Raw genomic sequence first — 115343 nt, 5'->3', positions numbered from 1 at the left:
GTCGGCGACCAGCATCATCGCTTCGAGATTGCGCAGATATTTGTCCGTGCGCCAATCCTTGGCGAGCTCGACGGCAGCGCGCATCAATTGACCTGGATATTGTTCGAGCTTCTTTTCGAGCCGCTCAAGCAGCGTAAAAGCATCGGCCGTCGCGCCGGCGAAACCGGCGATCACGTCGCCCTTGCCGATGCGACGGACCTTACGGGCGTTGCCCTTCATTACGGTCTGGCCGAGGCTGACCTGGCCATCGCCCGCCATCACCACCTTGCCACCCTTGCGAATAGTCACAATTGTCGTCATCTAAACACCTGTTTGCCCCCATTTTGGCGGGCTTTCTGCCGGGCCGCGTTTCGGCCCCGTCATGCCCTATGTAAGAGGGCTTTTTGCGATTGCAAATGGCAGTTATTTCGGAATAACGGATGGAAGCCGACTAAAGAGGCAGGCACATTCGTAACTTCTGGATATTTGCCGATGTGCCTGATAAGGAACGGCCGTCAATCCCGATGGAGCAGCCCATGGCAGACACCGCAGCGAGCCGCACGGCAAGCGTTTCCCGCAAGACCAACGAGACCTCGGTCTCCGTGTCCGTCAACATCGACGGCAGCGGCAAGTCGACGATTTCGACGGGCGTCGGTTTCTTCGACCATATGCTGGAGCAGCTATCACGACATTCGCTGATCGATATGGAGATCGACACCAAGGGCGATCTGCATGTGGACGATCATCACGCCGTCGAAGATACCGGCATCGCCATCGGCCAGGCCATTGCCAAGGCGCTGGGCGATCGTCGCGGCATCACGCGCTATGCCTCGATCGATCTCGCCATGGACGAGACGATGACGAAGGCCGCCGTCGATCTGTCCGGCAGGCCTTTCCTCGTCTGGAACGTAGCCTTCAGCGCCCCGAAGATCGGCACTTTCGACACCGAGCTGGTGCGCGAATTCTTCCAGGCCTTGGCGCAGAATGCCGGCATCACGCTGCATATCCTCAACCATTATGGCGCCAACAATCACCATATTGCCGAGACATGCTTCAAGGCGGTTGCCCGCGCGCTGCGCACGGCAACCGAGATCGATCCGCGGCAGGCAGGCCGCGTCCCCTCAACGAAGGGTACACTCGCCTGAGCCCCACCATGGGGAAAGTGAAGAGATGGCAAGCTATTTGATTTTGACGCCTCCCGGAGGACCGGACAGAGACCAGGCGAGCACGCGTTTCATCCGCGACGGCTTTTCCTGGACGGCCTTCCTGTTTCCGACGCTGTGGATGCTTTTTCACCGGCTCTGGCTGGAAGCCATCGCCGCCTTTTTGCTGCAGGGTATCGGCTGGGAGTTGATGCGCCGACCGGGATTTTTCGCCGCGGGCATCGCGATCCTGCTCGGTGTGCACATCCTCGCAGCGCTCGAAGGCCGCCATGCTGCCTACCGGAACCTGGTTGCAAGGGGATGGAAGACGGAAGGCCTGGTTTCTGCGCCCAATCTGGCGACGGCCGAAGAGATTCATTTCTCAAGCATCGAGGCGGAACCGGAAGGGAATATCCATTCCAACAATTGGGATATCCCTCTCTCTCCAAACAACAGTCCCAGTCGCGGCGGGCCGTCTTTCGGCCTTCCCGGCTATGATGGAGGACGCTGAGTATGCGCGTCGCAATTATCGACTACGGCTCCGGCAACCTGCGCTCGGCCACCAAAGCCTTCGAACGTGCGGCCCGTGAAGCCGGTATCGACGCCGAAATCGATCTCACCGACGATGCCGAGCGCGTCGCCACCGCCGACCGCATCGTGCTTCCCGGCGTCGGCGCTTATGCCGACTGCCGCCGCGGGCTCGACGCCGTTTCAGGCATGGCGGAAGCCGTGATCGATGTCGTGGAACACAAGGCCCGCCCCTTTCTGGGGATTTGCGTCGGCATGCAGCTCATGTCCTCGCGCGGGCTGGAAAAGACGATCACAAAGGGGTTTGGCTGGATCAATGGCGACGTCAAGGAGATGACACCCAATGATCCTGCGCTGAAAATCCCCCAGATCGGCTGGAACACGCTGGATCTCAGACACCCGCACCCGCTCTTCGACGGCATTCCGACAGGGCCGGACGGGCTGCACGCCTATTTCGTGCATTCCTACCATCTGGCGGCGGATCACGCCGACGATGTCATCGCCACGACCAGCTATGGCGGGCCGATGACCGCCTTCGTCGGTCGCGACAACATGGCCGGCTCGCAGTTCCATCCGGAAAAGAGCCAGAAGCTCGGCCTCGCCCTGATCGCCAATTTCCTGCGCTGGAAGCCCTAGAGTGCGCATGATCTTTTCCGAAAACCGCTCCACATTTTTCGGGATCATGCCTGAGGCTCGCGCAAACAGAATGGAAAACACACAATGATCCTTTTCCCCGCCATCGACCTCAAAGACGGCCAGTGCGTGCGCCTCAAGCTGGGCGATATGCAGCAGGCGACCGTCTATAATCCCGATCCGGCTGCTCAGGCCAAGGCCTTCGAAGACCAGGGCTTCGAGTGGCTGCACGTGGTCGACCTTAACGGTGCCTTCGCCGGCCAAACCGTCAATGGTGCGGCCGTCGACGCCATCCTCAAGGCGACGAAGAACCCGGTGCAGCTCGGCGGCGGCATCCGCACGCTCGATCATATCGAAAACTGGCTGACGCGCGGGCTTGCTCGAGTCATTCTCGGCACGGTCGCTGTGCGTGATCCGGCCCTTGTCGTCGAAGCCTGCAGGAGATTTCCGGGCCATATCGCCGTCGGCATCGACGCCAAGGGTGGCAAGGTGGCGGTCGAGGGCTGGGCCTCGGCTTCCGAGCTCGGCGTCATCGAACTGGCGAAACAATTCGAAGGCGCCGGCGTTGCCGCGATCATCTATACCGACATCGACCGCGACGGCATTCTCACGGGCATCAATTGGGCCTCGACACTGGAACTGGCCGGGGCCGTTTCCATTCCGGTCATCGCGTCCGGCGGGCTTGCCTCGCTTGATGATATCCGCCGCATGATCCAGCCGGATGCCTGCAAACTGGAAGGTGCGATTTCCGGCCGCGCGCTCTATGATGGTCGTATCGATCCAAAAGAAGCACTGGCCCTGATCAAGCAGGCCAAGGAAGCAGCCCAATGACCCTCAAAGCCCGCGTCATCCCCTGCCTCGACGTCAAGGACGGCCGCGTCGTCAAGGGCGTCAATTTTCTTAACCTCGTCGATGCCGGCGATCCCGTCGAAGCCGCCAAGGCTTACGACGCCGCTGGCGCCGACGAACTCTGCTTCCTCGACATCACCGCCTCTTCCGACAACAGGGAGACGATTTTCGATGTGGTGGCGCGCACGGCGGAGCAATGCTTCATGCCGGTGACGGTCGGCGGCGGCGTTCGCACCATCGCCGATATCCGCAAGCTGCTGCTTTGCGGCGCCGACAAGGTTTCGATCAATTCGGCTGCGGTGAACAATCCGGATTTCGTTGCCGAGGCGGCCGACAAGTTCGGCAATCAATGCATTGTCGTTTCCATCGATGCGAAACGGCGCGCGCAACTCGGTGGCGACAATCAGAGCGCCTGGGAAATCTATACCCATGGCGGCCGCGACGCGACCGGCATCGATGCGGTCGATTTTGCGCGGAAGATGGTCGAGCGCGGCGCCGGAGAGCTGCTGGTTACCTCCATGGACCGCGACGGCACCAAGGTGGGTTACGATCTGGAGTTGACGCGGGCGATCGCGGATGCCGTGCGTGTTCCGGTCATCGCCTCCGGCGGCGTCGGCGATCTCGACGATCTCGTCGCCGGCATCAAGGAAGGTCATGCGACGGCCGTGCTCGCGGCTTCCATTTTCCACTTCGGCACCTATTCGGTCGGCGAAGCAAAGCACTATATGTCACAGCATGGCATCGCCATGCGGCTCGATTAGGAGCGGATGGAACGAATGAGCGGATTTACCCTTTCCGACCTCGAAAAGATCGTTGAGATCAGGTCCAAGGCTTCGCCGGAAGAATCCTGGACGGCGAAGCTTTTCGCCGCCGGCCAGCCGAAGGCGGCGAAGAAGCTGGGCGAGGAAGCAATCGAAGCCGTCATGGCGGCGGTAACCGGCGACCGCGACAATCTCACCTATGAAGCAGCCGATCTGCTTTATCACCTAATGGTCGTATTGAAGATAGCCGGCATTCCGTTGCAGAATGTCATGGGTGAGCTCGAGAGGCGCACCGCCCAATCCGGCCTTCAGGAAAAGGCCAGCCGGTAGACTGCGATGACAATAGCGACACAAACCCTGCCTGCGCCCGAGATGCTCGATATTTTTGAGGCAAAAGCCTATTCGCCCTTCTATTTCTTTTCTTCGGAAGAGTGGGCGAAATTCCGGGCCGATACGCCGCTGACCTTGACCGCCGACGAAGTGACCCGGCTGCGCTCCATGGGCGACCCGATCGATCTCGATGAAGTCCGGCGCATCTATCTTTCGCTGTCACGCCTACTGTCTTCGCATGTGGAATCCTCGCAGATTCTGTTCGAGCAGCGCAATCGCTTCCTCAGTCTCTCCGATGTCGCCAAGACGCCCTTCGTCATCGGCATCGCCGGGTCCGTCGCCGTCGGCAAGTCCACCACGGCCCGTATCCTGAAGGAATTGCTCGGCCGCTGGCCATCAAGCCCGAAAGTCGATCTGATCACCACCGACGGCTTCCTCTATCCGAATGCCGAGTTGCAGCGCCGCAACCTGATGCAACGTAAGGGATTTCCGGAAAGCTACGATACGGCGGCACTCCTGCGCTTCCTCTCGGCAATCAAGGCCGGGCAGCCGGATGTCAAGGCGCCCTGCTACTCGCACCTCGTCTATGACGTGCTGCCGAACGAATACAGGACCGTCGACCGGCCTGATATCCTGATCTTCGAAGGCATCAACGTGCTGCAATCGCGGCACCTGCCGGCGGACGGCAAGATCGTGCCGATGGTGTCCGACTTCTTCGATTTCTCGATCTATATCGATGCCAACGAGCATCTGATCCACAATTGGTATGTCGCGCGCTTCATGAAGCTGCGCGAAACCGCGTTCCGCGATCCCAATTCCTTCTTCCATCGCTACGCCTCGATCACCGAGGAAGAGGCAATCGCGACCGCCGAAGGGCTGTGGAAGAACATCAACCTGAAGAACCTACGCCAGAACATCCTGCCGACCCGCCCCCGCGCCGATCTCATCCTGCAGAAGGGCAGGAATCATCTGATAGAGCAGGTGGCGCTAAGGAAGCTCTAAGCAATTTCAGGAAAAGTGCGCAGCGGTTTTCCGTCCGGAATTGCAAAAAACAAAACGATAGAGCGGTTCTGAGATTCCGTGAAAAGCTGAACCGCTCCAGACTCTACGGGTTCACGCGTCTTAAAGTGAGGTTTATCCGCCCGCCGTTCTTCAGCAACGTCGAGGTCGACGGATGGATGCGGTCGACGCCGTGGAAGCACAGCCTGCCCTCCCCGCCGATAACGACGATATCGCCGCTGGAAAGCTTGAAGGATAGCGTAGGATCCTTGCGATTGAGGCCGCCGACGCGGAACAGGCAGCTATTGCCGAGCGAAATCGACAGTACCGGTGCCGCCAAATCCTGTTCGTCGCGATCCTGATGCAGGCCCATGCGGGCATCGTCATTGTAGAAATTGACGAGACAAGCCTCGGGCGGCTTTTCATAGGCCGTTATGTCGTTCCAGAACTCTAGCAGTTGCGGCGGCATCGCTGGCCAGGGATTTCCCGTCACCGGATGGGTCTGTTGATAGCGATAGCCGCGCTGCTTGTCCGTCACCCAGCCGAGCGGACCGCAATTGGTCATGCGCACGGACATTTCCTTGCCTGTGCCGGGCATGGCCGGGGTGTAAAGGGGCGCCTCGGCGACGACGGCACGGATCGCTTCGACCAGCGCTTCCTGGGTGGGGCGGTCGAGATAGCCGGGGAGATGGCGAATTCCGTTGGGGAGGAGCATTTTCGTTTCCTGCAATGGTACCGGTCAAGTGAGGTTGCCGTCGCTGCGCTTTCGGGCCTGGCCCCTCACCCCAACCCTCCCCCTGCAAGCGGGGCGAGGGTGCTTAACGTGCCCAACCCCAACCCGCCTCGAACGGAGAGCTACATTGTTTCACACTGTCGTCCCTTCTCCCCGCATGCGGGGAGAAGGCTAGGATGAAGGGCCAGGCACAGAGCCACGGCAACACAGGACTCTCCTGACAAGCCTTATTTTACCGGCCCCAAACCAAAGCCGCAGCCCGAAAAGCAACCTAGTCGCCGCCCACCTTGCCGCGCATCTTCTTGACCTCCGAGCGGCCGGACTTTTCCTTCAGGCGCCGCTCGATCGAGCCTTTGGTCGGCTTGGTCTTCTTGCGTGGCGGCGGTGGCGGGGCGGCGGCTTCGAGAATCAGTTCCTTCAGCCGCTCGCGCGCATCCTCGCGATTGCGGTCCTGGCTGCGGAAGCGGCTGGCCTCGATCATCAACACGCCGTCCTTGGAGACACGTCGGCCGGCTAGCCTGGTAGCGTTGGCCTTGACGCGATCGTTCAGCGACGGCGAATTCGGGATATTGAAGAACAGTTGGACAGCCGTCGCGACCTTGTTGACGTTCTGCCCGCCGGGGCCACCCGCCAGAACGAATTGTTCCGTCAGCTCCCAGCCGGCTATCGTAATCCGGTCGTTGATGTAAAGCGCGTCGCTGGCCATGGTTTTCTCCGCGCCCGTCTATCCCATATCGGGACGCGGTTGAAAATATGGTCGTTTACGGTTTCGGCCTCGTCCTTCGAGGCATTTCCGCGCGTGGCGCAGAAATGCGCCTCAGGATGAGGGCGGAGCGACTACGGCATCGGCACAAAAGACCCGCCTCGCCCTCATGGTGAGAGGCCCGGAGGGCCGTCTCGAACCACGAGGGCGGGTCATAGGTTTCACGTGAGTCATTGCTCCCGCGGGAGCTGCTTACTCGGCTGCAACAGGCATTCCCGGCGCCGCGTCGCGGACGTTGCCGTCGACATGGTCCTCGAATTTCTCGAAGTTTGCGACGAACATCTGCACCAGCTTGGCCGCCTGCGCGTCATAAGCCTGGCCATCGGCCCAGGTGGAACGCGGATCGAGGATGGCGTTGTCGACGCCCTCGACGGCAACCGGGACGGCGAAGCCGAAATTCGGGTCGATGCGGAACTCGACGTTATCGAGGTCACCCCTCAGGGCTGCGGCAAGCAGGGCGCGGGTCGCCTTGATCGGCATGCGCCGGCCCGTGCCGTAGGCGCCACCAGTCCAGCCGGTGTTGACGAGCCAGCAACGGGCGCCGTGGCGGGCGATCAGCTCCTTCAGCAGATTGCCGTATTCGGCCGGGTGACGCGGCATGAAGGGGGCGCCGAAGCAGGTCGAGAAGGTGGCTTCCGGCTCGACGACGCCTTTCTCCGTGCCGGCGACCTTGGCGGTGTAGCCGGAGAGGAAGTGGTACATCGCCTGTTCCGGCGTCAGCTTGGCAATCGGCGGCATGACGCCGAAAGCGTCCGCCGTTAACATGATGATGGTCTCCGGATGACCGGTCATGCCGGATTCCGATGCATTTGGAATGAAATGCAGCGGGTAGGCGCTGCGGGTGTTCTCCGTCAGCGAGCCGTCGTCGAGATCCGGCACGCCATGCTCGTCGAGCACGACATTTTCCAGTACCGTGCCGAAACGGCGGGTCGTCGCGTAGATTTCCGGCTCGGCCTCAGCCGAGAGGCGGATGGTCTTGGCGTAGCAACCACCCTCGAAGTTGAAGATGCCGTTTTCGCCCCAGCCGTGTTCATCATCGCCGATCAGCGTGCGCGTCGGGTCCGCCGAAAGCGTCGTCTTGCCGGTACCGGACAGACCGAAGAAGATCGCCGCATCGCCGTCCGGACCGACATTCGCCGAACAATGCATCGGCATGACGCCGCGTTCCGGCAGCAGGTAATTCAGCACGGTGAAAACCGACTTCTTCATTTCGCCGGCATAGGACGTGCCGCCGATCAGGACGATGCCGTTGACGAGATCGCAGGCGATCACCGTTTCCGTGCGGCAGCCATGACGCTCCGGGTCGGCGCGGAAGCTCGGCAGGTCGATGATGGTGAGCTTCGGCACGAAGCTTTCCAGCGCCGCCCGCTCGGGGCGGATGAGAAGGTTGCGGATGAACAGCGAGTGCCAGGCGAATTCGGTGATGACACGCGTCGGCAGGGCGTAATCATGATCCGCGCCGCCGATCAGATCCTGGACGAACAGGTCCTTGCCGTGCACATGCGCCAGCATATCCTTGTGCAGCAGCGCGAAATGTTCCGGCGACATCGGCTTGTTGTTGTCCCACCAGATCTGGTCTTCGGTGACGTTGTTGCGGACGACGAACTTGTCCTTCGGCGAACGGCCGGTGTGCTGTCCAGTCAATGCTCTCAGCGCACCGTGAGCGGTCAAATCGGCTTCCCTCCGACGAATCGCTTCTTCGTAAAGGTGAGCTTCCAGGAGGTTATAACGCACACTAGCGGCGGCCCCCAGGCCGATCGATTCGAGTTCGATTGCGGGATTACGGACGCCGAATTGCTCCATCGCTTTATTCCTCTACGTGGCCGTAGCCGTTAAAACTAAATAAAGCGTAGAGGCGTCTTTTTAAAAGCACAAGGGAGCTTATCAAAAAATATTGAATGATATCATACATTTAATCGATTTAAATAAATTTTGATAATTTTAAATCGTTTGAATGGACGGTGTCCGAGACGTTTCGTCGCACAACCTTTGGTTAACTGCTTCGGCGCCCAGCAATCCGCCTCTTTATCTTTGCCACAATTTGTTCCACCTTTATCCCCATAAGCGCGCCGGGTTACCGCCAACCGAGCTGGCAAGCCACCTGGGCTGGATTCCAAATCCGGGAGAGATGCGCACTGATGACGGAGACGAACACAATGTTGACAATCGCGCTCGTTGACGACGACCGCAATATCCTGACTTCCGTATCGATAGCTTTGGAAGCCGAGGGATATAAGGTGGAAACTTACACCGACGGCGCCTCTGCGCTTGACGGACTGCTTGCCCGGCCGCCGCAACTGGCGATCTTCGATATCAAGATGCCGCGGATGGACGGCATGGAGCTTTTGCGCCGCCTGCGGCAGAAGTCCGATCTGCCGGTCATCTTCCTGACGTCGAAGGATGAAGAGATCGACGAGCTCTTCGGCCTGAAGATGGGCGCCGACGACTTCATCACCAAGCCTTTCTCGCAGCGCCTGCTGGTCGAGCGCGTCAAGGCCGTGCTCCGCCGTGCTTCCAGCCGCGAAGCCGCGGCCGCAGTCGGCGTTGCCGGTGCAGCGGCAAAGCCCGGCGCCGCACAACAGGCCCGCTCGCTGGAGCGTGGTCAGCTTGTCATGGACCAAGAACGCCATACTTGCACCTGGAAGGGCGAACCGGTTACGCTGACCGTCACGGAATTCCTGATCCTGCACTCGCTCGCGCAGCGCCCCGGCGTGGTGAAAAGCCGCGATGCCTTAATGGATGCGGCTTACGATGAACAGGTCTATGTCGACGATCGTACCATAGACAGCCACATCAAGCGGCTCCGGAAGAAATTCAAGATGGTCGATCTCGATTTTGATATGATCGAAACGCTGTATGGAGTCGGCTACCGCTTCCGCGAAGCGGCCTAGAGCCGGATGATTTTAGGTCGAATCGACCTAAAATCTGAATCTGCTCTAGATCAAAAAATGGAGCATGATGTCGTGCGAAAACCGCTTACACTTTTCGGCATCATGCTCGGATAGTTAACTGGACCATGCGGCGGACAATGGAATAAGAGCATGCGGACAGGATAGCCGATCCTGTTCTTCGAAAGGGCCGTTGGCTTGGCACAACTGGTGCAAGACAGAGATATCGACGACACGGAAAGCCCGAGCGACGTCAGGATCGCTCGCCGTCGGTGGACTCACCCCTTCACCCTGATCCGCCGCATCTTCGGCAATGCCGTCTTTTCGAGTCTGACGCGGCGCATCCTGTTCTTCAACCTCGCTGCGCTCGTCGTTCTCGTCGGCGGCATCCTCTATCTCAACCAGTTCCGCGAGGGCCTGATTGACGCGCGGGTCGAGAGTCTGCTGACACAGGGTGAAATCATCGCCGGCGCCGTCTCCGCATCGGCATCGGTCGACACCAACTCCATCACCATCGACCCGCAGAAACTGCTGGAACTGCAGGCCGGCCAGAGCATCACGCCTGTACCGAACGACGAGGATCTGGAGTTCCCGATCGATCCGGAAAAGGTCGCGCCGGTGCTGACGCGGCTGATTTCGCCGACGCGCACCCGCGCCCGCATCTTCGACGCCGACGCTAATCTGCTGCTCGACAGCCGCCATCTCTATTCGCGCGGCCAGGTGCTGCGCTACGACCTGCCGCCGGTCGAGGACGAAAAGCAGAGCTGGTCGGACTGGTTCAGCGGCTTGTTCAACAAGATGCTGCAACCGGGCAACCTGCCGGTTTACAAGGAAGCGCCAGGGGGCGACGGCTCGATCTATCCGGAAGTGATGAATGCGCTGACCGGTGTGCGCGGCGCCGTGGTGCGCACCACGGAAAAAGGTGAGCTGATCGTCTCCGTCGCCGTGCCCATCCAGCGCTTCCGCGCCGTGCTTGGCGTGCTCTTATTGTCAACGCAGGCCGGCGATATCGACAAGATCGTCCATGCCGAGCGCCTGGCGATTATGCGCGTCTTCGGCGTAGCGACGCTGGTCAACGTCGTCCTGTCGCTGCTTTTGTCCTCCACCATCGCCAATCCGCTGCGCCGACTTTCGGCGGCCGCCATCCGTGTGCGCCGCGGCGGTGCGAAGGAGCGTGAGGAGATCCCGGATTTCTCGGCCCGCCAGGATGAAATCGGCAATCTGTCGATCGCCCTGCGCGAAATGACGACGGCACTTTACGACCGCATCGATGCGATCGAAAGCTTTGCCGCGGACGTCAGTCATGAGCTGAAGAACCCGCTGACATCGCTGCGCAGCGCCGTCGAGACCCTGCCGCTCGCCAAAAGCGACGATTCCAAGAAACGGTTGATGGATGTCATTCAGCATGACGTGCGCCGCCTCGACCGGCTAATCAGTGATATTTCCGACGCGTCCCGCCTCGATGCCGAACTTGCCCGGTCCGATGCGAAATCGCTCGATCTCGAAGTGCTGCTGCGCGATATGATCGACATTTCCCGGCAGGGCGGGCACTCGAAGAGGGCCGTCGAGATAGACTATATCGTCGACCGGAAGCCGGGCGCGAAAACCAAATTCACCATCGACGGGCATGACCTGCGTATCGGCCAGATCGTCACCAACCTCATTGAAAACGCCCGCTCTTTCGTTCCGAAGGACACCGGCAAGATCACGGTAAAGCTGATGCGCACGAGAACGCGTTGCGTGATCTATGTCGAGGATAACGGACCGGGCATCCAGGCCGAAGATATCGATCGCATCTTCGAGCGTTTCTATACCGACCGGCCGGAGGCTGAAGGTTTCGGCCAGAATTCCGGTTTGGGCCTGTCGATCAGCCGGCAGATCGCCGAGGCGCATGGCGGATCGCTGCGCGCGGAAAACATCGTCGACGGCGACGGCACAGCGCTGCTCGGCGCCCGCTTCATCCTTTCGTTGCCCGCCGAAACGCCGGCATGAGCGGCAAAGCAACCAATATCCACGGAACCGCGATCGTCATCGGCAAGACCGGCCTGTTGTTTCTTGGACCATCGGGCAGCGGCAAATCTTCGCTCGCCTTCGCCTGCCTCTCCGCGGCCAAGCCACTCGGCCTTTCCGCCGCATTGGTCGCGGACGACCAGGTTTTCATTGAGCGACGCGACGGCGCCGTCATTGCCGAATGCCCGCCGTCGATCGCCGGCCTGCTGGAGATCCGCTATACCGGCATTGTCCGGCTTCCCCATGTTTTTGAGGCCGAAATGCATTTCGCCATACGTCCGGTCGATCCGGCAAAGGCCGAGCGGCTCCCCCCTGAAGACGAACAGATCGATGTCACTGAATCCATTCGCCTACCGTTGATCCGCCTGTCCACAATATCGGCGAATCCGCTGGCCGTAATCATGGCAAAAATCGCCACCCGTTTGGATTAATCGGCCATTTAGGCCTCAGCAGGTGCCCAAATATCATATTTTAAGCTTGCACTTCGTCTTTTCATCGCCAAGATGTCCCCCCACCGGTGGACGACATTGCTGCATTGCGATATGGGCCACCTGTTTGCTTATGCGATGGGAGCAGTAATATCATGATCGGACTTGTGCTTGTCACTCATGGCAAGCTGGCTGAAGAGTTTCGGCATGCGGTCGAGCATGTCGTTGGTCCGCAGAAGTTCATAGAAACGGTATCGATTGGTCCCGAAGACGATATGGATAAGCGGCGGCAGGACATACTGCATGCTGTTTCCGGCGCTGACGATGGCCACGGGGTCATCATCCTTACCGACATGTTCGGTGGCACTCCCTCCAATCTCGCGATCTCCGTCATGAACAGTGGCCACACGGAGGTTATTGCCGGCGTCAATTTGCCGATGTTGATAAAGCTCGCAGGTGTGCGCGGCGACAACAACATGGAGAAGGCTCTGGTGGAAGCTTCAGAGGCCGGGCGCAAATACATCAACGTGGCCAGCCGTGTGCTCAGCGGCAAATAACGAGACAACCGCCCCGCCTATGACAGAGCTTTCCCGGGAACTTCTGATCATCAACAAACGCGGCCTCCATGCCCGCGCCTCCGCCAAATTCGTACAGACCGTCGAAGCCTACGACGCCACCATCACCGTCTCGAAGGACGGGACCACGGTGGGCGGCAACTCGATCATGGGCCTGATGATGCTCGCGGCCAGCCCTGGCTGCAGCGTGCTCGTTACGGCCAGCGGCAACCAGGCTGCCGAGGCGCTGGATGCGCTGGACCGTCTGGTCGCCGACAAGTTCGGCGAAGAGATATAAGTCCTCTCATCGAGCCGCCGCGCGGGATATAAAGATATAAAGACCTCTTTATATCATCATTGATTTCCAGCTTGAAGCCTGCTACAGGGCATCATCCCACACGCTGTCAGCGTGCAATTTTGTTGCATTCGGCCGAGGCGTTCGCCTGCGGTCCGTTCGCATCGTTCAGGCTGGAGACCCCCTGATGAGCACTGATAAGGACTACATCGTCGCCGATATCGGCCTTGCGGACTTTGGCCGCAAGGAAATCTCGATCGCCGAAACCGAAATGCCGGGCCTGATGGCTTGCCGCGCCGAGTTCGGCGAAGCGCAGCCGCTGAAGGGCGCCCGCATCACCGGTTCGCTGCACATGACGATCCAGACCGCAGTCCTGATCGAGACGCTGGTCGCTCTCGGCGCTCAGGTGCGCTGGGCATCCTGCAACATCTTCTCGACCCAGGATCATGCCGCTGCCGCGATCGCCGCTTCCGGCGTTCCGGTCTATGCCGTCAAGGGTGAGAGCCTCGAAGACTATTGGACCTATACCGACAAGATCTTCCAGTGGACCGATGGCGGCTTCTCCAACATGATCCTCGACGATGGCGGCGACGCCACCATGTATATCCTGCTCGGTGCCCGCGCCGAAGCCGGCGAGGACGTGCTCTCCAACCCGCATTCCGAGGAAGAAGAAATCCTCTTTGCGCAGATCAAGAAGCGCCTTAAGGCATCGCCGGGCTGGTTCACCAAGCAGCGCGAAGCCATCAAGGGCGTCACCGAAGAAACCACCACGGGCGTCAACCGCCTGTACCAGCTCAGCCAGAAGGGCCTGCTTCCCTTCCCGGCGATTAACGTCAACGACAGCGTCACCAAGTCTAAGTTCGACAACAAGTACGGCTGCAAGGAATCGCTGGTCGACGGCATCCGCCGCGCCACCGACGTCATGATGGCCGGCAAGGTCGCGGTCGTCTGCGGCTATGGCGACGTTGGCAAGGGTTCTGCCGCCTCGCTCTCGGGCGCCGGCGCACGCGTCAAGGTCACGGAAGTCGATCCGATCTGCGCCCTGCAGGCCGCCATGGACGGCTATGAAGTGGTCCAGCTTGAGGACGTCGTCTCCACCGCCGACATCTTCATCACCACCACCGGCAACAAGGACGTCATCCGCATTGACCATATGCGCGCGATGAAGGACATGGCGATCGTCGGCAACATCGGCCACTTCGACAACGAGATCCAGGTTGCCGCGCTGCGTAACCTCAAGTGGACGAACATCAAGCCGCAGGTCGACATGATCGAGTTCGCCAAGGGCAACCGCATCATCCTGCTGTCGGAAGGCCGCCTCCTGAACCTCGGCAACGCCACCGGCCATCCGTCCTTTGTCATGTCGGCTTCCTTCACCAACCAGACGCTGGCGCAGATCGAGCTCTTCACCAAGCCCGGCCAGTACCAGAACCAGGTTTACGTGCTGCCGAAGCACCTCGACGAAAAGGTTGCTCGCCTGCATCTCAGCAAGCTTGGCGTGAAACTGACGGAGCTTTCCGGAGAACAGGCTGCCTATATCGGCGTCACTCCGCAGGGTCCGTTCAAGTCTGACCACTACAGATACTGATCTTAGGATCAATATCCACAATATCTTGTGGCCCTGGCATTGACAAATGCCGGGGCTTATTTTTTGGCCCGCTCCCTTCCCGGCGATTCCCTTAGGCAGTATTGTTTTTAGACTTGATTCGTGACGAACCGGGCACGCCCGGAGCCATGAAAATGGGATGTCTTGTCGAGATGCGGCACATTACAGGACGGAGACAGACCGCTTATGTCTGAAGGGAAAGATAGCCTGCCAGAACCAGCGATGCCCCGCGCGGCGATCGCGCGGCGAGGGCAGGCTAGCGCATATATATCTTTATCGCGGAGAACGCGGCGGACGAATTTGGGTCTATCGGCCTCATTGGCCCGCTTGCTGCGCCTCAGCGTTTTCGGTGGCGTCGTTGCCGGCTTTGCGGGTCCGGTTCTGGCGCAGACCAGCGCTGCCACGCCGGCGGCCCGTCTCTTCACCTCCTCCGAAATGGCCGTCTTCTCCGTCATCATCGGCGTGATCTCAGCCGCGCTCTTGTCGACGGTGTGGATGATCCGCCAGCGCGGCAATATCGAAAACGAAAGCCGCGAGATCCGCACGGCGCTGTCGGACGCCAACCAGCGCATTTCGCAATATCAGGCACTGATTGCCGACAAGAACCGTCGCATCATCATCTGGGACGGTCAGAACGCACGGCCGGAGCTGCTTGGCCAGCTCCCTGTCGAGACCGGTGCACCACAGGATAACGAATTTCTCGCTTTCGGCCGCTGGCTGAAATCCTGGTCGGCCGGCGATCTCGAAAAGGCGATCGACAAGCTGCGCGGCAACGGCCAAAGCTTCGACATGGTGGTCGAAACGAACCGCGACGAAATATTGGAAGCTCAGGGCCGCATTTCCGGTGGCCGCGCCTTCGTCCGCTTCATCGCGCTCAACAATCTGCGCGCCGAACTGGCCGAGCTGAAGATCGAGCGCGACCGGCTGATGACCTCGATCTCCGTTTTCCAGAACCTGCTCGACACCATCGACCTGCCGGTCTGGCGGCGTGATGTCGAGGGCAAGCTGACCTGGGTCAACCAAGCCTATGGCGAAGCGGTCGAGGCCGTATCGCCGGATGAGGCCATCCGCGAAGGCCGCGAATTCCTGACCACGGTCGCTCGCGAGCGCATCCGTGCCTCCGCCACACCGGAATCGCCCTTTCACGACAAGATTTCCACCGTCGTTCATGGCAACCGCACCTTCTTCGATGTTGTCGACGTCAGATCATCAGATGGTTCGGCCGGGATTGCCGTGGACGTTTCCGAAGCGGAAGCGGTCCGTGCCGAGCTGGAGCGTACGCTGAAAAGCCATGCCGAGACGCTCGATCATCTGGCGACTCCGGTCGCGATTTTCGACGGCGACCGCCGGCTGCAATTCTACAATCAGGCCTTTGTCCAGCTCTGGGAGCTCGACATCGCTTTCCTCGAGAAGAAGCCGGACAATAGCGAGCTGCTGGATCGGCTGCGCAGCGCCAAGAAACTGCCGGAGCAATTGAACTGGAAGACCTGGAAAGACGGCGTCTTGTCCGTCTACCGCGCGCTCGACACGCAATCCGATCTTTGGCACCTGCCGAACGGTCAGATCCTGCGGGTGTTCGCCACCGCGCATCCCCAAGGCGGCGCCACCTGGGTATTCGAGAACCTGACCGAACAGGTCGATCTCGAAACGCGCTACAACACGCTGGTCAAGGTGCAGGGCGAGACTATCGACCATCTCTCCGAGGGCGTTGCCGTCTTCGGTCCCGATGGCCGCATTCGCCTCTCCAATCCGGCTTTCCGCATCCTGTGGAACATCACCGAAGCCCAGGCGAAGCCTGGCACACATATCCAGGCGCTGGCAGAGGCCTGCGCGCCGTCCTATGACCGGCCGGATGGCTGGAAGCGGTTTGCGGAGCAGATCACCAGCTTCGACGACGAACGGCCATCGTCGCAAGGTACGCTGGAGCTCTATTCCAACCTTGTCCTTGATTATGCCGTCATTCCGTTGCCGAATGCGCAGACGATGCTGACTTTCGTCAACAAGACCGACAGTGTACGCGCCGAACGGGCGCTGACCGAAAAGAACGAGGCGCTGCTGAAGGCCGACGAGCTGAAGAACGACTTCGTTCAGCATGTTTCCTACGAGCTGCGCTCGCCGCTGACCAACATCATCGGCTTTACCGATCTTTTGAAGACGCCGGGCATCGGGCCACTGAACGACCGGCAGGCGGAGTATATCGATCATATCTCCACCTCCTCCTCGGTGCTGCTGACGCTGGTCAACGACATTCTGGATCTTGCGACTGTCGATGCCGGTATCATGCGGCTGAACTATTCCGAGATCGCGCTCGACGACCTCCTTGACGAGGTGTCGATGCAGATTGCCGACCGGCTGCAGGAAAGCGGCGTGACGCTGGAAATCACCGTTCCCGCCCATCTCGGCTCCGTTATCGCAGATCAACAGCGGCTGAAGCAGATCCTGCTCAAGCTTCTGACCAACGCCGCCAATTTCGCACCGGAAGGCTCGACGATCGAACTGAGATGCGGGCGCGAAAGCACTGATTTTGTCTTCTCGGTCGCCGATAAAGGCCCAGGTATCCCCGAAGAGATCATGCGCACGGTGTTCAACCGCTTTGCCTCCAGTGGCAAGGGCGGCAAGCGCAGCGGCGCCGGTCTCGGCCTCTCGATCGTCGAAAGCTTCGTCAGCCTGCATGACGGCCAGGTGTCGATCGAAAGCCAGCCGGGCAAGGGAACCACGGTCACCTGCCGGATTCCCTCCGCCGAATTGCCGCACTCCGTCGCAGCAGAATGACAGCAGCGAACACAAGTATCTCCCTTTTCCTGGCAGACGACACCGCAACCACTCGCCTGGGCGAGGATCTGGCATTGGCGCTGAAGGCGGGCGATTGCCTGGCGCTATCGGGCGATCTCGGCGCCGGAAAGTCGTCGCTCGCGCGCGCCCTCCTGCGCGCCATGGCCGACGATGCCGAGCTGGACGTGCCGAGCCCGACCTTCACGCTCGTACAATCCTACGAGTTGCGCATTCCGGTTTCACATTTCGATCTTTATCGCCTGGGCGATCCCAGCGAGCTCGACGAGCTCGGCTTCGACGAAGCGCTGCAAACCGGCATCTGCCTGGTGGAATGGCCTGAGATGGCCGAAGGCGAGCTGCCCAAAGAGCACATCGATCTTAAGCTCGAACACGAAGCCGAAGGCCGTCGGGCGACGATTATGGCGCCGGCCAAGCAATTCGCCCGCATCCAGCGCGTCCTGGCGATCCGCGCTTTCCTCGATGCGCATGGTTATGCGGGCGCCGGGCGGCGTTTCCTGACCGGCGATGCTTCGCTGCGCGCTTATGAAGCCATCCATCCGCATGGCGCCGGCAAGCGCGTGATCCTGATGGATTGGCCGCGGCTGCCCGAAGGGCCGCCGGTGCTGGACGGCAAGCCCTACCCCAAGGTCGCGCATCTCGCCTGGGATGCTTATCCCTTCGTAGCGATTGCCAATGTCCTGCGTGAAAACGGCTTTGCAGCGCCGGAAATCTTCGCCGCCGACTACGATCAGGGCATTCTTTTGATCGAGGATCTCGGCACCGACGGCGTGCTCGACGAAGAAGGCAAGCCGATTGCCGATCGCTATCGGGCAAGCGTCGCCTGCCTGGCGCATCTGCACAGTTTCCACATTCCGCGCGACATCCATGTCACGCCAGATCACGTCCACCATATCCCGGATTTCGACCGGACGGCGATGAAGATGGAAGCGCGGCTGCTCATCGACTGGCATCTGCCCTGGAAACGCGGCGTGCCGGCGAGCGACGAGGAACGCGCGGAATATCTGGCAATCTGGGATGGCCTGATCGATGAGCTGGACAGTGCAGAGAAAAACCTGCTGCTGCGCGATTTCCATTCACCGAACATCATCTGGCGGGCCAAGGAAAAGGGCATCCAGCGGATCGGCCTGATCGATTTCCAAGACGCGATGATAGGTCCGACAGCATATGACCTCGCCTCGATCGTCCAGGATGCCCGCGTCACCATCGAACGCGATCTGCACGATCAATTGATGGCGGATTATCTGTCGCTGCGGCATGCCCAAGGCGGTTTCGACGAAGCAAAGTTTCTGAAAAGCTGGGCGATCGTGTCGGCGCAGCGCAATTGCAAGCTCGCCGGCCTATGGGTCCGGCTGCTGCAGCGCGACGGCAAACCCGGCTACATGAAGCATATGCCGCGCACGCTCGCCTATCTCGCCGTTGCTTTCGAGCATGAGGCGCTCGCTCCCCTGCGCGAATGGTGTGCACAGGCTGGAATAGGCAGTGTATAGCTGCCCGAGACCGGGCGACGGTTTTCTCGCAATATGCTAAAAAAGATAGCCGAGCGAATCACACATTCGAGACGATATGACCATCAGACAAGCCATGGTAATGGCCGCGGGGCTCGGAACCCGTATGCGGCCGATCACCGACACCATCCCAAAACCGCTGGTTAAGATCGCCGGTAAGCCGATGATCGATTACGCGCTGGATGCGCTGGCCGAAGCCCGCGTCGAGCAGGTGGTGGTCAATGTCCATCATCACGCCGATCAGATGGAGGCGCATCTTCGGAACTATCGCGGATTGGACATCCTGATTTCGGACGAGCGTGATGCATTAATGAACAATGGTGGCGGGCTGGCCAAGGGGCTGAAGCTTCTCGGCCGCGATCCGGTCTTCGTCATGAATTCCGATCTCTTCTGGATCGGCGAGACACCGGGCAGGCCGACCAATCTGCAGCGCTTAGCCGGATTCTTCGATGTTGCACGCATGGATATTGCCATGCTTTGTGTCGCGCTGGACAAGACGACAGGTCATAACGGCAGGAACGATTTCAACCTGGCCGAAGACGACCGCCTGTCGCGTTACAACAATGCGTTCGCAAACGGCGTCGTCTATGCGGGTGCCATCGTCATGAACCCGTCGATTCTCGAGGACGCGCCGGACGAGGCTTTCAACATCAACATCTACTACGACAAGTCGATCGCCAAGGGACGGCTCTACGGCACTATGCTAGACGGTCACTGGCTGACCGTCGGCACGCCCGAGGCGATCGGCGAGGCCGAGGAAACGATCCGGACCTTCCGGGCGTTTGCGTGACGGGATGACGGGCGGGCACCGGCAACGCATTCTGACAATCCCGGCGGGACTGCCTTTCCTGAAGACCCTTGCCAGCGCCCTCTGCGATGGCCGACTGACCGAGCACTATCGCCACGATCCCGGCGATCCGCTGTCGCTCGCCAAGATCACGATCTTCCTGCCGACTCGGCGTGCGACGCGCGTGCTGCGCTCGGAATTCGTCGATCTGCTTGGCGGCCGCTCGGCCATCCTGCCGATAATCCGCCCGCTCGGCGAGACTGATGACGATAGCGGCTATTTCGAAGAGAACCTGCCCGCGACTGCGGATTTGGCGCAGCCGCTTGCCAATACGGCGCGCCTGCTGGAACTGGCGCGGCTTATCCTTGCCTGGCGCAACAAGCTGCCGCAGATCGTCCGCGACATCCATTCGGATTCGCCGCTCGTCGCTCCGGCAAGCCCGGCGGATGCCATCTGGTTGGCGCGCAATCTTGCCGAACTCATCGATTCCATCGAGACCGAAGATCGCGACTGGGCGGAGCTTGCCAATCTCAGCGCTGAAGACCATGCGCTCTGGTGGCAACTGACCGCCGAATTCCTGCAGATCGCCAGCGTCTTCTGGCCGGCGCGGCTGGAAGAACTCGGCAAATCCTCGCCCGCCCGGAACCGCAACGCCATCCTCCGCGCCGAGGCGCAGCGGCTTGCCACCATGCAGCATGCCGGCCCGATCATCATCGCCGGCTCCACGGGTTCAGTTCCGGCGACGGCGGAGCTGATTGCGGCCGTCGCCTCCCTGCCGCAGGGCGTCATCGTTCTGCCGGGGCTCGACCTCACGATGCCGGAAGAGGACTGGCAGCTGGTGGCGCCGGAGCCGAGCGCCGGCGCAAGGATCGATCCGACGACGCGCAGCCATCCCCAATATGGCCTGTCGCTGCTCCTAAAGCGTCTACGCGTGACCCGGAGTGATGTCGAAGCCGTTGCCGAAACGTCCGAAAGCATGCAGATGCGGGCGCAGATCCTGTCGCGCGCCCTTGCACCCGCCAAAGCGACCAGCGGTTGGGGAACATGGCAAGAGACGCTTGCGCCAGGCGCCATCGCGCAAGCCTTTAACGATGTCGCCCTGATCGAAGCCGCCAACGAGCGTGAAGAAGCGACTGCGATCGCGGTCGCCTTGCGGCTCGCCCTGGAAAAACCCGGGCGGAACGGTGGCGACAGCCAAGCGGCACTGATCACGCCGGATCGTAACCTGGCGCGGCGCGTGACGGCGGAGCTGGCGCGATTCGGCATCGTCGCCGACGATTCAGCCGGCACGCCGCTCGCCGCGACGCCGCAAGGCGCGCTGCTGCAATTGCTGCTCGAAGCCACGCTTCGCCCCGGCGATCCCGTCGCCATCGTTTCCCTGCTCAAGCATCCCCTCGCCCGTTTCGGCCTTCAACCGGATGCGCTGCAGCTTGGCGTCGATGCGCTGGAAATCCTGGCCTTGAGGGGTGGCATCGCCGAGGTCGATATCGGTACGCTGGAATCCTTGCTCGACGGCCAGCTTGCCGAACAGGCGATGGACCGTCATCCGCCGCAATGGCGCAAAGCTCTAACTCCGGACGCCGTAGACTGGGCACGCGCACTGGCCCGGCAGATCACTGCAGCTTGCCAGCCGTTGGCATCCGCGCTTTCGCAGCAAGTTTCCGACGGCCTCCCCGCCCTTTCCGAATGGGCTGAGCGGACAGGCCGCACCCTGGAGGCTGTCGCCGCAGACGAGCGAGGCAGCCTGGCGGGGCTCTGGTCCGGCGAGGCGGGCGATACGCTGGCAAGCCTGCTGAAAGAGGTCATCGACACGGATGGTCAGCTCGAAGCCGACGGGCCACAGTGGATCGACATCATGGCCGCCCTCTCCGCCGGTCAAGCCGTCAAACCCCGCGCACTGAGCCACCCGCGCCTGTTCATCTTCGGCACGTTGGAAGCGCGCCTGCAAAGCGTCGATACGCTGATTCTCGGAGGGTTGAACGAAGGCTCCTGGCCCGGCCAGACCGCCAATAATCCTTTCATCTCCCGTACGATGAAGACCGAGATCGGCCTCGAGCCGCCGGAGCGGCGCATCGGTCAGCTCGCGCACGATTTCGAGATGGCCAACGGCACGCGCGATCTGATCTATTCGCGCGCATTGCGGCAAGGTTCGACCCCGACGGTGGCGTCGCGCTGGCTGCAGCGGCTGATGGCACTGGGCGGCAAGACCTTTGCCGGAGAATTGAGGGCCCGCGGCGATCAATACCGTCAATGGGCAGCGATGATCGACGAGGGTGAAAATCAGGGTTCGGCGCTGCGGCCGTCGCCGAAACCTCCTGCCGCGCTGCAGCCGAAAAGCTATTCCTTCAGTGAGGTCGGCCGCCTGCGGCGCGACCCCTACGCGATCTACGCCCGGCGCGTGTTGCGGCTCGACCCGATCGCCCCCTTCAATCGCGAGCCCGGGCCGGCCGAGCGCGGCACGCTCTATCACAAAATCATCGACCGCTTCATCCGTGAAGGCCATATCGCCGGAACGCCGGATGCTTCGCAGGCGATGGATCGCATCATCGCCGAGCTTTTCGACGCCGAACAATTGCCCGTTCATATCGACAGTGTCTGGCGACCGCGTTTCCGCGAAGTGGCCCGCGCTTTCCTCGCCTGGGAAGCCGAGCGGCGGCCGGAGATCCGTGGGACTGCGACGGAAGTGCCCGCCGGCGTCGAGATCGAGCCTATCGGTATCCGGCTGACCGGCGTTGCCGACCGCATCGACTTCAAAGGCAATAGGGCCGCCGATATCATCGACTACAAGACCGGCTACAATCCCTCCCCGGCGCAGGCGCGCGCGCTGCTCGATCCGCAACTGGCATTGGAAGCTTATGCGCTGAAGGCTGGCGCCTTTCGCGACATCGACGCGCTGACCCCGGAAAACCTGCTTTATGTCCGGCTCCGGCCTGGTGATCGTTTCAAGGTCGATCAGGTCAACAACGAGCTATCGGGCCGCGGCGGCAAGACGGAAACAAAGTCGGCTATGGACTTGGCCGAGGAGTCGATGGACCAGTTCGTCAAGTTTGTCGCCCTGCTGCAATCCGGTGAGAAAGGCTTTTCCTCGCGCCTGATCCCCGCCCAGCAATTCGAATATGGCGGCGATTACGATCACCTCGCCCGCGTTTCGGAATGGTCAACAGCGGAAGCAGAGCAGGAGGGCGCGGGTGATGAGTAATCTTTCCCCCCACGATCTGGCTGCCCTGCCAAACAGCGACGATCCCGGCGTGTGGATCGGCTGGACGACGGTCCAGCAATCTATCGCTTCCGATCCCGATCGGTCGGCCTGGGTCTCGGCCAATGCCGGCTCCGGCAAGACGCATGTCCTGACGCAGCGCGTCATCCGCCTGCTGCTCTCCGGCGCGCGACCGTCCGCCATTCTCTGCCTGACCTACACCAAGGCCGCCGCCTCGGAGATGTCGAACCGCGTTTTCGATCGGCTGGCCGCCTGGGCGACGCTGCCGGACAAGGAATTGAAGGCGCGAATCGCCGAGATCGAAGGCGCGGAGCCGGGTCACCTCAAACTTGCCGAGGCGCGCCGCCTGTTCGCCAAGGCACTGGAGACACCGGGCGGGCTGAAGATCCAGACGATCCACGCCTTCTGTGAGGCGCTGCTGCATCAATTCCCGCTGGAAGCCAATGTTGCCGGCCATTTCTCCGTTCTCGACGATCGTGCTGCAGCCACCCTGCTGGATGACGCCCGCCGGTCGCTGCTGACGGCGACGCCACCACATCAGAACCCGGAGCTTGCCGAGGCCTTCGCCTATGTGCTCGATCTCGGCGACGAATCCGGCCTGGAGACGCTGCTTGGCGAGATCGTCGCCAATCGCAACGCCATCCGCCGCTTTACAGAGGATGCCGAACGGAAAGGCGGCATCGAGACCGCGCTGCTCGCCCGGCTTGGTCTTGCTGCCGATGACACGGAAGCCGGCATCGCCGAGCAATATTGGCCGCTGCCCGGCCTTTCGGGCTCGATGCTGGAGCTTTATCTCACGCTTGCCGATCTCAAGGGCGGGGCGAAAGCGCAGGATATCGCCTACGGGCTGCGCCTCGCCAAACGCGAAGCCGATCCAATCGCCCGCGCCGAGATCCTCGAAAAAGTGATGCTGACCGCCAAGGGCGAGCCGAAATCGGACAGCCAGTTTTTTGTCAAGGCGATGCTGGCCGATGCACCGGCGCTCGCCGATGCCGTTGCCACCGCCCGCGCGCATGTCGTCGCCTGCCGCGACCGGCTGAAGCTGATGCGAATGTATCGCGCCACCCGCGCGGCGCTCGTCCTCGCCGATCGATTGAACCGCGACTACGAAGAATTGAAGAAGCGGCGCAGCCAACTCGATTTCGAAGACCTGATCACCCGCACCGCCGATCTCCTGACCAAGAAGGATGTCGGGCCCTGGATCCATTACAAGCTGGACCAGGGCATCGACCATATTCTCGTGGACGAGGCGCAGGACACGAGCCCTATCCAATGGAGCGTCATCCAGTCTCTGGCGGAGGACTTCTTTTCCGGCGAAAGCGCCCGGCCGACCCTCAGGACGATTTTCGCGGTCGGGGACGAGAAGCAGTCGATCTATTCCTTCCAGGGTGCGCGACCCGAGCGTTTCTCCGAGGAAAGCGACCGGACGCGGCGGCGGGTGGACAACAGCGGCCAGCAATTTTCGTCGATCCGCTTGCCACTCTCCTTCCGCTCGACCGCCGATGTGCTCGCTGCCGTCGATCATGTTTTCACCGCGCCGGAGAATGCCCGGGGCCTCAGCGCCGTCGCCGAACCCGTCGTGCACCGCTCCAGCCGCATCGGCCATCCCGGCGCCGTCGATCTCTGGGATATGATCGCTGCAGAGCCGTTGGCGAAGGAGGAAGACTGGACCGCGCCCTTCGATTCGACGCCCGAAAGCGCGCCGGCGGCGATCCTGGCGCGGCGTATGGCGCAGACGATCGGCAATCTTATTGGCCGCGGTGCGATCATCGACAAGGGCAAGGCCCGCTTCATCGAAGCCGGCGACATCCTGGTGCTGGTGCGCAAGCGTGACAGCTTTGTCAATGCTCTGACCCGGGCGTTGAAGCGGCGCAACAATGTTCCCGTCGCCGGCGCGGACCGCCTGGTGCTGACAAGCCACATCGCCATTCAGGATCTCCTGGCGCTTGGCCGTTTCCTGCTACTGCCGGAGGATGACCTGTCGCTCTGCGCCCTGCTGAAGAGCCCGCTGTTCGATCTCGGCGAAGATGATGTTTTCGCCATCGCGGCCTATCGCGACGACGATGAAAGCGTCTGGAACCATCTGCAGAGTTTCGCCGATGACGGCAATGATCGCTTCCGCCATGCGGTTGACCGGCTAAAGACCTTCCTGGCGCTTTCGAAAAGCTTGTCCGTGCATGACTTCTACGCACGGGTGCTCGGCAGCTTCGGCGGTCGGCGGCAATTTCTGGCGCGCCTCGGCACTGAGGTCAGCGACATCCTTGATGAATTCCTGACCTTCACACTGGACCATGAAACCTCCGGCCTGCCGGGCCTGCAATCCTTCATCTCGACGCTGGAGCTGGAGGCGCCGACGGTGAAGCGCGAACAGGACAAGGGCCGCAACGAAGTGCGGATCATGACGGTACATGCTTCCAAGGGCCTGGAAGCGCCGATCGTCTTCCTTGTCGACGGCGGCGGCAAAGCCTTTATCCATACGCATTTGCCGAAGCTGCGGCTGATCGAGACCGGCAAGGACGAAATCCCGTTGCCCGTCTGGGTGCCCGTCTCGGCACTTTCCAATTCACTGACGCAGGCCGACACCACCAGGCTTCAGGCGCTGGCGGAAGAGGAATACCGCCGCCTTCTCTATGTCGGTATGACACGTGCCGCCGACCGGCTGATCATCTGCGGCTATCGCGGCATCCGCGAAAACGCCGATACGTGGCATGCGATGATTTCTGCGGCGCTACGGCAGGATGGCGAGCGCTGCGCTCCCGTCAGTTTCGCCGGACCGGATGGCGAATGGCAGGGCCTAAGCTGGCGTGTCACCCAGGTCGAGCGCACATTCGAACGCATGGAGCAAGCGAAAGCGACTGTGGATCGGCGAGCGCTGCCGGCTGGACTTAGCCGGCCGCTGCCGCCGCAGCGAAACCTGCCTCGGCCGCTCAGCCCCTCCGGTGCTGGCACCATTATCGATGACGAGGCCGACAATCTGTTCGTCGCGTCGCCGCTGTTCAGCGAAAAGACCAAATCGGATCGCTCCCTGGAAAAAGGCCGTTTCATCCACCGCATGCTGCAAACACTGCCGGAGATTGCGCCGGCAGATCGCGCCGATGCGGCGCGGCGCTACGCCGAGCGAGCTGCACGCTTCTGGCCGCAGGCCGAACGCGAAGCGCTGATCAATTCCGTATTGGCGCTGCTGTCACACCCTGAACTGCAGGGCGTTTTCAGCGCCCACGCCCAGGCGGAAGTCTCGATCATGGGCACGCTGGCGCTCGGCGATCAGAATTATGCGGTGTCCGGCCGTATCGACCGGCTGACCGTGCTCGACGATCGCGTCGTGATCCTTGATTACAAGACGAATCGGGTGCCGCCACGCGTCAACGACGAGATTCCTTTCGCGCACCGGGCGCAGCTTGCCATCTATCGCGAGATCCTTTCACCGCTTTATCCCGGCAAACGCATCGACTGCGTGCTCGTCTATACCGAGAATGGCTCGATCTACACGCTCTCCCAAGAAGCGCTCGCATCGGCGCTTGCAGAGCTCAAAACAAAGTGAAATACCAAATATTGAAATCAGAACACCGCACCATCACATATCTAGCAACCGCAAATCCTGGTAAGGAGCAGCCTATGGCTACCGTGAAAGTCGATACCTCCAACTTCGCTTCCGAAGTTTTGGAGTCCGCAGAGCCTGTCGTCGTTGATTTTTGGGCCGAATGGTGCGGTCCGTGCAAGATGATCGCCCCGGCTCTGGAAGAGCTCGCTGTTCAGTTTGAAGGCAAGGTGAAGGTCGCCAAGCTCAATATCGACGAAAACCCGGAACTGGCTGCCCAGTTCGGCGTTCGCTCGATTCCGACGCTTGCCATGTTCAAGGCTGGCGAAGTTGCTGACATCAAGGTTGGCGCCGCCCCCAAGACCGCCCTGCAGAACTGGATTTCCAGCGCTGCCTGATCGGTATCGATTAAGAGAATGAAAAAGCCCGCTTCGTGCGGGCTTTTTGTTGGTCGGAGAACACGGGGCCATCCTCGCCCTTCGAGGCTTCGCACCTCAGGGTGAGGATGGAGCAGGCTCGTCGCCACGGCAACGCAGAGATGAACGATCAGCCCGTAGCGCGGCTGGCCGAGACGGTCAGCCCTCATGCTGAGGAGGCCCGCAGGGCCGTCTCGAAGCACGAGGGGGTGGTTGACCGCCCCACCGGAATCACTTCGGCGGCGTGCCGTTATCGGCAAGGACATCGCCGACAAGATAGAGCGAGCCGCCAATCAGGATGCGCGGAGCGGGCAAATTAGGCACGGCCACTTCCTTGATTGCATCCAGTGCCTGGCCGACCGTCGACATCGGCTCCGCCACCAGGCCGGCGTCGTAAGCCGCGTTTGCCAGAACCACAGGGTCGATCATCGAATCGCTGCCACGGATCGGCACGCAGTAGACCTTTTCCGCAAGGCCGGTGAATGCCTTGAAATAGCCGACAGGATCCTTGGTATTGATCATACCGGTGATCAGGAACAGCGGCCGCGGCTGACGCTCCTCGAAGCTGGCCATGGCTTCAGCAATAACCTCGCCGGCACCGGGATTGTGGCCGCCATCGACCCAGATTTCCGCGCCTTCCGGCGCATGCGGCAACAAATTGCCCTCCGTCAGGCGCTGCAGGCGGCCCGGCCATTCGACCGAGATCATCGCCTTTTCCATCATCGCCTCGGTAACAGCAAAGCCTGCCGCCTTGACGGCGCGGATGGCGGCGGCGGCATTGGCATATTGATGCCGGCCCGGCAGGCGCGGCAACGGCAGGTCGGCAAGACCGAACTCATCCTGATAGACCAGCCGGCCATATTCCTCATGAGCGGAAAAATCCTGGCCGAAAACCGCGGTCGGGCAGCGCAGCCGCTCGGCGGTCGATATCAGCACATCGAGCGCCGCATCATATTCCTGATGGCCGATGACGACGGGGCGGCCGTCCTTCATGATGCCCGCCTTCTCGGCCGCGATCAGCTCGACGCGGTCGCCGAGATAGGGCTGATGATCGAGTGAGATCGGCATGATCACCGAGACGGCCGGATCGGAAATGACGTTGGTGGCGTCGAAGCGACCGCCGAGGCCGACCTCAATGATCGCGGCATCGGCCGGATGCTCGGCAAACAGGATGAAGGTGGCCGCTGTCAGGATCTCGAATACCGTGATCTTCTGGCCGCCATTGGCATCGGCAATGCGACGAAGCACATCGGCGAAAACCGCATCGTCGACGAGCTCGCCACGGCCGCCCTTGACGCCCATACGGTAGCGCTCATGCCAGTTGACGAGATGCGGCGAGGTGTGAACGTGGACGCTCAGCCCACCGGCCTCGAGAAGCGCGCGGCAGAAGGCCGTCACCGAGCCCTTGCCGTTGGTGCCGGCGACATGGATCACCGGCGGCAACCTTTTATGCGGATTGCCGAGGACGTCCAGCAACCGGGTGATTCTGTCCAGCGAGAGATCGAAGCCTTTGGGATGTAGCCCCATCAGCTTGTCGATTTCCCGTGCTGCCTCGCTTACTGCGGATTGATCCATAGCTGTCATCCCGCACCTCCGCCTTCCGGCCGTCCGTTCAGGTTAGGCGTTCGCCGCCATCGGCAGCGTCGCTCCATTCAAGTCCTTCGCCGATACATCATTCGCCGGCTTCTTGGTCAGGATCTTCAGAAGCGTAGCCAGGGTATCGGGAATATCGTGGCGTTTGACGACCATGTCGACCATGCCATGCTCGAGCAGATATTCCGACGTCTGGAAGCCTTCCGGCAGCTTTTCGCGGATCGTCTGTTCGATGACGCGCTTGCCGGCAAAGCAGATTTCCGCACCCGGCTCCGCAAGATGAATATCACCGAGCATGGCGTAGGAAGCGGTAACGCCGCCCGTCGTCGGGTTGGTCAACACCACGATATAGGGCTGGCCGGTTTCCTTCAGCATGTCAACGGCGACCGTCGTGCGCGGCAGCTGCATCAGGGACAGAATGCCTTCCTGCATGCGCGCGCCGCCCGATGCCGGGAACATGACCAGCGGGCACTTTTCGGCGATGGCGCGTTCGAACGCCTTGACGATCGCCTCGCCGGCGGCAATGCCGAGCGAGCCGCCCATGAAATTGAATTCGTGAACGACAGCAACGAGCTTCAGGCCGCGAACCTTGCCGACGCCGGCGAGAATCGTGTCTTCCTGCTCGGTCTTGACGCGGCTGTCCTTCAGGCGGTCGGTATACTTCTTCGAATCGCGGAACTTCAGCGGGTCCTGCGCGACCTTGGGCTGGGGCAGCGCTTCGTATTCACCATTGTCGAAGAGATCGGCAAGGCGGGCCTTGGCCGGCATCTTCATATGAAAACCGGAGGCGGGAATGACCCATTTGTTGTCTTCCAGATCCTTGTGGAAGACCATTTCGCCGGTCTCCGGGCACTTGATCCAGAGATTTTCCGGCACTTCGCGACGGCCCAGCATGGAATTGATCCGCGGGCGGACGTAATTCGTGATCCAGTTCAATTCGAAAACTCCTGATCGACTGAATTAACCGATATCGTAGTCGACACCTAATGCGCACAGGCCATTTCTTCAACCGACTCGGATTGAAGACCTCTGCCTATGTCGGAAAACTATTCGGCAGCAACAAGGCGCGCCGAACGCGTTCCCGTCGACAGGCCGCGCACCAGCGTCGCGACGGCCTGGATGGTGTCGGCGCTCGCCTTGCCGTCCTTGGTCAGGCTGGTGGCGATCTGGTTGACGATCGCCGTACCCACGACGACGCCATCGGCGGCAGCGCCTATCAACTTGGCATGCTCGGCCGTCTTGACGCCGAAGCCTACGCAGACGGGCAGGTCGGTATGCTGCTTGATGCGTTTGACGGCGCCGGAAACCAGCGACGGATCCGGCAAAGCAGAGCCGGTGATGCCGTTCATCGAGACATAATAGACGAAACCGGACGTGTTGTTGAGGACGGTCGGCAGGCGCTTGTCGTCGGTGGTCGGCGTGGCGAGACGGATGAAATTGATGCCTTTTCGGATCGCCGGGATGCAGAGCTCATCATCCATTTCCGGCGGCAAGTCGACAACGATCAAGCCGTCGATTCCAGCGGCAAGTGCATCGTCGAGGAATTTCTCGACGCCGTAGATGTAGATCGGATTGTAGTAACCCATCATCACGATCGGCGTATCGGCATCCGTCTTGCGGAAATCGTTTGCGAGCTGCAGCGTCTTCTTGAGCGTCTGGCCGGCCTTCAGCGCGCGCTGGCCGGCGAGCTGGATCGCCGGGCCGTCGGCCATCGGATCGGAGAACGGCATGCCGAGTTCGATGACGTCGGCACCGGCTTCCGGCAGCGCCTTCATGATGCCGAGCGAGGTCTCGTAATCGGGATCGCCGCCCATGAAATAGGTGACGAGCGCCGGGCGGCCTTCTGCCTTCAGAGCGGCGAAGCGTTTGTCCATACGTGCGGTCATGGTGTCTAACTCACATTCCCAGAATCTTGCCGACGGTGAAGATGTCCTTGTCGCCACGGCCGGAGAGATTCATCAGGATAATCTCGTCCTTGCCCATCTTCGGCGCGCGCTTGATGACTTCGGCGAGCGCATGGCTCGGCTCCAGTGCCGGGATGATACCTTCGAGGCGCGTCAGCGTCTGGAAGGCCTCCAGCGCCTCATGATCCATGATCGGCACATATTCCGCGCGGCCGATATCGTTCAGCCAGGAATGCTCCGGACCGATGCCGGGATAATCGAGGCCGGCCGATATCGAATGGCCTTCCTTGATCTGGCCGTCGCCGTCCTGCAGCAGGTAGGTGCGGTTGCCATGGAGCACGCCCGGCGCGCCCGCAGTGATCGAGGCGCAATGCTCGTCGCCCTGCAGGCCCTTGCCGCCAGCTTCGACGCCGACGATCTTGACGCCGTCGTCATCGAGGAAAGGATGGAAAATGCCGATCGCGTTCGAACCGCCGCCAACGGCAGCGATCACGAGATCCGGCAAGCGGCCTTCGGCCTCCAGAATCTGCGCCCTGGCTTCCGTGCCGATTACCGACTGGAAATCACGGACCATTTCCGGATAAGGATGCGGGCCGGCGGCTGTGCCGATCAGATAATAGGTGTTCTCGACATTGGTGACCCAATCGCGAAGCGCTTCGTTCATCGCGTCCTTCAGCGTGCCGCTACCAGCCGTCACCGGAATGACCTCAGCGCCGAGGAGCTTCATGCGGAAGACATTCGGTGCCTGGCGCTCGACATCGGTCGCGCCCATGTAGACGATGCATGGCAGTCCGAAGCGGGCGGCAACCGTCGCGGAGGCGACGCCGTGCTGACCGGCGCCGGTTTCGGCGATGATGCGGGTCTTGCCCATGCGCTTGGCCAGCAAGATCTGGCCGATGCAATTGTTGATCTTGTGCGAACCCGTGTGGTTCAGCTCCTCGCGCTTGAAATAGATCTTGGCGCCGCCGAGTTCCGCCGTCAGGCGCTCGGCAAAATAGAGCGGGCTCGGCCGGCCGATATAATGGGTGCCGAGCGATTTCAGCTCCGCCTGGAAGGCCGGATCGTTCTTCGCCTTGTTCCATTCCTCCTGCAGATCCAGGATCAGAGGCATCAGCGTTTCGGCTACGAAACGGCCGCCGTAAATGCCGAAACGACCGTCCTCATCGGGGCCGGCGCGGAAGGAATTCAGTTTTGGCGTCTGGTTCACTCTCTACTCCCTGCTGCCGGTTCCGGCAGGCATGCTTCTGCAAAAGCGTCGAAAAACTGGTCGATCTTGTTCAGATCCTTCACGCCCGGCGCGCTTTCGAGAGCGGAGGAAAGATCGATGCCCGTGGCCCTGGTGGATGCCATCGCCTGAGCGACGTTGTCCTTGTTCACGCCGCCCGACAGCATGTAGTCCACCCGATCGTCGACCCAGCTCATGAGGCTCCAATCGAAGGACACGCCGTTTCCGCCCGGCAGCTCCGAACCAACGGGCGGCTTGGCATCGAACAGGAAGCGGTCGGCAATACCGATATAGGATTCCACCCGCTTCAGATCGTCGGCGGTGCGCACCGCCATGGCCTTCATGACGGGCACATTATAGACCGCTTTGATGGTCAGCACACGCTCCGGGCTTTCATTGCCGTGGAGCTGCAGCATATCCGGGCGCACCAGAGACACGATCTCATCCAAATCGTCATTGGTGGGATTGACCGTCACGGCAACGATTTTTGCCTTGCCGCGAGCGCGTTCCGCCAACTGGCCGGCCACATCGGGCTCGATATAGCGCGGGCTCTTTTCGAAGAAGATGAAGCCGATATGGGTAGCGCCGCGCTCAAGAGCACGATCCACCGCTTCCGCCGTCTTCAGACCACAAATTTTGATATCGGGGTTCATGGCAGCGGAGTGACACGAAAATTCAAAAGAGTCGAGCCTAAACGCGACAAAAGGGGAATTTTACGCTGTTAAAGCAAAGGTTATAGGCGGGGCCTTTTCGGACGCTCGAACGGCGATGCCGCGGGAGACTATCGGCACCGGGGCGGTTGATGCTATGACTACTTTAGCGAGATTAAAACAGTAGCATAGCGGGGCGAACGCGAATGTCGACAGCAGTCGCCATCCTCGGCGGGGTCGGGCTGTTTCTGCTCGGCATGGCCGTCATGACCGACGGCCTAAAGGCCATGGCGGGATCAGCACTACGCGTCGCCCTCGGTACAGCCGCGGCGACGCCGCTCTCGGGCGCATTCTGGGGTGCGATCGTCACGCTCCTCGTGCAATCGTCGAGCGCGGTGACGATGACGACGATCGGCCTCGTCAATGCCGGGCTCTTGACCTTTTCGCAGGGCCTTGGGCTCGTCTTCGGCGCCAATGTCGGCACGACGGGAACGGGCTGGCTGGTAGCGCTGATCGGCGTGCGCGTCTCGCTTTCGACCTATGCGTTGCCGATGATTTTTATCGGCGCACTGGCCAAGCTGCTGGGCGGCGGCCGGATCGCGGCGGCAGGCAGCGCGCTCGCGGGCTTCGCGTTGGTGCTCTACGGGCTGACGACGCTGCAGCAGGGCATGGGAGGTCTCGCGGAGAGCCTGCATCCGTCCGACCTGCCCGCCGTGCTCGGCGCGCCGGGGGTTGGCTGGGGCACGGGGTTCGTTGGCCTCATGGCGCTCATCGTCATTGGCTTGGCGATGACCGCGGTCATGCAGTCATCGACGGCCGCGATCGCCGTCACCATTTCGGCCTTCTACGCCGGGGCGGTGGGTTTGGAACAGGGTGCAGCGCTTATCATCGGTCAGAATATCGGGACGGCGACGAGCTCCGCATTGGCGGCGATAGGTGCCAGCACGACGGCCAAGCGCCTCGCTCTTGCCTATGTCCTGTTCAAGATCATAGCGGCGCTGATCGCGATCATCGCCTTTCCGTTTACGGCTGCGCTGATGAAAGGCTTTTCGGCGTCGGTTGACGGAATGACGCTGCTTGCCGCCTACCACACGGCCTACAACGTCGTCGGCGTCGCGGTGCTCCTCCCCGCAACCCAATGGTTCACCCGCGTTGTCGAGCGCCTGCTGCCTTCGAAGCAGACGGGGCTGCAGCGTGCGCTCGATCCGAGCGTGCTCGCCAGTCCGGTGCTGGCGGTCGAGACCGTGCGGCGTATCCTGGCGGATGTCCTCGCAAAAAACGCCGCCTCGATATCCGCGGCACTTTCGAGTGGCAGAGCAGATCCCGCGGCCCAAGGCGCTGCGGCGGCCGTCACACTCGGCGAGGTGCGGGATTTCCTCTCCGAATTGAAGGAGCCGCCCGAGACGGAGGCTGAGCGGCTGCGCATGACGAGCATGCTACATGCACTTGATCACGCCTCGCGCCTCGTGGAGGTTCTAGCCGAGGGTGAGTTCCCCCGTCTGCCGACCGAAGCACCCCTCGACCGTCGTGCCGCCGAGCTGTGCGCCGGGGCGATGCGCGCCGCGCAGGCGGTTGGTCACTCGATTACCGGCGAATCGGCCCTGAGCGCTCAGGCCGCGCCCATTGGCTGGAACGTCTCTTCCGAGATCGTCGCGACGCTCTCCGAGGCGGAGGGCGCGGCAAAAGAACTCAGCGCCCTGAAACGGGACCATCGCGCCACGACGCTGGCCTCCGTCGCACCGGGAAAGCTGGTCGCTGCGGATGCCTTCGCGCGGATCGATGCCGTCAGACGTCTCGACCGGATCGCACACCATGCCTGGCGGTCTGCGGCGCATCTTGTCGGACACGGAGAACAACCGGGACCCGCGGAATAGGTAGGGAACGCACGGCGCTCAATCGAAGTCGATCGCGTGCAATTGGCTGCCATGGCGCTTCAGCCAGGCCTTGGCTTCGTCCATGTCGGGGCAGAGTTTGCGGCAGAGCGACCAGAAGCGCGGGCCGTGGTTCATCTCGCGCAAGTGCGCGACCTCGTGGGCGGCGAGATAGTCAATCACCAGCGGCGGCGCCATGACGATGCGCCAGGAGAAGCTCAGATTTCCTTCGGAGGAGCAGGAACCCCATCGGCTGCGCGTATCCTTCATGCTGATGGAGGACACGGTCGCCCGGATCGCCTTTGCATGCACTGTCACCAGCTTTTCCAGATCGGCGCGCGCCTCCTTCTTGAGAAAGGTCGCGATGCGCCGACCGACATGTTCCGGCAGGCCGCTGACGCGCAGAACCGGCAGGCCATCAACGGTGACCGCCTCGGTCAGGCCGCGCAGGCTGCCCGTGTGTAAGATCCGGTGGCGAACGCCGCGCAAAAGGATTTCGCCCCCGCTCTGAAGGCTGCCTCCGATGGAGAATTTCGCAAGCTTGGTCAGAAGCCAGCCTTGATGGCGATCGAGGAAAGCATTGACCTCGCGGGCCGCCAGGCCACGCGGAATGGTCATCTTCAGCGCCCGTCCGCCGGGCTCGATCCTGAGCGTGATCCGCGTCGCCCGCTCATGCTGGCGAATCGTCAGGGGCATCAACCGGCCTGCCACGTCCAATGTGCGCGTTTCCGGCGCAGGCGGCTTGGGAGCAGGTCGGCGGGATCTGGACGAAAGCGGAAACATGAAAAGCAGTTTTATACGATTCGTGCGAATTTCTGACAAAGAAAAACCGGCATCGCCGGATGCCGGTTTGAATGGAAGCATCTGCCCTTACGGCGTCTGGAGGTCGGAAGCCGGGCCGTTGTCATTATTGCGCTTGACGTTGTTACGGTCGCGCATGAAACGGTCGAACTCTTCCTGATCCTTGGCGCGGCGGAGTTCGCGGACATAAGTGTCGAACTCGGCGCGCATTTCATCAAGTTTGCGGCGCTCCTCCTCGAGGCGCTCCAGCTCCGCCCGGCGCCAATCGTCGAAGGCGACGTTGCCGGTGGAAAAATGCTGGCGATAACGACCGCGGTGGCGGCCGCAGCCGGCAAACATGCCGTCGGCCCTCTGGTTCACATCCCTTTTGAATTCTCTCAGGCGTTCGCCGAAGAGAATATAGGCAAGCATGGCGAGACCCAGAGGCCAGAAGACCACGAAGCCAAGGATCATCAGGGCAATGGTAGCCGGAGTCCAATCCGGGCGAAGCAATGCTGACTGGTGGTTCATCGTGAGGTATCCTCGCAGTAAGGCGGCCCGGCCACATGCCGAACCGCTGGAATCGAGATGGTAACCTCTCCGTGAGCCTTCAATGCCATTTGCCGGGAAAATCGGACAACCCCTTGAATCCGGCCCAATAATTCAACAAAAGCTAATTCTTTGCAATTTCAGGCGGATTTGCCGCCTTTGATCACACGCTTGACGACCGGCCTGGCGGCGCGGGCATGTTCGCGGGTGAAAGCGACGATGCGCGGCGCGATTTCACGACGGAAACGTGAGCCGTTGAAGACGCCGTAGTGGCCGACATCTGGCTGCAGATAATGCATCCGCATGTCGTCAGGAATGCTGGTGCAGATGGTCTGTGCCGCCTTGGTCTGGCCGACGCCGGAAATATCGTCGTTTTCGCCTTCGACGGTCAGCAATGCGACATTGCGGATCGCGGTGGGATCGACGCGCTGGCCACGATGCGTCAGCTCGCCCTTCGGCAGCGCATGTTTCATGAACACCTGATCGACGGTCTGCAGGTAGAACTCCGCCGTCAGATCCATGACTGCCAGATATTCGTCATAGAAATCGCGGTGCTTCTCTGGCTCGCCGTCATTCTTGACGAGGTGCATGAAGAAGTCCTTGTGCGCAATCATGTGCCGGTCGAGATTCATGGACATGAAGCCGGAGAGCTGCAGGAAGCCCGGATAGACCGGGCGCATGAAGCCTGGCTGCGGCCAAGGCACGCTCATGATGACATTGTCGGCGAACCATTCCAGCGGCCTGTTCTTGGCGAGCTGGTTGACCGCCGTCGGATTGATGCGCGTATCGATCGGGCCGCCCATCAGCGTCATCGACGAGGGCGCCAGAGGATCGCCGGCCGCTTCCATGACCGCGGTTGCGGCCAGAACCGGAACGGAGGGCTGACAGACGGCAATCACATGCGTATCCGGCCCAAGAAGATGCAGCATCTCGATGACGTAATCGATGTAATCTTCCAGATCGAAGGTGCCTTCGGTCATCGGCACCATACGGGCGTCGATCCAGTCGGTGATATAGACGTCGGCGCTCGGCAAGAGGGCGTCCACGGTGCCGCGCAGCAGCGTCGCATAGTGGCCGGACATCGGCGCGACGATCAGGATGCGCGGATCGCTGCCGTGGCCGGCAGGCAGGCTGCGCTCGAAATGGATCAGATTGCAGAAAGGCTTCTTCCAGACGATCTTTTCATGGACTGAAACTCGCTTGCCGTCGATCGAGGTTTCATGCAGCCCGAATTCCGGTTTGCCGTAGCGCCGGGTGGTGCGCTCGAAAACTTCGAGACTTGCCGTCACCGTGCGGCCAAACATCGTATGGGATAGGGGATTGAGCGGATTGGCGTAGGCCAGACGCATCATGTCGGCAGCAGCGCGGAAGGGTGCGAGGGCGGCATGATTTAGTTCATAGAGCTGATAAAACATAGGAAGCATTACCTTTCGAGGTGATCAGACGAAGAACGCTCCCCACATGCGCAACCTCATCCTTTAAGCTCTTACTATCGAGACTAACAGTTTTTGTTGCAGGGCAACATAAGTCTTTCGGATTCTTGCCATGTAAAAATGTCGGAGAATCGCTTCTCCGACATCAAGAATGGTCTCAAAACGTTAAAGTTCCTGACCGTGCACGTTCATCAGGCGTCAGCGAGGAAGGTTTGGCGCTGCGTGCCAAGACCTTCCATGCCGAGTTCGACAACGTCGCCGGCCTTCAGATACTGCGGTGGCTTCATGCCCATGCCGACCCCTGGAGGCGTGCCGGTGGAGATGACATCACCCGGGTGCAGCGACATGAACTGGCTGAGATAGGAGACGAGGTAAGCAACGCCGTAGACCATGGTCTTGGTCGAGCCGTTCTGCATCATCTTGCCGTTGACCTTCAGCCACATGCCGAGATTCTGCGGATCGGCGACTTCGTCCTTGGTGACGAGCCAGGGGCCGATCGGCCCGAAGGTGTCGCAGGACTTGCCCTTGGTCCACTGTCCGGAACGCTCGGTCTGGAAGGCGCGTTCGGATACATCATGCGAGACGCAATAGCCCGCAACATAATCCAGCGCATCGGCTTCGCTGACATATTTTGCCGTCTTGCCGATAACGACACCGAGCTCGACTTCCCAGTCGGTCTTTTCCGAGCCGCGCGGGATCAACACATTGTCGTTAGGACCGACGATGGCCGAGGTGGCCTTCATGAAGATGATCGGCTCCAGCGGAACGGTGGCGCCAGTTTCAGCGGCGTGGTCGGAGAAATTCAGGCCGATGCAGATGAATTTGCCGGTGCCGGCGACGCAAGCGCCGATACGGCCCCCGGACAGTTCCGGCAGGCTCTTCGGATCAAGCGCGGCGATCTTTGCCAGGCCGGCGGGCGAAATGGCCTCGCCGCCGATATCGGCGACATGAGCGGAGAGATCGCGGATCTTGCCGTCGCTATCCAGAAGCGCCGGCTTTTCCTTGCCGGCATCGCCAACACGCAACAATTTCATAGGTTTTCCTTCCCTGGATCTTCAAAAACTATCTTTTCGATCGGCATGATCCCGCTCCAAAAGCACCGCGCCCTTTAGATCATACCTAGTAACACCATATATGAACGAATTATTCACCAGTGTCACCCATCGATTTCGGAGCATAGCACGCCTTGTCTGCCCGCGTTGGAACAACAGCTTTTCCTAGACGGACGGCAAAGTTCGCGCGATTTCAACGATGGTGCTAAAGGCCATATCGACATCTTCCGCCGTCGTCTCGAATTGGCCGGCCTGGAAACGAATGACTAATTGGCCGCCGACCCTGGTCTGCGTCAGGTAGATGCGCCCATCATTGTTGATGGCGGCAATCAGGCGCTGCGTATGACTTTCCTGATCTGTTCCGGCGTGAGCGCGGTGATTGAAGGAGAAAAGCGACAGGAACGGCTGGGTGACAATCTCGAAATCCGGCTCGGCCGCCAGACGTTGAGCGAGGGTTTGCGACCAGGCGACATGATTGCGGATCATCGTTCGCAAGCCTTCGAGCCCGTGATAGCGCAGCAGGAACCAGAGTTTCAGGGCGCGGAAGCGTCGGCCGAGGGGCACCGACCATTCGGAATAGTTGATGATGCCGTCGTGACCGTGGGTGCGCAGATATTCCGGATGGATTGCCAGTGTACGCACCAGGGATTCCGGCTCGCGAACGAACTGGACCGAACAATCAAACTGGGCGCCTAGCCATTTATGCGGATTGAAGACGACGGAATCGGCCTGTTCGACGCCTTGCCACAGTGTCCGGAATTCCGGGCAGATCATCGCCGAACCGGCCCAGGCCGCGTCGACATGCACATAAAGCCCGTGAGCGTGTGCGACTTCGACAACGGCGGCGATATTGTCACAAGCGCCGGTGCTGGTGCCGCCGACACAGGCGATCACACCGGCCGGCAGCAGACCTGCGGCGCGATCACACGCAATCGCCGCTGCAAGCGCCTGCGTATCCATAGCGCTGTTCGGGCCACCGGACGGAATGCGGACCAGGTTCTCGGCGCCTACGCCGGATATCCAGATAGCGCGATCAATCGAGGTGTGGACTTGATCGGTGGAATAGATCCTTACGGCCTTGTTTGCGGCGAGGCCTTGGCTGTTGCCCCGCCACTCGAGCGCTCGTTCGCGCATGACCAGAACGGCTGCCAGCGTTGCTGTCGAGGCGGAATCCTGGATGACGCCAGTGAAACTGCCGGGAAGGCCAAGGGCCTGGCGCAGCCAGTCGACGACCTTGGTCTCCAACTCGGTGGCGGACGGCGAGGTCTGCCAGAGCATGCATTGGGCGGCGATTGCGCTGACGAGATATTCGGCGATGACCGAAACCGGGGCGGCGTTGGCGGGGAAATAGGCGAAGAAGCGCGGATGCTGCCAATGCGTCATGCCGGGAACGAGGATATCCTCAAAATCCTTGAAGATATCCTCCATAGTCTCACCGGACTCGGGTGGTGAATCGGCGATATGCGCGGCGATCTCTCCCGGCGCCGTCTGCGCCCGCACCGGCCGGTCGCGGAGCGATGCACGATAGTCCGCGCCCCAATCCGCCGCCTTTTCCGACCAGCGCCGAAACTCCTCCCAATCCATGGCTTTCCTCCTTATTCCATGAAAGCGAGGCGGACCTTAGACGGGTTTTCAAAGACGGTCGAGTATCAGAAGAGCTCGTCGAGCGCTGGGCCTAGCGGCACAATTCCGGTCGGATTGAGCGTCGCTATCGAGTAGTAACCGCGCTTGATGTGGTCAAAGCTGACGGTTTCGGCGATGCCGGGCCAGTCGAACATGCGACGGCAGAAGGACTGGAGATTGGCATAGTCCGACAGGCGGCGGAGATTGCATTTGAAGAGGCCGTGATAGGCGACGTCGAATCGGACGAGGGTGACGAAAAGCCTGATATCGCTTTCGGTCGGATGATCGGCGAACAGAAACTGTTTGCCTTCCAGCTCCGTCTCGACCCAATCAAGGCAATTAAATACCTCGTTAAAGGCCTCCTCATAGGCGATCTGCGTCGTCGCAAAACCGGTGCGGTAGACACCGTTATTGAGGACAGGATAGATGCGGGCGTTGAAAGCATCGATCTCTTCGCGCTTGCCTGCCGGATAAAGATCGATCGGATTACGGGCGAGAGTGCCGAAACCATCGTTCAGCATGCGAAGAATATCGGCGGATTCGTTGTTGACGATAGTGCCTTTCCGCTTGTCCCAGAGCACCGGCACGGTGGCGCGGCCGGAGATATGCGGGTCGGCCTTGGTATAGATCTCGTGCATATAGGTGAAGCCGTTGACCGCATCCGCAGTCGAACCGGGATAGGCGCCGAACCGCCAGCCTTGCTTAGTCAAGGCCGGCTCCACCACCGAGACGGAAATGACGTCCTCCAAGCCCTTCAGCTTGCGGCCGATCAGAGTGCGCGACGCCCAAGGGCAGATCAGTGCGACATAGAGATGGTAACGGTCAGCTTCGGCTGCAAAACCACCCTCGCCTGTTGGCCCCGGCCGTCCGTCCGGCGTCACCCAATTGCGGAAACTTGAGATCTGGCGAACGAAGCCGCCCTTCTCATCCTTGGCCTGGACCGGCTGCCAGTCTTCCATCCACTTTCCGTTCACCAGCACGGCTCTGTCTCCATTTTGCGCACATGTTCTCCGAGGATGGGATCATAGCGAAATAGGGCTTCACCGAAATAACGCAATGTTGAAACAGACTGTCTACCTTGCAAGGCCGGATGCGCCATGCATAAACTTGTCTACTAAATTCAAGTTATCGGAGCACCATATGCCTACGTCCGTTTCTTCCGTGAAAACCGACCATGCCAGCCGCTATCTGCAGCAGCTCTGCAAGCACTGGAGCCATAGATTAACCGTCGAATTCAACGAGGTCGCCGGGAAGGTGCCGTTCAGCCCGGAATCCTCCGTCGAGTTTGCTGCCGATGCATCCACCTTGCTGATGACCCTGCATGTCGAAAATCCGCAGGACCTCGAGCGCATGCAGAATGTGGTGGCTGATCACCTCAAACGATTCGCCTTTCGCGAAGAGCTCGTCGTGATCTGGACTGTGGATACAGGCAGGGTATAGGTTCGCTTCGTATCCTCCAATGCCAGTCGCCTTGCCCGCTCCCAACGGTCCGCGACTGCTCTCACAGATGGAAAGAACCCTATGACGTCCAGCAATTCCCGCGAGTCGCAATATCCGATCGACAAGCTCTTCCTCGACCGTTGGTCGCCGCGTGCCTATTCCAATGAATCCATGCCGGAGGCCGACCTGTTGACCATATTGGAAGCCGCCCATTGGGCGCCGTCGTCCTCCAATCTGCAGCCCTGGCGCTTCGTCTACGCGCTGCGCGGCTCGGAAAATTGGGACAAGTTCCTGAGCGTGTTGGTGGAATTCAACCAGGGCTGGGTCAGGTCGGCCGCCGCCCTCCTTTTTGTGGTGTCGCGTACACATAATGGCGAACTCGGTTCGGCGGAGCAGAAGCTGAACTACAGCCATTCCTTCGACGCCGGCACGGCCTGGGGTTTTATGGCGATGCAGGCCCATCTAGCCGGCTACGAGGCCCATGGCATGACCGGCTTCCATGTCGACAAGGCCTATGAGGTTCTCGGCATTCCGGATGGCTTCCGTGTCGAGGCCGCCGTTGCAATCGGTAAGATCGGCGACAAGAACCAGCTTCCAGAAAAGCTCAGGGAGCGCGAAGTGCCGAGCCAGCGCAAGCCGCTTTCCGAACTTGCCTTCAATGGCACTTTCATCGCCAAGTAATTGATCTTGAAATGAAAAGGCCCGCCTGTCGTTCAGGCGGGCCCTTTTTTCATATTCAGAAATTGCCTATCAAATATCGAGGTTGGCGACGCTCAGAGCGTTGTCCTGGATGAATTCGCGCCGAGGCTCGACTTCATCACCCATGAGCCGGGCAAACAAACCGTCGGCATCGGTCGCATCGGCGACCTTGACCTGCAGCAGCGAGCGGACGTTCGGATCGAGCGTCGTTTCCCAAAGCTGTTCAGCATTCATTTCGCCGAGGCCCTTGTAGCGCTGCATGGTGAGCCCCTTGCGGCCGCTGGCGAAAATCGTTTCCAGCAGCGTCCGCGGGCCGGAAATCTCGGTCTCATCGTCACGGCGCACGAGCTTCGGCGGCTGATCATAGATCTCCTTGAGGCGTGAGCCGAGTTGATCGATGAGACGCGCGTCCTGCGAGCCGATCAGGGCCATGTCGAGAACGACGACTTCCTTGACGCCACGCACCATGCGCTCGAAACGCAAGCCACCTTCGCTGGTGAGGCCGCCGCTCCAACCGCGTTCGGTCTCTTCGGCAATCACGTCGAGCCGCTTGGCGACGTCATCCACCAAACCTTGCGCACGTGCCGGGTCGCTGACCAGTTCGGCATTCAGAGCGCCGGCAATCGCCGCCTGTTCGACGACGGCGCGGTTATAGCGCGAATGCAGATTGTCGAGCAGAGTGCGCAGACGCAGCGCGTCGACAATGACCTCCCGCAGATCCTGGCCGGCACGGACTTCACCGCTGCCCAGCCGCAGGCTGGCATCCTCGAGGCCCTGGCCGATCAGATATTCTTCCAGCGCCTTCTCATCCTTCACATATTGCACCGACTTGCCGCGCGTCACCTTATAGAGCGGCGGCTGAGCGATGTAGAGATGACCGCGCTCGATGAGATCGGGCATCTGCCGGAAGAAGAAGGTGAGTAGCAGCGTGCGAATATGGGCGCCGTCGACGTCGGCGTCGGTCATGATGATGATCTTGTGATAGCGCAGCTTGTCGGCATTGAACTCGTCCTTGCCGATGCCGGTGCCGAGCGCGGTGATGAGCGTGCCGATTTCCTGGCTCGACAGCATCTTGTCGAAGCGGGCGCGCTCAACGTTCAGGATCTTGCCGCGCAACGGCAGGATCGCCTGGTTTTCGCGCGAACGGCCCTGCTTGGCTGAACCGCCTGCCGAATCACCCTCGACCAGGAAGACTTCGGACTTGGCCGGATCGCGTTCGGAGCAATCGGCAAGCTTGCCGGGCAACGACGCGATATCGAGCGCACCCTTGCGACGGGTCAGCTCCCGCGCCTTGCGGGCGGCTTCCCGGGCGGCGGCGGCTTCGACAACCTTGCCGACCAGCACCTTTGCATCGGCCGGATGTTCTTCGAGCCAGGTGCTCAACGCTTCGTTGACAAGGCTTTCGACCACCGGACGAACTTCCGACGACACCAGCTTGTCCTTGGTCTGCGAGGAAAATTTCGGATCCGGAACTTTTACCGAAAGCACCGCCGTCAGGCCTTCGCGGCAATCGTCGCCCGTCAGCGTCACCTTTTCCTTTTTGGTGATGCCGGATGTATCGGCATAGGAGGTGATCTGGCGCGTCAAGGCGCCGCGGAAGCCGGCCATATGCGTGCCGCCATCGCGCTGCGGGATGTTGTTGGTGAAGCAGAGCACGTTTTCATGGTAGCTGTCGTTCCACCACATCGCTACTTCGACCGTGATGCCGTCCTTCTCACCACGGATGGACACCGGCTTTTCGACCAGCGGCTTCTTGGCGCGATCGAGATAGGCGACGAAAGCCTCCAGGCCGCCGTCGTAGATCATTTCTTCCTGCCTGATGTCGGAGTGACGCTTGTCGGTCAGGAGAATGCGGACGCCGGAGTTCAGGAAGGCAAGCTCGCGCAGGCGATGCTCCAGCGTGGCATAATCGAATTCCGTCATGGTGAAAGTCAGCGAGCTCGGCATGAAGCTGACTTCGGTGCCGGTCTCTTCACCGGCTTCTCCCGTCTCGCGCAACGGCGCGTCGGCAACGCCGTGGGTGAAGCTCATTTCATGGATCTTGCCCTGGCGACGGATCTTCAGTCTTAGCCAGACGGACAATGCATTGACGACCGAGACGCCGACGCCGTGCAGGCCGCCGGAAACCTTGTAGGAGTTCTGGTCGAACTTACCGCCGGCATGAAGCTGGGTCATGATGACCTCGGCTGCGGAAACGCCTTCGCCGGTGTGGATATCCGTCGGGATGCCGCGACCGTTGTCGGTGACGGTCACCGAGCCGTCGGGGTTGAGCGTCACGGTGACGATGTCGGCATGGCCGGCCAGCGCCTCGTCGATCGCGTTGTCAACGACCTCATAAACCATGTGATGCAGGCCCGAGCCGTCATCCGTGTCACCGATGTACATGCCGGGGCGCTTGCGCACTGCATCAAGGCCTTTCAGAACCTTGATGGAATCTGCGCCATATTCGGTATTGCCGCCGTTTTCGGTTACGGATGTATCGGTCATATATTGAAGTCTTTCCAGTGTTTTAGAGAACGCCACCGATCTCTACCGAATCAGCGGTTTTTCTTTCCCTGAATATAGGATGTTTCGCCCCGAACTTCCAAACAGAAGGCCCCCAAAACAGGCATAAAGCAGGGGATTAAGGCGGTTTTCAGCCGCTTTTGCCGGCATTTTCGAGAAGCTGGGACAGCTCCCCGATCGTGGCCGCGTCGAGGCTGCGAATCCGGCCCGCCAACCGATTGACGAAGGCGGTATATTCCGGCGCCAGGCCTGAGGTATCGATGACGACGCGCGGGTCGGAAAAACGCGCCAGCAGGAATAATTCCTCTGCCTCGTCCCAGATGATGTTGAAGTATCCGGCGATGCGCTGCAGCAAATCGAAGGTCGGCGTGCCGCGCTTTCCATGTTCTAAGGCAGATAAATAAGCCGGAGTCACATTCAGCGCCGCGGCCATTTCCTTCTGCGAGACGCCCTTGCGCGCCCTGAGTTTTCGTACCGCCTCGCCGAACGGGGTCACAGCCTATCCCCTTTCAGTCGCGACAGTCGGATATAGAGGGCACCGTCGCCGCCATGATGTTGCGCCGCCGTCTCGTACGACGAAATCAGGAAGCGGAATTCCGGCTTGGAGAACCACATCGGCACTGCGCGCTTCAAGGCGCCGTCGCTGCCCATGGAACTGCCCTTGCCGGTGATGACAAGCACATGGCGAAGACCGCGTTCGTGCGCCCTGAGGAGGAAATCCAGCAACATGGTATGCGCCTCGCTCTGGATCAGGCCGTGCAGATCGATCCGCGCTTCCAGCGCCAGCCGGCCCTTGGCGATCTTGCGCTTGACCGGCCGCTCCAGCGGATGGTGCGTGCCGGAAGGTTGTTTTGCCGGCGGTGGCGGGACTTGCACGTCGACGGACGCTGCCGTGGCTTTCGCCTTCTCGGCGCGGGCGGTTTCCTCTGCCTGCGCCTCTGCCGCCAGAACCTCGTCAAAAGCCTCTAAATCCGCAAGTCGCCCTGGCATTGGCCGAGTACTTTTCGCCACTTTGCCCCAGAGAATGCGTTCGTCCGTGCTGAGCTTTCGTTCCTTGGTCTGCCGTTCTGAAGCCATCAGCCAAACCTCTGAGCTGCCGCCTTCGGAACCAGTATATAAAAATCCGCGTCGTTGCGCACGGTACCGGCAAGCTCTCCGGCATCGTAGCCAGAACCGGTAAAGATATCCCCGCGCGCCGGGCCGACGATCGCCGAGCCCGTGTCGAGCGCCAGCATCAGCCGCCCAAAAGGCCCGCCGTTATCGAGATGCTTCAGACTTTCCGACTGGATGAAGAAAGGAAAGCCGAAGGTATGGATCAGCCGGTCGACCGCCAGCGAGCGGCCCGCGACTAAAGGTACCTTTGCCGCTGCGATCGGCCCGAGCGCCGGATCGCTGACATCGGCCTCGCGGAAGAAAATGTAGGACCGGTTATGCCAGAGAACCTCATCGACTTCCTGCGGATGAGCGTAGAGCCAATTGCGGATTGTCTGCATTGAAATCGTCGCCCGGTCGAGCACACCGCGTTCGATCAGCAGACGGCCGACGGCCGAAAAGGGATGGCCGGCCTTTGCGGCATAGGTGATTCGGCCCATGTGCCCATCGGGATAGCGCAGCCTCGCTGCACCCTGCACATGCACAAAGAAGACATCCACCTTGGATTTCGCCCAGGCGATCTCCAGGCCTTTGCCCTGCAGATAACCGCGATCGATCTCGCCACGGTCGGGATAGGTGGACACGATGCCGTCTTCGAGACGACCGAACATGTAGGATGGGTCAAGCTCCGCAGGCCGGTTGCTATCATCAAGATCGATCAGATCATCCGGGCGGCGATAGAAGGGATAGCGATAGATCTCATCCGGCGTTGCGGAGACTGCGATCTCCGGCTCGTAGAAGGCGGTCACGAAGCCTCTAGCGCCGTCGCCGCGGCGAATGAAGAAGGGCCGGCAGCGCTCCTCGAAAAACGTACGAGCTTCGGCTGCGTCCTTGGGCTCAAAGCCTTCCGCCTCGTCGAGCAGGGTCAGCAGATCATTCACGGTCAGGCCGGCAGCGCCGGTGCGGTAGGGCTTCACGTCCCTGATATGGGCTCGACAGTCCCTCATGGCACGAAAAAGGCTGGAAGGATCGTCGTCCTTCCAGCCCTTCAGATCGGCGAAGGTTGCCGGCTCAAGCCTGAAGTCCTGCGATGGGATAGTCATTGTTCGGATTCGGTCGCCACCAGTTTCCAGTTCGGATCGCGCGAACGGCTGTCGCGAGCAAAGGTCCAGAGATCGCTGATCTCGGCTACCGCTTCGGCGTCACCGTCGATCAAAGCGCCGGCCTTATCGTAAGTCGCCGAAATCATCTGGCTGACGATGCGCATCGTCACGAAAGCTTCCGTTCCCTTCATCTCGGCGCTGAGGATGTCAGCCTTGTCGATGCCGACGAAAGTGGACTTTACCTTTTCGCCCTTGGTTTCGCGCTCGGTTATGGCGGCATCGAAGCCCTCGTAGACTTCGCGCGACAACAGGCCCTTCAGCGCCTTGCGGTCGCCATCAGCAAAAGCCATGACGATCATCTCATAGGCCATGCGCGCGCCATTGACGAATTCCTTCGGATTGAAGCTGGGGTCGGCCTTGTTCAGTTCGCGCAGCGAATCATTGAGCGCCGTACCGGCTGCCGCAAATGCATCGATGGCGGCAAAGCGATCTTCGTCCTCGGCGGCATCGCGGCGCGGCAGGGTCACCACCTTGCCGGCATCGGGCGCGGTCGGGCCGGTTGCCGAATCGGGAGAACCATAGAGATCGCGCGGCGGCTTCTCATTCCCCGTACGGCGGCCAAGGACGCTACGCAGCTGAAAGAAAATCAGCACCGCCGCCACCAGGAAAAAGATCGTCACAAAGTCGTTTGCACCCATCTCGTGTCGGAACCACCGTTAAATTTGAGAGTTTCAATTCCCATATAGTCCGCATCCATCTATCATTCAAATAGCGGACTGGTATCTTTATTATGCGCGATGGACTAACGCTGAGCATACAAGCCCGCTTTCAGGACACGTTAACATGCGCCTATCCCTTGTTCCTATCTTCGTCTTTTTGATGCCGCTTGCTGAAATCGCCGGCTTCATCATCGTCGGCAAGATGATCGGCGTCTGGGCGACATTGGCGCTGGTTATCCTCAGTGCTCTCCTGGGCGCGGCCCTCCTCAGAATACAGGGCATCGGCATCCTGCAGCGCATTTCGGCTGAAAGCCGCAATGGCGGCGACCCCGGACGGGAGATGGTTCATGGCGCCATGATCGTTGTCGCCGCGTTCCTCCTGATGCTACCCGGCTTCATTTCTGATATTATCGGTTTGCTGCTCTTCATTCCGGCGGTGCGCGAGCTTGCCTGGAAGGTCCTGCGCAAGCGGATTGTCGTCCTGGGCAGCTCACGCGCCTTCAGACGTGGAGCTGGACAAGGCCCGAACCCAGGTCCCGGCCCGCAAAGCCGGCCGCGTGGACCGGGGCATGTGGTCGATCTCGACGAGACCGATTTTCATCGCGAGCCCAATCGCAACTCGCCCTGGTCCGACCAAAAACGCCTTGAAGAATAAGGCAAAGGGGCCAAAATGGCCGAAGCCTCAAGGGTTGTAAGCCCTTATTCGAAATGCTAGATGGCGACACCCATAGACGTCAGAGGAAACCCCCATGGCCAACGAGAACAGCGGCAACGGCGCAACCAACCCGAGCCTTTCCATCCTTGCTCAATACACCAAGGATCTTTCCTTCGAAAATCCTGGTGCTCCGCGCTCGCTGCAGGCCCGGGAAAACGCCCCCGATATCAACATCAATGTCAACGTCAACGCCAACCCGCTGTCGGAAGCAGATTTCGACGTCGTCTTGACGCTGAATGCCGAAGCCAAGGATGGTGACCGGGTTCTCTTCCACACCGAGCTGGTCTATGGCGGCGTCTTCCGCGTCACCGGTTTCCCGCAGGAACACATGTTGCCGCTGCTCTTCATCGAATGCCCGCGCCTGCTGTTCCCCTTCGCCCGTCAGATCATCGCCGACGTCACCCGCAATGGCGGCTTCCCGCCGCTGATGATCGACCCGATCGATTTCGCCCAGATGTTCTCGCAGCGTGTCGCCGAAGAACAGGCCCGCGCCCAGGTCCAGGCAGTTCCGAACTAAGTCTTCGGCCTTTTCCATCGATGGAACAAAAAGCCCGGATTTCGATCCGGGCTTTTTTATTGGGCTTGAAATTTCCTCAGTTCGAGGTGCGGTATTTCGACCATATGCCTTTTTCCCCGAGCTTACCGATCAGTGCGGCATGATTTTCCAGCTCGGCCTGGCTCAGTCTGCTAGCCAATGGCCTCGGCCGCACCAGGATATCCCCAACCATCTCGTCCATATCCTCGACCTGACGAGACCGTGCGGAGGAACCGTTGATGCTGCCGAGACCAAGGGCGGTCTGCCTGCCGCCGATCATTTCGATATAGACTTCGGCCAGCAGTTCGGAGTCGAGAAGCGCGCCGTGTTTGGTGCGGTGGGAATTGTCGATGCCATAGCGTCGGCAGAGCGCGTCCAGTGAGTTCGGTCCCATCGGATGTTTGCGCCGCGCCATGGCCAGCGTATCGATCACTGTGTCGGGCAGAATCGGTGGCCGCCCGAGCCTGGCAAATTCGGCATTGACGAAGCCCATATCGAAAGTCGCGTTATGGGCGATCCATTTGGCTTCGCCGAAGAAGTCGAGGATTTGATCGACGACATCGGCAAAGGCCGGCTTGTCTTGCAGGAACTCGTCGGTGATGCCATGCACGGCAAGTGCATCCGGATGAACCTTTCGGTCGCCGGGATTGATATAGAGATGAATGGTCTTGCCGGTCGGAAAATGATTAAAGAGCTCGATACCGCCGATTTCGATGACTCGGTCGGCTCTGTTGTCGAGGCCGGTCGTTTCCGTATCGAAAATGATTTCGCGCATATCAGGCCTTTCCGCCAGTAGGTTCGTTGTCTGCCGATCGTTGCCGCAGATCCGCTATGATGTTTTTTACCTGCTCCCCCGCCGTATCTATACTGTGACCGGTGTCGATGATGTAATCGGCCCGTACCCGCTTCTCTGCATCCGGCGTCTGGCGGGAGAGAATCATGTTGAATTTTTCCTCCGTCATGCCCGGTCGGGCAAGCACTCTTTGCTTTTGAATCTGTGGATCGCAGCTGACAACGACGATCTTGTCGACCCTTTTATCGGCGCCGGTTTCGAATAGCAGCGGAATATCGAGCACAACGATATCCGCGCCAGCAGCACGCTGACGGTTCAGAAACGTCTCCTCGCGCTGCCGCACCAGCGGATGGACGATGGCTTCCAGTCGTTTGAAGCCGGAGGGATCGCCGGCAAGTTTGCTGGCGAGCGCCTGCCGGTCGACAGCCCCGTCCTTCGTCGTTCCTGGGAATGCAGCCTCGACCAGGGGTACGGCTTCACCATTATAAAGATCATGCACCACCGCATCGGCGTCGTTCACCGGGATGCCGGCTTCGGCGAACAGCTTGCCCGATGTCGATTTTCCCATACCGATGGAACCGGTGAGGCCAACGCGGATCATCAATGCTTTTCCATATCGGCGATGATCAAGGCTCGCAGAGCTTCATCGACCACGGGGCGCTTGCCGAACCATTTCTCAAAACCTGGAACGGCCTGGTGCAACAACATGCCGAGACCATCGACAATGGGAAAACCCTGTTCTTCGGCCTGAGCCAGCAACGGGGTCTTCAGCGGCACGTACACGATGTCGGTGACAACGGCATTTTTAGCCAGCGGCGAAAAATCGATCCGCGGCGCTGCTTCGCCGTCCATGCCAAGGGATGTCGTATTCACGAAGAGACTGGCATCCTGCATCACCTCTTGCAGCGCTGCCATTCGATGGGCATGGACTTGTTTACCGAACCGATCCGCCAGTTCCTGCGCCCGTTCGACGGTTCGGTTGACGACGTGAATTTCCCCGATCCCGCGGTCCCTCACCGCCTGGATGATGGCGCGGCTGGCACCCCCTGCCCCTAAGATCACCACCCGTCCGGTACGATTCCAACCCGGATGGCGCTCATCCAGATTGGCTGTGAAACCGCGGCCGTCCGTATTGGTCGCATGCAGCAAACCATCCTGAAGCCAGAGTGTGTTCGAAGCGCCGAGCTCCTCGGACAATTCATCCGGTCGATCCGCCAGCTTGAACGCCGTCTCCTTGTGGGGGATCGTCACGTTGCCGCCGACGAAACCGCTCGAGCCGTTTTTCAATGCGGCGATGAAGGCCGGAAAATCATCCGGCGAAACCTCATGGGCGCGATAGCTGCCGGCGAGACCCAGTGTGCGCAGCCAATGACCATGGATCAATGGCGAGCGAGAATGCTTGATGGGATAGCCCGTAACGAACGCATTCGAGCCGAATGTTTCACGTGAATCACCCATCAATCACTCCAAGTTCACGAAGCTGCCGAAGGAGGGGCAGCATCGGCAATCCGACAATGGTAAAATAATCGCCGTCGATTTTCGAGAAAAGCTGTATCCCCTCAGCTTCGAGCTGATAGGCGCCGACGCTCGACAAGGCCTTGTCGCCGACGCGGCCCAGATGGCGATGAATGAAATCGGACGAGAGATCGCGCATGGTCAACTCGGCGTGGGACACATGTTCCCAGATGATGTCGCCGTTGCGCGCCAGCGCGATGGCGCTGTTCAGACGATGGGTCTTGCCGGACAAAATACGCAGATGGTTTTCGGCGTCCGCCATCGTCTTTGGCTTATGGAAAACCTGATCGCCGAGTGACATTGTCTGATCCGAGCCGATGACGAGCGAGCCGGCGAAACGATCGCTCACCTCTTTCGCCTTGGCCTTGGCAAGCACCAACGCCACGGCGTCTGGGCCGGCACCGTCCTGTTCTAGCGGCCTTTCGATCGCACGTTCGTCGATCTCCGCCGCCACCGCCTGGAAATGCAGACCGGCATTTTGCATCAGCATCCACCGGAACGGGCTGGAAGAGGCAAGGATGAGCGGCGCTGTCATATCGGCTGAACCTCGGGAATCTAGATATCCAGCGCTTAGCGCAGCTTCGGGCGCAGGGCAACAATGGCGGCCGCCGTCTCTTCGATCGAGCGGCGGGTGACATCGATGACAGGCCAATTGTGCCGGGCGCAAAGCGAGCGGGCATATTTCAGCTCTTCGGAGATCGTCGCCCGATCGATATAATCACCCCGATCGAAACCGGCCGTTGCTCCGAGGATCCGGTTTTCGCGAACCTGCGATATGCGGTCGGTGGTGGCTACCAGCCCGACGATCAGCGGTTTGGTCGCCCGGATCAGGCTCTCGGGCAAGGGCACGCCATGGACGATCGGGATATTGGCGGTCTTGATACCCCTATTGGCGAGATAGATGCTGGTGGGCGTCTTCGATGTCCGGCTGATGCCGATGATGACGACATCGGCATCATTGTAATCATCCTGCATCTGCCCATCATCGTGATCCATGGTGAAGTTCAGCGCTTCGATGCGGGCGAAATAATCGGCGTTCATCACATGCTGGGCGCCGACCCGGCGGCGCGACGCTGTTCCGAGATAGGTCTGGAAAACATTCATGACAGGCTCGAGGACATTGACGCAGGGCACACCCATCTCGCCACAACGTTCGGCGATGATATCGGCAAGCTCACGGTCGACGATCGTATAAAGGACGATCCCGGGACTATGGTCGATCGCTTCCAGAACCGGCAGAAGCTGCTTGCGGTTTCTGATTAGCGGATAGACGTGCTCGATCGGCTGGCTGGCATGGAATTGCACGGAGGCGGCGCGGCCTGCGGAGATCAGAGTCTCACCGGTTGAGTCAGAAATCAGATGCAGATGAAAGAAGCTTGTCCGGTTTTCCACGCTACTTTCCGTCGCCTGTTGATATCTCGGGAGAGAAGAGAGGTACGGGAAGCAGCCGGTCGGGGGCAAGTGGAAAACTGCCAACTTTTCCACATTTCGAATTTCGCTGAGGGCGCTTCTTCGGGGATTGTGGGTAGTGGGGATAATTCGCGTTCTGCCGCGATCCACCGCGATTTATCCCCAGGCCGATGGAAAAGGAGGCGGGCATCAAGTCCTTCAAAACGCTGATCTTACTTCTCCGTTGTCCACATATCCCGGGATTGGCTTGATCTCTTTGCCACATTTTGATGGATGCGCGACATTTTGGATCGGCCGTGGATGAATATTAATCCTTGATAGTCACCGACTCTAAGAAATAGAAACCTTAGATATATGTTTGGTTTTATATGGGATGACGACTTTGAGCGACGAACGCCGGAAGATCATGAGAGTGCTCAGCGGAGAAACGCTGACCCCTCCCCCTCTCTGGCTGATGCGCCAAGCCGGCCGCTATCTTCCGGAATATAGGGAGACACGGGCGAAGGCCGGGAGCTTTCTCGATCTCTGTTATACTCCGGAGCATGCCGTCGAAGTGACGCTGCAGCCGATCCGGCGGTATGGCTTCGATGCCGCGATCCTGTTTTCCGATATCCTGGTGATCCCCGATGCTTTGAAACGCAATGTCCGCTATACCGAGGGACATGGCCCGGAGATGGATCCCATCGACGAAACGGCCATCCGGGCGTTGAAGGGCTACGGTGTGGTTGAGTACCTCGCTCCGGTCATGGAAACGGTGCGGCGGCTGCGCAGTGAGCTGCCGGAGGAAACAACGCTTCTTGGGTTCTGCGGGGCGCCGTGGACGGTTGCCACCTATATGATCGCTGGTCATGGCACGTCCGATCAGGCCCCTGCCCGACTTTTCGCTTACCGGCATCCCAAAGCGTTCGAGCATCTGCTGATGCTGCTGGCCGATATCTCAGCCGATTATCTCGTGGCGCAGATCGACGCCGGCGCCGATGCCGTGCAGATCTTCGATTCCTGGGCCGGCGTGCTTGGGGAGACCGAATTTGAGGCTTTTGCGGTGAAGCCGGTTGCCAGAATCATTGCTTCGATCAAGGCGCGGCGGCCGCAGGCGCGGGTCATCGCCTTCGCGAAGGGTGCCGGATATCTGCTCAAGACCTATCGGCAGAAGACGGGCGCGGACGCCATCGGGCTCGACTGGTCGGTGCCGCTAGCCTTTGCCAAGGAATTGCAGCAGGACGGGCCGGTGCAGGGCAATCTCGATCCGATGCGCGTCGTTGCCGGCGGCAAGGCGCTCAGCGATGGGATCGACAATATCCTGCAGCATCTGGGCCACGGCCCGCTGATTTTCAATCTTGGCCACGGTATTACGCCGCAGGCCGATCCATCTCACGTTGCCGCCCTGGTCGAGCGCGTCCGCGGATGGAAGGGCTGAACAGATGAACGAGCATTCGGCGGAAAAGCAGATAGATCATCGCCCCGGCGCTTATGCCAGCCGGCGCGCCTATTTGATGATCCTGCTGTTTGTCGTGTTGGCGATCGGCCTGTTTGCCTGGCATCCGGACAATCTCTACCTCTGGATCAAGGCTTTCCACATCATAGCGGTCATTTCCTGGATGGCCGGGCTGTTTTATATGCCGAGGCTATTCATCTATCACACCGATGCCGAGCCGGGTTCACAGCAATCGGAAACCTTCAAGGTGATGGAGCGACGGCTTCAGCGGGTGATCATGACACCCGCCATGATGCTTACGTGGGTTTTCGGGCTCTATCTCGCCTGGTCGGTCTATGATTTCCAGGGTGGCTGGCTGCATGCCAAGATGGGCCTTGTCGTGCTGCTGACGGGTGTCCATATTTACTTCAGCCGTGCAGTTCGCGCCTTCGCACGGGATGAGAACCGGCATTCTGCCCGCTACTGGCGGTACATGAACGAGGCGCCGACAGTGCTGATGATCCTGATCGTGATCCTGGTCGTGGTGAAGCCGTTTTCGTAAAATAAGAAGCAGAACTTAGCGTTTAAGTTAAATTTCTTTCATTTCGTCACCCCCCCTTGCGGGGCACAAAGTGAATCGCTATTTTCCCGCCATCTCTTCTTCGTGGCATGTATCAGTTCTGTCGCCCGCGAACACCCTCATCGCGGTTCTGAATACGACCAACACTGCCTTTCCCCTTCTAAAACAGAGTAAATCCCTTCATGGCTGAAATGAAGCTTCAAGAACTTAAGAACAAGTCCCCGACCGATCTCCTGGCCTTTGCCGAATCGCTCGAGGTCGAAAATGCCAGCACGATGCGCAAACAGGAACTGATGTTTGCGATTCTGAAGGTGCTTGCCAGCCAGGACGTGGAAATTATCGGCGAAGGCGTTGTCGAAGTCCTGCAGGACGGATTCGGCTTTTTGCGTTCTGCCAATGCCAACTATCTGCCGGGTCCGGACGATATCTATATCTCTCCGTCGCAGATCCGCCGCTTCTCGCTGAAGACGGGTGATACGGTCGAGGGGCCGATCCGCGGACCAAAGGAAGGCGAGCGCTATTTCGCGCTGTTGAAGGTCAACACCATCAATTTCGACGATCCTGAGAAGATCCGTCACAAGGTCCACTTCGACAATCTGACGCCGCTTTATCCGAATGAGCGCTTCCGGATGGAACTCGACGTTCCGACTTCCAAGGATCTGTCGCCGCGCGTCATCGACCTTGTGGCGCCGCTCGGCAAGGGCCAGCGCGGTCTGATCGTCGCGCCGCCGCGCACCGGTAAGACGGTGCTGCTGCAGAACATCGCCCATTCGATCACCGCCAATCACCCGGATTGCTATCTGATCGTTCTCCTGATCGACGAACGTCCGGAAGAAGTGACGGATATGCAGCGTTCGGTGCGCGGCGAAGTCATTTCGTCGACCTTCGACGAACCGGCTGTGCGCCATGTGCAGGTTGCCGAGATGGTCATCGAAAAGGCCAAGCGCCTCGTCGAACATGGCCGTGACGTCGTCATCCTGCTCGACTCGATCACCCGTCTCGGCCGCGCGTACAACACGGTCGTTCCCTCCTCCGGTAAGGTTCTGACCGGTGGTGTCGACGCCAACGCCTTGCAGCGCCCGAAGCGCTTCTTCGGCGCGGCACGTAACATCGAAGAGGGGGGTTCGTTGACAATCATCGCGACCGCGCTGATCGATACCGGCAGCCGCATGGACGAGGTGATCTTCGAAGAATTCAAGGGCACGGGTAACTCGGAAATCGTTCTCGACCGCAAGGTCGCCGACAAGCGCATATTCCCGGCAATGGATATTCTGAAATCCGGTACCCGTAAGGAAGACCTGCTGGTGCCGCGTCAAGATCTGCAGAAGATCTTCGTTCTTCGCCGCATTCTTGCGCCGATGGGTACCACGGACGCGATCGAATTCCTGATCGACAAACTGAAGCAGACGAAGAATAATCCGGACTTCTTCGACTCGATGAATACCTAATACTTAGCCGGATTCTCCGTCGCTACTGAGCGGCGGAAACTTGAGATCAGCTTATCGGGTCGCGTCGTGCGGCCCGATTTTGTTTAAGCTAAGATGAGTGTTCTTCGGCTCAAGGCGAATCGATTCGGATACGGATCAATCCAATGCAGGATTTCAACGATACGATCTTCGCGCTTTCCAGCGGCGGCCTTCCGGCCGGCGTCGGAGTGGTACGGATCAGCGGACCAAAGGCTCTGTATGTAACAAATGTGCTGGTGGGATCGCTGCCGGAACCTCGGCAAGCAGCGCTGAAAACGATTCGGACTCGAAATGGTCTCGTTATCGACCACGGGCTGGTCCTGATTTTTCCCGGTCCTGCATCGTTTACTGGGGAGGATAGCGCGGAGATTCATGTCCACGGCGGCAAGGCCGTTGTTGCCACGCTTCTGGAAGAGCTCGCTGGTTTCAAGGCGTGCCGTCTGGCTGAACATGGGGAGTTTTCACGCCGCGCTCTTGAAAATGGCAAGATGGATCTTGTCGAAGTAGAAGGCCTGGCGGACCTCATTGCTGCCGAGACAGAAATGCAGCGGCGGTTGGCTGTGGAACATACGGCAGGTGGGCTTTCGAAGCTTTACGAGGACTGGGCGGATCGGTTGACCCGCGCCCGTGCTCTGATCGAGGCGGAGCTGGATTTTGCGGACGAGGATGATGTTCCGGGCTCGGTATCCGATCAGGTTTGGGCGGATATGGCGAAGCTACGGTCCGAGTTGTCCGCGCATCTTGCCGGCGCCGATTTTGGCGAGATTGTCAGGGATGGGTTGAAGGTTGTCATCGCCGGCGCCCCCAATGCCGGGAAATCAAGCCTGATGAACGCGTTGGCCCGTCGCGAGGTCGCTATCGTCACCGAGATCGCCGGGACGACACGCGATGTTCTGCATATCGATCTCAATATCGAGGGATATGCGGTCAAGCTGTACGACACCGCCGGTTTGCGGGAGACGGAGGAAGTCGTTGAACGGGAGGGGATCAGGCGCGCGCTGAAGACCGCGGCGGAGGCGGATATTATTCTGTCGCTTGCCGAGCTCGGCACTCCGGCGCGATCTGACTTTCCTGACTTTGATGGCAAGGTCTTTCGGATTGGCACCAAGTCGGATATTCACCCAATCGATGTGAAACATTACGACCTCTGCATTTCTTCCGCGACTGGCGCTGGGTTGGCGGAGCTACATCAGTTGTTGGTTAATGATTTGCTGGCCCGCTCCGCAGCGCTGTCATTGGCTTTGCCGAGTCGCTTGAGACATCGGACGCTGTTGACAGATAGCTTGGAGGCACTGAGCCGCGCCGTGACCGCCATGTCTGCGGGATTGGATGTACGGGCAGAGTTCCTGCGGCAGGCCGCGCATAGTTTAGGCCGGATCACCGGAAGGGTTGATGTCGAGGATCTACTCGATGTCATCTTTTCCGAATTCTGCATCGGCAAATGATTCACGTGAAACACGGCGTCACCTGACGACGTCGAAGACGTTTCACGTGAAACCTTCTTGACTCCTGGATTTGGTGTGCCAAACAGACGGCAATGCTGAGGGCTTTGCGATGCTCAATAAAATATATGACGTCATTGTTGTGGGTGGTGGACATGCGGGCAGCGAAGCTGCAGCCGCAGCCGCCCGTTTGGGTGCGTTAACAGCCCTCATCACGCATAAACGCGAGACGATCGGTGTAATGTCATGCAACCCCGCGATCGGCGGTTTGGGCAAAGGCCATCTGGTTCGAGAGATTGATGCGCTGGATGGTTTGATGGGCCGGGTCGCGGATGCGGCAGGCATTCAATTCCGCATGCTGAACCGGAAAAAGGGTCCGGCCGTCCGTGGTCCGCGGACCCAGGCGGACCGAAAGCTCTACCGTCTTGCGATGCAGACAGAGATCGATGCAATCGAGAACCTGGATGTCATCGAAGGAGATGCTTTTGATCTCACCATCGAGGAAGGCCGCGTTACAGCAGTCGTCTTGAAGGACGGCCGAGTCTTTCGTTGCGGCGCTGTCGTTCTGACAACCGGCACTTTTCTTCGCGGCTTGATCCATATCGGCGACAAGAAGATTCCCGCTGGCCGTGTGGGCGAAGAGCCGTCGGTGGGACTATCGGCGACCTTGCAGCGCCATGATCTAGCGCTGGGTCGACTGAAGACAGGAACGCCGGCGCGCCTGGATGGGACGACCATCGACTGGGATTCAGTCGGTCGTCAGGGCGCCGATGATGCGCCAGTGCCGTTTTCATTCATGACGGACACCATCGTCAATCCGCAGATAGAATGTGGTGTGACGCGAACGACACCGGCGACCCATAAGATCATTGCGGACAACCTTATGCGTTCGGCGATGTATTCGGGCCAGATCGAGGGCGTGGGGCCGCGCTACTGCCCGTCTATCGAAGACAAGATCGTTAAGTTCGGCGAACGGGATGGCCATCAGATTTTTCTGGAACCCGAGGGACTGGACGATGCGACCATTTATCCGAATGGGATATCGACTTCGTTGCCGGAAGATGTGCAGGACGCATTTATTCGAACCATTCCGGGTCTGGAACGAGTTCGAATTCTGCAGTGCGGCTACGCCATTGAGTACGACCATGTGGATCCGCGTGAGCTGAAACCCTCGCTCGAAGTGATGAAAATTCCCGGCTTGTTTCTGGCTGGTCAGATCAATGGAACAACGGGATATGAGGAAGCGGGCGCGCAGGGCTTGATTGCCGGCCTGAATGCGGCGCGTCACGCAGCCGGTGGCAAGGCGGTGCAGCTGAGCCGCACGGAATCCTATATCGGCGTCATGATCGACGATCTGACATCGCGAGGAGTGGCCGAGCCCTATCGAATGTTCACGTCTCGCGCGGAATACCGGCTGTCGCTGCGTGCGGACAATGCGGACGTTCGCCTAACGCCGCTTGGCATATCGATTGGTTGCGTCGGCGGCAACCGCGCATCGCGCTTTGGTGGCTATATGGAAAAGCTCGATCAAGCGCGCATTCAGCTCAAAGGACTGTCGGTCACTCCGAGCGAAGCGGAGAAGGCTGGACTGCATCTCAATAAAGATGGTCAACGGCGGTCGGCATATGATCTTCTGTCCTATCCGGGGCAATCGGTCGAATCGCTGTCCAATCTGTGGCCGGAACTGCAATCGGTCGATCGGCGCGTCGTCGATGCGGTTGAGATCGAGGCCGCCTATGCGGTCTATATGGACCGTCAGACCTCAGATATTGTGCACGTGCGACGTGAGGAAGAGCGTGCGATACCGGCAGGCTTCGATTTCTCCGCATTGTCGGGCTTGTCGAACGAATTGAAGCAGAAGCTCGCGGCAGCACGACCGAAGAATATCGCCCAGGCGTCGCGGATAGACGGTATGACTCCAGCGGCGATATCACTTCTGCTGGCTTATCTGCGGAAGCTGAGCGTAGCGGAAGAGCAGAAGCTCGTTTCCTGACATTGCAAGGTGTGAGAGTCCTACCATGGAATTAAACGGTGTGCGTGTTTCACGTGAAACACAGGGACGATTGCAGCACTTTGCTGAGCTCTTTCAAAAATGGGCGAATACCATCAATTTGGTGGCACCCTCGACGATCAGCGACCTTTGGCAAAGACACATTGCCGATAGCGCGCAGATCTTTCAACTTCACCCGAAGCCGGCCCGATGGGTCGACCTCGGAAGTGGAGGCGGTTTCCCCGGTGTCATTACTGCGATTCTCCTGGCAGAACAGGCAGATGGACATGTCGATCTGGTGGAGAGCAATCAGAAAAAGGCCGCATTTTTGCGGGTTTGCCTGAGGGAATGCGAAGCCCGCGGCGCAGTCCATGCCATTCGAATCGAAGAAGCGCCAAAGGTCATTGGTCACTGCGAGGTGATCTCGGCAAGAGCGCTGGCCGAGCTGGATGTACTGCTGGACTACGCAGCGCCCTGGGCTGAGCGCAATGAAAATATTCGCTTGTTGCTGCATAAAGGCCGGGATTACGAGCGCGAGGTCCAGAATGCCCGTGGTCGTTGGGAATTCGATCTGGTAAAACACAACAGTGTTGTCGAGCGAGATTCTGTTATTTTGGAGTTAAATCACCCTCGACGTCGAACTTAACCATAATTGGATATGTGGCAATGATCGGCGAGCGAAACCGGATTATTACTATCGCAAATCAAAAGGGTGGCGTCGGAAAGACAACCACCGCGATTAACCTGGCCACCGCACTGGCCGCCATTGGCGAGCGTGTCCTGATCGTCGATCTCGATCCGCAGGGTAATGCAAGCACCGGTCTGGGTATCGAGCGGCGGGATCGCAAACTATCGTCCTATGATCTTCTGGTCGGCACGCATACGATTCTCGACACCGTTCAGGAGACGGCGGTTCCCAATCTCTTCATTGTGCCGTCGACAATGGATCTGCTCGGCATCGAGATGGAGATCTCTCAGCAGCCCGATCGCGTCTTCCGGCTTCGCCGGGCTCTGGCTGGCGCAGGTGCTGCCGCTTTTTCCTACATCCTGGTCGATTGCCCGCCTTCGTTCAACCTGCTGACGATGAACGCCATGGCGGCCGCTCATTCGGTCCTGGTGCCGCTGCAGTGCGAATTCTTCGCATTGGAAGGTCTCAGCCAATTGCTGGAAACCGTCGATCAAGTGCGGCGCAGCGTCAATCCCCTCCTCGATATTCAGGGGATCGTGCTGACGATGTTTGATTCGCGCAACAATCTCGCGCAGCAGGTCGTCAACGACGTGCGTACACATCTGGGCGAGAAGGTCTACCATACGTTGATTCCGCGCAATGTTCGCGTGTCCGAGGCGCCATCTTATGGCAAGCCCGCAATCCTTTACGATCTGAAATGCGCCGGCAGCCAAGCTTATCTGCAATTGGCGTCGGAAGTGATCCAGCGGGAGCGGCAGCGCAAGGCGGCCGCCTGATCTATTGTTTGTTTTGAAGTGAGTGATTGCGATGAATGATGATCTTTCGAAACGGCGCCTTGGCCGCGGCCTAGCCGCTCTCATCGGTGAGATGGATCAGCCCACTCCGGTGGATGCCGGCAGGCCCGGCGTCAATCCGGATCGCATGGTGCCGATCGAATTCATCAGCCGCAATCCCAAGAATCCGCGTCGTTATTTCGATGAAACCGAGTTGCACGACCTTGCGAGTTCCATCCGGCAGCATGGCATCGTGCAGCCGGTTGTCGTGCGCACTGTCTCGATCGATCGCTATGAAATTATAGCCGGCGAAAGGCGTTGGCGCGCGGCGCAACTGGCCGGTCTGATCGAAATTCCAGTTATCGTTCGCGATGTCGACGATAAGACGGCTCTGGAAATCGCCATTGTCGAAAACGTTCAGCGTGCCGATCTCAATCCACTTGAGGAAGCGCTGGGCTATGAACAGCTGATTGCCGAACACGGCTATACGCAAAACGATCTTGGCGAGATTATCGGAAAAAGCCGCAGCCATGTCGCCAATTCATTGCGCCTGTTGAAGTTGCCGGAGCCTGTTCGCGACATGCTCGCGGGCGGCAGCCTTTCCGCTGGCCATGCACGCGCGCTGGTTTCGACCTCTGATCCGGCCGCCCTCGCCCGCACGATCGTTGCCAAGGGCATGTCCGTACGCGATGCGGAGCGGCTCGCGCAGAACGATATCAAGGCTCAGAACGATCCGCGACCGGCCGCTGCCCGCAAGGACGAGAAGGATTCCGATACGCTTGCGCTGGAAAGGACATTGTCCGACACTCTTGGGCTTGATGTCACGATCAACCATCGCGGCAGCGGCGGTCAGGTAAAGATATCCTACAAAACCCTGGAGCAGCTTGAGGAAATCTGCCGGCTGCTGGAGCGGCGTTGAGCTGTTTCGCGTGAGTCAGCCCTTGCGGGCTGATTGTAATGTGGTCGCCAGCAGTGTTTGCGTGGCGATCGTGTCTTCCAGGCTGGCGCGCTGCCTGGTCTGGAGAATGGCGGCCTGCAGCCGGTTCATTTCACGGGAAATTGCCGGGGCGGTCCAGCTTTTGAGGGCCTGCTCGATGATCGGTTTACGGCGAAAGTGCAGATGCCGGCCGAGAGTTTGCATCACTTGTGCTGGCGGTACACGCTTTTCATCCATTTCCGTGCGCATCATGTCCAGCAACTGGAATTGCCTCAGGCAACCCTGCAGCACAAGAAACATCGGCGTCTTGGAGGAAGCGATCTTCTGCATCGCATTCAGAAAAGCTTCCGAGTCGCCCTTGAGAATGGCATCCACAGCGTCATCAGCTGAAACGGCGCTGGCATCGCCGATGATGTCGATGACGTGATCCTCTTCGATCGTCCCCTGCCCCCGGCAATAGAGTGCTAGTTTTCGTACTTCGTTGCGTGAAGCGATGCGGTCGCCACCCAGTAGCTCCAACAGAACCTGGCGCGCCGCAGGCGTGATGCGCAGATTTTCGTTTGCCAGCCCAGTGTCGATGAGGCCATTCAGCGCGCGAATGTCGTCGGCATAACAAGGAATGGTTGCGACTGCCCGAGAAGTCTCTGCTACTTTACGAAGGCCGGAGCCCTTTTTGAGATCACCAGCCTCAATGATGACAAAACTGGCGTCGGGAGGGTTTTCAGCAATATTCTGCAGTGAATCGACCAGGGCTTTTTCGTTGGCTGCGCCACGAATCCACACCAGCTTTTCACCGCCGAACAGGCCAATGGCATTGACCTCGTCCAGCAGTCGACCGGCATCGTTGTGAAGATCGCCGACGTCGAGTTTGATCAGCGAAAAAGCGTCCTTCAGATCGACGCCGGTCTTTCCGGCGATCTGCCCCGCGCGCTCGGATACAAGGCCGCGGTCAGGGCCATAGATGACAAACAGTCGGTAGCTGCGCGCGGCGTTTTGAAGAAAGCCTTCAAACTCGTGGGATTTGATCTCCGCCATGCCGCGCACCCATATCAGCGGCTAAGCGCGGCTGCGATGTCGGCGCCCACCAGTTCGGCAACTTCGCGTGCGGCGCGGTCTTCCGAATCGCGGATGGCGCGCGCCTTGGCAAATTCCTGGGTCGGGAAGTCGACCAGCGATGTGACCGCGCGGCTGCCGGACTTGAGAACCTTGCCGTCACTAGCATTCTTGAGCGTAAAGGCTGCCGTGACCGTGGTGCGGCCTGCGGCAGAGGTGTCGGAAGACGGCAGGTAGATAACACCGCCGGTACCGGAGCTGACGCTCAGATCCACCGTGTATTTCGGGGCCTTCGTTTCGCCGGCGCCTCGGCCGGCGATGAAGATCAATTGATTGCGAACCACCTGACCTACGCGGCTGCCGGCGTCGGAAAAGGAAACGTCGGCAAGCTTCTGGGTAACGCCGGTGTTCTCCGCATAGAGCGGTCGAACCTGGCAGGAGGATAAAAGACCGGCAACGGCAATCACAGACGCAACGCCTGCAGCGCGAGCGAGCTTGAAAAGATTATCAGACGACAATGTTCACGATCCTCTGTGGAACGACGATGATCTTCTTTGGCGCCTGACCATTCAACGCGCTTCCGACGGCATCCAGGGCGAGTACGGCTTTTTGCACGGCATTCTGATCTGCATCGCGAGCAATTGTCAATTCGGCGCGCTTCTTGCCGTTGATTTGCACGGGATAGACGATCTCGTTTTCGATGACGAGCACTTCGTCGTAACTCGGCCAAGCGCTCATGGCGATCAAATGTGCGTTGCCGAGTGCGGCCGAGCATTCTTCGGCCAGATGCGGCGTGATCGGCGCGACCAACGCGATCAGGATCTCGACCGCTTCCCGGACAGCGGAGCGATAGCCGGCATCCGTCTCGCCAGCGGCGACCTTGGCCAGCGGAGCAGCCAATGTGTTGACGAATTCGTAGATGCGCGCCACGGCCTTGTTGAAGGCCAGCTTGTCGTAATCGCCCTGGACCGCTTTCAGCGTGCGGTGGGCAGCCTGTGAAATCGCCAGCGCTTCGCCTTCCTTAGCCGGAGTCGCGGCGACCGTCTTCAATGCGTCGGCCGCTTCCGACACCAGGCGCCACATGCGTTGCGTGAAACGATGCGCCCCTTGGACGCCCGCCTCCGACCAAATAACGTCGCGGTCGGGTGGAGAATCGGACAATACGAAGAACCGGGCCGTATCGGCGCCGTAGGAGGCGATGATATCGTCCGGGTCGACGACGTTTTTCTTCGATTTCGACATCTTCTCGATCGCGCCGATGGCGATGTCTTCGCCGGTCGACAGCAGTGTCGCGCGCCTTTGGCCGTCGGCCTCCTCGATGCGGATGTCGGCCGGCGACACCCATTCGCGTGTCAGCCCATGGCCGCGGCTATAGGTCTCGTGAACAACCATGCCCTGCGTGAACAGGCCCTTGAAGGGCTCCTTCGCTTCGACATGGCCGGTCTCACGCATGGCGCGGGTGAAGAAGCGGGAATAGAGCAGATGCAGGATCGCATGCTCGATGCCGCCGATATATTGATCGACCGGCAGCCAGCGATCAGCCGCGGCCTTGTCGGTCGGTTCGTGTTCCCACGGCGCGGTGAAGCGGGTGTAGTACCAGCTCGAATCGACGAAGGTATCCATGGTGTCGGTTTCGCGACGGGCGTCCTTGCCACATTGCGGGCAGGCAACATGCCGCCATGTCGGATGGCGGTCGAGCGGATTGCCCGGCTGATCGAAGGTGACGTCGTCCGGCAGCTTGACTGGAAGATCCTGCTTCGGCACCGGCAAGACGCCGCAATCATCGCAATGGATGACCGGGATCGGGCAACCCCAATAGCGCTGACGCGAAATACCCCAGTCGCGCAGGCGGAAATTCACCTTGCGTTCGGCCTGAGGCGCATTGCCGAGGCTTTCAGCGGCCAGTTTTGCAGCCACGGTTTCGAAGGCTTCCTCCGTGCCCATGCCGTCCAGGAATCGCGAGTTGATCATGATGCCGTCGCCATCATAGGCGACATCGCCGATGGTGAAGCTTGCCGCATCGCCATCCCTCGGCATGACGACGGGGACGACCGGCAAATGATATTTGCGGGCAAAATCCAGGTCGCGCTGGTCGCCGGAGGGGCAGCCGAAGATCGCGCCGGTGCCATAATCCATCAGCACGAAATTGGCGATATAGACCGGCAGTTCCCAGGATGGGTCCAGCGGATGGCGGACGCGGATACCCGTGTCCATGCCTTTCTTCTCGGCGGTCTCCAATGCTGCAAGCGAGGTGCCGGCGCGGCGGCATTCTTCGCAGAAGGCATCGATAGCCGGATTCGCGGCAGCGGCTTCCTTGGCCAGCGGATGATCAGCCGATATCGCCAGGAAGGATGCACCGAACAGCGTGTCCGGACGCGTGGTATAGACGGTGATTTCGCGTTCAGCGTTGGGGGAGGTTTCCGGCACGATTTCCCAACGGATCGTCAGGCCTTCTGAACGCCCGATCCAGTTCTTCTGCATCAGCCGCACTTTTTCCGGCCAGTGGTCGAGCGTGTCCAGCGCGTCCAGCAGTTCCTGGCTGAATTCGGTAATCTTGAAGAACCATTGCGTCAGCTCGCGCTGTTCGACCAGCGCGCCGGAGCGCCAGCCGCGGCCATCGATGACTTGTTCGTTGGCAAGCACGGTGTTATCGACCGGGTCCCAGTTGACCTTGGACTTCTTGCGGTAGACTAGGCCCTTCTCCATCATGTCGATGAAAAGCATCTGCTGGCGATGATAATAGTCGACGTCGCAGGTGGCGAATTCACGGCTCCAGTCCAGCGACAGGCCCATGGCCTTCAGCTGCGCCTTCATCGAGGCGATGTTCTGGTAGGTCCATTCCTTGGGATGCACCTTGTTGTCGCGGGCGGCGTTTTCCGCCGGCATGCCGAAAGCGTCCCAGCCCATCGGATGCAGCACGTTGTAGCCACGGGCACGCTTGTAGCGGGCCACGACGTCACCCATAGCGTAGTTGCGCACATGGCCCATATGGATGCGGCCCGATGGATAGGGGAACATCTCAAGGACGTAATATTTCTCGCGCGGATCGGCGTTGTCGGTGAGGAAGACATTCTCCTCGTTCCATTTCTGCTGCCAGCGAGGCTCGGCGTCGCGCGGATTATAACGTTCGGTAGCCATTTGATCTTGTATTCCGGAATATCATGGGGAGTTGGCCGTGACCTTCATCACGAAACCAACCAAGCGTCAAGTTTAGCGGGTGCGGCAAGTGCCTTATCTTGCGAAGCAAAGCCGGATTCTGCGGCATCGGCCCTTGGCAAAGGCCGCCTGGCTCATTACTCCAAAGTCTCAGGAATAGGCGTAAATATCGAGGCAAAAAGATGGAACTTCAAGAGCGGTTGAACGCGGTTCGTGCCCATATCGCGGCAGCGGAGCGTCAGGCTGACCGGCCGGCGGGTGCCGTGCAGCTTGTCGCTGTTTCCAAGACCTTCGATGCTGAAGCGATCCGCCCCGCGATTTCAGCCGGTCAACGGGTGTTTGGCGAAAACCGCGTCCAGGAAAGCCAGGGCAAGTGGCCGGTGCTCAAAGCCGAAACTCCAGGGGTCGAGCTGCATCTGATCGGGCCGCTGCAATCGAACAAGGCGGCGGATGCCGTGGCGTTGTTCGATGTCATCGAAACGGTCGACCGGGAAAAGATCGCCCGCGCCTTGGCGGACGAAATGAAACGTCAGGGCAAGGTGCTGCGGCTTTACGTGCAGGTCAACACCGGCCTGGAGCCGCAAAAGGCCGGGATCGCGCCTGATGACACGATTGCTTTCGTCGATTTTTGCCGAGGCGAGCTTGGGCTTTCGATCGAGGGGCTGATGTGCATCCCGCCCGCCGATGAGAATCCCGGGCCACATTTCGCGCTGCTAGCCAAACTAGCCAAGAAGAGCGGGGTCGATAAGCTCTCCATGGGCATGTCGAGCGACTACGAGATTGCCGTCGCCTTCGGTGCCACCAGCGTTCGCGTCGGCTCTGCAATTTTCGGGGCGCGTTAAGGTCAAAAATAAGCCCCGGCGAAAGCCGGGGCTTCGAATCGCGGGATCGATCGCGTCTCAGTACCGGTCGTCGTCGTCCTCGTCCGGCGTGGTGGACTTCAGCGACTTCAGCTTGGCAAAGACGGCGTCGGCGTCGATTTCCTTTTCCTTCTCGTCGTCGCGGTCGTAGCTGAAGCCGAGCTTCTCGGTCTCCTGCGCCGGCTGCAGCGTCGCGCCGAGTTCGGCGGCGGTCGGCAACGGACGACCCTTGGCGGCCTTTTCCACTTCCATGTCGAGGTCGATCTGGCTGCAGAGGCCGAGTGTCACCGGATCCATCGGCGTCAGGTTCGTCGAGTTCCAGTGCGTGCGGTCGCGAATCTGTTCGATGGTGGACTTGGTAGTGCCGACCAGACGGGAAATCTGCGCGTCCTTCAGTTCCGGATGGTTGCGTACCAGCCAGAGAATGGCGTTCGGCCGATCCTGGCGCTTGGAGACCGGCGTATAGCGCGGGCCGCGGCGCTTGGATTCCGGCACGCGAACCTTCGGTTCGGAAATCTTCAGCTTGTGGTTCGGATTGGCTTCGGCACGCGCGATTTCGTCGCGCGAAAGCTGGCCGGTGGCGATCGGGTCGAGGCCCTTGATGCCCTGGGCCGCTTCGCCATCGGCAATGGCCTTGACCTCGAGCGGATGTAGCTTGCAGAACTGCGCAATCTGGTCGAACGACAAGGCTGTATTGTCGACAAGCCAAATGGCGGTTGCCTTCGGCATGAGCAATTGTTGAGCCATGGATATAGTCCTTCTGTCAGTCCGCGCCGGTGTCGCGGTCCGGGGTGTAACACCACATTGTCCGGGAAATATGGCCCTATATAACCGCAGTGTTGCGGAATTGCAATTCTTTGCGGATGAAATGCGCTTTGTCCAATTGCTGTCGTAACTTGAGCTGCTATTGATTGCGTGGAATGAGCGCCATAATCTCGAAAGAGATGGCCAGGATTGAGGAGGAAACCATGTCGGAAAAGATTCATCCGGTGACGAAGCCGGTCAAAGCGCAAGCTTTGATCGATGCGGCAAAATATCAGAAATGGTACAGGCAGAGCGTCGAGGATCCCGACTATTTCTGGGGCAAACACGGCCAGCGGATCGACTGGTTCAAGCCCTATACCAAGGTCAAGAACACGTCCTTCAAAGGGAAAGTCTCGATCAAATGGTTCGAAGACGGGCTGACCAACGTTTCCTACAATTGCATAGACCGTCACCTGAAGAAGCATGGCGATGACGTGGCTTTCATCTGGGAAGGCGACAACCCCTATATCGACAAGAAGATCACCTATAACGAGCTCTACGAACACGTCTGCCGCCTGGCGAATGTGTTGAAGAAGCATGGCGTCAAGAAGGGCGATCGCGTCACCATCTACATGCCGATGATCCCCGAGGCTGCCTATGCCATGCTCGCCTGCGCCCGCATCGGCGCGGTGCATTCCGTCGTCTTCGGCGGCTTTTCCCCGGAGGCGCTGGCGGGGCGCATTGTCGATTGCCAATCGACCTTCGTCATCACCTGCGACGAGGGTTTGCGCGGCGGCAAGCCGGTGCCGCTCAAGGAGAATACCGATACGGCGATCCATATCGCCGCCAGGCAGTATGTTACCGTCGAGAAGGTTCTGGTCGTGCGCCGCACCGGCGGCAAGACCGGCTGGGCGCCGGGTCGAGATCTCTGGTATCATCAGGAAGTTGCGACGGTGAAGGCGGAATGCCCGCCCGCGAAGATGAAGGCGGAAGACCCGCTGTTCATTCTCTATACGTCAGGTTCGACCGGCAAGCCGAAGGGTGTGCTGCACACGACCGGCGGTTATCTCGTCTATGCGGCGATGACGCACGAATATGTCTTCGATTATCATCCTGGCGAGATCTTCTGGTGCACCGCAGACGTCGGCTGGGTGACCGGTCATTCCTACATCGTCTACGGGCCACTAGCGAACGGCGCGACATCGCTGATGTTCGAGGGCGTGCCGAATTTCCCGGACCAGGGCCGCTTCTGGGAGGTTATCGACAAGCACAAGGTCAATATCTTCTATACCGCCCCGACGGCGATCCGTTCGCTGATGGGCGCCGGCGATGACTTCGTCAAGCGCTCTTCGCGCTCTTCGTTGCGGCTGCTCGGAACGGTCGGCGAGCCGATCAATCCGGAAGCCTGGGAATGGTACTACAATGTCGTCGGTGACGGCCGCTGCCCGATCGTCGATACCTGGTGGCAGACGGAGACCGGCGGCCATATGATTACGCCGCTGCCGGGCGCGACCGACCTGAAGCCGGGTTCGGCAACCCTGCCCTTCTTCGGCGTCCAGCCGGAACTGGTGGACAATGAGGGCAATCTGCTGGAAGGGGCGGCTGACGGCAATCTCGTTATCGCCGACAGTTGGCCCGGCCAGATGCGTACGGTCTATGGCGACCATGAACGTTTCATTCAGACCTATTTTTCCACCTACAAAGGCAAATATTTTACCGGCGACGGCTGCCGGCGCGATGAGGACGGCTATTACTGGATTACCGGCCGTGTCGACGACGTGCTCAATGTCTCAGGCCACCGGCTTGGCACCGCCGAGGTCGAATCGGCTCTGGTTTCGCACCAGGATGTCTCGGAAGCTGCCGTTGTCGGCTATCCGCATGCGATCAAGGGTCAGGGCATCTATTGCTATGTGACACTGATGGCCGGCCATGAGGGTACGGATGCGCTGCGGCAGGAGCTGGTGAAACATGTGCGGGCGGAGATCGGCCCGATCGCCTCGCCCGACAAGATTCAGTTCGCTCCCGGCCTGCCGAAAACCCGCTCCGGCAAGATCATGCGCCGCATCCTGCGCAAAATTGCCGAAGACGATTTCGGCTCGCTCGGCGATACGTCGACGCTGGCCGATCCTGCTGTTGTCGACGACTTGATCGCCAACAGGCAGAACAGGGCCGACGCGGCTTGATCGAGGTCTGTCTCGCTCCTGGCGGGCGGGATACAGTTTCTTAGAACTAGGCGAAGGATAAGCCCTCGCCTAGTTCATGGCTTCTATCTGGAAACGTTGAAAAAAGGCGACTGCTGTGCGGGCGACCTAGTCGAGTAGGCCTTCGCTCCAAGCCGGCGCGTCTCGGAAGATCTCCGGCTTCGTCGGGGTAGTTCACCGCGTCATAGGCGGCAGCACATTCAGGATCGCGAACAAGCCAATCTCAAAAATCGATCGCACGCCCATTGATCTCCCAATCGCCAAATCGTGAGGGCTCGGCGCCACCGCGTCCGCCGGTTTCGGGGGGCAGTTCTGGTTGGACCTGGGCTTTACGGCGCTCTTCGGCCTCGGCGAGCGCTCGCTTGGCGGCCGGCGAGAGCGGCTTGCGGGGCGCCTCGTCGGCGTCGATGTCGTTTTTATTGTCGTTATCTGCAATCTGCATGGCGTGATGCGGCCTAGAGCTGTTGAAATAGGCGGGTGAATAGCCAAATCATAGTGCGTCCGGCCGCAAAGAAAAAGGTTCGGACTGACGATGTGATGGAGACATCAGATGAACCTCATGCGCACTGCCATGTTGCTTGCCTTCATGACCGCCCTGTTTATGGGCGTCGGCTATTTGATCGGTGGTCAAGCCGGCATGATGATTGCGCTTGTCGCCGCGGCCGGCATGAATTTCTTTTCCTATTGGAATTCCGACCGCATGGTGCTCTCCACCTATCATGCACAGGAGGTGGACGAGCGCAGCGCACCGGAGTTCTATCGGATCATCCGCGACCTCGCGCGCAATGCTGGCCTGCCGATGCCTAAGGTCTATCTCTATGACAGCCCGCAGCCGAATGCCTTCGCCACCGGTCGCAATCCCGAAAACGCCGCCGTTGCCGCCTCGACCGGCCTGCTCAACGCTCTGACGCCAGAGGAAGTGGCCGGCGTGATGGCGCATGAACTGGCGCATGTGCAAAACCGCGATACGCTGACGATGACCATCACGGCGACGCTCGCCGGCGCCATCTCCATGCTCGGTAATTTCGCCTTCTTCTTCGGCGGCCGCCGAGACAGCAACAATCCCCTTGGTATCGTCGGTGTGCTGGTGGCGATGATCGTCGCGCCCCTCGCCGCCATGCTGGTGCAGATGGCGATCAGCCGTACGCGTGAATATTCTGCCGACCGTCGCGGTGCCGAAATCTGCGGCAATCCCCTCTGGCTCGCCTCGGCGCTCGGCAAGATCGCCCGAGGGGCGGAGTATATTCCGAATGAAGAGGCCGAAGGTCATCCGGCGACGGCGCATATGTTCATCATCAATCCGCTTTCCGGCGCCCGTATGGACAATCTGTTCTCCACGCACCCGGATACGGAAAACCGCATCGCCGCGCTGCGCGAGATGGCGCGGTATGGCGGCGGTGGCGCGGGCCCTGCCGTGAGCACGCCGCCCGGCTTTGGCTCGACGGGACCGATCTTGACTGCTAATCCGGTGCGCAAATCGCGCTCCGTACCGAATACGGGTCGCGGTGGTTCGCAACCGCCGAAGGGACCCTGGTCTTGAATTCCAATAATAAGAAGCCTTTCAACAAAGACGGAAGACAATCGCGAAATCGCTCACCGCAGCATCGGCCGCATGATTCGGCGCCGGCCAAGCCCGGATTCGCCGCGCGCGCCGCCGCGACGAAAATCCTGGCGGCCGTTATCGACCGCAAGACGCCGCTTGACGGCATGCTGGATGCTGAAGGTGGCAATCCTGCCTATAGGGCGCTCGGGGAGAGCGACCGGGCGCTGGTGCGTGCCATTCTGAACTCGGCGCTACGCCATTTGCCGCGCATCGAGGCGGCGATTGCGTCGCTACTGGAGTCGCCGTTGCCGGAAGGCGCCCGCGCCCTGCATCATGTGTTGGTGGCGGGTGCCGCGCAGATGCTCTATCTCGACGTGCCGGATCATTCTGCCGTCGATATTGCCGTCGAGCAGGCCAACCAGGACCCGCGCAATCGCCGTTTTGCCAAGCTGGTCAACGCCATTCTCAGGCGAATCGGGCGGGAGAAGCAGGATATCCTGGCCAGGGTCGCGAACGTGCCGGCCATGCCGGCCTGGTTCCTGACGCGTCTCGAAGCTGCCTATGGCGCTGACGCGGCGCTGAGGATTTCCGACACGCAATTGGAGCCGGCGGCGATCGACGTCACGGTGAAATCCGATGCCGAAGGTTGGGCGAAGCGCTTGAATGGCGTCGTGTTGCCGACCGGCGGCGTGCGGTTGGCGGCCTTCGAGGGCTCGATTCCCTCGCTCGATGGATTTTCAGAAGGCGAATGGTGGGTCCAGGATGCCGCCGCCAGCATTCCGGCAAAATTGTTCGGTTCGCTTGCCGGCAGCAAAGTCGTAGATCTCTGCGCCGCGCCCGGCGGCAAGACCGCGCAGCTCATCCTTGCCGGCGGCAAGGTGACTGCGCTCGACCAATCCGCAAATCGCCTCAAGCGGCTCGCCGCCAACCTGGCGCGGCTCGGGCTGGAAGCGGAAACCGTCGCCGGCGATATGGCCAAGTTTCAGCCCGAGGATCTCTTCGACGCCGCTCTTCTCGATACCCCCTGCTCTTCGACGGGTACGACCCGTCGTCATCCCGACGTGCTCTGGACCAAGGGTCCGGAGGACATCGCCAAGCTTGCGGCTCTGCAGGAGCGCCTGCTGCGCCACGCATTGACCTTGGTCAAGCCCGCCGGGCTTGTCGTTTTCTCCAACTGTTCGCTCGATCCCGAAGAGGGCGAGCATCTTGTCGCGCGGGTTCTGGCGGAGACGGACATGGCTGAGCGCGTGCCGATTAAACCCGAGGAATGGCCGGGTCTCGAGGCCGCGATTTCGCCTCTCGGCGCTTTCCGCACCACGCCTGACATGCTGCCGCTTTCCGGTGGTTTTGCGTCCGGGTTGGATGGGTTCTTCGCCGTGGTGCTCCGCCGCACGCGATAGCGGCGGGCCTCCTTAAGTGCTTACGCTCGACTTGACCAAAAATAGGGCACAATGTCCTTATTTGGCATATTCCTAACCTCTTCTTAACCACAGAGATAGAGAGTAAGCATAAGCAAATATGCAGGTTTTCCGGCAGGGTTCGGTGAGTTTACACATGCGGGAAGCATGGCGGCGAATGTCGCGCCGCACGGCGTTAGCGCGATTGCGTCTTACCCGCCACACGATGCGTGTGCCGGAACGGTTGATCGTGGCTCCGACGGACCTGCGCAGCATCGATCCGTTTTTCGTTGAAGAGCTTTTGAACGGCCGCATCCTGTTGGCGGGCCGGGTGTTGGAAACAGAGGGACAATCGCCCTTCGCCCTCGAGCTGCCGTCGCAGGCCTTTGCTGCCCGGTTGCACAGTTTCCGCTGGCTGCGGCATTTGCGGGCGGAAAAGAGCGATCAGGCCGCAGCAATGGCGCGATCCATTCTCAACGACTGGATGGCCGTCCATGGCTACCGATTGCGGGGTGTTGCCTGGGCGGCTGATACTGCCGCCCAACGGCTGATTGCCTGGTTGTCGCATTCGCCCGTGGTCCTGCAGGGCACGGACGGCGGTTTTTATCGCCGTTTCATGCGCATGCTGGCCTTCCATGTTCGTTATCTCCGTCGCGTGGCGGCAACGACACGGGACGGTGAGACACGGTTTAGGGTGCGGATTGCGCTCGCCTTGTCCTCTGTCGCCATGCCGAACGGCGCCTCGACGCTGAAGCGCGCCGGCCAGGCGCTCGACCGGGAAATCGACCGGCAGATCCTGCAGGATGGAGGGCATATTTCGCGCAATCCGCGCGTGGCGCTGGAACTGCTGCTCGACCTGCTGCCGCTGCGCCAGACCTACGTCAATCTTGGCCATGATGCGCCGTCGCGGCTGATCCCAGGCATCGACCGCATGTATCCAGCCTTGCGCTTCTTCCGGCATCAGGATGGCGACCTGGCGCTGTTCAATGGCGCGACCTCGACGCTCGCCAACGAGCTGATGTCGGTGCTGCGTTATGACGAAACCGCCGGCCAGGCGTTCAAGGCGCTGCCGCATAGCAAATATCATCGGCTGGCGGCTGGACACGCCGTCGTCATCGTCGACACCGGGGCGCCCGCTTCCGCCGATCTCAGCCGCACGGCGCATGCCGGCTGCTTGTCCTTCGAAATGTCCTCAGGCAAATACCGCTTCATCGTCAATTCCGGTTCGCCGAATTTTGCCGGTGAGCGCTACATCCAGGCGGCTCGCGCCACGGCGGCGCATTCGACCGTGACGCTCGACGATACGTCGTCGAGCCTGTTTTCGAAGTCGAAAACCCTCGGCCCGGTGATGGTCAGCGGCGTGAAAAAGGTCATCGTCGAGCGCGCCGAAACCGAAGATGGCCGTGATTATATCCGGGCGGTACATGACGGCTATCTCTCGACCTTTGGCTATGCCCATGAGCGCGAGCTGAGCCTGAATGCCAGCGGCACCATTCTTGCCGGCCGCGACCGATTTTTCGTTCCGGAGGGCAAGAAATCACTGCTGAAGAGCGATGGCGGCCTGGCCTCTGCACGCTTTCACATCCATCCTTCCATCAGCCTGCTGCAGACCGAGACCGACTCCGCCTTGCTGATCGCGCCGGATGGCGAGACCTGGGTATTCTCCTCGCCGGGCAACGAGGTGTTGGTGGCTGAGGACATCTTTTTTGCCGATGCGTCTGGCATGCGCGCTTCGGACCAGCTCGAGATCGTTTTCCCGATCGCCGAAAAGCCGGAAATCCGCTGGTTTTTATCCTATCGGCCATAGGCTAAGTGCTTAAGCTGTGTTAACGGGGCGGCATATTGTCCCGCGCCGCTGTCGCCGGACATCTCCTCACGCTAGACTGGAGAAAGCCAATGGCCGTCGTTTCCAAAAAAATCCCAGCCCCCGACAAAGTTAAGGTGAAGACCGCGCTTCTGTCCGTCTCCGACAAGACCGGCATCGTCGAGTTTGCCCGGGCGCTCAGCGAAAAGGGCGTGCGGCTGTTGTCGACCGGCGGCACGCACAAGACGATTTCGGCGGCTGGCCTTGCCGTTACCGATGTGTCCGACGTAACGGGTTTTCCGGAGATCATGGACGGGCGCGTCAAGACGCTACATCCGAAAGTGCATGGCGGCCTGCTCGCTATCCGTGATGACGCCGAGCATCAGGCGGCGATGAAGGAGCACGGCATCGAGGGCATCGACCTCGTCGTCATCAATCTCTATCCCTTCGAAGACGTCCGCAAGGCCGGCGGAGACTATCCGACGACGGTCGAGAATATCGACATCGGCGGCCCTGCGATGATTCGAGCTTCGGCCAAGAACCACGCCTATGTAACGATCCTCACCGATCCGGCCGACTATCCCGAGCTGCTGGAGCAGCTTTCGACCGACGCCGGCCAGACCGCCTATGCCTTCCGCCAGCGCATGGCCGCCAAGGCTTTCGCCCGCACCGCGGCCTATGACGCGATGATCTCCAACTGGTTCGCCGAAGCGCTGGATATCGCAACTCCGCGCCACCGTGTCATCGGCGGCGCCCTGCGCGAGGAAATGCGCTACGGCGAAAACCCGCATCAGAAGGCGGCATTCTACGTCACCGGCGAAAACCGGCCTGGTGTCTCGACCGCGACGCTGATCCAGGGCAAGCAGCTCTCCTACAACAACATCAATGATACCGACGCGGCCTATGAGCTCGTTGCCGAGTTCCTGCCGGAAAAGGGTCCGGCCTGCGCGATCATCAAGCATGCCAACCCCTGCGGCGTAGCCACCGGCCCGAGCCTGGTCGAGGCCTACAAGCGGGCTCTCGCCTGCGACTCGGTGTCGGCCTTCGGCGGCATCATCGCGCTGAACAGCATTCTTGACGCGGCGACGGCGGAAGAGATCGTCAAGCTCTTCACCGAGGTCATCATCGCGCCAGAGGTCACTGAGGAAGCCAAGGCGATCATCGCCCGCAAACCGAACCTTCGCCTGCTTTCGGTCGGCGCCCTGCCTGATCCGCGCGCGGCCGGCCTGACCGCCAAGACCGTGTCCGGCGGTCTGCTCGTCCAGAACCGCGACAACGCGCTGGTCGAGGATATGGAGCTGAAGGTGGTTACCAAGCGTGCGCCGACGGCGCAGGAGCTGGAAGACATGAAGTTCGCCTTCCGCGTCGCCAAGCACGTGAAATCAAATGCGGTCGTCTATGCCAAGGATGGCCAGACAGCCGGTATTGGCGCCGGTCAGATGAGCCGCGTCGATTCCGCCCGTATTGCCGCGATCAAGGCGGAGGAAGCCGCCAAGGCCATGGGGCTCGCCGAGCCGCTGACACGCGGCTCGGCCGTTGCTTCCGAAGCTTTCCTGCCCTTCGCGGACGGTCTGCTGTCGGCGATTGCAGCAGGCGCGACAGCCGTCATTCAGCCGGGTGGTTCGATGCGCGACCAGGAAGTCATCGATGCCGCTGACGAGCACAATGTTGCGATGGTCTTCACGGGCGTGCGTCATTTCCGCCATTGAGTAGAGCTGGCTCCACCCTCATCTTGAGCTTGTCGAAGGACGAGGGTGGCCCGGAAGTAGCCACCCGCCCTCGTGGTTCGAGACGGCCCTTCGGGCCTCCTCACCATGAGGGCTACTCCTCAAGGCATATCCCCAAATTGAAAGAGGGATATCCCTATTTTACCTTATCGGCGGGATAGGGCGTCGGCAGCAGAAGCAGCAGCCCGCCGGCGAGGAAGACGATGAGCGTTGCCATGCCGAGGCGGGCAGAGCCGCTCCAAAAGGTGATCAGCGAGAAGAACAGGGTCGCCATGAAGCTGGTGGCGCGGCCCGAGAGCGCGTAGATGCCGAAATAGCGGCCCGCTTCGGCAAGGCTGACGCTGCGGGCCAGATAGGAGCGCGAGGAGGCCTGCACCGGGCCGAATGCGAGGCCGATCAGCAGGCCGTAGGCGATATAGGCCTTTTCCGCGGCAGTGCCGAACAGGCCGCCGGAGCTCACGGTCGAAAGCGGCACGAAGCCGAACAGCGTGAAGCCCGGTCCTGTGGAGATGATGCCGAGTGCCGCCAGCAGCAGCATGGTCAGACTGATGACGACCGTTATCTTGGAACCCAGCCAGCGGTCGACATAACCTGCGGCGAAACAGCCGAAAATGGCGACGACGTTGAGGATGATGCCGTAAATGCCGATCTCGATGGTCGCCCAGCCGAACATGCCAGCGGCGAAGGTGCCGCCGAGGATCAGCAGGCCGTTGACGCCGTCCTGGTAGATCATGCGCGCCAGCAGGAAAAGGCTGATGCCCCGGCGGCGCTTCAGCTCGCCAAGCGTCGTCGCGAGTTCATTCAGGCCGGAGCGAACCGCTGCACCGAACGGCCGGCCGCGGGGAGCATCCGGCGTGAAGAAAAACATCGGCAGAATGAAGAGAAAATACCAGACGGCGGAAATCGGCCCGGTGATGCGTGCATCCTCCCCGAGGGTGGCGTCGAGGCCGAAGAGCGGTGTCAGGCCGAGGATGGTCTTGCCGGTTTGCGGGTTGCCGGCCAAAAGCGCCACGACGGAGATGAGCACGATCATGCCGCCAAGATAGCCGAGGCCCCAGGCAGCATTCGACAGCCGGCCGATATCGCTCTTGCCGACGAGCCGCGGCATCATCGAGTCGTTGAAGACGATTGAAAACTCGGCCGAGATCGAGGCGAGGATCATGAAGATGACGGGATAAATGACCGGTGAGCCGGGTGCGGCGCCCCAAAGGCAGAAGAGGCTGATGATCTTGATAACGGCGAAAAAGGCGATCCAGGGTTTGCGCGCGCCGGATTGATCGGCGATCGAGCCGAGCACCGGTGACAGTATGGCGATGATCACCGAGGAAATCGTCGCCATATTGCTCCAGGTCGTCTGCGCCGAGACAGGATCCGCCGTCAGCCTTGCGACGAAATAGGGGCCAAAGATGAAGGTGGTGACGACGGTGAAGAACGGTTGCGCCGCCCAGTCGAAGAACATCCATCCCCAGATGCCACGCGCCGGCACTTTTGCAGGCGCATCGTCCCTAATTTCCGTGGCCACCAAATTCCTGCCCCTGATCCCATAGCGCGGCTAGTGCGGTTCAGCGTTTCACGGAATCGCTTTGCCGCTCTATCCCTTTGTTTTTACACATTCCAGGAAAACCGCTTCGCACTTTTCCTGGAATTGCTCTATCGAGCCGGGCGGACTGTCTCATCTCGCCCGGTCGTGCGCAAGGTCGGTCAGGAGGCCGGCGGCGACGGTGATCCGGGCAAGGTTCGGATCGCCGCTTTCGCTGAGGCCCACAAGCTCTTCGGCAATGCGGTTGATGCGGATGCGGTCTTCGGCGTGCCATGCCAGGATCGGTTGTTTGTCCTTGGGATGGTTGCTCAGTGCCGAGATGACGATATCACGACGGGCGCCGGCGATCTGGTCGAGGCTGCGCGCCAAGGCCAAGCTTTCATAGTGATCGCCGGTAATGATGCGGCTGCCGGCGAGCAGCAGGCGACCGACACGGAAAGTCTGCGACACGGTGAAGTAGCTTTCGGCGGCGCGATTGAGCGTATCGCCGGTGCGCTCGGCGATCTGCATGATCTCCGGTACGAGGACGAGCGCGTAGATCGTCGCGATCTCGGAAGCAAGCCTCTCCGGAAGACCGGCGACCTCGTATTCCGCTTGTCGGGCAGCGATTTCGGCCGCGAAATCCGCAGGGATATGGCTGAGGAAGATCGGACGCAGCTTTTTCAACGCTGCTTGAAGCCGGCTAACGGTTTCTTCGATATTACCTTTGGCCGCACCGGTTTTCAGCAACAGGCGGGTGAGAGCCGTGTAGACCTCGGTGATTTCGCCGTAAACACGGTTCTGCGTCTGGCCGCCGACCTTGCCGTCCAATGCATCGGTTTCGTTCCAGAGCCGGTCGAGATCGAAGCCGTCGCGGGCTAGCACGGCAGCCTTGACCACCTCGGCGGCAGACGCCGCCGTCGCATCCATCATGCTGACGGCAAAGCCCGGACCGCCGCGGTTGATCGCTTCGTTTGCGAGCGCCGTCGCGATGATTTCGCGGCGCAGCCGATGGCCGGCGATATCGCCGGCATTGGAGCGCTGCATTTTCGCCGGGAAATAACGGCTGAGCGTCGCGGCGAAATAGGGGTCATCCGGCAGGTCGCTCGCTGCCAGGGCGTCGAAGAGCACGATCTTGGCATAGGAGAGCAGGACACCGATCTCAGCACGGCTGAGCGGTCGGCCGTTGGCGTAACGCTCGGCAAACGTCTGGTCGTCCGGCAGTGTCTCGACCTTGCGGTTGAGCTGCTTGGCCGCTTCGAGAACGCTCATGAAGCGGCTCAGCTCCAGGCCGTTGCCGGTGCCTTTGCGTTCGGTCAACGAGATTGCCAGCGACTGCAGATAATTGTTGCGCAGTACGAGCGTCGCCACTTCGTCGGTCATCGACGCCAGCAGCGTATCGCGCTTGGCGCGCGTCAGGCGGCCGTCGAACATGGCGGAGGCCAGCGCGATCTTGATGTTGACCTCGACGTCCGAGGTGTTGACACCAGCGGAATTGTCGATGGCGTCGGAATTGCAGCGTCCGCCCTTGAGGCCATAGGCGATGCGGCCCTTCTGGGTGACACCGAGATTAGCGCCCTCCCCGATCACCCTGGCGCGAACCTCTTCCGCGGTGACGCGGATCGGATCGTTGGCGCGATCGCCGACTTCCGAATCCGTTTCGGCCGGCGCCTTCACATAGGTGCCGATGCCGCCGAACCAGAGCAGGTCCACAGGGCTCTTCAGGATCGCCGTGATGATCTCGAAGGGCGTCGCCACCGTCTTGTCGATGCCGATGGCGGCAGCGGCTTCCGGCGTCAGCGTTACCGATTTCGCCAAACGCGAGATGATCATTGCACCTTTCGACAGGATGCTCTTGTCGAAATCCTGCCAGCTCGAGCGGGCAAGATTGAAGAGCCGCTGACGTTCGGCAAGCGTCATTTCCATATCCGGATCGGGATCGATGAAGATGTCGCGGTGATCGAAGGCGGCGAGCAGGCGGATTTTCGGCGACAGCAGCATGCCGTTGCCGAAGACGTCTCCGGACATGTCGCCGACGCCGGCGACGGTGAAAGGCGATGTCTGGATGTCGATATCCATTTCACGGAAGTGACGTTTGACAGTCTCCCAGGCACCGCGGGCGGTGATGCCCATCTTCTTGTGGTCGTAACCGGCTGAACCGCCAGAGGCGAAGGCGTCGTCGAGCCAGAAGCCGGCTTCCTGCGCCAGGGCATTGGCCGTGTCGGAGAAAGTAGCGGTGCCCTTGTCGGCGGCGACGACGAAATAGGGATCGTCACCATCCAGCCGCACCGTATCCGACGGCGGAACGACATCCGTGCCGGAAATATTGTCGGTGATCGATAGCAGCGTGCGGATGTAGGTCTTGTAGGCTTCGCGACCGGCATTGAAGATCTCGTCGCGGCTGCCGCCGACCGGAAGTCTCTTCGGATAGAAGCCGCCCTTGGCACCGACCGGCACGATGACGGCATTCTTCACTTGCTGCGCCTTTACCAGGCCCAGAACCTCGGTGCGGTAGTCTTCAGCGCGATCCGACCACCGCAGGCCACCGCGGGCGACCTTGCCGAACCGCAGGTGCACGCCCTCGACCTCGACACCGTAGACGAAGATTTCGCGGAAAGGCCGCGGCTCGGGCAGACCATCCAGCAATTTCGGGTCGAGCTTGAAGGCAAGCATGGCCCTTGGCGTGCCGTCCGGGCTTTTCTGGAAGTAGTTGGTGCGCAGCGTCGCATCGACCGCGTTGACGTAGCGGCGGAGAATCCGGTCATCGTCGAGGCTCGGAACATCGGCGAGTTCGGTTTCGATGGTCGCATGCAGCTCGGAAAGCCTTTTCGAGCGGTTCTTGTCGCTGACCTTGGGGTCGAGCGTGTCATGGAACAAGCGGAAGATCGAAGCTGCGATGCGCGGATATTTGTCCAGCGTCGCGGCGATGTAATCCTGCGAATAGGCGATGCCGGCTTGGCGGAGATAACGGGCATAGGCGCGCAAGACGTTGGCTTCGCGGGCGGACAGATCGGCTGAGACGATAAGCCGGTTGAAGCCGTCATTATCGATCGCGCCGCCGAAGGCGGCGAGGAAGGCTTCCTCAAGCGCTGCGCCGTGCCGAGCGAGATCGATCGTCACGCCGCTGCGGGCTTCCAGTTCCATGTCGTGGAGAACGACATGGCCGGTCGCGCCATCCTTGGCGGTGACGTATATGTCGAAGGTCCGCTCGCTCAGGACGTTGAAACCGAGATTTTCGAGCAGCGGCACGCGGCGCGACAGCGCCAAGTTGCCATTGCCGTGAAAGATCTTCAGCGACAGGATATCCCCCGCTTCGTCCTTGCGGATGTAGAAGGCGATGCGGGTCTCGTCGACGCCGGCGGTGGCCGTGATGTCGGGCAGGTCGGCAACGGCATCGTCCGGCGAAAAGGCCTCCTGGAAGGCCTGGCTGACGGAGATATGCGGCGCCTTCGGTCCGGCCAGCATTTCGAAGCGATCGTCCCAGCGGGCTGTGATGGCGCGGATCGCCTCTTCGAGCTTGGCCTGAGGAATATGCGGAGTCTTGCCGACGCTGCGGCCGATGATGAAATGCACACGAGCAACGCCGCCTTCCGGGAAGGCTGGATAGTAGGCGGAAACGCGGCCGTCATAGACGGTCTTCAGATAATTGCCGATCTTCTCGCGGACGACGGAATCATATTCTTCGCGGGGCACATAGACGATCACAGAGACGAAACGGTCGAAATGGTCGATGCGCGGCAATGCGCGCACGCGGGGTCGGTCGGCAAGGTCGTTGATCTGTTCGGCAAAGCTTGCGAGCAGCGTCGTGTCGATCTGGAAGAGATCGTCGCGAGGATAGGATTCCAGGGTGTTGTCCAGCATGCGCCCGGAATGGCTGGCCGGGTCGAAGCCGAAGTGGTCCTTGACCTTCTGCACCTTCGAACGCAGCAACGGCACCTCGGCGGCAGCGCTGGTGTATGCCGTGGAGGTGTAGAGGCCGACGATGCGTAGTTCGCCGGTGACATTGCCGTCGGCGTCAAAACGCTTGACGCCGACATAGTCCATATAGGCGCGGCGGTGGACGACCGACTTCACATTGGCCTTGGTGACGATCAGAAAATCGGGCCCATCGAGGAAGGCGAGGATTTCCGGCGTGGTGGTGACCGCGTCCTTGCCCTGGCGCAGGACACGAACATCGGGATTGGAGAGGATGCCGAGGCCGGCGCCGCGGTCGCGCTCCACCTTGGCGTCTGCGCCCTTGCCAGAATAGACATATTCGCGCATGCCGAGGAAGGTGAAGTTGCCGTCGCGCAGCCAGGCGAGGAAGGCCAGCGCCTCGTCACGATCCGACTTGCGGCGGGCGGCCGCCTCATAGGTGGAAAGCTCTGTTATCACCGTGTCCAGCCGCGCCAGCATCGGCTTCCAGTCGGAAACGGTCAGATGAGTCTGATCGAGCACGGTTTGCACGCGCTTGATCAGGTCCGCTGTCTGTGCTCCGGTCAGCGGCGACAGATGCAGTTGGATATGGCTGACGCGATGGGAGGGATCGCTCGGTTGGTCGGCGGAATAAAGCGCGGGCTGCTTGCCGTCCTCGACGACGAGGATCGGGTGCACGGCCATGTAAAGGTCGCGATAGGTGCTCGTCACCTCGCCCATGGACGATTCGTAGAGGAAGGGCATGTTGTGGTCGGTGATCGACAGGATCGATACGGGTACGCCGTCGGGGTCGATATTGGCGATCTGCTCAATACTAACGCGCGGAGAAGTGCCGCTCCAGGCTGCCAGTTCCCTGGCCGCATGCACGGAAGCGAGAGCAAGCATTTCCGGGCTGTAGCGCTCCAAATCGTCGTTGCTCGCCCGACCGAACAGAATCTCCGGATCGAGATGTGCCTCGCCGGTCGCGGCCGCGATCTTGCGCGCTGCTTCGATCTGCTTTTCGCGCTTCGGATTGGTCCTGGATGCCATGAAATTCCTCCCATATTTCAAGAGTTTTGGTCACCTTATCAGAAGGTCTAACGAAAAAACTGGCAAAATGAATGCGGATTTCATTGCTTTTCGACCGATCTGGCCTCGAATTTTGAAGATTCTTGCTGGCCTGAAAGATCACACTGCAAACCGCATGAAGATTGGGGCAAAATTGGCGGGTATTCGCTACTCAACAGAGGGTTTCATGACTCTGTGAAGTGTAGTTGACAGAGTGCCGATAAAGAGATCATCAACGCGCCATCGAAGTCGCAAGATCGTAACTGGAAGCAAACATCATGTCGGATACTGCGGCGGGCGCCGTTATCGTCATCTCCAGCCATGTCGTCAGAGGTTCCGTCGGCAACCGCGCCGCCGTGTTCGCGCTCGAAACCTTGGGGCATCCGGTCTGGGCGCTGCCGACCGTCGTTTTGCCCTGGCATCCCGGCCATGGCCGTTCGACGAGGCTGACTTTCAACGAAACGGATTTCGACCACGCGATCGACGATCTCATCGCCGCGCCCTGGCTGTCGGAGGTAAAGGCTGTATTGTCGGGTTATTTCGGCAATGCCGCGCAGGCACGCTCCGTCGCCCGACTGGTGACGGCACTGCGGGAAAAGAACCCCGGCCTCTTCTATGCCTGCGATCCGGTGATCGGCGATGCCGGCGGACTCTACGTTCCCGAGGCAACTGCGGAAGCAATCCGCGATCACCTCATTCCGCTAGCTTCACTGGCGACGCCGAACCGCTACGAGCTTGCCTGGCTCGCGGGTGCGCCGCTGGAGGACAACAATGCCGTCATGGACGCCGCTTTGGCGCTAGGACCGTCACGCATGCTGGTGACGTCGGCTGTGCCGATGATGACCGGCGGCATCGGCAATCTCTATCTCAGCGGCCGCAACGCGCTGTTGGCCGAACATCGCAGTATCGACAATGCGCCAAACGGGCTCGGCGATCTGCTCTCGGCCGTGTTCCTGTCGCGGCTTCTTTCCGGCATGGACGAAGAGCGGGCTTTGCAATTGACTACGGCCAGCGTCTATGAGGTGCTCGCCCGGGCGGTCAAGCGCGGCAGTGACGAGCTGACGCTCGCCGCCGACGCGTCCAGCCTGTCGACGCCGATGGCGATGGTGCAGATGCGGCGCCTGCTGCACCCCGCGCAAAGACGGAAAAAATAGCTGCCCGCCGTGCCGGGGAGGTTTTTGCGGTGCAATAGTTGCCATCGGCCGCGCTGCACTGTAATTCAGTGTCATGAGCTTTCCTACCTCCCTTCTGAACGGCTATCGCAACTTCATGAGCGGGCGTTACGTCGACGAGCGCGAACGCTATCGTAGCCTGGCGGAGGAAGGTCAGCAGCCCGCGACCCTGGTGATTGCCTGTTCCGACAGCCGCTCGGCGCCGGAGACCATTTTCGATGCTGGTCCCGGAGAGCTTTTCGTCATCCGCAACGTCGCCAACATGGTGCCGCCCTATGAGCCGGATGGTCATTTTCACTCGACGTCCGCAGCTCTGGAATTCGCGGTACAGTCACTGAAGGTTTCGGATATCGTCGTCATGGGGCATGGTCGCTGCGGCGGCATTCGCGCCGCATTGGACCCGAATGCCGAGCCGCTGTCGCCGGGCGATTTCATCGGCCGGTGGATGGGCCTCGTGAAGCCGGCCGCCGAGCAGATCCAAAGCAATGACGTTATGACGCCGGCCGAGCGGCAGACGGCGCTGGAGCGCATTTCCATCCGCAATTCGCTCAACAATCTGCGCAGCTTTCCCGATATCAAGGCGCTGGAGGAGGAAGGGAAATTGAACCTGCACGGCGCATGGTTCGATATCTCGACCGGCGAGCTGTGGGTGATGGACCCGAAGACGCGCGATTTCATCCGGCCGGAAATCTGAGGATGCGATAGGACAAACGAAAAAGGCGCTCCAGACCATTTGGGCGAAGCGCCTCTTGTTGATTTGCCGCCGTAGTTATTGGCCGTCGATCTGCTTGCCGATATAGGCGATTGCCTGCTGGTAGACCACTGCATCGTTCCAGCCGCCGATCGCTGCGAAATTCGGTTCGCCGGGCTGATAGCCGAGACCCGGCTGCCAGCCATGGCCCCTCAGGAAGTTTGCGGTCGAGGCCAGCGCGTCGGCGCGGGAACCGACCAGATCGACCTTGCCGTCGCCATCGCCGTCGACGCCGAAATTGACGACGTTCTTCGGCATGAACTGCGTCTGGCCGATTTCACCATGGGCCGCGCCGCGGGCGGACGGGCTGAGATAACCTTCGCCGACAAGCTTGAGGGCGGCATAGAGCTGATCGGTGAAGAAATCGGAGCGGCGGCAGTCATAGGCAAGGGTCGACACGGCCGAGAGCGTGTGCTGGTCGCCCATAAAGCCGCCGAAACCGGTTTCCATGCCCCAGATGGCGATGATCGGGCCGGCGGGCACGCCGAAACGCTTCTCGATTTTTTGGAACAAGGCGGCATTGGCCTGCTTCATGTTCCTGCCGCGGCTGATGATCTGCTGGCCGCCGCGCTTCTTCATGAACTCGTCGAAGGAGAGCTTGAAGCTCTTCTGACCGCGATCGGCGCGGATGGTTGGTTGATTGTAGTGAACGTTGGCAAAGGCTCGGTCGAGGACGGAGGCGCTGACGCCCTGAGCCTGCGCTTCCTGCTTGAATTGCTGTACCCAATTCTCAAAACCGGCGGAGGAGTTGCCGCAAGATGCCGCATTCGCCGCAAAGGGCACCAACAGCAACCCGCCTGCCACGAGAGCTGCCATTCCAGACTTTGTCATGCGCATTCAGAGTCCCCGAATTCTTACCGCGCGCGGCGCGGTAACCGTTTTCGATGGCGCGTAAGCCTTGTATTTCCGGGCTTATACGCGGTCTTGTTGTCACCGGACCATGCCAGTATCCAGCGATTCTGTCATTATCACGTTTAAGCGATCAATATTTTCGCTTCACGTGAAACATTGGTAACTTTGCAAAAGCCCCGCCCTTCTTTCCGAAATGGCGAGGCTTTTCTTTGATTCCTGCTTAGCCAGCAAAGGTTGAAAAACCGTAAATGGTTTATAAACCGTTTATGCGGCCTGCTTGCGCGGCTTGACGAGGCCGCGGTTGATCAGGAGTTCGGCGATCTGGATGGCGTTCAGCGCCGCACCCTTGCGCAGATTGTCGGAAACGACCCAGATGTTGAGACCGTTTTCGACCGTTGCGTCCTCACGAATACGGGAGATGTAGGTGGCGTCCTCGCCGGCGGACTCGTAGGGTGTGATGTAGCCGCCGTTTTCGCGCTTGTCGATGACAAGGCAGCCAGGCGCTTCGCGCAGGATATCGCGGGCCTGGTCGGCGGTGATTTCGTTTTCGAACTCGATGTTGACCGATTCCGAATGGCCGATGAAGACGGGTACGCGCACGGCGGTGCAGGTGACCTTGATCTTCGGATCGAGCATCTTCTTGGTTTCGGCCAGCACCTTCCATTCTTCCTTGGTGTAGCCGTCTTCCATGAAGACGTCGATGTGCGGGATGACGTTGAAGGCGATACGCTTGGTAAACTTCTTCGACTCGATCGGATCGGCGACGAAGACAGCGCGGGTCTGGTTGAAGAGTTCGTCCATGCCGTCCTTGCCTGCGCCGGAGACGGACTGGTAGGTGGAGACGACGACGCGCTTGATCTTGGCGAAGTCATGCAGCGGCTTTAGGGCCACGACAAGCTGCGCCGTCGAGCAATTGGGGTTGGCGATGATGTTGCGCTTGGTGAATTGGGTGACGGCGTCCGGATTGACTTCCGGCACGATCAGCGGCACGTCGGCGTCGTAGCGCCAGGCCGACGAGTTGTCGATGACGACGCAGCCCTGCGCGCCGATCTTCGGCGAGAACTTCTTGGAGACATCGCCGCCGGCCGACATCAGGCAGATATCGGTGTCGGAGAAATCGTAATTTTCCAGGTTCGAAACCTTCAGCGTCCGGTCGCCGAAGGAAACCTCGGTTCCCTGCGAGCGAGCCGATGCGAGCGCTACGACCTCGTCAGCCGGAAAACCGCGTTCGGACAGGATGTTGAGCATTTCGCGGCCAACATTTCCGGTCGCGCCCGCAACTGCAACTTTGAAACCCATTTCACAAGCTCTCTTTCTCTTCTCTCCTCTTGGGCGAGGGGGGAACCGCGGTCATGACGACCGGTTCCTGTCCCCGGCCGGGCCGGGGAGAGAGCGGCAGGCCAGAGACGTCAGACGGTTTTCGTCGTCGTTTTGGCCTTGGTTTTGGAAGAAACCGGAAAACAGAACTCCCACCCGGCGATTTCTGCCAGGTGACTGAAGCTATCGATCTGTTCGAAGCGAAGCATGGAGGCCTTCCTTTTCCGTCGCCGGTTCTAAGAGGTTTTCCACAGGAGTCAAGGATTTTGCGTCCCCACCACCGTGGGAACGCGGGAATCCGGGCGAACTTTTAGCGATTGGTGTTGCGCGTGGATTCGAACAGGAACCAGGTGCGGCGTTCCGTCTCGTCCAGCCAGTTTTCAAGCAGGCTGGCGGTGGCGATATCGCCATATTCATCGCAGACGCCGTGGGTGGCGCGAATTTCCGCAGCAAGCTTGAGATTGTCGTCGGCCAGTTCGGCGAGCATATCCTGCGCGTCGACATATTCGGCATCGTTGTCGGGAATGCGCTGCAGCTTGGCGATATGGCCGATCGAACGCAGGGTGTTGCCGCCGATCTTTCTGGCGCGTTCGGCCATCGGATCGGTCATGGCGAAGATCTGCTCGCCCTGCTCATCCAACAGGAGGTGGTAGTCCCGAAAATGCGGTCCGCTCATATGCCAGTGAAAATTCTTGGTCTTGAGATAAAGGGCAAAGACATCGGCCAGCAGCGCACTCAGCGCTGCGGAAATATCGCGCGTCGCATCTTCGCTGAGGTTGGTATGGGTGTGCAGTTTCGATTTGGTGTTGGCGGTATTCATGATGATGTGCTCCGTTTCGTTGTTCGCAACCGCGATCTTTCAGAGGATTTCGCAGGAATTATTGGGGTGCGCCCTCGCATGGGATCGCGTTGCAGACAGGATCTGTCTTGAAAGTTCTCACGGTCAAGATGGTCGTTTCGCAGCAAAATAGACTGCGGGGATCTGCGGAAAAACCCGAACAAAAGGATAGTAGGAAGACGGAGACGGTTTGGCAATTGTTGCCGGATGCGATCAATCGGGCTGGAGCGATGATGTGCTGAACAATGCCGCTCCCCTCGCGAGGAGGGAAGCGGCTTCAAGCAAAAGGTATTATTTCAGGCCGCCGCCGGCATAGAAGGTTTCGCCCGTCAGCCAGCCCGAGTCCTTCGAGGCGAGGAAGACCGCGATCGGGGCGATATCTCCCGGCTGCCCGAGGCGGCCGAGCGGCGTCTGCGAGACCATATGCTTTTCGAAATCGCTGCCGGCGATGCCCGCCGCAATGAGGCCTTCAGTCTCGACGCCACCCGGCGAGATGGTGTTGACACGGATGTTGCGCGGACCGAGCTCTTTGGCAAGGATCTGGGTAATCGAGGTCACCGCGGCCTTGGTCGCCGTATAGACCGCGGAGGTCGGCAGGTTCATGGTGACGGCGGTCGAGGCGATGTTGATGATATTGCCGCCCTCTGAGCCGAAATGTTTCGCCGCTTCCTGTGTCGTCAGCAGCGTGCCAAGGACATTGATATTGAATTCGCGATGGAATTCCTCTTCGGTGATCTCCTCTAGCGCCTGGAATTGATAGACGCCGGCATTGTTGACGAGAATGTCGACGCCGCCGAAAGCTTCCTTGGTTTCAGCAAAAAGCCGCTTCACGTCGGCGGATTTTGAAACGTCGCCATGAGCCGCGATCGCCTTGCCGCCCTTGGCGGTGATCTCGGCCACGACCTTGTCGGCGCCTTCGCGGCTCGACGCATAATTGACCACGACGGCGGCACCGGCCTCACCTAGTGCCTTGGCGATGCCTGCGCCGATGCCTTTCGATGCTCCGGTCACGACCGCGACCTTACCTGCCAGCTTGCTCATGTTATCTCCTGTCGGAATGATCGTTAGACGATTAGACAATTATCGTATTGGTGGCGCAAATGAGACCCTGATATGGGGGCCTTCATCCGTCAGTTCGATATGTAGATAATCATCTAACTGATACAAGAGGAGAGGGAGTGGTGCGAAAGGAAAATGCTGGTGAATGATTGTCAGATGGTAGCGAGTTCCGCCATGTAGGCGCTTAGGACATCGCGCCGAAGCACCAAGCTTGCGAACTTGCCGTCCCGCAGGATATCGATGAGGCCGGCGTTCTCGAGTTCCTTGAGGTGATGGGAAATCGTGGCGGCGCTTACGGTGTGGCATTGCGTCATCACGCTGCAAGCCATCGGCTCGGTGCGACTGCCGATTTCCTTCAGCATCTGCACACGGCGCGGCTCGGCGAGCGCACGGGCAATCAATCCTATTTGCCTTTCGCTCAGTCGTGTATGCCCTGCATCGGTCATTGTCGTCGCCACATCGTAAACGGAATGGATTTCCCGCAAATTCAATGTTCCAGATATATGAATGCCGGTCATGCTTGGCAACTATAGGAGATGTGGCGATGACGAGGCCACGGGAGATTCGCGAATGATTTTTCGTGATCCATGGGGGCGGAGCGACGATCGGGGCCAGCTCAAGGAAAGCCCTCACCCTGAGGAGCGGAACCCGAAGGGTGAAGCCTCGAAGGGCGAGGGCGGATAAGGGAAACGATCCCTACTTCCCCTTCAGCAGCGGCAATCTCGGCACCGGCCAGCCGGTCGCGTCGATGCGGAAGAGCAGGCCGTAGCGGGAATAGACGATCGCCATCATGAAGGAAAACCAGCCGCCGAGTGCGAGGCCGGCGATGACATCGCTCGGATAGTGCGCGCCGATCATCACGCGTGTCGTAGCTAGCCATAACGCACAGGTGGCGAAGATGTAGCGGTAACGCGGGAAGAGGAAGGCAAGTGCCACGAAGAAGGCGCCGATGGTGGTCGCGTGGCCGGATGGGAAGCTTTCGAAGCTGGCATGGCCGTTGAAGGGCGAGAAGCCAAAGGGACCCCAATCCGCAAAATGCGTGGGACGGGCGCGGCCGATGGCGCGCTTCAGGAGATTGGCAATGATACCCGAAAGCGCGATGGTCGTCAGCAGATAGCCGCCGATCTGACAGATGCGCAGGGCCTGGCAACGACCGCGCGGCGATTGCAATAGCCGGCTACCGGCCCAACCTTCGAAGAACAGGAAGGCGCTGAGCAGGATGATCCAGCCGGATTCGCCGAAATTGGTGAGCAGTTTGCCGAAGAAATGAATGGGCGGAGCTATATTCTTTATGTTTGCGCCGACTGGCCAGTCGAACAGCAGGGCCGCCAGCAATACCACATTGGCGGTCAAGAACAGGCAGATCTTCCAATGCGAGGGTGCAAAACCATTCTTGTTTCGCCGCCACCGCCTATCGAGAGACGTCAAGATCGCCTGCATATCCACCGCCTCGCCGCCATTTTCATCCAGTCGGCGACCATGCCTAGCAGGCTCCTGCTACAGTTTTTTAAAGAATTTGCGACGGTCGCTGGATCAGCGAAGCCCATGGTTCAGCCGCGGGCGCGGCCAACCATCCTGTCCCGTCGAGAAGACCAGGCCGAAACGGGAAAAGAGGATCGAGACGGCGAAAGCGATCCAGGCGCCGAGCGCCAGACCGGCGGCGACATCACTTGGATAATGGACGCCAATAATGATGCGCGAGGCGCCAAGCCAAAGGCCGATGCTCACAAACAGCAGCCGGAATCGCGGGAACAACAGGGCCAGAGCGGCAAAGAGCGAGCCCACATTGGCCGAATGCGCCGAAGGAAAGCTCTCGAACAGGAAGTCGCCGTGAAAGGGCTGGAAACCGAGAATGCCGTACTGATCATAAAGCGGAGGGCGTGCACGGCCGATCGCGTATTTCAGGAAATTCACGATAATGCTGGTGGAAAGAGCCGACAGACCGACATAGGCAGCCATCCGGATGAGATAGGCGGTGCGGTAAAGCCTATGCGTCGGCGCGCGTCGTCGGACGACGAAAAGGCCGATAGCAAGCACGACGGCGATTGCGGCGAGAATCGAGGCCAGCCTGCCGATATCGGTGACGGTGCCTGCGACCGCGATCAATCGCGGCGAGAGGTTCTTCGCAGCCTGCCCAAGCGGTGTGTCGAAGACCAGGAGGGCGAGAATGACGATGTTGATCGCCGTCAGCGTATAGCCGAGCCAAGGAAGGTGGCCATGACGGTGGCGGCGAACGTCGTAGCGGCGTGCCAGCCTTTGCCAAGGTCGCAATTGCCGCCGGATCGTGCTCACCGGCCGCGATGTCGTTTCCGTGCTCATGCGAGGGGAAATAGGAGTCTGTCGTGCTCAGTTCAACAAGACGCCCTCGCTCTTGCTTGCAGAGCGAGGGCCTCGAATGTTTCACGTGAAAAATCAGGAGGCGATTATGCCGACAGAGCCTTGAATTCGGCGAGGATGGCATCGCCCATTTCAGTGGTCCCGACCTGGCGGCTGCCGGCGGACATGATGTCGCCGGTGCGGATGCCGCTGTCGAGCACATTGGCGATCGCCTTTTCCAGTGCGTCGGCTTCGGCAACCAAACCGAAGGAGTAGCGCAGGCACATGGCGAAGGAGGCGATCATGGCGATCGGGTTGGCGATGCCCTTGCCGGCAATATCGGGCGCCGAGCCATGCACGGGCTCATAGAGTGCCTTGCGCTTGCCGGTCTTGGCATCGGGCGCGCCCAGCGAAGCGGACGGCAGCATGCCGAGCGAGCCGGTCAACATGGCGGCAACGTCGGAGAGCATGTCACCGAACAGGTTGTCGGTGACGATGACGTCGAACTGCTTCGGCTGGCGAACGAGCTGCATGCCGCCGGCATCGGCGAGCATATGCTCGAGCTGCACGTCGGCATATTTTTCCTTATGAGTCGCGGTGACCACCTGGTTCCAGAGCACGCCTGATTTCATGACGTTGCGCTTTTCCATCGAGCAGACGCGATTGTTGCGGGTGCGCGCCAGTTCGAAGGCGACGCCGGCAATGCGCTCGATCTCGTAGGTGTCGTAAACCTGCGTATCGATGCCGCGCTTCTGGCCGTTGCCGAGGTCGATGATCTCCTTCGGCTCGCCGAAATAGACGCCGCCGGTGAGTTCGCGGATGATGAGGATATCGAGGCCGTCGACCAGCTCCGGCTTCAGCGAGGAGGCCGATGCCAGCGCCGGATAGCAGATGGCCGGGCGCAGGTTGGCGAAAAGCTGGAGATCCTTGCGCAGGCGCAGCAGGCCGGCTTCCGGACGCACTTCATAGGGAACGCTATCCCACTTCGGGCCGCCGACGGCGCCGAAGAGCACGGCATCGGCCGCAAGCGCCTTCTGCATATCTTCTTCGGAGATGGCGGCGCCATGCGCATCATAGGCGCAGCCGCCGACAAGCCCTTCATCCGTGACGAAGCCGGCATTCTTCGCCTCGTTCATATAGGCGATTATCTTGCGGACTTCGCCCATAGCTTCAGGGCCGATGCCGTCGCCCGGCAGGAGGAAGAGATTGCGCACTGTCATGAAAAGGCCTCCGCAAAAGAAAAAGTTGCGGGGTTTTTAGACCTGCAAATGCGGTATTTCAAGCGAGGAAGGCGGTGAAGCGGTACGGTTTTCGGGGCTTTTGAAAGCAACCACCCGCCCTCGCCCTTCGAGGGCCCTGCGGGCCACCTCGGGGTGAGGGCTGATCTTTTGCTCCTAACCAAAGGCCGGGCGGAGCCTCGAAGGGCGAGGGTGGCCTCGATTCTCTGGGAGCGGCGGAAAAGAATTGATCGCTCTATGCATCCAATGGTAGAAAACGGCCTATCCTTGAACCGAAAGCTCCGTCATGGAAGTCACTGTCTACATTTTGCGTTGCAGTGACGGTTCCTATTACACGGGTCTTACCAAACAAGAGATCGAAGCCCGAATATGGGAGCATAATGCGGGCGTCTATGACGGCGGCTACACGGCCAAGCGACGGCCGGTCGAACTGGTGTTCCATGAAGTCTACGACAGCATTATCGATGCGATCGCACGCGAACGGCAGATCAAGGGCTGGTCACGCCGGAAAAAAGAAGCGTTGATTGCACTCGACTACGAAGCACTCCCGGCATTAGCCAGGCGGGGATCTGCGCGAAAATAACCGGGATTTAGGGGGCCGACCCTCGTGGTTCGAGGTTGCGCCCTCTGGGCTTAGCACCTCACCATGAGGGTGGAGGCAATGCCGCGCCATCACGGGGCACATCTCGACAGCCCGACAAGCTTACTCTTCGACACACTCAGGATTGCGGCCGAATTGAATTACAAGCTAGGTGAGATGAGAAGCCCTCATGGTGAGGAGGCCCGAAGGGCCGTTTCGAACCACGAGGGCGGATTTCCGCTTACTCAGCCAATCCAAGCGAAGCGAGGTAGGCGGCCGATGCCGGGATCTTCGACTTGTCCTTGATCTCGATGATCAGGCGTGGATTGCTGTCGAGCTTGGCAAGGGCGGCGAAGACGGCGCGCCAGTGGATATTGCCTTCGCCGAGGCTCCAGTGACGGTCCGCGTAGCCGTCCGCATCCTGCAGATGGATGTGCTGCAGGCGATTGCCGGCGGCGTGGACGTAGTAGTCGACCGGCGGTGCGCCGGTATAGCCGTGGGCGTACTGGGCATGGCCGGTGTCGATCGAAACGGCGACGGCCGGCGAATTGAAGCTGTCGGCGAGACCGACCCGGATATACGGATCCTTGTCTTCGATATTCTCGATGACCATGGTCAGGCCGATGTCTTCGGCGCGCTTGACGGCGTCCTTGAGCGTCAACTGCGTGTATTCGATGATCTTTTCGCGTTCGCCCTTGTTGTTGTCGAGGTTGTTGTAGGACCAGGACGTGTAGGGGCTATGGATGACCATCTGCGTGGCGCCGATATTGGCGCAGACGTCGAGGGCCTGCATGAGGCGCTTGGAAACGACGGCGCGGATATCCGGATCCTGCGAAGCGATGATGAAGCCCCAGAACGGACCGTGTATGCCGAGGCGGCCCTGATGGCCGTCGAGCAATTTCCTGGCGCGCTCGGCGAGCGGCGCCCAGTCGCCGTTCAGGATGTCGGCTTCGACGAAGCTCTGCAGTTCCAGATCGCGCGGCTTTGCGAGCAGCCAGTCGCGGTGGATTTCGACGTCGGCGAGCGTCATGGCGGCGCCAACAATAGGAAGAGAGGTCATGGAATGGCTCCGTTCGGGAGGGGAAGAAGAGGGGCAGGAAAAGCCGCTTGGGCTTCCGCAGAGGCTATATGAACCCGCTTCTTGTCGGAGATATTACAGACCGGCCAAAGTCATGGCCTTATGCGACGGAAACAAAAAGCCGGGCGATGAAGCCCGGCTTTGAAACGCAGATGCGATGCTGAAAATCGATCAGGCAGCCCAGGGACGGGATGCGGCATTCGACTTTTCGAAGCTGTCGATCGACTTGGCCTTTTCCAGCGTCAGGCCGATATCGTCGAGGCCGTTCAGCAGGCAATGGCGCTTGAATTCGTCGAGTTCGAACTTGAGGGTGCCGCCGTCCGGACCGGTGATTTCGAGGTTTTCCAGATCGACCGTCAGGATGGCGTTGGAGCCGCGCGAGGCGTCGTCCATCAGCTTGTCGAGGTCTTCATGGCTGACCTTGATCGGCAGGATGCCGTTCTTGAAGCAATTATTGTAGAAGATATCGGCGAAGCTGGTGGAAATGACGCAGCGGATGCCGAAGTCGAGCAGCGCCCAGGGGGCATGTTCGCGCGAGGAACCGCAGCCGAAATTGTCGCCGGCGACGAGGATCTTGGCATTCTGATAGGCCGGCTTGTTCAGCACGAAGTCCGGGTTCGGCGAACCATCTTCATTGTAGCGGGCTTCGGCGAACAAACCCGTGCCAAGACCGGTGCGCTTGATGGTCTTCAGATAATCCTTCGGGATGATCATGTCGGTGTCGACATTGACGACCGGGAGGGGTGCTGCGACACCGGTCAACTTCACGAACTTGTCCATGGGGGTCCTGCCTTCAATTTTCGTCTATGCACGAATTATCCTGCCAATAGAGCAAATCCCTGGGAAAATGAAGGGGAATCTTGGAAATGCTCTGAAACTGGGCGGTTCGGCCACAGTTCCGCAATTCAGCACTTGCGAGCGGATGAGCGCATCGGAGAGCGGCGATGAGCCGCCCTGCCCTGATCTTGCCTTAGAGGTCGATGATCGTGCCGCGACCGTCGTTCCAGACGCGCATTTCGCGCTGACCGTTCGCCTTGGCACGCACCGGAGCAGGCTTCATCCGCAACGAAATCGCGCGACCCACCATAAGCACAGTGAGGATGCCGCCAACGGCAAGCGTGAGCGAAACGGTAAACAGCGCCAAGGCTGCAAACACGGTGATGCCGGCAAGCGCGATAAACAAGGAACGGATATTCTGCATGGTCGAGACCTCTCTACTCATGGCAATGTGGTCCTGTCTCTTCCCCTCTGCAAGAGGAGCATGGCTTTTTGTTGTCTTGCGCGTTGTTATCTTGCCTGATGGCCGAAAGCGCGGCAAAACTCTATCATGACCCGCCCCGTCCCTCCCCGTTCCGTCCGCCTGCGCCGCTCGGTGCTGAGTGTTCCCGCGATCAATCGCCGTGCTCTTGAGAAGATAGCCGGCCTCGATTGCGATGCGGTCATCTTCGATCTCGAGGATTCCGTGGCGCCGGAGAAGAAGGCGGAAGCGCGCGAGAATTTGCGGAGTTTTTTCGCCGCTCAGCCGCCTCCAGGTCAGGAAGGGGCGGGCAAAGAGCGGATCATCCGCATCAATAGCTTGTCATCCGGCTTCGGCGCGGATGATCTGGAGCTGGTGCTGGCGCTCGAACCGGACGCGGTTCTTCTGCCCAAGATCGATGAGCCGCAGGATGTGACTGTTGTCAGCGACAGGCTTGGCGAGGCGGATGCGCCCGAGGACCTGCGCATCTGGGCGATGATCGAGACACCGCGTAGCATCCTGAACGCCGCAGCAATAGCCGAGGCCGGTCGCACGCCTGGAAGCCGGCTCGATTGCTTCGTCGTCGGTCTCAACGATTTGCGCAAGGAAACTGGCGTGTTGCCGCAGCCGGGGCGCGCCTACCTTGTACCCTGGCTGATGCAGGTGGTACTGGCCGTCAGCGCCTATGGGCTCGACGCCGTCGACAGTGTCTTCAACAATTTCAAGGATATGCAGGCCCTGGATGCCGAATGTGCAGAAGGCCGCTCCATGGGCTTTGCCGGCAAGATGCTGATCCATCCGAGCCAGATCGACCTCGCCAACCGGCATTTCGGGCCGAACGAAGCCGCTCTTGCCGAGGCGGAAGCCATTATCGCCGCTTTCGCCGATCCGGCGGCGGCCGGTCTCAACGTGGTGAATCTCGGCGGGCGCATGGTCGAGCGGCTGCATCTTGTCCAGGCGGAAAGACTGGTCCATAAAGCTCGCCTGATTTCAGAACGCCATCGTCCTTCGACAGGCTCAGGATGAGGGCTAATAGGTTACGAAAGACGATTTGATGAAACTCTATCGCTTCCTCAGCGGACCGGACGATTCCTCCTTCTGCCACAAGGTAACCGCTGCCCTGAACAGGGGCTGGGAACTCTCGGGCTCGCCGACTTATGCCTTCAATGCCGCAACCGGCCTGATGCAGTGCGGCCAGGCGGTCGTCAAGGAAGTCGAAGGCAAGGATTACGATCCGGAAATGAAGCTTTCCGAGCAGTAATCTAGAAAAAAGCAGAGTAAACTACGGTGACCCTCGTCCATAACGAACGCACCAAGCTATTTGCCAATGCGCTCGATCGAGCGTCGACTGCCTGCATTGCCGCAGGTCTCATCGCTCGCGTCGTGTCGGCTGTAAACGGCGCTGCTGCTTTACAGTTCTCCTGGATCGCTATCCTCTCCAGCGCCAGTTGGCTTTTTGCTGCTTTTACACTACATATGGCAGCAAGACACGTATTGGGGAGGCTGAAAGTATGAATAGCGCAGCCATCTTCTTTTTCTTTGTTTTGCCCTTTGTCATCGCGGCGCTGGGGTGGATAGCTGTGCTCGTCAACGATTGGAACGACCGTCGTCAGAAGAGGCTTCATCCTGGCGAGTAAATCGCCGGGCTTTTCACTCCGTCAGTCTACCATGTGAATGCATCACCGATCCGTCGCTTCCTCGGCGCTGGCCTCGATGCGCTCCATGTCCTCGTCGCTCAGGCCGAAATGATGACCGATCTCGTGGATCAGGACATGGGTGATGATGTCGCCGAGGGTTTCGTCGTTTTCCGCCCAATAATCGATGATCGGCCGGCGATAGAGGCGGATCTTGTTCGGCATCTCCCCGGTCTGGGCGGTGAAACGTTCCGATATGCCGCGGCCTTCGAACAGGCCAAGCAGGTCGAAGGGCGTTTCCAGCGCCATATCCTCGAACACCTCGTCGTCGGGAAAATCTTCGATGAGAATGATGAGATCGCCGGTGAGCGAGCGAAATTCGTCCGGCAGGTGGCTGTAAGCCTCCATAGCCAGCGATTCAAATGTGCTGATTGAGGGCGCGTGGCGGTCCCGCCAATCCTCGCTCTGGTCAATGCGGGCCATAAATGCTCCCTTTCTTAGCTGGTCATATAGAGCCTTTGTTTCGGTTTTTCGAGAGTGGAATCAGACAGAGGAATATTTTCTCATAAAATGGTGTTGACTCTTCCTTGGACTTCTGGAATCCATAAGAACATAACAGGAACATTATCGATCTGGAGCTAACGTCATGGCTGAGGCCGCCGTGGCGCGGGAGACACTTTTTGCCCTGCGTGAAACCATCGCCCGACTGGAAGGCAGGCCGATACCGGCACTAGCAGCCGTGGCGCATGAGGCGCTGGTGGCGGAGCCGGGAGCCGGTCCGGCGGATGTTGTCCAGCCGCTTGCGATCGGGGTCGCCGATCTCGACGAGGCGATGCAGGGCGGCGTGCCGCTCGATGCGCTGACGGAGATCCGGTCGCTGGCCTTGCGTGACGCCGGAGCGGCCAGCGGGTTCACCCTCGCTCTCGCCGCGCGGCTTAGAGCTCTTGCTGTGCAGCCTGGGGGGCAAGCTGCCGGTAAAAGCGCAACCGTATCGCCGGTTCTATGGATCGGCGATACGGTCGCGGCGATGGAGGCGGGCCAGCCCTATGCGATCGGGCTCCGGGATTTCGGACTGGAGCCGGCCGGTTTTCTGCAGGCATCGCCGCGCAAGCTGGAAGAGGCGTTATGGCTGGCAGAAGTGGCGCTCGTCAGTGCGGCCTTTGCGGTCGTCATTCTGGAGGTGCGCGGCAATCCGGCCCGCTTCGGGTTGACCGAGAGCCGGCGGCTTGCGCTTCGGGCCAAGGCGGCGGGGCGGCCTTTGTTTCTATTGCGTCAAGCGGGTGAGGAGGAGGCGAGCAGCGCCCTCTTCCGTCTGCTTGTCGAACCCGCGCCGGCCCTGGCGCGGCCCCTGCCGGATGGATCGCTGCTTGGCGGCAGCATCGGTCATCCGGCCTTTCGTCTCACCCTGGAAAAGAGCCGTAACCCGGCGCCCTTTTCCATAACCCTGGAGTGGAATGCCCATGACCGCCAGTTTGTCCCTGTCCTCGACGCTCAGCGCCCTGCCTTTCCCGGCGAATACGCAGCGCATTCTGGCGCTGACCTTTCCGCATCTGCCGACCGATCGGATCGCCCGCAAGCGGTGGGGTCTGTCGTGGCGTTTGGCAGGCCGGCTTGAAGCGCCGCCGCTCGCCTGCGCCGGCAAGCTGAACAATGCCATGCGGCTTACCGCGCTCAATGAAAGGGCCGAGACGATCGGCCTGAAGCTCGGTCAGGGTGTTGCCGAGGCAAGGGCGATCTGTCCCGCCCTTGATGTCGTGGAAGAGGATCCGGTTGCGGACCGTAAGCTGCTGGAGGCGATCGCCGATTGGTGTGATCGCTATACACCGCTGGTGGCGATCGACGGCAAGGACGGGCTCTTTCTCGATATTACCGGCTGCGCCCATCTCTTTGGCGGCGAAGAGGCGCTGCTCGAGGATATCCTGATCCGAATTTCCCGTCTTGGGCTCGATGTCCGCGGCGCCATCTCCTCCGCGCCGGGCCTGTCCTGGGCGGTTGCCCGTTTCGACGAGAGCCGCGTCGTCCCTCCGGAGGCCATGGAAGAGGCGCTGGCGCCGCTGCCGGTCGCCTCGCTCAGGCTTGGCGAGGAAACCGTCGCCGCATTGCAGAAGCTGGGATTGAAGCAGGTGGGCGATCTCCTGGCCGCACCGCGGGCGCCGCTGACCCGTCGTTTCGGCGCGCAACTGCTTTTACGGCTCGATCAGGCCATCGGCCTGAATGAGGAGCCGATCTCGCCGCGCCGGCCGATTGCGCAGTTGTCGGTCGAGCGGCGGCTTGCCGAACCGGTGCAGGCAGAGGCCGATATCCTGCAACTGGCCCAGCAGCTTGCCGAAACACTGAAATCGGGGCTGGAAGGGCGCGGCGTCGGCGGCCGCTTGTTCGAGCTTTTGCTATTCCGGGTCGATGGCGCGGTGTTCCGCATCGCAGCCGGGGCGTCGCATCCGCTGCGCGAGCCGAGACGGATCGCCGGTCTGTTTACGGAGCGCTTTACTGCTGTTCATGATGATCTCGATGCGGGATATGGTTTCGAGATCGTCCGCCTCAATGTCCTTCAGCATGCGCCTTTCGACGCGGCGCAGGGCGATTTCGTCGAGGAAGACCAGCAGGGCACCTCGCTTGCCGCCTTTGCCGATCGGGTCGCGGCGCGGCTGGGGCCAGACTGCCTGCAGGGCTTCGAGCTGCAGGAAAGCCATATTCCCGAACGGGCCGTTCGATCGATGCCTGCCGTGGACATCCTTGCCGCACACAAGCGGACGGGGAGCGAATATGCCGGTCATGGCTTTTCCCGCGGTGAACGGCCGCTCCGGTTGTTTCGCAAGCCCGAGCCGATCGAGACCTTTGCTACCGAAGTGCCTGACGGTCCGCCCCGGCAGTTCCGCTGGCGGCGGATCACGCATCGGGTCAGCCGAGCCGAAGGGCCGGAGCGGCTTTCGGCGGAATGGTGGATCGACGATGAGGAAACCCCGGCCCGCGACTATTTCCGCATCGAGGACGAGGCCGGTCATCGTTACTGGCTGTTCCGCAAGGGTCTCTATGGCCAGGATGCCGCGCCGAGCTGGTACATGCACGGGGTCTTCGCATGAACACCCGTCCATCCTTTTCCGGGAATCCTCCCTTTTTCGAGATCGGAGCACGGTCGAATTTTTCCTTTCTCGAGGGTGCTTCGCATCCGGAAGAAATGGTTCTGGCCGCCAAGATCGCCGAGCTCAGTGGCCTCGGTATCGCTGATCGCAACAGCGTTGCCGGCGTGGTCAGGGCGCATGTCATTGCCAAGCAGCATGGCTATCGCTTCCAGCCCGGCGCCCGCCTGGTCTTTTCGGACGACACGCCCGACATTCTTGCCTATCCGCAGAACCGCAAGGGCTGGGCGCATCTCTGCCGGCTGTTGAGCGCCGGCAATCTGCGTGTCGAGAAAGGGGAATGCGAGCTTCACGAGGCCGATCTCCTGGAATGGGGCGACGAGATGATGCTGGCGCTCGTTCCCGATGCGGCAAGCGTGGAGACGCCGGAGGGACAGGCGAAATTGGAACAATGCCTGGCGCGGCTATGGATGCGCTTCGGCAGGAAGCTCCATATGGCGCTATCGCCCGCCTATGACGGGCGGGATCATTTGTTCTTCGCGACGCTTTCCATCCTCGCGCTTAGAAACGGAGTGCGGTTGATCGCCACCAATCAGCCGGTCTATCACGCAAGCGAGCGCAAACCGCTTGCCGATATCGTCGTTTCGATCCGTGAGCATGTCCCGATCGCCGAGGCCGGTTTCAAACTGGCGGCCAATGCAGAACGCTGTCTGAAGGGCGGGGCCGAAATGACGCGCCTTTTCAAGGACTATCCGAAAGCCATCGCCAATACGCAAAAGTTTTTTAGCCGGCTGTCTTTCTCGCTGGATGAGCTGAAGCACAATTATCCCGATGAAAGTGTTCCAGGCGAAACCGTGTCGGAAACGCTGGAGCGATTGACACGGGCGGGAGCCAAATGGCGTTATCCCGAAGGCATACCCGACAAGGTCGCCAAACAGATCGACTACGAACTCGATCTGATCAAGCAGAGACAATACGAGCCTTATTTCCTGACGGTGCATCGCATCATGGAATATGCCCGCAGTGAGAATATCCTGTGCCAGGGGCGCGGTTCTGCCGCCAATTCCACGGTCTGCTATTGTCTCAGAATTACCGAGGTCAATCCGGAGATTACGACGCTTTTGTTCGAGCGCTTCATCTCGACGGAGCGGGAAGAACCGCCGGACATCGACGTCGATTTCGAGCACGAGAAGCGCGAAGAGGTCATTCAGTTTATCTACAGGCATTATGACAAGGAACATGCCGGGCTCACGGCGGCAGTCACCAGCTACCGGGCGCGCTCGGCCGGGCGCGAGGTGGCCAAGGCCTTCGGCCTGTCGGAGGATGTGCAGTCGGCCCTGGCGAGCGGTGTCTGGGGCTGGTCGACGGAGGGGCTGTCGGAACGCGAGGCGAAGGTTGCCGGGCTCGATCTCGGAGATCGGACGACGCAGCGCGTTCTCTCCTATGCGACGACACTGATGGGTTTTCCGCGTCACCTGACCCAGCATGTCGGCGGCTTCGTCATCACCAGGGATCGGTTGGACGAGGTGGTGCCGATCATGCATACGGCGATGGACGATCGCTACATGATCGAGTGGAACAAGGACGATCTCGATAGTCTCAATATCCTGAAGATCGACGTCCTGGCCCTGGGCATGCTGACCTGCCTTGCCAAGGCTTTTGGCCTGCTTCAGCTGCATTATGACGTGAAGAAGCAGCTCGCCGATCTTGGTTATGCTGAATATCCCGACGGCAAGCCGGTTTATGACATGATCTGCCGGGCCGACACGATCGGCGTCTTCCAGATCGAAAGCCGGGCGCAGATGAGCATGTTGCCACGCCTCAAGCCCCGTAAGTTCTACGATCTCGTTATCGAAGTGGCGATCGTCCGGCCCGGTCCGATCCAGGGCAATATGGTGCATCCCTATCTCAAGCGGCGCGAGGCCGATCGGGCGGGAAAAGAGCTCGACTATCCGAGTCCAGAGTTGAGGGAGGTCTTGAAACGAACACTGGGTGTCCCCCTGTTTCAGGAGCAGGCCATGCAAATCGCCATTACGGCCGCGGGATTTACCCCTGCGGAGGCAGACAAGTTGCGCCGGGCAATGGCGACATTCAAGCGAACCGGGACCATCCACACTTTCGAGAAGAAGATGGTCGAAGGCATGGCTGCGAGAGGATATGATCGTGAATTCGCCAAGAACTGCTTCGAGCAGATCAAGGGCTTCGGCGAATATGGCTTTCCCGAAAGCCATGCGGCTTCCTTTGCCTTGCTCGTTTACGCCTCTTCTTGGCTCAAGACCTATTATCCCGATGTCTTCTGCGCGGCGATCCTGAATGCCCAGCCCATGGGCTTCTATGCGCCGGCACAGCTCGTGCGCGATGCGCGTGAGCATGGCGTCGAGGTGCGGCCGGTGGATGTCAATCATTCCGGCTGGGACTGCCTGCTGGAGAAGGCGCGTTTCAATCGGGACGCAGTCGAGCCGCGTCATGCGTCGATGCGCGAGATCATCAAGACGCAATGTGCCGTCCGTCTCGGCTTCCGGCAGGTCAAAGGTCTGTCCGAGGATGAGATGAAGCAGCTCGTCGAGCGCCGCGGCGATGGCTATCGGTCCGTGCGGGATCTCTGGCTGCGCTCGGGCCTTGCCAAATCCGCTATCGAACGCCTGGCCGATGCCGATGCCTTTCGTTCTATCGGCCTCAGCCGTCGCGAGGCGCTCTGGGCCGTGCGGGCGCTCGATGCCGGCAGCGCCGCTGAAAAGCTTCCCCTCTTCGATCTTGCCGACCGCACCGATCTGCAAGTCGAGCCAGCGGTTTCCCTGCCGGAAATGCTGCCCGGCGAGCAGGTGATCGAGGATTATCGCTATCTGTCGCTGTCGTTGAAGGCGCATCCTGTTTCCTTCCTGCGAGCCGATTTCGCGCGTATGGGCATCGTGCAGAACCGGGATTTGCACAATGTTCCTAATGGACGGATGGTAACGATCGCTGGACTGGTGCTGGTACGACAGCGGCCTGGATCGGCGAAGGGCGTCATCTTCATGACGCTGGAGGACGAGACCGGCGTCTCCAATGCGATCGTCTGGCCGAAAATGTTCAACAAGTACCGCGCCATCGTCATGGGCGCCCGGTTGGTCAAGATTCGCGGCCGCTTGCAAAGCGAAAGCGGCGTCATCCATGTCGTGGTCGATTATATCGAGGACATGACCCCGGCGTTGGGGATCCTGCAACGTGAAGCCAGGCGTTTCGGTGTCAGCGATCGGGCAGACGAGGCCCTGCGTCCGACCATGGATCACCGGCAAAAGAAGAGGCTCACCGAGGCGAGGCGGTCAGCGAGGGAGCGGGCCGCCGAGATAACGGCAGATGGCCCCAGAGATATTGCCGAAACGGCGAGCGTCATGCCGCGCGGCCGCAACTTCCATTGATAGGCACGGCTACGTCTCACGTTGAAATGATCCAGCCCTGCCTGTCGTCATGAAAAAATGAATCGATTCTTTCTTGACAAAGATCGTCTTCTTTCGCAGAAACAAGACAGCAGATGTCATGTTTGACGGGCTGAGCGAAGAATGCTGGTTTGCAGTTGTAATTACATTACCGACAAGGAAATCCGGGAGACCATCATTGAGCTCCTCGATCAGGATTGCTGGCAGCTCATCGTCCCCGCCAAAGTCTATCACGCCATGTCGAAGCGCGGCCGTTGCTGCGGCTGTTTCCCGAATGTCGTCGACATCATCATCCAGACGACCGAGGACTATCATGCCCGCCGCCACTCGACTGAGGCGGAAATATTTGATTTCATGTCCCGCTTGAAAAAATTCCACGAAGAAAATAGGAGAGCGGACATTGAAAGGCGACAAAAAAGTCATCGAGCGGCTTAACGAGGCGCTGTTTTTCGAACTCGGTGCAGTCAATCAATATTGGGTTCATTACCGGCTTCTGGAAGATTGGGGCTATACCAAGCTTGCCAAGAGGGAGCGCGCGGAATCCATCGAAGAGATGCATCATGCCGATCGTCTCGTCGCTCGCATCATCTTCCTCGAGGGACATCCGAACCTGCAGACGCTGGCGCCACTGCGCATCGGCCAGAATGTCAAGGAAGTCCTGGAAGCCGATCTCGCCGGCGAATACGATGCCCGTACGGCCTACAAGAAGTCACGCGACATCTGTCACGACGCCGGAGACTATGTCTCCATGAAGCTGTTCGAGGAGCTGCTGGCGGACGAGGAAGGCCATATTGATTTCCTGGAAACCCAGATCGAGTTGCTCGGTAAGATCGGCGAGGCCAAATACGGCCAGCTTAACGCCGATTCAGCCGACACCGCCGAATAATTCGCCGAGAGCAATTTCAGCAAAAGTGCGGGGCGGTTTTCTGTCCGGAATGGCGAAAAAACAAAAGGATAGAGCGGTTCCGGGGTTCCGTAAAAGCTGAACCGCTCTATCTCGATTCCGGCCGTTTTTCAGCGGCCGGACTTTGCTCAGTCTTCCGCCTTCAGACCGGCTAGGTGCCGGAATTCAGCGACGACCTGGTCGTAGACCGACCGCTTGAAGGCGACGATCAAGCCGGGCAGCTCTGCCATCGGCTTCCATTCCCAGGCGTCGAATTCCGGTTCGTGGCCGCCCGGCGGCGGGTTGATGGCGATTTCGCTTTCGTTGCCGTCGAAGCGGAAGGCAAACCAGCGCTGGGTCTGGCCACGGTATTTTCCCTTGAGGCCGATGCCGATCAACTGCGGCGGCAGATCGTAATTGATCCAGTCCTTCGCTTCGGCGAGCAGCGTCACCGCCTTCATGCCGGTCTCTTCGTAAAGCTCGCGATAGGCCGCCTCCAGCGGATCTTCGCCCTCGTCGATGCCGCCCTGCGGCATCTGCCAGAGCTGCGGCGAACCGTCATATTCGGAATTGCCATCCGGAATGCGCTTGCCGGCCCAGACCAGCCCTTCGCGGTTGAGCACCATGATGCCGACGCAGGGGCGATAGGGCAGGTCTTCAGCTCTGATGGGTTGATGGCTCTTGCTCATGGTTATCCTCTAGCGATCAAGGGTGTTTGGGGTCGTCGGTGAGGGCCGAGACGGCAACGATCTCGATGCCGCGCATGGCCGCTTCCTCGCTCCATTTGCTGATGGCATCGACGCTCTCGTCAAAAGCGGCAGCAACGCCGATCGCCGAGCCATTGCGGCGCGCGATGCGCTCCAGCTCGTCGAGTTTCTTCAGGATGGCATCCTGCTGCAATTCTCCGTCAAGCTGGACGTCGGCAAACGCATGCGGCACCTCTAGCGCCTTGGCGATGGTGCCGGATTTGGACTGTGCCGAGGAACCGTCGTCAAGGAACAGCAGGCCGCGCTTGCCGATATCGCGCATGACGGGTTCCATGGCATTGGCATTTGAAAGGAACCGTCCGCCGAGATAGTTCATCACGCCGGTATAGTTGGTGATCTCGCCCATCGCCTTGTGCAGGTCCTCAATATTCTTGGCGGCGGGCTGCGAGGTCAAAAGCGTATCCGGCCCGGGATTGTTTCCGGGATAATCGAAAGGCTCGAAAGGCACCTGTAGCAGGATTTCATGACCGCCGCGCCGCGCTTCCTGCATCCAGCGCTGCAGGCTGTTGCCGGTGGCCGCAAAGGCGAGCGTGATCTCCTCGGGCAGCTTCTCGATGGCGCGCTGAGTGCCGGTCTGGCTGAGGCCGAGACCGCTGACGACGATGGCAACGCGCGTGCCGCGGGCGCCGGACCATGGCCGCGCATATTGGTCCATTGGCCTCAGCCCGCTCGGCGCAGCGATCGGCAGTTTGCCGAAGGGCGAGTCCTCGAGCAGGCTGTCGTTCGGTATTGCCGCCATGCGCGGATCCTGGCCGACCTGGTTGGCGTTGATCAGCACCGGGCCGCTGCCGTCGCGGGCGTTCGGGCTGAACATCGTCACGACAGAACCGTCGCTGGTGACGATGCGATGCGTATCGGCGCCGGATTGCGGGTCGACCTGCGTCAGGCCCGTTTGATCGCTCGCGGCGGGCTTATCGGCCACCGCTGCTGGCGGTGGCGAGGCCTTCTCGGCTGTCTCGACAGGCGGAGTTTTCTGAAGATTGTCGCGCAGCAGTGCCGAATAGAGGGAAAAACTGGCGATCGCGATCAGGCAGAAGCCCCCAAGGATGCGCCCAATGGGCGGACGCCGCCGTTTGCGGCTGGTGCCGCGGTTCTGGCCCAGCGGTGCATGCAAATCCGTTCCCAAAGTCCGTATCCACCCCAGCGGGAAGCTGTCCGCCCCAGAGCAATCCGCCTTCATGCGCAGCCATCAAAGCGGAGAGGACGCTCCAGATTCAAAACACTCAAGTATGATCCAAAATGGATTTCGAATAAGATCACACCTACTCAAATAGTTAGAGCGAGATGAGATATCACCTCGCTCCGGATATGAAAGCGCCGGGTCTGTCTCCAGCCCGGCGCTGTATCTTACTTGGCGGAAACCGCTTTGTCCGGGTTCGGCGGGAAAGACGGATCCGTCTTTACGCCGCGCAACAGATCAAGTGCGTAGTTCAGCTGAACGTCGTCCTTTGGATCCGGCGGCACATAGGCGGCCGAGCCGGAACCCTGGTCGGTTTCGCTCTGGCCCTTGATGTGGCCAGGCAGGCTGGATTCGCCTTCGGTCACCAGCTTGCCCTTCAGATCGTCGGGCAGCGGCTCGTCGACCTTGACGTCAGGCGTGATGCCGGTGCCCTGGATCGAACGACCCGATGGCGTGTAGTAAAGCGCGGTCGTCAGACGCAGCGCACCGTTGCCATCGCCAAGCGGGATGATGGTCTGCACGGAGCCCTTGCCGAAGGACTGGGTGCCGACAACGGTGGCGCGACGCAGATCCTGCAGGGCGCCGGCGACGATTTCGGAAGCCGAAGCCGAGCCGCCGTTAATGAGCACGATGATCGGCTTGCCGTCGGTCAAGTCGCCCGGGCCGGCGTTGAAGCGCCGGGTTTCGTCCGGATTGCGGCCGCGGGTGGAGACGACTTCGCCACGCTCCAGCACATCGTCGGCGACGTTGATCGCCTGGTCGAGCAGGCCGCCCGGATTGAGGCGCAGGTCGAGGACATAGCCCTTCAGCTTGTCGGCCGGGATGTCCTTCTTGATCTTGGCAATCGCGGCTTCGAGGTCCGGCGTGGTCTTTTCGGTGAAGGAGATGATGCGGAGATAACCGACGTCGCCGCCCTCTTCGCGCGACTTGACGGCGGCAACGGCGATCACGTCACGGATAATGGTGAGTTCGATCGGCTTGTCGGCGCCCTTGCGCATCAGCGTCAGCTTGATCGGCGTCTTGACGGCGCCGCGCATCTTTTCCACGGCGTCTTCCAGCTTAAGGCCGCGCACGGACTGCCCGTCGATGGCGGTGATATAGTCGCCGGCAAGAACACCGGCCTTGGCGGCAGGCGTATCATCGATCGGCGTGATGACCTTGACCAGATCGTTATCCATCGTCACTTCAATGCCGAGGCCGCCGAATTCACCCTTGGTCTGGGTGCGCATGTCTTCGGCATCCTTGGCATTCATGTAGCTCGAATGCGGGTCCAGCGAGGTCAGCATGCCGTTGATGGCGGCTTCGATGAGCTTGTCTTCCTGGGGCGGCGTTACGTATTGCGCGCGTACACGTTCAAAGACATCGCCGAAAATCGACAATTCCTTGTACGTGGAAGCGCCAGCGGCTTCCGCCGGCGCTACCGCCGTGTAGATGACGCTCATCGCGGTCGCACCCATCAATGCGCCAACGAGAACAAGAGAAGCCCTACGTATCATTGCGTGCCTTTCCAGTGTCTTTGGAGGTCCACCATGGCCGAGAATCGACCGGCTTCCCATCTTTTCGAAATTCAATGTAGAGCGTTGGCCGATCCGTTTCCAGCGCCAATGCAGTCGCGCTCGCGACTCTTTTTTCGCCCATCACAGCGAGCGGCTCGCCGGCGAAGACAAATTTGCCGAGACGCGTCTTGATCGCGTCCATTCCCGACAGCACCATATGGTAGCCGTCGCCCGTATCCAAGATAACCATTTGTCCGTAGCTGCGAAACGCGCCGGCATAGACGACCGTCCCATCGGCAGGAGCGGTGACGAACGCGTCGGGACCGGTCGCGACGGTAATGCCCATCGCCGTATGTCCCGTTCCGTCATCATCGCCAAACTGGCGGAGAATATCACCCGCCACAGGCAGCTCCAATTTCCGTTTAAGGTCGGAGAACGGATATGCGGGCGCAATGCGGTTTTTATCGGGCACACCGCTTTCGGCGAGTGCCTTGGCCTGCTCGCGCTGCTGGTCGGTCATCTGCTCCCGGCGGGCCTCTTCCGCCCGGGCCGCGGCAGCGGCATCGCGCACCGAGCCGATCTGGCTTTCGAGCGAAGCGACGAGACCCTCGAGACTGGTCGCCTGCCCCGCCAATTCTTCGGAGCGCTTACGCTCGGCGTCCAGTTCGGCGGCGTTTTCATGCGTCTGCTTGTCGTTCTCGGCGATCAGAAGATCCATGCGCCTTTCCTCCTCCAGACTGTTGGTCATGGTGGCGGTGAGATCGGCTTTTTCGGCGGCCGTGGCGGCATGCAGCTTGGTGAGATCGGTAAGGTCGGCGACGAGCTTATCCGTCTCCTTGCGCATGCCGGGAACGACGGCCCCGAGCAGGATGGCGCTGCGCACGGAAGCAAGCGCATCGTCCGGCGTCACGAGGAGCGCCGGCGGCGGGTTGCGGCCCATGCGTTCCAGCGCGCCCAGAACTTCGGCCAGCAGCCCGCGGCGCTCGTGCAACGATCCGCGGATCTTGTCTTCCTTGACTGCAAGATCAGTCAGCGTCTTCCCGCTCTGCTGAATCTTGCGGTCCATATCCCTTCGGCGGGCGGCGCTATCGATCAGCGACTGACGCAGGCTGGCGGTGCTCTTGTCGAGCGAGGCGATGCCGTCTTCCAGTGCCTTCGTCTTGTCGGCGGAAAGGCTGATGGTCTTCGACAGTTCCTCCAGCTCGGCCCGGGTTTGATCGCGCTTCTTGGCAAGATCGGCGGCCGGGTCCGGCGCCTGCTCCGAAGGTGTAGCGGCGGTGGAGGCGGGCAGATCGTCCTTGGTCTGTGAGGAGGTCTGCGCTGGCGCGGGTGACGCACCTCCATCTTCCTGCGCCTGGGCCGTGTCCCGCAACTGAAACGGACTTTCAACATAAACACCCACGCCAAGACACACTGCCAAGGATGGCAGCAGCAGGCGGGAAAGCGTGGGCGGGGTTTTTCTCATCCAGTCGTTTGGGCTCAGCCCCTTCAAATCGCGTGAAATTAGACCGATTTGCCGCGATTATCCAGGAAGCATCATCAATTTTGCGGCGGGAATCAAAACACGCCTGTGTGAGCGTTCCGTTAACGCAAAATATCCGAACGCCAAACTGTTTTCGAGTGCTTCGATCGCCGGCGGCGGAACATCAAGCCCGATGATAGGGGTGGCCGGACAGAATGGTGACGGCGCGGTAGAGCTGCTCGGCGATGAGAATGCGCACCAGTTGATGCGGCCAGGTCATTTTGCCCAGGCAGATGGTGGCGTCGGCCTTGTCGTAGAGGGAGGGGTCGAGACCATCCGCGCCGCCGATGGCGAGCGTGAGGTCGCGCTTGCCCTGGTCGCGGAACGCGCCAAGCAGTGCGGCGAAGGCTTCGCTGTCAAGCGCCTTGCCGCGCTCGTCGAGGAGAATGAGAACGCCGCCTTCCGGATGCGCTTTCTGCAATAGGACGGCCTCTTCACGCTTACGCGTCTCGCCGTTGGATGCGCGGCTTTCTGCGACCTCGGTCATCCGCGCCAATTCCAGGCCGATGGCCGGACCGGCCTTGGCGAAACGGTCGAGATAACGGGCCGCAAGGTCCTTCTCAGGGCCGGTTTTCAACCGACCCACGGCAAAAAGACCTATCCGCATTCCCGCTCCCAAGCATATCCGCCGTCATGGCGGCACAGACGTAGATCGCTGCCGGACCATCATATCCGGCGATAAGAAGCTGCCAACCGGGACCGGGAATAAAACCTGGAATCGGTTAGTGCAGCGTGCCCTCGTCGAGATCAGGCGCAGCCCACATCTTTTCGATGTTGTAAAATTCGCGGATCTCCGGACGGAACACGTGAATGATGATGTCACCGGTGTCGATCAAAACCCAATCACCGCCTTCCAGGCCTTCAACGCGGGCGTTGCCTAGACCGTCGTCCTTGAGGTCGGTGATTAGATGGTCGGCAATCGCCAGGACATGCCGGTTCGAGCGTCCGGAGACGACGACCATATAGTCTCCAAGCGCGGATTTGCCAGCAATGTTGATGGTGACGATATTTTCGGCCTTGGAGTCCTCGAGGCTTGCGAGGACAGCGTGCAGGGCTCGGGCAGCGGCATCGGCGCCACGTTCCGGGCTCTTCGGGATAACGACAGGCGTTCTTCCCTTGGCGTGTACTGTTGTCAGTGCTCTTCCTTCCTTGAGTAACAGAACATGCACATAGGTGATCTGAGTCGATCACGCTACAAAGATAGGCACCAAAGCGTTAAGGTTTCAAGACGCCGGCTGTCACCTATTCGACGTAAAGACAAGGTTTTGTATCGAATTCCCCCTCTTTCGCACCAGATATGGGCAATTATTCGCGAAAGTTGCGGCGGAAGCTTCAGGTAACGTCAGGTAAGGCAGAGCGTGGCGGCGGCTGCCGTTTGCCCGCATCCCATGTACAGGCGAGCGAAGGGCGCGTATACACAAGATGAGATCGAAACGCTCCGACGCCATGAACAAAGCCGCACAACAATCCCTGAAGCCTATCCTCCGCATCAGTTTTTCGGGGCACGACCGACTTGGGCGCGGCAAGATGGAACTCCTTGAACATATTCGCGAAACCGGTTCGATTTCGGCAGCCGGGCGCGCCATGGACATGTCCTACCGCCGCGCCTGGCTGCTCATCAGCGAATTGAACCACATGTTCCAGGAGCCGGTCGTCGAATCGCAGCGTGGCGGACAGAAGGGCGGCGGGGCGGCGCTGACGCCATTCGGCGAGGAATTGTTGCGGCGGTTCCGCGGCATGGAAAGCTCGGTGCGGGCGGCCATCGCCGGCGATCTCGAATGGCTGGAGGCCAATCGCAACCCCAGCGATGCGGCTTCGGAGCCGCGGGCAGAGTCCTGATCTTTTTCAGGATTCGAGCGCTACGGTCTTGATGACCGCATGAACGGGCAGTCCAATCTCCAGGCCCAGCCGCTCGGCGGAAAATTGCGTGATGCGGGCAAGCACCGTGTCACCGCCGCACTCCATCTTTACGTCAACCATGCCGCCGGCCGCCGTGCCGATCGCGGTCACCCGGCCTTCGAGGATGTTGAGGGCGCTCAGGCCTTCAGGGCGCGCCGTCGCCAGCATGACGTCGCGGGCGGGAATGTGGACGCGGACGGTTTTGCCGACCCCGGCCGCTTCGCCGGGCACGAAAAGCTTTGCGGCTTTCAGTGCCACAATGGTCAAACGGTGTTCACGGTCGATATTCTCCACCCTGCCTTCGAGCAGAACGCCGGCTTCGCGACGGTCGGCCGCCTGCGGGCCGGAAAGCTGGCTAAAGATTTCGACCGCCGGCCCCGTTGCCTCCACCTTTCCGTCGCGCAGGACGACGACACGGTTGGCCAGCCGTGCCACTTCGGCTATCGAATGGCTGACATAGATGATCGGCACCTTTGTCTCATCGCGAAGCCGTTCGAGATAAGGCAGGATCTCGGCTTTGCGGGCCTCGTCGAGCGCTGCCAGCGGTTCGTCCATCAGCAATAGCCGCGGTGACGACAGCAGAGCGCGGCCGATGGCGACGCGCTGCTTCTCGCCGCCGGAGAGTTTTGCCGGTCGCCGATCGAGAAGCGCGTCGATCCCCAGGAGATCAACGACCCCATCGAAGCTTTCGCCGCGCTCGCCTTTCGGAGCAAACCAGCGACCGTAATTCAGGTTCTGCCGCACCGTGAGATGCGGAAACAGCCGCGCCTCCTGAAAGACATAGCCGAAGCGGCGGCGGTGGCGCGGAACGAAGATTTGGCTGTCGGTGTCGGCCAGCACAGCGCCATCGAGGCTGACGCGGCCATGATCGGGTTGGATGAGCCCGGCGATGATGCGGATGATCGAGGTCTTGCCGGAACCGGAGCGGCCAAACAGGGCGGTGACACCGCCGTCAGAGGTGAAAGCAGCGTCGAGCGAGAAGGCGCCCAATCGGTGACGGATATCGACAGCAAGCGTCATTCCCAATCCACCCTCTTGCCGGCGAGATAGGCCAGAAATTCGGAGGCGAGCAATGCCGCCATGGAAATGACGATGGCGACGATCGTCAGCCGCAGTGCACCGGCATCACCACCTGGCACCTGCGTGAAGGTGTAGATTGCCGAGGACAGCGTCTGCGTTTCGCCGGGGATGTTGGAGACGAAGGTGATGGTGGCGCCGAACTCGCCCATGGCCTTGGCGAAAGACAGGATCATGCCAGCGATGATGCCGGGCAGGATCAACGGCAAGGTCACCGTGAGGAATATCCAGAGCGGGTTGGCGCCAAGCGTTCCGGCCGTCTCCTCGAGCTTGCGATCGACCGCCTCGATCGACAGGCGGATGCTCCTGACCATCAGCGGAAAGCCCATGACGCCGCAGGCAAGTGCGGCGCCGGTCCAGCGGAAGGAGAAGACGATACCGAGATATTGGTCGAGCAGGGCGCCGATCGGGCCTTTGCGGCCGAAGAGGATGAGGAGGATAAAGCCGGTAACGACGGGCGGAAGAATCAACGGCAGATGGATGATGCCGTTGAAGATCGACTTACCCCAGAATTTACCGCGCGCAAGTAGCATCGCCGCGGCAATGCCGAAGGGCAGGCTCACCAGCATGGCGACCGTCGAGACGCGCAGGCTCAACTCGATCGCCGTCCATTCGTCGCTGCTCAAACCCAATGCGTCCAAGTCCTGCCTCGCAAAAACATGTCAGGCCCGCCATTAGCCGGCGAGCCTGTAAGAATGAGCTTGTCGCCCACGGTTGAGCGATGACGCTCACTGCTTCAGGACCGTGAAGCCTTCGTGCTCGAAGAACGGAACAGCCTTAGCCGATTTCAGATAGTCGAAATAGGCCTGCGCGTCCGGGTTGGTGCTGCTGGCCGTGATCGCGATCGGATAGATGATCGGCGGATGGCTATCTTCCGGAAAGGTGCCGACAACGGCGACGCCCGGATCGGCGGAAACGTCGGTCTGATAAACGATGCCGTAGGGGGCTTCGCCGCGTGACACCAACGCGAGCGCGGCGCGCACGCTTTCGGCGCCGGCGGTTTTCTTCTCGACGGAAGACCAGATGCCGAGCTTTTCGAGCGCCGCCTTGCCGTATTTGCCTGCCGGCACCGATTCCGGTTGGCCAATCGCCAGCCGTCCGTCGCCGAGAAGGCCGGCAAGGTCCATGCCCTGCTTGACGTCGACGGGTTTGGCTTTGTCCTTGGCGGCGACGAGAACGATCTGGTTGCCGAGCAGGTTGACGCGGCTGTCGTCCTTGATCAGCTTTTTCTTGGCGACATAGTCCATCCAGTCGGTGTCGGCGGAGATGAAGACATCGGCCGGTGCGCCGTTTTCAAGCTGTTTGGCCAGCGGTCCGCTTGCCGCATAGGAGACGGCGACCTGCTTGCCGGTTTCCTTGGTAAAGGCGGCGTCAATGTTATCCAGCGCGTTTTTCATGCTCGCCGCAGCAAAGACGGTGATCTTGTCGGCAGCAAAGGCCGGCGCAGGAATGACCGACATGCCGAGCCAGGCGACGGAAAGGGCGGCAGTTGCAAGTTTGATCCATTGGCGGCGGCGTGTGGCCATCATATTTCTCCGGGAAAATATCGACATATTTGGAGAGATATAACGACTGACGAAGCTTGGCTAGAGGGATATATTTCGAAAAATATAGCGTAGCCGAAAGCGTAACCCTACGAATTTGATAGGGTTTTGCCTTTGAGGCGCATATTAGGGCATTTTGTTGTTGCAGAAATGCATGGCTAGATTCGCCCGAGAGGATGGCGAACGCTCACGGTATGAGACGCAACGTTACGAATCGTGCGGTTTTGTGGATCTTTGCGCGGTACGCGGTCTTGAAGGGAAGCGATAGCGCGCTTAGGTTATGTAAAAGAAGCATTTTTTGGGCAGACTGCTTTCTAAGCTATGAATAGAATGCATTGCTGCAATGCGCTATAAGCGTTTTACCATTCGGTCAAATCTGCTAAAACATAAACATCGAAACGGCGATCTCCTCCTCCCAAAGCCTTTCGATAAGGGTCGGCAACCCTCCTCCTCCCAATTGCCGACCAGGTTTGAAGGCCCGACGGATCTCCTCCCCCGTCGGGCCTTTCACTTTTGGAGGATCTTCATGAAAATCGGACTTGATATCACGCTGACGCGGTTACTGCGCGGCGCGCAAGGCGGTCGAACTCAATGGCGAACGCCGGCCGTGGATGAAGGTCCAGGCGGGTGCCGGTTTTTTCCACAATATCCGCGCATCGTCTTCGTCGACGCGCGCATAGTGAAAAGTCTTGGCCATCTTTGCCGAAAGATAGGATAGCGTCGATCCCGGCCGGTCGATGACGGCGATCGGAAAGGTGCGGGCAATTTCCTGCCATTTCTGCCAGCGATGGAATGTGTTCAGGCTGTCCGCGCCCATGATCCAGATGAAATGAACCTGGCTGTTGCGCGCCTTCACATGTGCCAGCGTATTGGCCGTATAGCTCATGCCAAGCGTCTGCTCGAATGCCGTCACCTTGATGCGCGGATCATGGGTGATCGCCTCGCTGAGCGCGATGCGTTCGGGAAGCGGCGCGAGATGATTGCGGTTCTTCAGCGGATTGCCCGGCGTTACCATCCACCAGAGCTGGTCGAGGCCCAGCCGGCGGATGGCGATTTCGGCCACCAGGGCGTGGCCCTGATGCGGCGGGTTGAAGGAGCCGCCGAAAAGACCGACCACCATGCCGCGTTCGGCACGCGGCATGCGCAGATAGCGGTAGTCGATCTTTTCCTCGTGGAGCACGTCAGGGCCGTATCTGTCCGGTGCCGCGCACACGATATTTGAAAGAGGTAAGCTGCTCGACGCCGACCGGACCGCGCGCATGCATCTTGCCCGTGGCGATACCGATTTCCGCGCCCATGCCAAACTCTCCGCCGTCGGCAAATTGCGTCGAGGCGTTGTGCAGCAGGATCGCCGAGTCGATCTCGGTGAAGAAGCGCTCGACCACGGCGGGATCCTCGGCAATTACTGCTTCGGTATGATTGGACGAATATTTGGCGATATGGGCGATCGCGCCGGAAATGCCGTCGACAATGGCGACGGAGATGATGGCGGCGAGATATTCGGTCGACCAATCCTCTTCCGTCGCGGCCTTCAATCCCGGCACGCGGTTGAGCACCTCGGCGGAGCCGCGGATTTCACAGCCGGCGTCGGAGAGCGCGTCGAGCAGCGGCTTCAGATGCGTCGGCGCAGCCTTGGCATCGACCAGCAGCGTCTCAGCCGAGCCGCAGACGCCTGTGCGGCGCATCTTGGCATTGACGATGATCGTCTTTGCCATCTCCAGATCTGCCGAGGCGTCGATATAGACGTGGCAGAGGCCTTCAAGATGGGCAAAGACCGGTACACGTGCCTCGCTCTGCACACGGGCGACGAGGCTCTTGCCGCCGCGCGGCACGATGACGTCGATGTTGCCTTCAAGGCCGCGCAACATGGCGCCTACGGCGGCACGGTCGCTGACGGGGACAAGCTGGATTGCATGTTCCGGCAGGCCAGCCCCCTTCAGCCCTTCGACCAGGCATTCAAAAATCGCCTGAGACGATCGGCGCGAATCGCTGCCGCAACGCAGGATCACGGCATTACCGGCCTTGAGGCACAGCGCGCCGGCATCGGCGGTGACGTTCGGCCGGCTTTCGAAGATGACGCCGATGACGCCGAGCGGCGTGCGCACACGCTCGATCTTCAGCCCGTTCGGCCGATCCCAGGCAGCGATGACTTCGCCCACCGGATCCGGCAAGGCTGCAATGGCACGAATGCCTT

The 115343-nt window shown here is 60.2% G+C and carries 104 protein-coding genes and 1 pseudogene (2 of these 105 cut by a window edge); 50 read left to right on the top strand and 55 right to left on the bottom strand.

Translation table 11 applies throughout. The annotated features are described in order from the left end of the window. Positions 1-300 carry the 5' portion of an ATP-dependent protease subunit HslV gene (gene hslV, locus PY649_RS13045; RefSeq protein ID WP_285868842.1) on the bottom strand. It extends 228 nt beyond the left edge of the window, so only the first 300 of its 528 coding nucleotides appear in the window; the start codon lies at positions 298-300; its stop codon lies beyond the left edge, outside the window. A gap of 215 nt (positions 301-515) precedes the next feature. On the opposite strand from hslV, the gene hisB reads away from it, so the two are divergent. From hisB to coaA, 7 genes are all read left to right on the top strand, one after another. After that, positions 516-1124: an imidazoleglycerol-phosphate dehydratase HisB gene (hisB, locus tag PY649_RS13040; RefSeq protein WP_285868841.1), complete on the top strand. Its 609-nt coding sequence runs from the start codon at positions 516-518 to the stop codon at positions 1122-1124. Positions 1125-1149: 25 nt separating this feature from the next. Beyond that, entirely contained in the window at positions 1150-1632 is a 483-nt protein-coding gene (locus tag PY649_RS13035) for a DUF2628 domain-containing protein (protein ID WP_285868839.1), read from the top strand. A 2-nt stretch (positions 1633-1634) separates the two neighbouring features. After that, positions 1635-2285 (top strand): imidazole glycerol phosphate synthase subunit HisH, encoded by a 651-nt coding sequence (gene hisH / locus PY649_RS13030; protein ID WP_285868838.1) that lies wholly within the window; start codon positions 1635-1637, stop codon positions 2283-2285. Positions 2286-2369: 84 nt separating this feature from the next. Next, the gene (gene hisA, locus PY649_RS13025; protein WP_285868837.1) at positions 2370-3113 is read left to right on the top strand and encodes a 1-(5-phosphoribosyl)-5-[(5-phosphoribosylamino)methylideneamino]imidazole-4-carboxamide isomerase; all 744 of its coding nucleotides are present in this window, start codon (positions 2370-2372) and stop codon (positions 3111-3113) included. Beyond that, positions 3110-3892 (top strand): imidazole glycerol phosphate synthase subunit HisF, encoded by a 783-nt coding sequence (gene hisF, locus PY649_RS13020; protein ID WP_285868836.1) that lies wholly within the window; start codon positions 3110-3112, stop codon positions 3890-3892. Before hisA ends, hisF begins: the two co-directional genes overlap by 4 nt. A 15-nt stretch (positions 3893-3907) precedes the next feature. Beyond that, on the top strand, positions 3908-4222 hold the full coding sequence (locus PY649_RS13015; protein ID WP_285868835.1) for a phosphoribosyl-ATP diphosphatase: 315 nt from the start codon (positions 3908-3910) through the stop codon (positions 4220-4222). A gap of 6 nt (positions 4223-4228) precedes the next feature. After that, positions 4229-5224: a type I pantothenate kinase gene (gene coaA, locus PY649_RS13010; RefSeq protein WP_285868834.1), complete on the top strand. Its 996-nt coding sequence runs from the start codon at positions 4229-4231 to the stop codon at positions 5222-5224. A gap of 103 nt (positions 5225-5327) precedes the next feature. Here coaA and PY649_RS13005 read toward each other — a convergent pair whose 3' ends face one another. The 3 genes from PY649_RS13005 to PY649_RS12995 all read right to left on the bottom strand — a co-directional run bounded on the left by PY649_RS13005 (position 5328) and on the right by PY649_RS12995 (position 8520). Then, positions 5328-5936: an alpha-ketoglutarate-dependent dioxygenase AlkB gene (locus tag PY649_RS13005; RefSeq protein WP_285868833.1), complete on the bottom strand. Its 609-nt coding sequence runs from the start codon at positions 5934-5936 to the stop codon at positions 5328-5330. Between the two features lie 289 nt (positions 5937-6225). Continuing rightward, the gene (gene arfB, locus PY649_RS13000) at positions 6226-6660 is read right to left on the bottom strand and encodes an alternative ribosome rescue aminoacyl-tRNA hydrolase ArfB (protein ID WP_285868832.1); all 435 of its coding nucleotides are present in this window, start codon (positions 6658-6660) and stop codon (positions 6226-6228) included. A gap of 249 nt (positions 6661-6909) precedes the next feature. Next, positions 6910-8520, bottom strand: a complete 1611-nt coding sequence (locus PY649_RS12995) for a phosphoenolpyruvate carboxykinase (protein ID WP_285868831.1) — start codon at positions 8518-8520, stop codon at positions 6910-6912. Positions 8521-8873: 353 nt separating this feature from the next. Here PY649_RS12995 and PY649_RS12990 point away from each other — a divergent pair, with 353 nt between their 5' ends. The 12 genes from PY649_RS12990 (at position 8874) to trxA (ending at position 26736) form a co-directional block, all read left to right on the top strand. After that, positions 8874-9608: a response regulator transcription factor gene (locus PY649_RS12990; RefSeq protein WP_285868830.1), complete on the top strand. Its 735-nt coding sequence runs from the start codon at positions 8874-8876 to the stop codon at positions 9606-9608. Positions 9609-9803: 195 nt separating this feature from the next. Beyond that, positions 9804-11597, top strand: a complete 1794-nt coding sequence (locus PY649_RS12985; protein WP_432761353.1) for a stimulus-sensing domain-containing protein — start codon at positions 9804-9806, stop codon at positions 11595-11597. Then, positions 11594-12046 carry an HPr kinase/phosphorylase gene (locus PY649_RS12980; protein WP_285868829.1) on the top strand — a complete coding sequence of 151 codons (453 nt, stop codon included), beginning with the start codon at positions 11594-11596 and terminating at the stop codon, positions 12044-12046. Before PY649_RS12985 ends, PY649_RS12980 begins: the two co-directional genes overlap by 4 nt. Positions 12047-12198: 152 nt before the next feature. Further along, the gene (locus PY649_RS12975) at positions 12199-12600 is read left to right on the top strand and encodes a PTS sugar transporter subunit IIA (protein ID WP_120702529.1); all 402 of its coding nucleotides are present in this window, start codon (positions 12199-12201) and stop codon (positions 12598-12600) included. A 19-nt stretch (positions 12601-12619) separates the two neighbouring features. Further along, the gene (locus PY649_RS12970; protein WP_285868828.1) at positions 12620-12895 is read left to right on the top strand and encodes an HPr family phosphocarrier protein; all 276 of its coding nucleotides are present in this window, start codon (positions 12620-12622) and stop codon (positions 12893-12895) included. Positions 12896-13079: 184 nt separating this feature from the next. After that, positions 13080-14480, top strand: coding sequence for an adenosylhomocysteinase (ahcY, locus tag PY649_RS12965; RefSeq protein ID WP_285868827.1), 1401 nt, complete (start codon positions 13080-13082; stop codon positions 14478-14480). A 204-nt stretch (positions 14481-14684) separates the two neighbouring features. Continuing rightward, positions 14685-17270 (top strand): PAS domain-containing sensor histidine kinase, encoded by a 2586-nt coding sequence (locus PY649_RS12960; RefSeq protein WP_285868826.1) that lies wholly within the window; start codon positions 14685-14687, stop codon positions 17268-17270. Continuing rightward, positions 17267-18778, top strand: coding sequence for a tRNA (adenosine(37)-N6)-threonylcarbamoyltransferase complex ATPase subunit type 1 TsaE (tsaE, locus tag PY649_RS12955; RefSeq protein WP_285868825.1), 1512 nt, complete (start codon positions 17267-17269; stop codon positions 18776-18778). The genes PY649_RS12960 and tsaE overlap by 4 nt, the downstream gene beginning before the upstream one ends. Positions 18779-18854: 76 nt before the next feature. Further along, on the top strand, positions 18855-19586 hold the full coding sequence (locus tag PY649_RS12950; protein WP_285868823.1) for a nucleotidyltransferase family protein: 732 nt from the start codon (positions 18855-18857) through the stop codon (positions 19584-19586). Between the two features lie 4 nt (positions 19587-19590). Next, the gene (gene addB / locus PY649_RS12945; RefSeq protein WP_285868822.1) at positions 19591-22782 is read left to right on the top strand and encodes a double-strand break repair protein AddB; all 3192 of its coding nucleotides are present in this window, start codon (positions 19591-19593) and stop codon (positions 22780-22782) included. After that, positions 22775-26341 (top strand): double-strand break repair helicase AddA, encoded by a 3567-nt coding sequence (gene addA, locus PY649_RS12940; RefSeq protein ID WP_285868819.1) that lies wholly within the window; start codon positions 22775-22777, stop codon positions 26339-26341. The genes addB and addA overlap by 8 nt, the downstream gene beginning before the upstream one ends. 74 nt (positions 26342-26415) lie before the next feature. Then, positions 26416-26736, top strand: a complete 321-nt coding sequence (gene trxA / locus PY649_RS12935; RefSeq protein ID WP_285868818.1) for a thioredoxin — start codon at positions 26416-26418, stop codon at positions 26734-26736. A gap of 249 nt (positions 26737-26985) precedes the next feature. Here the strand turns inward: trxA and PY649_RS12930 are convergent, their stop codons facing one another. From PY649_RS12930 to PY649_RS12910, 5 genes are all read right to left on the bottom strand, one after another. Then, the gene (locus tag PY649_RS12930) at positions 26986-28338 is read right to left on the bottom strand and encodes a bifunctional folylpolyglutamate synthase/dihydrofolate synthase (protein WP_285868817.1); all 1353 of its coding nucleotides are present in this window, start codon (positions 28336-28338) and stop codon (positions 26986-26988) included. Positions 28339-28371: 33 nt separating this feature from the next. Continuing rightward, on the bottom strand, positions 28372-29283 hold the full coding sequence (gene accD, locus PY649_RS12925) for an acetyl-CoA carboxylase, carboxyltransferase subunit beta (RefSeq protein ID WP_285868816.1): 912 nt from the start codon (positions 29281-29283) through the stop codon (positions 28372-28374). A gap of 110 nt (positions 29284-29393) precedes the next feature. Beyond that, positions 29394-30233, bottom strand: a complete 840-nt coding sequence (trpA, locus tag PY649_RS12920) for a tryptophan synthase subunit alpha (RefSeq protein ID WP_285868815.1) — start codon at positions 30231-30233, stop codon at positions 29394-29396. 10 nt (positions 30234-30243) lie between these two features. Beyond that, the gene (gene trpB / locus PY649_RS12915; protein WP_285868814.1) at positions 30244-31458 is read right to left on the bottom strand and encodes a tryptophan synthase subunit beta; all 1215 of its coding nucleotides are present in this window, start codon (positions 31456-31458) and stop codon (positions 30244-30246) included. Continuing rightward, positions 31455-32129 carry a phosphoribosylanthranilate isomerase gene (locus PY649_RS12910; RefSeq protein ID WP_285868813.1) on the bottom strand — a complete coding sequence of 225 codons (675 nt, stop codon included), beginning with the start codon at positions 32127-32129 and terminating at the stop codon, positions 31455-31457. The genes trpB and PY649_RS12910 overlap by 4 nt, the downstream gene beginning before the upstream one ends. Positions 32130-32332: 203 nt before the next feature. On the opposite strand from PY649_RS12910, the gene PY649_RS12905 reads away from it, so the two are divergent. Next, positions 32333-34000 carry a Na/Pi cotransporter family protein gene (locus PY649_RS12905; RefSeq protein WP_285868812.1) on the top strand — a complete coding sequence of 556 codons (1668 nt, stop codon included), beginning with the start codon at positions 32333-32335 and terminating at the stop codon, positions 33998-34000. Positions 34001-34018: 18 nt separating this feature from the next. On the opposite strand, the gene PY649_RS12900 is transcribed toward PY649_RS12905, so the two are convergent. The 6 genes from PY649_RS12900 to PY649_RS12875 form a co-directional block, all read right to left on the bottom strand. Beyond that, complete coding sequence (locus PY649_RS12900; RefSeq protein ID WP_285868811.1) at positions 34019-34780, bottom strand: M48 family metallopeptidase; 762 nt, start codon at positions 34778-34780, stop codon at positions 34019-34021. A gap of 87 nt (positions 34781-34867) precedes the next feature. Beyond that, a complete protein-coding gene (locus PY649_RS12895) occupies positions 34868-35308 on the bottom strand; it encodes a DUF2852 domain-containing protein (RefSeq protein ID WP_285868810.1) in 441 nt (146 codons plus the stop codon). 158 nt (positions 35309-35466) lie between these two features. Further along, positions 35467-36741, bottom strand: a complete 1275-nt coding sequence (phaZ, locus tag PY649_RS12890) for a polyhydroxyalkanoate depolymerase (protein WP_285868809.1) — start codon at positions 36739-36741, stop codon at positions 35467-35469. Positions 36742-36950: 209 nt separating this feature from the next. Continuing rightward, positions 36951-37793, bottom strand: a complete 843-nt coding sequence (locus PY649_RS12885; protein WP_285868808.1) for a fumarylacetoacetate hydrolase family protein — start codon at positions 37791-37793, stop codon at positions 36951-36953. A 183-nt stretch (positions 37794-37976) separates the two neighbouring features. After that, positions 37977-39395, bottom strand: a complete 1419-nt coding sequence (locus tag PY649_RS12880; protein ID WP_285868807.1) for a pyridoxal phosphate-dependent decarboxylase family protein — start codon at positions 39393-39395, stop codon at positions 37977-37979. 65 nt (positions 39396-39460) lie between these two features. Continuing rightward, positions 39461-40414 carry a glutathione S-transferase family protein gene (locus tag PY649_RS12875; RefSeq protein WP_285868806.1) on the bottom strand — a complete coding sequence of 318 codons (954 nt, stop codon included), beginning with the start codon at positions 40412-40414 and terminating at the stop codon, positions 39461-39463. A 160-nt stretch (positions 40415-40574) separates the two neighbouring features. On the opposite strand from PY649_RS12875, the gene PY649_RS12870 reads away from it, so the two are divergent. Beyond that, a complete protein-coding gene (locus PY649_RS12870; RefSeq protein ID WP_285868805.1) occupies positions 40575-40874 on the top strand; it encodes a DUF2218 domain-containing protein in 300 nt (99 codons plus the stop codon). Between the two features lie 81 nt (positions 40875-40955). After that, positions 40956-41555, top strand: a complete 600-nt coding sequence (locus PY649_RS12865; protein ID WP_285868804.1) for a nitroreductase family protein — start codon at positions 40956-40958, stop codon at positions 41553-41555. Between the two features lie 69 nt (positions 41556-41624). Here PY649_RS12865 and gyrB read toward each other — a convergent pair whose 3' ends face one another. The 5 genes from gyrB to PY649_RS12840 all read right to left on the bottom strand — a co-directional run bounded on the left by gyrB (position 41625) and on the right by PY649_RS12840 (position 46971). Continuing rightward, the gene (gyrB, locus tag PY649_RS12860) at positions 41625-44060 is read right to left on the bottom strand and encodes a DNA topoisomerase (ATP-hydrolyzing) subunit B (protein ID WP_285868803.1); all 2436 of its coding nucleotides are present in this window, start codon (positions 44058-44060) and stop codon (positions 41625-41627) included. 148 nt (positions 44061-44208) lie between these two features. Continuing rightward, positions 44209-44574 (bottom strand): helix-turn-helix domain-containing protein, encoded by a 366-nt coding sequence (locus PY649_RS12855; protein ID WP_285868802.1) that lies wholly within the window; start codon positions 44572-44574, stop codon positions 44209-44211. Beyond that, the gene (locus PY649_RS12850; protein ID WP_285868801.1) at positions 44571-45155 is read right to left on the bottom strand and encodes a Smr/MutS family protein; all 585 of its coding nucleotides are present in this window, start codon (positions 45153-45155) and stop codon (positions 44571-44573) included. The genes PY649_RS12855 and PY649_RS12850 overlap by 4 nt, the downstream gene beginning before the upstream one ends. Further along, positions 45155-46273 (bottom strand): murein transglycosylase A, encoded by a 1119-nt coding sequence (gene mltA, locus PY649_RS12845; protein WP_285868800.1) that lies wholly within the window; start codon positions 46271-46273, stop codon positions 45155-45157. The genes PY649_RS12850 and mltA overlap by 1 nt, the downstream gene beginning before the upstream one ends. Then, entirely contained in the window at positions 46270-46971 is a 702-nt protein-coding gene (locus tag PY649_RS12840; RefSeq protein ID WP_285868799.1) for a Tim44/TimA family putative adaptor protein, read from the bottom strand. Before PY649_RS12840 ends, mltA begins: the two co-directional genes overlap by 4 nt. Before the next feature lie 145 nt (positions 46972-47116). Between PY649_RS12840 and PY649_RS12835 the strand changes: the two genes are divergently transcribed. Together PY649_RS12835 and secB are read left to right on the top strand one after the other, a co-directional pair. Beyond that, a complete protein-coding gene (locus PY649_RS12835; RefSeq protein ID WP_285868798.1) occupies positions 47117-47647 on the top strand; it encodes an FxsA family protein in 531 nt (176 codons plus the stop codon). A gap of 94 nt (positions 47648-47741) precedes the next feature. Next, entirely contained in the window at positions 47742-48224 is a 483-nt protein-coding gene (gene secB / locus PY649_RS12830; RefSeq protein WP_285868797.1) for a protein-export chaperone SecB, read from the top strand. A 76-nt stretch (positions 48225-48300) separates the two neighbouring features. Here the strand turns inward: secB and dnaQ are convergent, their stop codons facing one another. From dnaQ to PY649_RS12805, 5 genes are read right to left on the bottom strand one after another with little or no spacing between them, the layout of a single operon-like run. Continuing rightward, positions 48301-49017, bottom strand: a complete 717-nt coding sequence (dnaQ, locus tag PY649_RS12825) for a DNA polymerase III subunit epsilon (protein WP_285868796.1) — start codon at positions 49015-49017, stop codon at positions 48301-48303. 1 nt (position 49018) lies between these two features. Then, positions 49019-49636, bottom strand: a complete 618-nt coding sequence (coaE, locus tag PY649_RS12820) for a dephospho-CoA kinase (RefSeq protein ID WP_285868795.1) — start codon at positions 49634-49636, stop codon at positions 49019-49021. After that, on the bottom strand, positions 49636-50493 hold the full coding sequence (locus tag PY649_RS12815; protein WP_285868794.1) for a shikimate dehydrogenase: 858 nt from the start codon (positions 50491-50493) through the stop codon (positions 49636-49638). The genes coaE and PY649_RS12815 overlap by 1 nt, the downstream gene beginning before the upstream one ends. Then, positions 50486-51085: a Maf-like protein gene (locus PY649_RS12810; protein ID WP_285868793.1), complete on the bottom strand. Its 600-nt coding sequence runs from the start codon at positions 51083-51085 to the stop codon at positions 50486-50488. Before PY649_RS12810 ends, PY649_RS12815 begins: the two co-directional genes overlap by 8 nt. Before the next feature lie 35 nt (positions 51086-51120). Beyond that, positions 51121-51942, bottom strand: a complete 822-nt coding sequence (locus tag PY649_RS12805; RefSeq protein ID WP_285868791.1) for a pyruvate, water dikinase regulatory protein — start codon at positions 51940-51942, stop codon at positions 51121-51123. Positions 51943-52342: 400 nt separating this feature from the next. Between PY649_RS12805 and hemE the strand changes: the two genes are divergently transcribed. The 8 genes from hemE to PY649_RS12765 all read left to right on the top strand — a co-directional run bounded on the left by hemE (position 52343) and on the right by PY649_RS12765 (position 61232). Further along, the gene (gene hemE / locus PY649_RS12800; protein WP_285868790.1) at positions 52343-53377 is read left to right on the top strand and encodes a uroporphyrinogen decarboxylase; all 1035 of its coding nucleotides are present in this window, start codon (positions 52343-52345) and stop codon (positions 53375-53377) included. A gap of 4 nt (positions 53378-53381) precedes the next feature. After that, entirely contained in the window at positions 53382-53936 is a 555-nt protein-coding gene (hemJ, locus tag PY649_RS12795; protein ID WP_285868788.1) for a protoporphyrinogen oxidase HemJ, read from the top strand. A gap of 200 nt (positions 53937-54136) precedes the next feature. Continuing rightward, positions 54137-55402 (top strand): transcription termination factor Rho, encoded by a 1266-nt coding sequence (rho, locus tag PY649_RS12790; protein ID WP_004127423.1) that lies wholly within the window; start codon positions 54137-54139, stop codon positions 55400-55402. Between the two features lie 143 nt (positions 55403-55545). After that, the gene (gene mnmE / locus PY649_RS12785; RefSeq protein ID WP_285868787.1) at positions 55546-56865 is read left to right on the top strand and encodes a tRNA uridine-5-carboxymethylaminomethyl(34) synthesis GTPase MnmE; all 1320 of its coding nucleotides are present in this window, start codon (positions 55546-55548) and stop codon (positions 56863-56865) included. A gap of 109 nt (positions 56866-56974) precedes the next feature. Next, the gene (mnmG, locus tag PY649_RS12780) at positions 56975-58855 is read left to right on the top strand and encodes a tRNA uridine-5-carboxymethylaminomethyl(34) synthesis enzyme MnmG (RefSeq protein WP_285868786.1); all 1881 of its coding nucleotides are present in this window, start codon (positions 56975-56977) and stop codon (positions 58853-58855) included. 25 nt (positions 58856-58880) lie between these two features. Beyond that, the gene (rsmG, locus tag PY649_RS12775) at positions 58881-59498 is read left to right on the top strand and encodes a 16S rRNA (guanine(527)-N(7))-methyltransferase RsmG (RefSeq protein ID WP_285868784.1); all 618 of its coding nucleotides are present in this window, start codon (positions 58881-58883) and stop codon (positions 59496-59498) included. Positions 59499-59518: 20 nt separating this feature from the next. Continuing rightward, entirely contained in the window at positions 59519-60316 is a 798-nt protein-coding gene (locus PY649_RS12770) for a ParA family protein (protein WP_285868783.1), read from the top strand. A gap of 31 nt (positions 60317-60347) precedes the next feature. After that, positions 60348-61232 (top strand): ParB/RepB/Spo0J family partition protein, encoded by an 885-nt coding sequence (locus PY649_RS12765; RefSeq protein WP_285868782.1) that lies wholly within the window; start codon positions 60348-60350, stop codon positions 61230-61232. Positions 61233-61247: 15 nt separating this feature from the next. On the opposite strand, the gene holA is transcribed toward PY649_RS12765, so the two are convergent. The 3 genes from holA to leuS are packed head-to-tail and all read right to left on the bottom strand — an operon-like array spanning position 61248 to position 65441. Then, positions 61248-62285: a DNA polymerase III subunit delta gene (gene holA / locus PY649_RS12760; protein ID WP_285868781.1), complete on the bottom strand. Its 1038-nt coding sequence runs from the start codon at positions 62283-62285 to the stop codon at positions 61248-61250. 14 nt (positions 62286-62299) lie between these two features. Continuing rightward, positions 62300-62821, bottom strand: a complete 522-nt coding sequence (gene lptE, locus PY649_RS12755) for an LPS assembly lipoprotein LptE (RefSeq protein WP_285868780.1) — start codon at positions 62819-62821, stop codon at positions 62300-62302. Next, positions 62811-65441: a leucine--tRNA ligase gene (leuS, locus tag PY649_RS12750; RefSeq protein WP_285868779.1), complete on the bottom strand. Its 2631-nt coding sequence runs from the start codon at positions 65439-65441 to the stop codon at positions 62811-62813. Before leuS ends, lptE begins: the two co-directional genes overlap by 11 nt. A gap of 200 nt (positions 65442-65641) precedes the next feature. Between leuS and PY649_RS12745 the strand changes: the two genes are divergently transcribed. Then, positions 65642-66301, top strand: a complete 660-nt coding sequence (locus PY649_RS12745; RefSeq protein WP_285868778.1) for a YggS family pyridoxal phosphate-dependent enzyme — start codon at positions 65642-65644, stop codon at positions 66299-66301. A 57-nt stretch (positions 66302-66358) separates the two neighbouring features. Here the strand turns inward: PY649_RS12745 and PY649_RS12740 are convergent, their stop codons facing one another. Next, entirely contained in the window at positions 66359-67066 is a 708-nt protein-coding gene (locus PY649_RS12740; RefSeq protein WP_285868777.1) for a DUF1013 domain-containing protein, read from the bottom strand. A 221-nt stretch (positions 67067-67287) separates the two neighbouring features. On the opposite strand from PY649_RS12740, the gene acs reads away from it, so the two are divergent. Next, positions 67288-69246, top strand: a complete 1959-nt coding sequence (gene acs, locus PY649_RS12735; protein ID WP_285868776.1) for an acetate--CoA ligase — start codon at positions 67288-67290, stop codon at positions 69244-69246. A 241-nt stretch (positions 69247-69487) separates the two neighbouring features. On the opposite strand, the gene PY649_RS12730 is transcribed toward acs, so the two are convergent. Further along, positions 69488-69706, bottom strand: coding sequence for a DUF1674 domain-containing protein (locus PY649_RS12730; protein ID WP_285868775.1), 219 nt, complete (start codon positions 69704-69706; stop codon positions 69488-69490). Between the two features lie 108 nt (positions 69707-69814). On the opposite strand from PY649_RS12730, the gene htpX reads away from it, so the two are divergent. The 4 genes from htpX to purH all read left to right on the top strand — a co-directional run bounded on the left by htpX (position 69815) and on the right by purH (position 75717). After that, entirely contained in the window at positions 69815-70804 is a 990-nt protein-coding gene (gene htpX / locus PY649_RS12725) for a zinc metalloprotease HtpX (RefSeq protein WP_285868774.1), read from the top strand. Further along, positions 70795-72207 carry an RsmB/NOP family class I SAM-dependent RNA methyltransferase gene (locus tag PY649_RS12720; protein WP_285868870.1) on the top strand — a complete coding sequence of 471 codons (1413 nt, stop codon included), beginning with the start codon at positions 70795-70797 and terminating at the stop codon, positions 72205-72207. Before htpX ends, PY649_RS12720 begins: the two co-directional genes overlap by 10 nt. A gap of 175 nt (positions 72208-72382) precedes the next feature. Continuing rightward, the gene (locus PY649_RS12715; protein ID WP_432761352.1) at positions 72383-74011 is read left to right on the top strand and encodes a heparinase II/III family protein; all 1629 of its coding nucleotides are present in this window, start codon (positions 72383-72385) and stop codon (positions 74009-74011) included. An 89-nt stretch (positions 74012-74100) separates the two neighbouring features. Then, on the top strand, positions 74101-75717 hold the full coding sequence (gene purH / locus PY649_RS12710; RefSeq protein ID WP_285868772.1) for a bifunctional phosphoribosylaminoimidazolecarboxamide formyltransferase/IMP cyclohydrolase: 1617 nt from the start codon (positions 74101-74103) through the stop codon (positions 75715-75717). Between the two features lie 154 nt (positions 75718-75871). On the opposite strand, the gene PY649_RS12705 is transcribed toward purH, so the two are convergent. Beyond that, complete coding sequence (locus PY649_RS12705) at positions 75872-77260, bottom strand: MFS transporter (protein WP_349644421.1); 1389 nt, start codon at positions 77258-77260, stop codon at positions 75872-75874. A 147-nt stretch (positions 77261-77407) separates the two neighbouring features. Then, positions 77408-82198, bottom strand: coding sequence for an NAD-glutamate dehydrogenase (locus tag PY649_RS12700; protein ID WP_285868771.1), 4791 nt, complete (start codon positions 82196-82198; stop codon positions 77408-77410). 296 nt (positions 82199-82494) lie between these two features. On the opposite strand from PY649_RS12700, the gene pdxY reads away from it, so the two are divergent. Together pdxY and PY649_RS12690 are read left to right on the top strand one after the other, a co-directional pair. Beyond that, positions 82495-83370: a pyridoxal kinase PdxY gene (pdxY, locus tag PY649_RS12695; protein ID WP_285868770.1), complete on the top strand. Its 876-nt coding sequence runs from the start codon at positions 82495-82497 to the stop codon at positions 83368-83370. 73 nt (positions 83371-83443) lie between these two features. Further along, positions 83444-84082 carry a carbonic anhydrase gene (locus PY649_RS12690; protein WP_285868769.1) on the top strand — a complete coding sequence of 213 codons (639 nt, stop codon included), beginning with the start codon at positions 83444-83446 and terminating at the stop codon, positions 84080-84082. A 75-nt stretch (positions 84083-84157) separates the two neighbouring features. Here the strand turns inward: PY649_RS12690 and PY649_RS12685 are convergent, their stop codons facing one another. The 8 genes from PY649_RS12685 to leuB form a co-directional block, all read right to left on the bottom strand. After that, on the bottom strand, positions 84158-84976 hold the full coding sequence (locus PY649_RS12685; RefSeq protein WP_285868768.1) for a lytic murein transglycosylase: 819 nt from the start codon (positions 84974-84976) through the stop codon (positions 84158-84160). Positions 84977-85255: 279 nt separating this feature from the next. Next, positions 85256-86290: an aspartate-semialdehyde dehydrogenase gene (locus tag PY649_RS12680; RefSeq protein WP_283056482.1), complete on the bottom strand. Its 1035-nt coding sequence runs from the start codon at positions 86288-86290 to the stop codon at positions 85256-85258. 328 nt (positions 86291-86618) lie between these two features. Further along, a complete protein-coding gene (locus PY649_RS12670) occupies positions 86619-87128 on the bottom strand; it encodes a Dps family protein (protein WP_285868767.1) in 510 nt (169 codons plus the stop codon). A 309-nt stretch (positions 87129-87437) separates the two neighbouring features. Beyond that, positions 87438-88187 carry a glucose 1-dehydrogenase gene (locus PY649_RS12665; protein ID WP_285868766.1) on the bottom strand — a complete coding sequence of 250 codons (750 nt, stop codon included), beginning with the start codon at positions 88185-88187 and terminating at the stop codon, positions 87438-87440. A gap of 170 nt (positions 88188-88357) precedes the next feature. Then, positions 88358-88651 carry an ArsR/SmtB family transcription factor gene (locus PY649_RS12660; protein ID WP_285868765.1) on the bottom strand — a complete coding sequence of 98 codons (294 nt, stop codon included), beginning with the start codon at positions 88649-88651 and terminating at the stop codon, positions 88358-88360. A gap of 250 nt (positions 88652-88901) precedes the next feature. Then, positions 88902-89645, bottom strand: a complete 744-nt coding sequence (gene lpxE, locus PY649_RS12655; RefSeq protein WP_285868764.1) for a lipid A 1-phosphatase LpxE — start codon at positions 89643-89645, stop codon at positions 88902-88904. 93 nt (positions 89646-89738) lie between these two features. Next, positions 89739-90497 (bottom strand): phosphatase PAP2 family protein, encoded by a 759-nt coding sequence (locus PY649_RS12650; protein WP_285868763.1) that lies wholly within the window; start codon positions 90495-90497, stop codon positions 89739-89741. Positions 90498-90628: 131 nt separating this feature from the next. Further along, positions 90629-91741, bottom strand: coding sequence for a 3-isopropylmalate dehydrogenase (gene leuB / locus PY649_RS12645; protein ID WP_285868762.1), 1113 nt, complete (start codon positions 91739-91741; stop codon positions 90629-90631). A gap of 304 nt (positions 91742-92045) precedes the next feature. Here leuB and PY649_RS12640 point away from each other — a divergent pair, with 304 nt between their 5' ends. Further along, on the top strand, positions 92046-92342 hold the full coding sequence (locus tag PY649_RS12640; protein ID WP_285868761.1) for a GIY-YIG nuclease family protein: 297 nt from the start codon (positions 92046-92048) through the stop codon (positions 92340-92342). 238 nt (positions 92343-92580) lie between these two features. On the opposite strand, the gene PY649_RS12635 is transcribed toward PY649_RS12640, so the two are convergent. The 3 genes from PY649_RS12635 to PY649_RS12625 form a co-directional block, all read right to left on the bottom strand. Next, positions 92581-93399: a sugar phosphate isomerase/epimerase family protein gene (locus PY649_RS12635; protein ID WP_285868760.1), complete on the bottom strand. Its 819-nt coding sequence runs from the start codon at positions 93397-93399 to the stop codon at positions 92581-92583. A gap of 189 nt (positions 93400-93588) precedes the next feature. Continuing rightward, on the bottom strand, positions 93589-94197 hold the full coding sequence (gene leuD / locus PY649_RS12630; protein WP_285868759.1) for a 3-isopropylmalate dehydratase small subunit: 609 nt from the start codon (positions 94195-94197) through the stop codon (positions 93589-93591). A 190-nt stretch (positions 94198-94387) separates the two neighbouring features. Next, positions 94388-94618, bottom strand: a complete 231-nt coding sequence (locus PY649_RS12625) for a hypothetical protein (RefSeq protein ID WP_133709258.1) — start codon at positions 94616-94618, stop codon at positions 94388-94390. 126 nt (positions 94619-94744) lie between these two features. Here PY649_RS12625 and PY649_RS12620 point away from each other — a divergent pair, with 126 nt between their 5' ends. From PY649_RS12620 to PY649_RS12610, 3 genes are all read left to right on the top strand, one after another. After that, a complete protein-coding gene (locus PY649_RS12620; protein WP_285868758.1) occupies positions 94745-95680 on the top strand; it encodes an HpcH/HpaI aldolase/citrate lyase family protein in 936 nt (311 codons plus the stop codon). A gap of 28 nt (positions 95681-95708) precedes the next feature. Beyond that, positions 95709-95915 (top strand): DUF1737 domain-containing protein, encoded by a 207-nt coding sequence (locus PY649_RS12615; RefSeq protein WP_285868757.1) that lies wholly within the window; start codon positions 95709-95711, stop codon positions 95913-95915. 250 nt (positions 95916-96165) lie between these two features. After that, a complete protein-coding gene (locus PY649_RS12610) occupies positions 96166-96291 on the top strand; it encodes a hypothetical protein (protein WP_285868756.1) in 126 nt (41 codons plus the stop codon). Between the two features lie 42 nt (positions 96292-96333). Here the strand turns inward: PY649_RS12610 and PY649_RS12605 are convergent, their stop codons facing one another. Beyond that, positions 96334-96771 carry a metallopeptidase family protein gene (locus PY649_RS12605; RefSeq protein ID WP_285868755.1) on the bottom strand — a complete coding sequence of 146 codons (438 nt, stop codon included), beginning with the start codon at positions 96769-96771 and terminating at the stop codon, positions 96334-96336. Positions 96772-96934: 163 nt separating this feature from the next. Between PY649_RS12605 and PY649_RS12600 the strand changes: the two genes are divergently transcribed. The 5 genes from PY649_RS12600 to bfr all read left to right on the top strand — a co-directional run bounded on the left by PY649_RS12600 (position 96935) and on the right by bfr (position 103667). Continuing rightward, positions 96935-97903, top strand: a complete 969-nt coding sequence (locus tag PY649_RS12600) for an ImuA family protein (protein WP_285868753.1) — start codon at positions 96935-96937, stop codon at positions 97901-97903. Positions 97904-97943: 40 nt separating this feature from the next. Continuing rightward, positions 97944-99368: a Y-family DNA polymerase gene (locus PY649_RS12595; RefSeq protein ID WP_285868861.1), complete on the top strand. Its 1425-nt coding sequence runs from the start codon at positions 97944-97946 to the stop codon at positions 99366-99368. Continuing rightward, positions 99365-102763 carry an error-prone DNA polymerase gene (locus tag PY649_RS12590; protein WP_285868751.1) on the top strand — a complete coding sequence of 1133 codons (3399 nt, stop codon included), beginning with the start codon at positions 99365-99367 and terminating at the stop codon, positions 102761-102763. Before PY649_RS12595 ends, PY649_RS12590 begins: the two co-directional genes overlap by 4 nt. Before the next feature lie 141 nt (positions 102764-102904). Continuing rightward, on the top strand, positions 102905-103216 hold the full coding sequence (locus PY649_RS12585) for a (2Fe-2S)-binding protein (protein WP_120706131.1): 312 nt from the start codon (positions 102905-102907) through the stop codon (positions 103214-103216). Beyond that, entirely contained in the window at positions 103182-103667 is a 486-nt protein-coding gene (gene bfr / locus PY649_RS12580) for a bacterioferritin (RefSeq protein ID WP_285868749.1), read from the top strand. The genes PY649_RS12585 and bfr overlap by 35 nt, the downstream gene beginning before the upstream one ends. Before the next feature lie 146 nt (positions 103668-103813). Here bfr and PY649_RS12575 read toward each other — a convergent pair whose 3' ends face one another. The 6 genes and pseudogenes from PY649_RS12575 to rsfS form a co-directional block, all read right to left on the bottom strand. Continuing rightward, positions 103814-104353, bottom strand: a complete 540-nt coding sequence (locus PY649_RS12575) for an RNA pyrophosphohydrolase (protein WP_285868747.1) — start codon at positions 104351-104353, stop codon at positions 103814-103816. Between the two features lie 16 nt (positions 104354-104369). Further along, a complete protein-coding gene (locus PY649_RS12570) occupies positions 104370-105557 on the bottom strand; it encodes a divergent polysaccharide deacetylase family protein (RefSeq protein WP_285868746.1) in 1188 nt (395 codons plus the stop codon). Between the two features lie 221 nt (positions 105558-105778). Next, a complete protein-coding gene (locus PY649_RS12565; RefSeq protein WP_285868744.1) occupies positions 105779-107107 on the bottom strand; it encodes a S41 family peptidase in 1329 nt (442 codons plus the stop codon). After that, positions 107097-108542, bottom strand: a complete 1446-nt coding sequence (locus tag PY649_RS12560; RefSeq protein ID WP_285868859.1) for a murein hydrolase activator EnvC family protein — start codon at positions 108540-108542, stop codon at positions 107097-107099. Before PY649_RS12560 ends, PY649_RS12565 begins: the two co-directional genes overlap by 11 nt. Before the next feature lie 211 nt (positions 108543-108753). After that, entirely contained in the window at positions 108754-109236 is a 483-nt protein-coding gene (gene rlmH / locus PY649_RS12555) for a 23S rRNA (pseudouridine(1915)-N(3))-methyltransferase RlmH (RefSeq protein WP_285868743.1), read from the bottom strand. 115 nt (positions 109237-109351) lie between these two features. Then, positions 109352-109794, bottom strand: a pseudogene (rsfS, locus tag PY649_RS12550) (ribosome silencing factor). Positions 109795-110051: 257 nt separating this feature from the next. On the opposite strand from rsfS, the gene PY649_RS12545 reads away from it, so the two are divergent. Beyond that, a complete protein-coding gene (locus PY649_RS12545; protein WP_432761351.1) occupies positions 110052-110468 on the top strand; it encodes a winged helix-turn-helix domain-containing protein in 417 nt (138 codons plus the stop codon). A gap of 6 nt (positions 110469-110474) precedes the next feature. Here the strand turns inward: PY649_RS12545 and modC are convergent, their stop codons facing one another. From modC to PY649_RS12520, 5 genes are all read right to left on the bottom strand, one after another. Next, positions 110475-111548 carry a molybdenum ABC transporter ATP-binding protein gene (gene modC, locus PY649_RS12540; protein WP_285868741.1) on the bottom strand — a complete coding sequence of 358 codons (1074 nt, stop codon included), beginning with the start codon at positions 111546-111548 and terminating at the stop codon, positions 110475-110477. Continuing rightward, positions 111545-112246, bottom strand: a complete 702-nt coding sequence (gene modB / locus PY649_RS12535; protein WP_285868740.1) for a molybdate ABC transporter permease subunit — start codon at positions 112244-112246, stop codon at positions 111545-111547. Before modB ends, modC begins: the two co-directional genes overlap by 4 nt. Before the next feature lie 87 nt (positions 112247-112333). Further along, on the bottom strand, positions 112334-113131 hold the full coding sequence (gene modA / locus PY649_RS12530) for a molybdate ABC transporter substrate-binding protein (protein ID WP_285868739.1): 798 nt from the start codon (positions 113129-113131) through the stop codon (positions 112334-112336). Between the two features lie 577 nt (positions 113132-113708). Beyond that, a complete protein-coding gene (locus PY649_RS12525; RefSeq protein WP_285868856.1) occupies positions 113709-114290 on the bottom strand; it encodes a nicotinate-nucleotide adenylyltransferase in 582 nt (193 codons plus the stop codon). 40 nt (positions 114291-114330) lie between these two features. Then, positions 114331-115343, bottom strand: the 3' portion of a protein-coding gene (locus PY649_RS12520) for a glutamate-5-semialdehyde dehydrogenase (RefSeq protein WP_285868738.1). It continues 271 nt past the right edge of the window; the window shows 1013 of its 1284 coding nt (coding positions 272-1284); its start codon lies beyond the right edge, outside the window; it ends in the stop codon at positions 114331-114333.

The sequence above is a fragment of the Rhizobium mayense genome (assembly GCF_030272705.1).
GTDB classification, from domain to species: Bacteria; Pseudomonadota; Alphaproteobacteria; order Rhizobiales; family Rhizobiaceae; genus Rhizobium; species Rhizobium mayense.
The sequence above is the reverse complement of the archived record's forward strand: the minus strand, read 5'-3'. Positions and strand labels throughout refer to the sequence as shown.

Bases quoted from the DNA above. Each gene is read 5' to 3' on its own strand.
- PY649_RS12885 (WP_285868808.1), bottom strand. From the start codon at position 37,793: ATGAAATTGTTGCGTGTTGGCGATGCCGGCAAGGAAAAGCCGGCGCTT.
- PY649_RS12610 (WP_285868756.1), top strand. From the start codon at position 96,166: ATGAATAGCGCAGCCATCTTCTTTTTCTTTGTTTTGCCCTTTGTCATC.
- PY649_RS12585 (WP_120706131.1), top strand. From the start codon at position 102,905: ATGCTGGTTTGCAGTTGTAATTACATTACCGACAAGGAAATCCGGGAG.
- hisH (WP_285868838.1), top strand. From the start codon at position 1,635: ATGCGCGTCGCAATTATCGACTACGGCTCCGGCAACCTGCGCTCGGCC.
- PY649_RS12910 (WP_285868813.1), bottom strand. From the start codon at position 32,129: ATGAACCCCGATATCAAAATTTGTGGTCTGAAGACGGCGGAAGCGGTG.
- PY649_RS12975 (WP_120702529.1), top strand. From the start codon at position 12,199: ATGATCGGACTTGTGCTTGTCACTCATGGCAAGCTGGCTGAAGAGTTT.
- hisF (WP_285868836.1), top strand. From the start codon at position 3,110: ATGACCCTCAAAGCCCGCGTCATCCCCTGCCTCGACGTCAAGGACGGC.
- PY649_RS12575 (WP_285868747.1), bottom strand. From the start codon at position 104,353: ATGAGCAAGAGCCATCAACCCATCAGAGCTGAAGACCTGCCCTATCGC.
- PY649_RS13005 (WP_285868833.1), bottom strand. From the start codon at position 5,936: ATGCTCCTCCCCAACGGAATTCGCCATCTCCCCGGCTATCTCGACCGC.
- PY649_RS12980 (WP_285868829.1), top strand. From the start codon at position 11,594: ATGAGCGGCAAAGCAACCAATATCCACGGAACCGCGATCGTCATCGGC.
- PY649_RS12770 (WP_285868783.1), top strand. From the start codon at position 59,519: ATGATCGGCGAGCGAAACCGGATTATTACTATCGCAAATCAAAAGGGT.
- PY649_RS12600 (WP_285868753.1), top strand. From the start codon at position 96,935: ATGGCTGAGGCCGCCGTGGCGCGGGAGACACTTTTTGCCCTGCGTGAA.
- PY649_RS12930 (WP_285868817.1), bottom strand. From the start codon at position 28,338: ATGACAGCTATGGATCAATCCGCAGTAAGCGAGGCAGCACGGGAAATC.
- mltA (WP_285868800.1), bottom strand. From the start codon at position 46,273: ATGACTATCCCATCGCAGGACTTCAGGCTTGAGCCGGCAACCTTCGCC.
- pdxY (WP_285868770.1), top strand. From the start codon at position 82,495: ATGTCGGATACTGCGGCGGGCGCCGTTATCGTCATCTCCAGCCATGTC.
- gyrB (WP_285868803.1), bottom strand. From the start codon at position 44,060: ATGACCGATACATCCGTAACCGAAAACGGCGGCAATACCGAATATGGC.
- trpA (WP_285868815.1), bottom strand. From the start codon at position 30,233: ATGACCGCACGTATGGACAAACGCTTCGCCGCTCTGAAGGCAGAAGGC.
- PY649_RS12615 (WP_285868757.1), top strand. From the start codon at position 95,709: ATGAAACTCTATCGCTTCCTCAGCGGACCGGACGATTCCTCCTTCTGC.
- PY649_RS12970 (WP_285868828.1), top strand. From the start codon at position 12,620: ATGACAGAGCTTTCCCGGGAACTTCTGATCATCAACAAACGCGGCCTC.
- PY649_RS12685 (WP_285868768.1), bottom strand. From the start codon at position 84,976: ATGCGCATGACAAAGTCTGGAATGGCAGCTCTCGTGGCAGGCGGGTTG.
- mnmE (WP_285868787.1), top strand. From the start codon at position 55,546: ATGCAGGATTTCAACGATACGATCTTCGCGCTTTCCAGCGGCGGCCTT.
- PY649_RS12690 (WP_285868769.1), top strand. From the start codon at position 83,444: ATGAGCTTTCCTACCTCCCTTCTGAACGGCTATCGCAACTTCATGAGC.
- PY649_RS12990 (WP_285868830.1), top strand. From the start codon at position 8,874: ATGTTGACAATCGCGCTCGTTGACGACGACCGCAATATCCTGACTTCC.
- rsmG (WP_285868784.1), top strand. From the start codon at position 58,881: ATGGAATTAAACGGTGTGCGTGTTTCACGTGAAACACAGGGACGATTG.
- PY649_RS12880 (WP_285868807.1), bottom strand. From the start codon at position 39,395: ATGGATTGGGAGGAGTTTCGGCGCTGGTCGGAAAAGGCGGCGGATTGG.
- holA (WP_285868781.1), bottom strand. From the start codon at position 62,285: ATGGCGGAGATCAAATCCCACGAGTTTGAAGGCTTTCTTCAAAACGCC.
- modC (WP_285868741.1), bottom strand. From the start codon at position 111,548: ATGACGCTTGCTGTCGATATCCGTCACCGATTGGGCGCCTTCTCGCTC.
- PY649_RS12545 (WP_432761351.1), top strand. From the start codon at position 110,052: ATGAGATCGAAACGCTCCGACGCCATGAACAAAGCCGCACAACAATCC.
- phaZ (WP_285868809.1), bottom strand. From the start codon at position 36,741: ATGTTTTATCAGCTCTATGAACTAAATCATGCCGCCCTCGCACCCTTC.
- PY649_RS12680 (WP_283056482.1), bottom strand. From the start codon at position 86,290: ATGGGTTTCAAAGTTGCAGTTGCGGGCGCGACCGGAAATGTTGGCCGC.
- leuD (WP_285868759.1), bottom strand. From the start codon at position 94,197: ATGGACAAGTTCGTGAAGTTGACCGGTGTCGCAGCACCCCTCCCGGTC.
- PY649_RS12670 (WP_285868767.1), bottom strand. From the start codon at position 87,128: ATGAATACCGCCAACACCAAATCGAAACTGCACACCCATACCAACCTC.
- trxA (WP_285868818.1), top strand. From the start codon at position 26,416: ATGGCTACCGTGAAAGTCGATACCTCCAACTTCGCTTCCGAAGTTTTG.
- PY649_RS12865 (WP_285868804.1), top strand. From the start codon at position 40,956: ATGACGTCCAGCAATTCCCGCGAGTCGCAATATCCGATCGACAAGCTC.
- PY649_RS12665 (WP_285868766.1), bottom strand. From the start codon at position 88,187: ATGAGCAAGCTGGCAGGTAAGGTCGCGGTCGTGACCGGAGCATCGAAA.
- hisB (WP_285868841.1), top strand. From the start codon at position 516: ATGGCAGACACCGCAGCGAGCCGCACGGCAAGCGTTTCCCGCAAGACC.
- hisA (WP_285868837.1), top strand. From the start codon at position 2,370: ATGATCCTTTTCCCCGCCATCGACCTCAAAGACGGCCAGTGCGTGCGC.
- leuS (WP_285868779.1), bottom strand. From the start codon at position 65,441: ATGGCTACCGAACGTTATAATCCGCGCGACGCCGAGCCTCGCTGGCAG.
- PY649_RS12950 (WP_285868823.1), top strand. From the start codon at position 18,855: ATGACCATCAGACAAGCCATGGTAATGGCCGCGGGGCTCGGAACCCGT.
- arfB (WP_285868832.1), bottom strand. From the start codon at position 6,660: ATGGCCAGCGACGCGCTTTACATCAACGACCGGATTACGATAGCCGGC.
- acs (WP_285868776.1), top strand. From the start codon at position 67,288: ATGTCGGAAAAGATTCATCCGGTGACGAAGCCGGTCAAAGCGCAAGCT.
- PY649_RS12730 (WP_285868775.1), bottom strand. From the start codon at position 69,706: ATGCAGATTGCAGATAACGACAATAAAAACGACATCGACGCCGACGAG.
- PY649_RS12850 (WP_285868801.1), bottom strand. From the start codon at position 45,155: ATGGCTTCAGAACGGCAGACCAAGGAACGAAAGCTCAGCACGGACGAA.
- PY649_RS12700 (WP_285868771.1), bottom strand. From the start codon at position 82,198: ATGGCATCCAGGACCAATCCGAAGCGCGAAAAGCAGATCGAAGCAGCG.
- rlmH (WP_285868743.1), bottom strand. From the start codon at position 109,236: ATGCGGATAGGTCTTTTTGCCGTGGGTCGGTTGAAAACCGGCCCTGAG.
- secB (WP_285868797.1), top strand. From the start codon at position 47,742: ATGGCCAACGAGAACAGCGGCAACGGCGCAACCAACCCGAGCCTTTCC.
- PY649_RS12740 (WP_285868777.1), bottom strand. From the start codon at position 67,066: ATGGCTCAACAATTGCTCATGCCGAAGGCAACCGCCATTTGGCTTGTC.
- rho (WP_004127423.1), top strand. From the start codon at position 54,137: ATGGCTGAAATGAAGCTTCAAGAACTTAAGAACAAGTCCCCGACCGAT.
- PY649_RS13015 (WP_285868835.1), top strand. From the start codon at position 3,908: ATGAGCGGATTTACCCTTTCCGACCTCGAAAAGATCGTTGAGATCAGG.
- PY649_RS12595 (WP_285868861.1), top strand. From the start codon at position 97,944: ATGCGGCTTACCGCGCTCAATGAAAGGGCCGAGACGATCGGCCTGAAG.
- PY649_RS12900 (WP_285868811.1), bottom strand. From the start codon at position 34,780: ATGTTTCCGCTTTCGTCCAGATCCCGCCGACCTGCTCCCAAGCCGCCT.
- tsaE (WP_285868825.1), top strand. From the start codon at position 17,267: ATGACAGCAGCGAACACAAGTATCTCCCTTTTCCTGGCAGACGACACC.
- modA (WP_285868739.1), bottom strand. From the start codon at position 113,131: ATGGCCACACGCCGCCGCCAATGGATCAAACTTGCAACTGCCGCCCTT.
- PY649_RS12660 (WP_285868765.1), bottom strand. From the start codon at position 88,651: ATGACCGATGCAGGGCATACACGACTGAGCGAAAGGCAAATAGGATTG.
- PY649_RS12635 (WP_285868760.1), bottom strand. From the start codon at position 93,399: ATGACCTCTCTTCCTATTGTTGGCGCCGCCATGACGCTCGCCGACGTC.
- mnmG (WP_285868786.1), top strand. From the start codon at position 56,975: ATGCTCAATAAAATATATGACGTCATTGTTGTGGGTGGTGGACATGCG.
- PY649_RS12565 (WP_285868744.1), bottom strand. From the start codon at position 107,107: ATGATACGTAGGGCTTCTCTTGTTCTCGTTGGCGCATTGATGGGTGCG.
- lpxE (WP_285868764.1), bottom strand. From the start codon at position 89,645: ATGCAGGCGATCTTGACGTCTCTCGATAGGCGGTGGCGGCGAAACAAG.
- addB (WP_285868822.1), top strand. From the start codon at position 19,591: ATGACGGGCGGGCACCGGCAACGCATTCTGACAATCCCGGCGGGACTG.
- PY649_RS12810 (WP_285868793.1), bottom strand. From the start codon at position 51,085: ATGACAGCGCCGCTCATCCTTGCCTCTTCCAGCCCGTTCCGGTGGATG.
- PY649_RS12835 (WP_285868798.1), top strand. From the start codon at position 47,117: ATGCGCCTATCCCTTGTTCCTATCTTCGTCTTTTTGATGCCGCTTGCT.
- PY649_RS12905 (WP_285868812.1), top strand. From the start codon at position 32,333: ATGTCGACAGCAGTCGCCATCCTCGGCGGGGTCGGGCTGTTTCTGCTC.
- PY649_RS12870 (WP_285868805.1), top strand. From the start codon at position 40,575: ATGCCTACGTCCGTTTCTTCCGTGAAAACCGACCATGCCAGCCGCTAT.
- coaE (WP_285868795.1), bottom strand. From the start codon at position 49,636: ATGATCCGCGTTGGCCTCACCGGTTCCATCGGTATGGGAAAATCGACA.
- leuB (WP_285868762.1), bottom strand. From the start codon at position 91,741: ATGACAGTGCGCAATCTCTTCCTCCTGCCGGGCGACGGCATCGGCCCT.
- PY649_RS12625 (WP_133709258.1), bottom strand. From the start codon at position 94,618: ATGCAGAATATCCGTTCCTTGTTTATCGCGCTTGCCGGCATCACCGTG.
- PY649_RS12590 (WP_285868751.1), top strand. From the start codon at position 99,365: ATGAACACCCGTCCATCCTTTTCCGGGAATCCTCCCTTTTTCGAGATC.
- PY649_RS12960 (WP_285868826.1), top strand. From the start codon at position 14,685: ATGTCTGAAGGGAAAGATAGCCTGCCAGAACCAGCGATGCCCCGCGCG.
- PY649_RS12765 (WP_285868782.1), top strand. From the start codon at position 60,348: ATGAATGATGATCTTTCGAAACGGCGCCTTGGCCGCGGCCTAGCCGCT.
- PY649_RS12640 (WP_285868761.1), top strand. From the start codon at position 92,046: ATGGAAGTCACTGTCTACATTTTGCGTTGCAGTGACGGTTCCTATTAC.
- PY649_RS12745 (WP_285868778.1), top strand. From the start codon at position 65,642: ATGGAACTTCAAGAGCGGTTGAACGCGGTTCGTGCCCATATCGCGGCA.
- PY649_RS12620 (WP_285868758.1), top strand. From the start codon at position 94,745: ATGACCCGCCCCGTCCCTCCCCGTTCCGTCCGCCTGCGCCGCTCGGTG.
- PY649_RS12840 (WP_285868799.1), bottom strand. From the start codon at position 46,971: ATGGGTGCAAACGACTTTGTGACGATCTTTTTCCTGGTGGCGGCGGTG.
- coaA (WP_285868834.1), top strand. From the start codon at position 4,229: ATGACAATAGCGACACAAACCCTGCCTGCGCCCGAGATGCTCGATATT.
- addA (WP_285868819.1), top strand. From the start codon at position 22,775: ATGAGTAATCTTTCCCCCCACGATCTGGCTGCCCTGCCAAACAGCGAC.
- htpX (WP_285868774.1), top strand. From the start codon at position 69,815: ATGAACCTCATGCGCACTGCCATGTTGCTTGCCTTCATGACCGCCCTG.
- purH (WP_285868772.1), top strand. From the start codon at position 74,101: ATGGCCGTCGTTTCCAAAAAAATCCCAGCCCCCGACAAAGTTAAGGTG.
- PY649_RS13035 (WP_285868839.1), top strand. From the start codon at position 1,150: ATGGCAAGCTATTTGATTTTGACGCCTCCCGGAGGACCGGACAGAGAC.
- hemJ (WP_285868788.1), top strand. From the start codon at position 53,382: ATGAACGAGCATTCGGCGGAAAAGCAGATAGATCATCGCCCCGGCGCT.
- dnaQ (WP_285868796.1), bottom strand. From the start codon at position 49,017: ATGCGCGAAATCATTTTCGATACGGAAACGACCGGCCTCGACAACAGA.
- PY649_RS12815 (WP_285868794.1), bottom strand. From the start codon at position 50,493: ATGGGTGATTCACGTGAAACATTCGGCTCGAATGCGTTCGTTACGGGC.
- ahcY (WP_285868827.1), top strand. From the start codon at position 13,080: ATGAGCACTGATAAGGACTACATCGTCGCCGATATCGGCCTTGCGGAC.
- PY649_RS12995 (WP_285868831.1), bottom strand. From the start codon at position 8,520: ATGGAGCAATTCGGCGTCCGTAATCCCGCAATCGAACTCGAATCGATC.
- PY649_RS12715 (WP_432761352.1), top strand. From the start codon at position 72,383: ATGTCGCGCCGCACGGCGTTAGCGCGATTGCGTCTTACCCGCCACACG.
- PY649_RS12605 (WP_285868755.1), bottom strand. From the start codon at position 96,771: ATGGCCCGCATTGACCAGAGCGAGGATTGGCGGGACCGCCACGCGCCC.
- PY649_RS12525 (WP_285868856.1), bottom strand. From the start codon at position 114,290: ATGCCGCGTGCCGAACGCGGCATGGTGGTCGGTCTTTTCGGCGGCTCC.
- PY649_RS12895 (WP_285868810.1), bottom strand. From the start codon at position 35,308: ATGAACCACCAGTCAGCATTGCTTCGCCCGGATTGGACTCCGGCTACC.